The following is a 115343-nucleotide window of genomic DNA, read 5'->3' on the forward strand; positions in this document are numbered from 1 at the left end:
GTGTTGTTGCCGTTCTTCTCGTTCATGACGTTCTTGATCGCGGTGCCGACCGGTGTGAAGTTCTTCAACTGGATCGGCACGATGTGGAAGGGCTCACTGTCCTTCGAGACGCCGATGCTGTGGACGATCGGCTTCCTGATCACCTTCACCTTCGGTGGTCTGACCGGTGTCATCCTGGCGTCGCCGCCGATGGACTTCCATGTCTCCGACTCGTACTTCGTCGTGGCGCACTTCCACTACGTGGTCTTCGGTACGGTCGTCTTCGCGATGTTCGCCGGCTTCCACTTCTGGTGGCCGAAGTTCACCGGCAAGATGCTGGACGAGCGGCTCGGCAAGACCACCTTCTGGACGCTGTTCGTGGGCTTCCACGGCACCTTCCTCGTCCAGCACTGGCTCGGCGCCCAGGGCATGCTGCGCCGTATCCCCGACTATCTCGCCGCTGACGGATTCACCGCCCTGAACACCGTCTCCAGCATCTTCTCCTTCCTTCTCGGACTCTCCCTGCTGCCGTTCTTCTACAACGTCTGGAAGACGGCGAAGTACGGCGAGAAGGTCGAGGTCGACGACCCGTGGGGGTACGGCCGTTCGCTGGAGTGGGCGACGTCCTGCCCGCCGCCGCGGCACAACTTCCGTACGCTGCCGCGCATTCGCTCCGAATCCCCGGCGTTCGATCTGCACCACCCGGAGATCGCACGCGAGATCGGGGCCCTGACGGATTCCGGGGAAGCGCCGGTCACCGGCATCGGCGCGCGCACATGAGCGAGGGAATGCGGAGGAGCGGGGGAATGCGGAGGAGTGAAGGAATGCGGAAGGGTGAAGGAATGCGGAGGGGCGAGGGAGCGGGAGCGGGAACGGGCGGAGGAATGCGCAGCGGCGGGGAAACGGGCACGGCCGAAGGAATGTGGCGGGAAGACGGCACGGAGCTGGACCAGGACCGGGCCATCAATGAGATCGAGGGATTTCTCCTCTGGGAGGCGGAGAAGGACCGGGTGCGCACCCGCGCACGGGCTTTCTGCGACGGCCTGCCCTGGCTCACCGACTCCCGGCGGCGGGAAGTGGAGTTGCGCTATTGCCAGGACCAGCGCGACGCCTCACAGGCCGCTCTGGAGCGCATCGCGGTCCGCAGCGCCGCCCTGCGGACCGAATACGAAGGCGTCTACCGGGCCCTGCGGCGACGGCTGATCACCGCGTTCCTGTGCGGGACGGTGGCCGTGGCGGCACTGCCGGCCCTGGCGGCCGTCGGCCTGGCCGTGCGCTGAGCGGGCGACGGCCACCGGAACGGCTGACGTCCGCGCGCAACGGGTGACGCCCGCGCGCAACGGCCGTCACCCGTGGCCGGTCCGCCGCTCAGCCGGTGACGGTGATCTGGGACGCGGGGTCGGTGGTGTCGCTGACCTGGTAGGCGGCGTTGAACGTCGAGCTGGTCGCGCTCGTCGGACAGCCGAAGCCGCCCGCCACCTTCACCGGCACCTGCGCGTCGGTGAAGCCGAGGGTGGACGGCGCGCCGTTGGTCCAGGTGCCGTTCACCGTGGCCGCCGAGGTGGGGGCCGCGGTCACCGTGCAGGACGCCAGACCGCTGGTCTTGAGCACGAACCCGCCGACGGGGATGGTCAGTCCGGCGGTCACCGGCGCCCCGTCCTGCATGGTCACGCCCCAGGTACCGGTCGTGGTGACGGTCGCGCTGACCCCGGGCATGCTCGTCGTGCAGGAGCTGTAGGTCGCCGGGGTGGTGGAACTGCTCACCGGGCCCGCCGGGTTCTGGTTGCCGGGCGCGGCCGGGACCTGGCCGCTGGAGGACGAGGCCGTACAAGTGACGGTCACCGAACCGGCCTTGAAGGTGGCCTTGCCGCTGAGCGCGGCGGTGAAGCTGTGACCTGCGGGGCTCACGGTCGTGGACGGCGCCGCGGCGGACGGCGCCCCGGCGGGCTGTGCCGTCGCCGGGCTCGTCATGGCGAGCGACATTCCGAGGGCCGCGACGATCCCGGCACCGGTGGTGAGTAAGGCGCGCTGACGGGGGGTACGGCGGGCGGGCTGCGTCATCGTGGGTCTCCTTATGAGGGGCGGGGTGCCGGAGGAGTGGTGCGGCGGGTGGTGCGGGCAGCGCTCGGGCCCCGTACGCGGACGAAGGCGTGGGGGTACACGTACGGGCGGGCGCGGGCGCGGCGCTGTAGGGGGCTACGGTTCGCTGGGTGCGGGCGCGCTGCCACCGGGCTCGGCAACGGCCCCGAACTCGGCAACGGCCCCGGGCGCAGCGGAGGTTCCGGGTTCTGCGGGGGCGACCGGCTGCCAGGCGAAGATCATCGAGCCGCCGAGAATGCCGATGACGGTACCGATCAGAAAGCCGCCGAGGTTGGACATCACCAGCGCGGCCGCCGCACACAGCACGGTGAGCACGCCCGCGAGGCCCCGGTAGTGCGGCGCGAACCACGCCGAGAGCCCCATCGCGATCATCACCAGCCCCATCAGCACGGAGGGGATACCGGCGATGCCCTGTTGCAGCATGATCTTCAGCGGCGCCAACGGGATGGCGCAGATCTCGGCACCGGCGAGGACGGCCGCCAGACCGCCCCAGAAGGGCCGCCCCGTCCGCCAGCGCCGCCAGGTCAGAAGCATTCCTTCTTGCCCTTGGAGATCTTCATGCTCAGACCGGACAGCTTGAACGTGCCCGCGTTGGTGGCCCAGGCCGTCTGCCGGAGGTTGCTGATGCTGACGTCATCGGCCTGCTGGGCGAAGAGGTCCTGCAGGCCCTGGGCGCTGTCCGGCCCCTTGTCGAGGGTGGAGGCGTCCCGGCCGATTTCGATGTGGTGGAAGGACGCATTGCCGGAGAGCTGGGTGGCGTCCACGAAGAGATCGGCCGCCTCGACGGGCCGGCTGCCCGTACCGGCGATGAGGTTGAGCGAGATATCGCCGATGACCGGCAGGTGGGTGACGACCGACTGGCACAGGTGGTCCAGCTGCGCCGTCTTGATGGCGGTGACGGCGACCGGCAGGAGATCTCCCCTGGCGTTCGCGTCCACACTGCCGTACTGGGCGAATCCCTTGCCCGTGAGGCTGTCCGCGGAGACCTTGAACTGCTGTCCCGAGACGGCGAATGACGCGGCAAGTGCTCCGTTGGCCAGGGCGATGCCCAGGGCGGCGGTGCCGGCGAGGGCCGGGACGGACAGCACGGCGAACTTCCGCCAGCTGATACGTCCCGTGACAGGTCTGCCGTGTGCGTCCTTCATAACGGTGTGTCCCCTTCGAAGAGCGGTGGAGCGCACTGTCGAAACGCATGGGGGGATGCGGATGCGCAGGGTGCGCGTGGTGCTGACGATGCGCGGGGGAGCCGACGTGTGAACACATGGGGGAGAACGTGCGGCTCGGGGGTGCGCGCTGCCGAACTGTGCGCGAAAATGCCGAACTGCCGAGTGTTACTGGCGAGTTGAATGTAAGTCTGCCCATGACGACTGGCAAGGTTGACGGCGGAACCGTTTTCGGACATACCGCTGGTCCGGCTTTCGCCGCTCTCCGTACGCCCCGGCCCTGAGGGGGCCGACGGCTCGGCGGGGCGCCGCTTCCCGATCAGCGTGAGCGCCCCGCCCGTACACCGGTCCGCCGCCTCCGCCCTGTCCTTATGGCGGTGACGTCACCGGTCAGCCGTAGTGAACCTGCAGCTCCTTGACGCCGTTGAGCCAGGCCGAGCGGAGCCGGCGCGGATCGCCCGCCAGAGTGATGCCGGGCATGGCGTCCGCGAGCGCGTGGAAGATCAGGTTGATCTCCAGGACCGCAAGGGACTTGCCGAGGCAGAAGTGCGGTCCGCCACCACCGAATCCCAGGTGGGGGTTGGGGTCACGGGTGATGTCGAAGACCTCGGGGTGGTCGAAGACCTCCGGGTCGTTGTTGGCGGAGGAGTAGAAGATCCCCACCCGCTGCCCCTTCTTGATCTTCGCCCCGCCCAGTTCGGTGTCCTGGGTGGCGGTGCGCTGGAAGGAGACCACCGGCGTCGCCCACCGCACGATCTCCTCGGCCGCCGTCTCGGGACGCTCGCGCTTGTAGAGCTCCCACTGGCCGGGATGGGTGAGGAAGGCGTGCATCCCGTGGGTGATGGCATTGCGCGTCGTCTCGTTGCCGGCCACCGCCAGCAGCAGCACGAAGAAGCCGAATTCGTCGGAGCCGAGATTCCCCTCGTGCTCCGCCGCCACCAGCCGGCTGACGATGTCCTTGGCCGGGCACTCCTTGCGCGCCGCGGCGAGGTTCATCGCGTACGAGATCAGCTCCATGGCCGCGTTGGCGCCGACCTCTTCGGTGATGGCCAGTTCGGGATCGTCGTAGGCGATCATCTTGTTCGACCAGTCGAAGATGCGGGCCCGGTCGTCCTGGGGGATGCCGATGAGTTCCGCGATGGCCTGGAGGGGAAGTTCGCAGGCGACGTCGGTGACGAAGTCTCCGGAGCCCTTCCGGCGCGCCTCGGCGACGATGTGCGCCGCCCGGTCGCGCAGCGCGTCCTCCAGGGCGCGGATGGAACGCGGGGTGAAGCCGCGCTGCACTATCTGGCGGACCCTGGTGTGCTCGGGCGGGTCCATGTTCAGCATGATCAGTTTCTGTACGTCGATCTGGTCGCGGGTCATGGACGCGTTGAAGCGGATGATCGAGGTGTTGAGGTTCGCGGAGAAGATCTCCGGCCTGGTGGACACCTCCTTGACGTCCTGATGACGGGTGACGACCCAGTAGCCGTCGTCGCCGAAGCCGGCGATGCCGTGCGGCTGGGCGTTCCACCACACGGGCGCGGTCTGCCGCAGCTGCGCGAACTCGGGGAGCGGAACGCGGGCCTGGTAGACGTCGGGGTCGGTGAAGTCGAATCCTTCGGGCAACGCGGGGCATGGCATCGGCGACTCCTGGTCCGTCCGAACGTCTGACGGTTCATCAGATATGGGTCGCGGGTGAAGGTAGTAACGAGTTCTACAAGTGGCAAGGGTCGCGGCGAGTCCCTTTACGGACAAGGGTGTTGCACGCCCCTTGCGCCCCGGAGGGCGGCTCATAAGACTGTTTGCGGAACTAGAACGCGTACTAGTTCTTCTTCCGTGGGTGCCGGGACGCCCGCGGACGTGAGGAGAGGACGAGTCAGTCATGGCCGCGGAACCCGTCATCGTCGAAGCAGTACGCACCCCGATCGGCAGGCGCGGAGGCGCGCTCGCCAACCTGCACCCCGCCTATCTCCTGGGCGAGACCTACCGCGAACTCCTCGCCCGTACGGGCATCCAGCCCGACTGCATCGAACAGATCGTCGGCGGCACCGTCACCCACGCCGGTGAACAGTCCATGAACCCGGCCCGCAACGCCTGGCTGGCGATGGGCCTCCCGTACGAGACCGCCGCGACCACCGTGGACTGCCAGTGCGGATCCTCCCAGCAGGCCAACCACATGGTGGCCAACATGATCGCGGCCGGCGTCATCGACATCGGCATCGGCTGCGGCGTCGAGGCGATGTCCCGGGTGCCGCTCGGCAGCGGCTCCAAGCACGGCCCCGGCAAGCCCTGGCCCGACGAGTGGAACGTCGATCTGCCCAACCAGTTCGAGGCGGCCGAACGCATCGCCCGCAACCGGGGGCTGACCCGCGAGAACGTCGACTCGCTCGGCCTGATCTCCCAGGAGCGGGCGGCCGCCGCCTGGGCCGAGGAACGCTTCAAACGGGAGACGTTCGCCGTCCAGGTCCCCACCACCGAGGACGAACAGGCCGCGGGCCAGGGCATGTGGCGGCTGGTCGACCGTGACGAAGGACTGCGCGACACCAGCATGGAGGCCCTGGGCGGCCTCAAGCCCGTGATGCCGACCGCCGTCCACACCGCAGGCAACTCCTCGCAGATCTCCGACGGCGCCGCCGCGGTGATGTGGGCCTCCAAGCGCATGGCGCGCGCCCTCAAGCTCAAGCCGCGGGCCCGCATCGTGGCCCAGGCGCTGGTCGGCTCCGATCCGCACTTCCATCTGGACGGCCCCGTCGACGCCACCCGGGCCGTGCTCGGCAAGGCCGGGATGTCCCTCAAGGACATCGATCTCGTCGAGATCAACGAAGCCTTCGCGTCCGTCGTGCTCTCCTGGGCGCAGGTCTTCGAGCAGGATCTGGAGAAGGTGAACGTGAACGGCGGCGCCATCGCCCTGGGCCACCCGGTCGGGGCCACCGGCGCCCGGCTGCTCACCACCGCACTCCATGAACTCGAACGCAGGGACAAGGAGTTCGCTCTGATCACCATGTGCGCGGGCGGGGCGCTGGCGACGGGGACGATCATCCAGCGGCTGTAGCGGGGAGCGGGCGGCTGCCGGGGGAGCGGGCGGAGCGGCTGCGAAGGGCGGTCGCCGGACGTGGTTGCCGAGGACCGTTGGCGATGTGGTTACGAGGGAGGGGCTCTGCCGGGCCCCTCCCCACCCTGCGGAAAACCACAGCTGAGTTGGGTGGAAAACCGCATTCTGCGGCGCTCGGGAGCTCCGTACCGTCGACGACATGACGAAGAGTGCAGCGCAGCAGCAGCCCACCGGCCAACGACCGCACCGGCGAGCCATGGGGCGTGACCGGCCCCGGTCACGGGGAGGCGGCTCCGCGGGGCGGATCGGAAGTGAAGGAGACGGGGACGTCGAAGGCCGCCCGGCGGGTGGCGCGGCGCAGGGCCCTGAGGACGGTGCCGCCGAGCGTGCCGGTGAGGAGCACGGTGACCAGGGCCCGGGGGAGGTCCCAGCCGAGGGAAGTGGCGAGGCAGTAGGCGAGATAGCGGGCGAGGTTCTGGGCGAGCGGATCGCCGGGGACGAAGGAGACCCCCGAGGCCATGCCGGCGATATAGGGCCAGCCCTGGAGGTTCATGATCAGCCCGTAGAGGACGGCGGAGACGGCTCCATAGGCGGCGAGCATGGCCAATTCACCGCGGCCGCGCAGCCGGTCGGGCCCGGGCAGCAGACCGGCGCCCATCGACACCCACCCCATCGTCAGCATCTGGAACGGCATCCAGGGGCCGACACCGCCGGTCAGCAGCGCCGACGCGAACATCGCCACGGACCCCAGCACGAACCCGAAGCCGGGCCCGAGCACCCGTCCCGCCAACACCATCAGAAAGAACATCGGCTCGATGCCGGCCGTCCCCGCGCCCAGCGGGCGCATCGCGGCCCCGGCCGCGGCCAGCACGCCGAGCATGGCGATGGCTTTTGCGTCCAGGCCGGTGTCGGCGATGGTCGCCACGACAACGGCGAGCAGCATCGGCAGCAGCGCGGCGAACAGCCAGGGTGCGTCCTTGGAATGGGCGAGCCCGGAGGCGGAGTCGGCGAGCAGCGGCCACCCGAAGGCCATCACGCCGATGGCCGAAATAAGGACCAGGGCCGCGACGGAGCGGGGACCGAGCCGTACGGCACGGGCCTGGCGGGCGGGGCCGGGGCCGGAGCCGGTGGGCGGCCCGTCGCCTTCCGGCCGGTGTGGGCGAGCGCTCATGCGGTGGCCTCCAGGGCGTGGGCCACCTGCGGAACGGTCAGCCAGGGCAGCGGGGCCAGCACCTTGGCGACCTGCGGTGCGAAGGAAGGAGAGGAGACCACGACCTCATCGGTGCGCCCGTCGGCGACGATCTCGCCGTCGGCGAGGATGACGACGCGATCGGCCAGTTCGGCGGCGAGTTCCACGTCATGCGTGGCCAGGATGATGGCGTGGCCCTCGGCGGCCAGGGTGCGCAGCACCTCGATCAGACGGGCCTTGGCGGCGTAGTCCAGGCCGCGGGTGGGCTCGTCGAGGAGGAGCAGCGGAGGACGGGCGGTCAGCACGACCGCAAGGGCCAGGGCGAGACGCTGCCCCTCGGACAGATCCCGGGGGTGAACGGAGTCGGGGACATCCGGCAGCAGTTGGGTGACCAGGGCCCGGCAGCTGCCGGCGGCGGCGCCCGCGTCCTGGTCGGCTGCGGTGCACTCGGCCGCGACGTTGTCCGCGTACAGGAGGTCACGAGGTTCCTGGGGGACCAGACCGACATGCCGCAGGAGGTCGCGGGGGCTGGTGCGGTGCGGGGTGGCGCCGCCGACCCGCACCGTGCCGGAGGCCGGTGGGTGCATACCGAGGAGGGTGGTGAGGAGGGTGGATTTCCCCGCGCCGTTACGTCCCATCAAGGCAAGGGTCTCGCCGCCCCGCACGGTCAGATCCACCTGGTGCAGCGCCTCGATCCGCCCCCGGCGGACGCTGAGCCCGGAGACGGCCGCGGCGACATCGGCCGGGGAGCCCGCGGAAGCAGGGGCCGGCACCGCCGGCGCGCCGCCCCCGAGGCCTTCGCCCACCGCCGGCGTGCCACCACCCACCGCCGGCGTGCCACCACCCACCGCCGGCGTGCCACCACCCACCGCCGGTGCCTGCGGCCTGACTCCTGCCAGCCGTTCGCGCAGCGGTGCGGCCTTGCGGCGGGCGTCGCGTACGGACAAGGGAAGGGGCGACCAGTGGGCGAGGCGGCCGAGGGCCACCACCGGGGGGTGGACGGGCGAGACGGCCATGATGTCGGCGGGGGCGCCCATGACCGGGGGTGCGCCGGGGGAGGGGAGCAGGATGACCTGGTCGGCGTACTGGACCACGCGCTCCAGGCGGTGTTCGGCCAGGAGGACCGTGGTGCCGAGGTCGTGGACCAGGCGTTGGAGGACGGAGAGGACCTCCTCGGCGGCGGCGGGGTCGAGTGCCGAGGTCGGCTCGTCCAGGACCAGGACCTTGGGGTGGGTGGTGAGGACCGAGCCGATCGCCACCCGCTGCATCTGGCCGCCCGAAAGGGTGGTGATGGCGCGGTCGCGCAGCTCTGCCAGCCCCAGCAGGTCCAGGGTCTCCTCGACACGGCGGCGCATCACGTCAGGGGCGAGGCCGAGCGATTCCATCCCATAGGCGAGTTCGTCCTCGACGGTGTCGGTGACGAAGTGCGCTGACGGGTCCTGGCCCACGGTGCCGACCACATCGGCCAGTTCGCGCGGTTTGTGGGTGCGGGTGTCCCGGCCGTCGACGGTGACCCGGCCGCGCAGGGTGCCGCCGGTGAAGTGCGGGACCAGGCCGCAGACGGCGTTCAGGACGGTGGACTTGCCGACGCCGGAGGGGCCGACCAGCAGGCACAGTTCGCCCTCGGGCACGGTCAGGTCGATGCCCTGGACGGCGGGCGCCGCGGCGTCGCCGTAGGTGACCGAGACCTGCTCGAACCGGATCACTGGGTGGGCTCCTTCGGGCGCGGATCGACAACGGGGGCGCGGCCAGGGGACACGGCCCGGTCCGCCCGGTCCGTGCTCGACGGGAGTGGGGCGACGAACGCGGGCAGCAGCCCGACGAGAACGGAGGCGGCCGGCCAGAGGGGGAGGACGGGGGCGGTGAGCGGGACGGCGGGCGGGTGGAGGGCGGCGGGTGCGTAGTCGTTCGCCCAGATCATCAGGGCGGCGACGGCGATGCCGGAGCCCGCGACCAGCCAGGCGCGGACGCCCCACCGGTCGGGCCGGTAGCGGCTGCGCACCGACCGGCGGCCGCCGAGCCACAGCCCGGCGAGCGCCGCCGCCAGTCCGGCGAGCAGCAGCGGCAGCCCGTAGCCGCCCCCGGTGTCGCCCAGCAGCCCGTACGTTCCGGCACAGATACCGAGCAGCCCGCCGAGAGTGAGGACGGAGGTGAGGTGCCGTACGGCGGGCGGTACCTCGGCGCTACGGCCGTAGCCGCGCGCGTCCATGGCCGCGGCCAGCGCCACCGAGCGCTCCAGCGCGCCCTCCAGAACCGGCAGTCCGACCTGGAGGAGCGCCTTGAACCCGCGGTCTGGGCGGCCGCGCAGCCGACGCGCGGCACGCAGCCGCTGGACATCGGCGACCAGGTTGGGCGCGAAGGTCATCGCGACGACGACCGCGACGCCCGCCTCGTAGAGCGCGCCGGGCAGGGACTTCAGCAGCCGGGCCGGGTTGGCGAGCGCGTTGGCGGCGCCCACGCAGATGAGGAGAGTGGCCAGTTTCAGCCCGTCGTACAGCGCGAAAACCATGCCCTCGGCGGTGACCCGGCCGCCGATCCGGACGCCCTTCGCCCAGTCCGGCAACGGCACTTCGGGCAGCGTGACAAGGGTGTGCGTACCGGGGATCGGCGAGCCGAGGACGAAGGCGAAGACCAGCCGGATGGCGATCACGACCAGGCCGAGCTTGACGAACGCCCCGTACGAACGGGCCCATGGCGCATCCGTACGGCGGGCCGCGACGACATAGCCGGCCACGCCCACCAGCAGTCCCAGCAGCAGGGGATCGGTGGTGCGGGAGGCCGCGGTGGCCAGGCCGAGCGCCCACAGCCACCAGGCGCCGGCATGCAGCGCGGTGGTACGGGTCGCCTGCGGGGCGCTCATCCGCGTCGGCGGCGCGCTTGCCACACCGCCGCTGCGCCCAGTACGACGACGGCCGCGACACCGCCGACCAGCCCGGCGGACGGGCCGCCGTCGCCCCCGCCGCTCGCGTCCCCGTCCGCCGCCGCGCCCGAAGACGCAGAAGCGGACGACGCGGGCTCCTTCGCCCCCTTCACCGGGTCCGCACACCCCGACGTCGGGTAACCGGCGATGGCGCACAACAAGGCGTTGGGGTCATAGCGCAGTGACCGGGCGACCGCTGCCAGCGCCTCCCCCGCCGAGGCGTCCTCGGACACCTGGGCACACTCCGTCCTGGCCTTCGGCGGCCGCTCGCCGCCGGGTGCGTCCGCCGCGGTCCCGAAATCGATGACGATGCCGACCCGCTTGCGGCCGTCCTTCGCCGGGGTGCCGTGGCAGATCGCGTCGAAGCCGGCGGCCGCCCGGGGCTTGCCGGCCGCGGCGGAGTCGGCGCTGACGGCGAAGCGGAAGCCCTCCACCGCACCGTCGGCCGGCCGCAGCGTGGCCGGCCCCTCGGTGGCGTACGCCCAGGAACTGCCCGTGCCGTGCCAGAAGGACCAGTAGCGGTACTCCTGCGCCTGGGCGGGCCCGGTGGCCAGACCGGTGACCGCACCGGCCAGCAGCACGGCGCCGGCGATCCTGGTGCGCCGCATCAGAGCCGGCTCTTCCTACGGCTGCTCAGCAGGAAGCCGATGCCGGCACCGATGGCGAGGCCGATGCCGATGATCCACGGCAGGCCCAGGCCGCCCTCGTCCTTGGAGCCGTCGGCGTCCTTCTTCGCCGCGGCGGCCGGCTCGGGGCCGGTGGCGTTGAGCGCGGCCACCAGATCGGTGCCGCCGAAGGAGCGCGGGTCGGTACCGGTGGCGTGCGCGGCCAGCACCAGCTGGGCGTACGCGGCGGGGCCGTTCTGCTTGGCCCAGTCCGCCGAATTCTTCTCCAGCCACTTCAGCGGCTTCGCGGCATCGGCGCCGTGCCGGCCGGCCGCCAGCGCCACCACGGCGTCGGCGGTGTTGCCGACGTCGGGCTGCTTCTCCGCGCCCGGCATCGCGGAGAGCAGATGCTGTCCGTTCTTGTCGAGCTGCGCGACGAGGTAGCCGTCGCCGCCCGCCGCGGCCTGCGCCGGATCGCTGCTGCCCGCCTTCTTGCCTTCGCCGTCCTTACAGCTCAGCGGCTTGACGGGGGCGTTTGCTCCCTTGCCGGCCGGCTCGACGACAAAGCCCTTGCCGAGCGCTCCGGTCGCGGCGGCCGCGGTGGCATCGGCGTTCGGGGCCGCGCCCTTGAGCTGGAAGGTGAACGCGCCGCGCGCGTCCTCCTTCGCCTCGCAGCCCAGCCGGAAGGTGAGCAGCCCGTCGTAGGGGGTCTTGCCACCCTTCTTCGATGTCACGGACCGCGGCTTCTCGCCCGCCGCCGCGAGCGCGCCGATGACCACGGAGGTGGAGTTGGCATCGCTGGCCGAGCCGGCCATCGAGCTCCAGCCACCGTCGTCGTTCTGCACCGACTTCAGCCAGCTCACGGCCTTCTGCACGGCGTCCCCGTGCCCGCCCAGCGCGGCCAGCGCCTGCACCGCGGCGGCCGTCTGGTTGGTGTCCCGCATGGTCTTGGCGTCGCAGGGCTTGCCCGGCTCGGCCCGGAAGGCGGTGAACGAGCCGTCGGCGCACTGCTGCCCGGCCAGCCACTTCACGGCGGATGCCGCGGGGCGTATGCCCACGGTGTCCTGGGCCAGCAGCGCGAGCGACTGCCGCCAGACCCCGTCGTACTGCGGGTCCTTGGTGCCGTACAGCCCGTCGGGCAGCTTCTTGGGGGATGCGGGCGGGGAGTCCGCGTTCGCGGCGGGGGCAGCGGCCGCGCCCAGCACCACCGCGGCCGCCAGCGCCGTGGCGGCGCGGCGCGCCAGCAAGGCGACGGAATGCGGCAAAGGGGCCTGGTGAGCCATGGAAGCCATGGGGGCCATCGGGTCGGTGCCTCTCGGGTCGGGTCGCGGCGATGCTACGCAGCCGCGCTCGGCCGGCCGGCCGAGCGCCGATCCATGAATCGGGCGCGGTGGCACCGGGCTCAGCTCCGTATACCTCGACGGTGCCGCGCACCGGCCGTCCGCACGGGCGGGCGGTTCCGGTGGCGGGAGCCTTGGTCGTGCCCCCTCGGGTGTTCCGGCTCGTACGGCCCTCCGCGCCCGGCCAGGTGCGCGGTGCGGGCAGGCCGTCCTCACGGTTGCGGGTCAGCGCCGGATTTCCACCGGCTTCCCCCGATCGGGTACGGATGAAGTTGTCCCGCACACCTTAACCGGCCCCCGCCCGCCACTCGCTCGCCCGTACGAGCCGGAACTGCGCGGGGGAGAGCGCCGGGCAGGAATCGGCCGCGGGCCGGGGAGGGCGCCGGGCGGAATCCGGCCGTGGGCCCACCGCGGACCGGCCGTGGGCCGTGCGGCAACCGGCCGCCGCCTCGTCGAGGTCCCTCCCACGGTCCATGGCCCGAGGGCCCGCCCCTCCCTCACACCGCCTGGTACCGCACCGGACCGGCCCCCGGCACCCGCTCCGCCTGTCCCTGCTTCACCAGACGGCGCAGATGGGCCTCGGCCTCCGAGACGGCGATATTGCGCGAGGCGTACGGGATTTGCTCCCAGGGGCGGTTCCACTCCATGGCCATGGCCAGCTGCCAGGGAGTGCGGGGTTCGCGCAGCAGGGCCCTCAGCTGGGAGAGCCGCGCCTCGTGGTGGGCGATGAGCTCGCGTACGCGTCCGCCGGCGTCGGTGAAGGCGTGCTGGTGGGCGGGCAGCACCTCGGCGGGGGCGAGCCGGCCCACGCGTTGGAGGGAGTCGAGATAGTCGCCCAGGGGATCGTGGAGGTCCCTCACGCTCTCACCCTCGTTCGAGGGGGGACGCCCCTCGCCCTCCGGGTCCTCGTACAGACCGATGTGCGGGGTGATGCCGGGGAGGAGATGGTCGCCGGAGAAGAGCCGGCCGAAGCCGGGGGCCTGCCCCGAGGGGTGCTCCTCCTCCAGATGGAGGCACACATGACCCGGGGTGTGCCCCGGTGTCCAGATGGCGCGCACCCGGCGCCCCGGCAGATCGAGCAGTTCGCCGGGGCTGATGTCGCGGTCCGGCAGCGCGGCTCCCTGTCCGGGCAGCTTCCGGCTCCGCCCCTGGGCGCGCGCCTCCCGCAGCGGTGCCAGATGTTCGTCCGGTGCGCCCGCCGTCGCGAGCCTGGCGGTCAGGTGGTCGAGCCACCGGCCCGGTTCCGCCTCGCGGGTGCGGCGGACCACGTCGGTATCCGCGGCGTGCATCGCGATCCAGGCGCCGGAGGCCTCCCGCACCTTGGCCGAGAGGCCGTGGTGGTCGGGGTGATGGTGGGTGATCAGGACGCCGTGGAGATCGGCGAGGGCGAAGCCGCAGGCACTGACGCCGGCGACGAGGGTGTCCCAGGAGTCCGGGTCGTCCCAGCCGGTGTCGATGAGCACCGGCCCGCGGTCGGTCTCCAGGAGGTGGACGAGGGTGTGGCCGAGCGGGTTGTCCGGGATCGGGACGGCGATGCTCCACACCCCGCCCTTGTGGTCGGTCACCTGTGGCGTCATCCGGTCCCCTCTCGGTGTGGCATACACCCGGTACCGGCTTCACTATAACTAGAACTGGTTTCAATGCGGAGGGAAGTGACCTTCGTTCCGGCGGAGTTGGGATTCGGCCCGCGCCGTGGACTCCTGCAACTAGAACTGGTATCAGTTCCTGTTGCGGTGAGCGATGCTGATGCAGCATCAGGAGCCACCCAAGGGGCAGCCAGGAGACCGCTCAGGGACCCTCAGGACCCCTCAGGGATTGTCGGACAGGCGGCCAACCCGCAGGAGGCGGCAGCGATGAGCGACCTCGTCGAGCACGGAAAGCTCTACATAGGCGGTGAGTGGGTCGATCCGGCCGGCCGGGACACGATCGAGGTCGTCTCGCCCCACACCGAACAGGTCATCGGCCGGGTGCCGCACGCCTCACGGGCCGATGTCGACCGTGCGGTGGCCGCGGCCCGTACGTCCTTCGAGTCCGGGGTGTGGGCGAACGCCCCGTTGGCGGACCGGATCGCGGTGGTGACCCGTATCAAGGACGGCTTCGCGGCCCGCAGCGAGGAGATCGCCAAGGTCATCAGCTCCGAGAACGGCACGCCCTTCACCTCCGGCGTCATGGTGCAGTCACTGGCGGCGATGCTGGTGTGGGACGCGGCGCTGACCGTGGCCCGCGACTTTCCGTTCGAGGAGCGGCGGGACGGGGTGCTGGGTCCGCTGCTGGTGCGGCGGGAGCCGGCCGGGGTGGTCGCGGCCGTGGTGCCGTGGAATGTCCCGCAGTTCACCGCCGCCGCCAAGCTCGCACCGGCGCTGCTGGCCGGCTGCTCGGTGGTGCTCAAGGTGTCGCCGGAGACCCCGCTGGACGCGTATCTGCTCGCGGAGATCGCGGCCGAGGCCGGGCTGCCGGCGGGGGTGCTGTCGATCCTCCCGGCGGACCGCGAGGTGAGCGAGTACCTGGTCGGGCACCCGGGCGTGGACAAGGTGTCGTTCACCGGCTCGGTGGCGGCGGGTAAACGGGTCATGGAGGTCGCGGCCCGGAACCTCAGCCGGGTCACGCTGGAGCTGGGCGGGAAGTCCGCTGCGGTGATCCTGCCGGACGCGGATCTGGACGCGGCGGTGGCCGGCATCGTGCCGTTCGCCTGGATGATCAACGGCCAGGCGTGTGTGGCCCAGACGCGGATCCTCGCACCGCGCAGCCACTACGACGAGATCGCCGAACGGTTCAGCGCGGCGGCGTCCGCGCTCACCGTCGGCGACCCGCTGGATCCGGCCACCGAACTCGGCCCGCTGGTCGCCCGCCGTCAGCAGCAGCGCTCGCTGGACTACATCGCGCTCGGGCGGCAGGAGGGCGCCAAGGTCCTCACCGGCGGCGGCCGGCCCGAGGGGCAGCCGACGGGCTGGTATGTCGAGCCGACCCTCTTCGGCGAGGTCGCCAACTCCATGCGGATCGCCCGCGAGGAGATCTTCGGCCCGGTCATCTGTCTGCTGCCGTACGACGACGAGGCCGAGGCGGTACGGATCGCCAACGACTCCGACTACGGGCTCTCCGGCTCGGTGTGGACGGCCGACGTCGAGCACGGCATCGACCTCGCCCGGCAGGTCCGCACCGGTACGTACTCGGTGAACACCTTCAGCATCGACATGCTCGGCCCGTTCGGTGGCTACAAGAACTCCGGCATCGGGCGGGAGTTCGGGCCGGAGGGCTTCGGTGCATACATGGAGCACAAGATGATCCATCTGCCGGCGGGTGCCTGATGGGGGACCGCTGGCGGGTGGAGGTGGACCGGAGCGTCTGCATCGGGTCCGGGATGTGCGTCGGCGCGGCGCCGGACGGCTTCCGGCTGGACACGGCCCGGCAGTCGCACCCGGTGGCACCGGAGACCGATACCGACGAGGGCGTACTGGCGGCGGCCGAGGGGTGTCCCGTGGAGGCCATCACCCTGACCGTGGCCGACAGCGGCGAGGCGGTCTTCCCGCCGGAGGAGTGAGCGGGCCCGGGGGTGTGGGGTACGGGGCGGCGGGAGCCCCGTAGGGGGTGTGGGGTGGTGGTCCCGTAGGGGGCCGGTGGGCCCCTTGCGGGCCAACTACCCGTGCCCGCACGGGAGTTAACGGCGGGCCCCCGCGATTCACTCATTTGTGCGGCAGCCGGCACGGATCACTCAACGGTCCGCTCAACAACCCCGTCCCGGCGCCCCGTCCCGGCGCCCCGTCCCGGCGGCCCACCCAACAGGCCATCCAGCAGCCCATCGAGCGGCCCATCCGGCGGCGTCAGCGCTCCGTCCCGGGTGCCGTGAGGTCGATCAGGCGGCACACCGTCTCGATGTCTATCTTCACCTGGGCGATCGAGGCCCGCCCCGACAGCCAGGTGATCAGCGCCGAGTGCCAGGTGTGCTCGATGACCCGGACCGCGGAGAGCTGTTCGGGGGTCGCGGGGCCGTCCAGCCCCATCGCGTCGAGGATGATCGCGGTGGTCAGCCGGGAGACGGTGTCGACCTCGGGGCTGACGGAGCGGTCGGCGAAGGTCAGCGCGCGCACCATCGCGTCCGCGAGATGCGGCTCGCGCTGCAGTGCGCGAAACGCGCGCATCAGGGTCTGGGCGACCCGGGCACCCGGGTCCTGCTCCGACGGGGGGCGCTTGCGCAGCGTTTCGTGCATGTGCTGGAGCTGGTCCTGCATGGTGGCGACCAGCAGATGCACCTTGGAGGGGAAGTAGCGGTAGAGGGTGCCGAGCGCGACGCCCGAGGACTCGGCGACCTCGCGCATCTGCACGGCGTCGAAGCCACCACGGGACGCCAGCTTGGCGCTGGTGTGCAGGATGCGGCGGCGCCGAGCCTCCTGACGCTCGGTCAGGGGAGGACTCGCGGGAAGCGTCGGCCTGGCCGCCTTGGATTCCGTAGTCATATTTCCCATTCCGTGGCATTCCGTCCGCGATGCGGTGAGTGCCGGTGGTGTGATCGGCACAGCATGGCAGGGGGGCGGGTGGTGGCGCGAATCACCTGGTGCGGCTCTTTTCGCATCGTTCTCGGCCGGTAGATTCGAAGCTCGCTGAACTGACCAGTAGCCAATCAGTTCTGAAACTTGTTCTAGATTACCGCCAGCGGTTACGCTCCGGCGAAAGTCCAGTGAGAAGGGGGCCGAGCGTGACCGCAGAGGCCGTCCAGGCAGCCGCGCCTCGCCCCGCAGAGGCCTCCTCGGCCTCAGCCCCGTCGAACGGTGAGCGTCCCCTGCGCATCGCGATGCTCACGTATAAGGGGAACCCGTTCTGCGGCGGTCAGGGCGTCTATGTACGTCACCTCTCGCGCGAACTGGCCCGCCTCGGCCACACCGTCGAGGTCATCGGCGCCCAGCCCTACCCCGTCCTCGACGGCGGGGTGCCCCTGACCGAGCTGCCCAGCCTGGACCTCTACCGCCAGCCGGACCCGTTCCGTACGCCGAAGCGCGGCGAGTTCCGCGACTGGATCGATGCGCTGGAGGTCGGCACGATGTGGACCGGCGGCTTCCCCGAGCCGCTGACCTTCTCACTGCGGGCCCGGCGCCATCTCGCCGCCCGTCGCGGCCAGTTCGATGTCGTCCACGACAACCAGACCCTCGGCTACGGCCTGCTCGGCGGGCCCGGCGCGCTCGGCGCCCCGCTGGTCACCACGATCCACCACCCCATCACCGTCGACCGGCGGCTCGATCTGGAAGCCGCCGGCGGCTGGAGGCGCCGTGCCTCCGTCCGCCGCTGGTACGGCTTCACCCGGATGCAGAAGCGCGTCGCCCGGCGGCTGCCGTCCGTGCTGACCGTCTCCGGCTCCTCCCGCCAGGAGATAGTCGACGACCTCGGGGTGTCCGCCGGCCGGATCCATGTGGTGCATATCGGCGCCGACACCGACCTGTTCTCGCCAGATGCCTCGGTCCCCGAGGTGCCGGGACGGATCGTCACCACCTCCAGTGCGGATGTGCCGCTCAAGGGCCTGATCCACCTGGTCGAGGCGCTCGCCAAGGTGCGCACCGAGAATCCCGACGCGCATCTGGTGGTCGTCGGCAAGCGCGCCGACGACGGGCCGGTCGCCGCCGCCATCGAACGGCTCGGACTGTCCGATGCCATCGAATTCGTCAAGGGCATCACCGACGGCGAACTCGTCGACCTGGTCCGCAGCGCCCAGATCGCCTGTGTCCCCTCCCTCTACGAGGGGTTCTCGCTGCCCGCGGCCGAAGCGATGGCCACCGGCACCCCCCTGCTGGCAACGACCGGCGGCGCCATCCCCGAGGTCGCCGGGCCGGACGGCGAGACCTCTCTCGCGGTGCCGCCGGGCGATGCCGGCGCGCTGGCGGGCGGACTGCTCCGGCTCCTGGGCGACGAGACGCTGCGCCGGCGGCTCGGCGCGGCCGGCCGGGAGCGGGTGCTGGCCCGCTTCACCTGGCGTCAGGCCGCCATCGGCACCGCCGAGCGCTACCGCGAGGCCATCGCCCTGCAGGCCGACCGGGCCGCCGCCCGGACCTCGCTGCGGGCCACGCCCGCGGCGGCCGCCGGTGCCGCGCCCGCGCCGAGCGCCGCCGGACACGTCTAGTGGCCCGCCCGGCCCGTATTTCCTTTCGCAGCCACCACCGCCACCAACCGCCGGACGAAAGCAGAACGCCGTGCTGACCGTCGACTTTTCCCGTTTCCCGCTCGCTCCGGGCGACCGCGTGCTCGACCTGGGGTGCGGCGCCGGCCGGCATGCCTTCGAGTGCTACCGGCGCGGCGCGCAGGTCGTCGCCCTCGACCAGAACGGCGAGGAGATCCGCGAGGTCGCCAAGTGGTTCGCCGCGATGGAGGAGGCGGGCGAGGCTCCGGCGGGCGCCTCCGCCACCGCCATGGAGGGCGATGCGCTGAACCTGCCGTTCCCCGACGACAGCTTCGACGTCGTGATCATCTCCGAGGTCATGGAGCACATCCCCGACGACAAGGGGGTGCTCGCCGAGATGGTCCGGGTGCTGCGCCCCGGCGGCCGGATCGCCGTCACCGTCCCGCGGTACGGGCCCGAGAAGGTCTGCTGGGCGCTCAGCGACGCCTACCACGAGGTCGAGGGCGGCCATATCCGCATCTACCGCGGCGACGAGCTGCTCGGCAGGATGCGCGAGGCCGGCCTGGAGCCATACGGCACGCACCACGCCCACGGGCTGCACAGCCCCTACTGGTGGCTCAAATGCGCCTTCGGGGTCGACAACGACAAGGCGCTGCCGGTGCAGGCGTACCACAGGCTGCTGGTCTGGGACATCATGAAGAAGCCGCTGGCCACCCGGCTCGCCGAGCGGGCGCTCAACCCCGTCATCGGCAAGAGCTTCGTCGTCTACGCCACCAAGCCGCACCTTCCCGGGTCGGCGGTCGCCGCCGAGCCGGCCGCCACCGCGGCGAGCGAGCCCGCCGAGGCCGCCGCCGGTCCCGCCGCCAAGGCCACGAAGCCGGCGGCCAAGTCCTCCGCACCGGCCAGGAAGCCCGCGCAAGGCACCACGCCCGGCAGCAAGCCCGCCGCCAAGGCTCCCGCCAAGTCCGCCTCCAGGACTTCCGCCGCCAAGCCCGCCGCCAAGAAGTCTGCCGGGGCCGCCAAGTGACGAGTCCCGGGCGTACCGAACGGCTCGTCCTGCCGGGGGTGCTCACCGCCGAACAGGCGGCCCGCACGGTGGCCGGCATCCTGGCGGCCCAGCGGCCGGACGGCGCGATCCCCTGGTTCCGGGGCCACCACCTCGACCCGTGGGACCACACCGAGGCCGCCATGGCCCTGGACGCGGCCGGCGAACACGAGCGCGCCGAGGCCGCGTACGAGTGGCTGACACGGCATCAGAACCCGGACGGGTCCTGGTACGCGGCCTACGCCGACGGTGACGCGGAGGCACCCACCGACCGCGGCCGGGAGACCAACTTCTGTGCGTATCTCGCGGTCGGCGTCTGGCACCACTTCCTGTCCACCGGCGACGAGGCCTTCCTCGACCGCATGTGGCCCGCGGTCCATGCGGCGGTCACCTTCGTGCTGGAACTCCAGCAGCCCGGCGGCGAGATCGGCTGGAAGCGCGAGGACGACGGCACGCCCGTCAACGACGCGCTGCTGACCGGCTCGTCCTCCGTATACCAGGCGCTGCGCTGTGCGCTCGCCCTCGCCGACCAGCGCGAGGAGCCGCAGCCCGACTGGGAACTGGCGGTCGGCCGCCTCGGCCATGCGATACGCAGCCACCCCGAGCGGTTCCTCGACAAGGCCCGCTACTCCATGGACTGGTACTACCCGATCCTGGGCGGCGCGGTGCGCGGCGCGGAGGCCAGGGAGCGTATCGACGCGCAGTGGGAGCACTTCGTCGTCCCCGGCCTGGGCGTGCGCTGTGTGCTGCCCAACCCGTGGGTCACCGGCGGCGAGAGCGCGGAACTGGCGCTCGCGCTGTGGGCGATGGGGGAGTCCGAGCGGGCCGTACAGATCCTCAAGTGGATGCAGCATCTCCGCGCCGAGGACGGCATGTACTGGACCGGCTATGTCTTCGACGACGACGCGATCTGGCCACGCGAGCTCACCGCCTGGACGGCCGGTTCGTTGCTGCTCGCGGTGGCCGCCCTGGGCGGCGACGAGGCCACCACCTCGGTCTTCGGGGGCGAGCAGCTGCCGAAGGGGCTCGATCCGGACTGCTGCCGGTAGCCGGCCCGCGCGGGCTCGTCCCGTACGGAGCGCCCCGTACGGACCGCCCCGTACGGGACCGCCCCGCCGACGGTGTCCCGTACGGGCCGTCCCGGCGGGGGAAGGGGCCCGGCGCGATGCCGGCTGCCGCAGAAACGGGAGGCTGAGCCGCGGCACCGCACACTACTGTGCGCGCATGACTCTCCAAGGCTCACTCACCCACGACGCATACTGCGACCAACTCCTCGCCGAGACGGAGAAGTTCCGGGAGCTCCTGCGGGGCGCCGATCTGTCGGCGAAGGTCCCGACCTGCCCCGACTGGACGCTGGCGGATCTCGCCCGGCACGTGGGCAGCGCGCATCGCTGGGCCGGCACCCTCGTCGCGACCCGGGCCGCCAAGAACGTCGACGACGCGGATGTCCCCGGGATGGCGGGCCCCGAGGGCGACGATGCGGCAGCGCTGGACGCCTGGCTCGCGGCCGGTGCCGAACAGACCGTGGCGGCTCTGCGCGAGGCCGGCCCCGACACCGAGGTGTGGACCTGGTCGCCGGTACAGCGGACGGGCTTCTGGGCCCGCCGGATGACCCACGAGACCGTGATCCACCGCGCCGACGCCGCGCTCACCGTGGGTGCCGCCTTCGAGGTCCCGGCCGAGGTCGCCGCCGACTGCCTGGAGGAGTGGCTGCAGTTGTGCGCCCTGCCCGTGGTCGCGGCGCGCCATGCGGAGCGTTCCGCGCTGCTCTTCGGTCCGGGCCGCACGATCCACCTCCACGCCACCGACACCCCGCCCGAGCTGAACGCCGAGTGGCTCCTCGACCTCACCGGCGACCGGCTCGTCCACCGCCGCGCCCACGAAAAGGCGGCGGTCGCGCTCCGCGGCCCCCTCACCGATGTGCTCGGTGTCCTCTACCGCAGGCTGCCCGCCGACAGCGACCGGGTCGAGGTGCTGGGGGACCGCGCCCTGCTCGACCGGTGGCTGGCGTGGGCGTCGTTCGAGTGAGGCGCCTGCCCGTGTCAGGAGTTGAGTTCGGCCAGCACCCGTAGCGTGTGCGGGTCGGGGGCGGTGACCAGCAGATCGGTGACCGGTCCCGTGCGCCACAACTCCAAGCGTTCCGCGATCCGTTCGCGCGGACCGACCAGGGAGATCTCGTCGGCGAAGGCGTCGGGGACGGCGTGTACGGCCTCCTCCTTGCGGCCTTCGAGGAAGAGCCGCTGTACCCGCCGGGCCTCCTCCTCGAAGCCCATCCGTGCCATCAGATCGGCATGGAAGTTCTTGGCGGCGTGCCCCATCCCGCCGATGTAGAAGCCGAGCATCGCCTTGACCGGCAACAGCCCTTCGGCGACGTCGTCGCAGACCACGGCGCGTGCCATGGGGGCGATGAGAAAGCCGTCCGGGGCCTCCGCCAGTGACGCCCGGTAGACGTCGGTGCGCTGCGGCGACCAGTACAGCGGCAGCCAGCCGTCGGCGATCCGGGTCGTCTGGGCGATGTTCTTGGGCCCTTCCGCGCCGAGCAGGAGGGGCAGGCCGGCGCGCAGCGGGTGGGTGATGGGTTTCAGCGGTTTGCCGAGGCCGGTGCCGTCCGCACCGCGGTAGGGCAGCGGGTGGAAGAGCCCGTCGGCTTCCACCGGCCCCTCCCGGCGCAGGACTTGGCGGATCACGTCCACGTATTCGCGGGTGGCGGTCAGCGGGCTCTTGGGGAACGGCCGTCCGTACCACCCCTCGACGACCTGCGGTCCGGAGAGCCCCAGGCCCAGCAGCAGCCGTCCGCCGGAGAGATGATCGAGGGTGAGCGCATGCATCGCGGTGGCGGTGGGCGTGCGGGCCGCCATCTGCGCGATACCGGTGCCCAGTTTGATGCGTGAGGTGTGGGCGGCGATCCAGGTGAGCGCGGTGAACGCGTCCGACCCCCAGGCCTCCGCGGTCCACACGGAGTCATACCCCAGCCGCTCGGCCTCGCGGGCGAGTTCGAGGTGTCGGGGGTCCGGGCCGCGCCCCCAGTAGCCGAGTGCCAGACCGAGTCGCATGCCGATCGCCTCTCTCCGACGGACGGTGACCGAGGGCCCTGCCCTTGTGGCGGGCGGCGCAGTGGCGACGAGGCGCCGGTTCGGGGGTGTCCTGACGGCAATATCCTGACGGTGTGTCAGTTCATCGCAGTCCGCGCACTGTACGGCCGGGCCCGCCGGCAGCGCAACGGCCCCCCGCCCGTGAGGGCGAGGGGCCGCGGAAGGACCGCTGTGCGTCCGGTGTCAGCCGCGCTGGATGCCGGTGGTGTCCTGCAGGACGCCACGACGGCCGTCCTGGGTCTGTGCGATCAGGGCCTGGCCGCGCTGCTCCACCGCGAGGTACCAGGTGCCGGGGGCCAGTTCGGCGATCGGCGACGGCGAGCCGTCCTCGCCGTACAGCGGTCGCGCGACGGGCACCGCGAACCAGAACGGGGCGAAGTCCGTGGGGGACCCGGCTGCGGGGGTCGCGCCCGCGGGGGCGACTCCTGCCTGGGCGCCGGCCGTGGCGTCGGCCGGTGCCTGCTGGCCGTAGGGCTGGCCGGGCTGGGGCTGCTGCTGGCCGCCCGGGTAGCCGTAGCCGTGGCCCGCCTGCTGCTGGGCGCCGGGGTAGCCGTAACCCGGGTTGGGGCCCGCCCCGTAGGGGGCGGCCTGCGGCTTCGGGGTGCCGACCAGGGCGACCTTGAGCGCCGGGACGAGCGGTGCGGCGACGGCGCCACCGGCCAGGATCAGGGCGGCGATCAGGCCGATGATCAGGCCTGCGCCGGCGCTGGCGGCGGAGAGGATGGTCCAGAACGCCGTCCAGGCCGCAAAGACGGTGAGGGCGACGCCGAACTGGGCGAGGTCGAGACCGGCGACCTTGCGCGGCTGCGACTGCGGCAGCGTACGGCTGACGATGATGATTGCCGCGCCGATCACCCCGGCCAGGTACACGCTCATGAGGGTGTTCAGCGCACTCCAGGCATTGATGCCGGAGTAGTCCTGGGCATCGCAGAACTTGGCGAGCTGGCCGGAGCAGTCCGGGCCGCCGGTGAGATCGAGGAACGAGGCGATGAACAGCAACACCGCTGCTCCGATCACCACGCCGTCGCCTCGAGTGAGGGAGCGGATGTTCACGTAAGGGTCCTTTGTCGGTTTCGTGGGTCCGGTCGTCGCTGTCGCGGTGCGCGCAGTGCGAGGCACGGCGGTGGCCACCCATCGTAAAGGGGAACCTATCGCCGAATCCTGTGGGCCGTCCTGTTCGTTTCCCCGCGCTATCGGCGCGACGTATCGGAGCCGGTATCGGAGCCGGTATCGGGCGGGTTTCGGGCCGTGGTCCGATGGTCCGGTCAGTGCGTCAAGAAGTCCGTAATGCCCTCGGTGATCCCACGGGCCGCTTTTTGCCGCCACTTGGCGTCGGTCAATTGCGCGGCGTCCTTCGGGTCGCGCATATTGCCGCACTCGATGAACACCTTCGGCACCGTGGACAGGTTGAGGCCGCCGAGATCGGAGCGTACGTCGAGTCCGGTGCCGTGGCCGATGTAATTGGACGGTGCGCTTCCGGTGACCGCGAGGAACCGGCCGGCCAGCCGTTCGCCCAGCTGCCGCGAGGGCCCCACGATCGCGGCGGTGTCGGCCGGGCCGGCCGTGACGCGCGCGGGGAGGATGACGTGGAAGCCGCGGTTGCCGGCGCCCGAGCCGTCGGCGTGGAGGGAGAGCGCGGCATCGGCGTGCGCCTTGTTCCCGATGGCGGCGCGCTCGTCCACACACGGCCCGTACTTGCGGTCGCCGTCCTGGGTGAACACGACCTTGGCGCCCGCGTCCTGGAGGAGGGTGCGGGTGCGGCGGGCGACGTCGAGGGTGAAGGACGCCTCGGCGTAACCGTCGTTGGTGGAGGTGCCAGTGGTATCGCACTCCTTGTGCGCGTTGCCGATGTCCACCTGGCGGGCGATCTCCTGACCGTGATCGCGGTTGTGCGGATTGTGGCCGGGGTCGATCACCACGATCTTGCCCTTGAGGCTGCCGCGCGGAGTGCCCTTGCCGGGGTCGCCGCCGGAGCCCTGGCCGCCGTCCTTGCCGCCCGGGCCGTGTCCGGCGCCGCCGCCTCCGGCCGCGCCGTCGGCCCCGTGTCCCGGCGACCGGCCGGGTGCGGGCTGCCCGGCCCGTGGCGGCTCGCCGCCGGCGTCCGACGACCGCCAGACCAGCCAGCCCCCCAGGCCGACGACCACCACGGCGGCCACTACGACGAGGAGGATGCCGCGCAGGCGGCGGTGCGGAGGGAAAGTGCTGCCGTTCGACACGTCGGCGATCGTAGCCCGCTCAGATGCCGGCCCCGGTGCGCCGCAGTACGTGCAGCGACCGGTGGGCCGAGATCTCGGTGAAGGCGCCGGACTCCAGGGCCCTGCGGTAGATGCGGTACGGGGCCTGGCCGCCGTCCGCCGGGTCCGCGAAGACGTCGTGGATGACCAGCAGCCCGTCGGGTGCGAGATGCGGCGCCCAGCCCTCGTAGTCGGCGGTGGCGTGCTCGTCGGTGTGCCCGCCGTCGATGAAGACCAGACCCACCGGCGCCTGCCAGACGGCCGCGACCTGCGGTGAGCGGCCCACCAGGGCGATCACCTGCTCCTCCAGACCCGCGGCGTGCAGGGTGCGGCGGAAGGCGGGCAGGGTGTCCATCCGGCCGACCTCGGGGTCGACGACGGTCGGATCGTGGTACTCCCACCCGGGCTGCTGCTCCTCGCTGCCCCGGTGGTGGTCGACGGTGACGGCCATGACCCCGGCGGCGCGGGCGGCGTCCGCGAGCAGGATCGTGGACCGGCCGCAGTATGTGCCGACCTCCACCAGCGGCAGTCCGAGCGTCGCCGCCGTTGCCGCCGCCGCGTACAGCGCGAGGCCCTCGTCCACGGGCATAAAGCCCTTCGCCGCCTCGAACGCGGCGAGGATCTCCGGCTGCGGGGCGGTCGGAGCCGTGGGAGCGGACATGGGCTTCCTCCTGGTGGTGCGGTCAGGGGCTCATCGTGCCGTACGGGGCGGGGCGGGCGATGTGCGGGTCTCCCCTTCCGGGCATTCGGATATCGGAACGGGGTTCCTCTTTCCGTGCGTCGGGAACCTGGCTGTTCCTGTCGGTTCCCGCCGGGTTCCCGCCGGTTTCCTGTCTGTTCCCGGCGTTTTATCGTCGGTCGTTTCCCTGATGCCCGAAAGTAGCGAATTCGCGTACGGGGAGCCGGCCGGGAGGGAATGGCGACTCGCGACGTCGTCCGGCGACTCGTACCGGAATTCACCGGACCGTTTCCTGTACGCAGCCGAACCGTTCCCCGGGGAATCCCGGACGGGCTCCGGGCCGGGACGGACTGCCGCCGCGGGACGGGGAAGGGTGGCGGAGGGGAGGGGCGCTCTCCGGGTCCTGTGCGTACGCGTGCCGTGTCCCGGGCGTGAGCTCCGGGCGGCTCCGCATGCCCCGCACCCCGAAACGCCGGGCCTTGCCGTACCCCGTTCTGACCTTCCGTCAGAATGAAACGTGTTCTAGTCTGCCCCGTATGGGCATCGGAATCACACCGGAACACCGTGACCTGGCCGAGGCGGCGAGGGGCTGGGCCGCCCGGGCCGTGCCGCCCGAAGAGGTGCGCAAGCTGCTCGACACCGCGCACGGGCAACAGGGGCGGCCCCCGTACTGGGACCAGCTCGCCGCGCAGGGACTGCTCGGGCTCCACCTCCCCGAGGCCGACGGCGGCGGTGGCGGCGCACTGCTCGACCTCGCCGTCGTGCTGGAGGAGCTGGGCCGCGCCGCGCTCCCCGGCCCGTACCTGCCCACCACACTCGCCGCCGAACTGCTGCACCGCGGCGGCGCCCACCGGCCCCTCGTCAGGGCCCTGGCCAACGGCGAGCGCATCGCCGCCGTCGCCCTCGGCCCCGGCACCCTCACCGCCACGGCGCACACCGACGGCTACGTCCTGGACGGCACCGCGCCCCCGGTCCTGGCCGGCGCCGACGCGGATCTGATCGTGCTCGCCGCACAGACCTCCACGGACACCGTCTGGCTCGCCGTCGACGCCGGGACGCTGTCCGTACGCGTCCAGGAGAGCGCCGATCCGACCCGGCCGACCGCGCAGGTGAGCGCGGACGGCGTGCCGGTACCCGGCGAGCGGCTGCTGGCCGTCGACAGCGACCTCGTCCGCGATACCGCCGGCGTACTGTTCGCCGCCGAGAGCTGCGGGACGGCCGCATGGTCGCTGCACACCGCCGCGGAACACGCGAAGGTACGCGAGCAGTTCGGCCGTCCGATCGGCCAGTTCCAGGCGGTCAAACACCTCTGCGCCGACATGCTCGTACGCTGCGAGCAGGCCCGCGCCCTGGTCTGGGACGCGGCCCGCGCGCTGCACGAGCCGGCCGAGGTCCGCGCCCTGGTCGCGGCGCTGGCCACCGCGACCGCCCTGGACGCCGCCGTCAGCTGCGCCAAGGACTGCATCCAGGTCCTCGGCGGCATCGGCTTCACCTGGGAACACGACGCCCATCTCCATCTGCGGCGGGCCACCGTGGCCCGCCAGTTGCTCGGCAGCGGTGACACCCACCGGCTGCGCGCCGCCCGATACGGAGCCGACGGCGCCCGGCGCGCGCTGCGCCTGGAACTCCCCGCCGAAGCGGCGGATTACCGCGCCGCGGCCCGCACGGTCATCGACGGGGTACGCGGCCTCGACCCCGCGGCCGCACGGCGCGCACTCGCCCCCGCCGGCTATGCCGCGCCGCACCTCCCCACGCCCTACGGACTGGGCGCCGGCCCCGTACAGCAGCTCGCGATCCAGCAGGAATTGGCCGCCGCCGGGGTCGGTATCAGCGATCTGGGCATCGCCACCTGGGTGGTCCCCTCGCTGATCGCATACGGCACCCGGGAACAGCAGGAGCGCTATCTGCTGCCGTCGCTGCGCGGCGATCTGCTGTGGTGCCAGCTGTTCTCCGAACCCGAGGCCGGCTCGGACCTGGCCTCCCTGCGGACCCGCGCCGAGCGGGTGGACGGCGGCGGTTGGCGGATCAACGGGCAGAAGGTGTGGACCTCGGCGGCACAGTGGTCGAGCCACGGCATCCTGCTCGCCCGCACCGATCCGCAGGCACCCAAGCACAAGGGACTGACCTTCTTCGTCGTCGACATGAAGACCCCCGGCATCGACATCCGCCCGCTGAAGGAGATCACCGGCGACGCCCTCTTCAACGAGGTCTACTTCGACGACGTGCTGCTGCCGGCCGACGCGGTGGTCGGCGAGGTCGACGACGGCTGGAAGGTGGCCCGCACCACCCTGGACAACGAACGCGTCCACATGGCCGACCAGTTGACCTTCGACACCGGTCTGGAAGAGCTCATCGACCGCGCCGCGGAACGGGACGGGTCGGTGCGCGCGAGGGTGGGCGCGCTGGCCGCCGAGGCACACGCCCTGGGCTGCATCGGACTGCGCACCACGCTCCAGCAGGTGTCGGGCCTGGAACCGGGGGCCGGCGCCAGCATCCGCAAGCTGGTGCAGACCCCGCACCAGCAGAAGGTCGCCGAACTGGCGCTGGAGCTGCTCGGCCCGGACGGCGCGGTGCGCGAAGGGGCCGGCGAACGGGCGCTGCACGGCTTCTTGATGTCGCGCTGTCTGACCATCGCCGGCGGCACCACCCAGGTGCAGCTGAACGTCGTCGCGGAGCGGCTGCTCGGCCTGCCCCGGGACCCGGAGCCCCGCCCCCTGATCTGACTCCCCGGATCCGGCCACTTCCAGGAGGACATGCATGGCTGGCAAGGCGTACCTCGTCGGCGTCGGGATGACGAAGTTCGAGAAGCCCGAGACCCGCGAGTGGCAGTACTGGGACATGGCGAAGGAGGCGGGCGGCAAGGCGCTCGCGGACGCCGGGATCGGCTACGAGGCCGTCGAGCAGCTGCCGGTCGGCTTCTGCTACCAGGCCTCGACGGCCGGCCAGCGCGCCGCGTACGAACTGGGTCTGACCGGCATCCCCGTCTACAACGTCAACAACAACTGTGCGACCGCCTCGACCGCGCTGATGATGGCGCGCCAGTTCGTCGAGGCCGGGATCAACGACTGTGTCCTGGCGCTCGGCTTCGAGAAGATGAAGCGGGGCGCGCTGGGCGGGGGAGCGGACAGCGGAGATTTCCAGACCTCCCCGGTGGCCCGCCACTACGGGGTGATGGCCGCCGCCCACGGCTTCGAGATGACCCCGCCCACCGCCCAGATCTTCGGCAACGCGGCCCGCGAACACATGGAGCGCCACGGCACCACCGCCGAACAGCTCGCCGCGGTCGGCGCGAAGAACCACCGGCACTCCGCCCACAACCCCAACGCCCAGTTCCAGGACGTCTACACGGTCGAGGAGATCCTGGCCGCCAAGACGATCCACCGGCCGCTGACCAAGCTGCAGTGCTCTCCGACCTCCGACGGCGCGGCCGCGGCCGTGGTCGCTTCCGAACGGTTCGTCCGCGAACACGGCCTGGCCGACCGGGCGGTGGAGATCGCCGCACAGGCCATGACGACCGACACCGAGGAGAGCTTTTCCTCCGGCTCCTGCATCGATGCCGTCGGCAAGCCCATGACACGGGCCGCGGCCCGCCAGGTGTTCGCGGCCAGTGGCCTGGGCATCGAGGACGTCGACGTCATCGAGCTGCACGACTGTTTCTCGGTCAATGAGCTGCTGACGTACGAGGCGTTGGGCATGTGCGCGGACGGGGAGTCGGGGAAGCTGGTCGCCGACGGCGCCACGACCTACGGGGGCCGCTGGGTGGTCAACCCGTCCGGCGGCCTGATCTCCAAGGGGCATCCGCTGGGCGCGACGGGGCTGGCGCAGACCGCCGAGCTGGTCTGGCAGCTCCGCGGCACGGCGGGCGAGCGACAGGTCCCCGGCGCCCGGGTGGGCCTGGCACACAACATCGGCCTCGGCGGGGCCGCGGTGGTGACGCTGCTGCGCAGGGGGTGACACCGCAGGGCCGGGGGGGGGGGGGCGCGGGAGGACCGTTTGCCGGATGCGCTACCAGTCGTCGCCCGTTGCGCTACCGGCCGTCGCCCGATGCGGTACCCGGGGCCATGGCTGGTGCGGTAACCAAGCTATTTTTGTGGGTAGTTGGTCTGCTGGGGGCCTTGTCGCCCCCTACGGGCCCGCCACCTCCACCCCCTACGGCCCGCCCCCACTCCCACCTCACCCCATCCCACCCCACCCCGCTCCGTCTTACGACCTAGGTCTCCGGACAGGTGGCCCGTGCACCGATATACCGATGCGGGATTCAAGCGGCGAATGCGAGCATGGGCGGCATGCCGCCGATAGCCGCCCCGGCCACCTTGCCCGAAACCACGCGACGGATGGCCGCACCGGCCTGGTTGGTGATGCTGCTGGTGTGCGCCGGGCAGTTCCTGGTCGTCCTGGACGTCTCCGTCGTGAATGTGGCGATGCCCGCCATACGGACCGGCCTGGGCCTGAGCGAGCTGGGCCTGCAGTGGATCGTCAACGCCTACGTCATTACGTTCGCCGGCTTCATGCTGCTCGGCGGCCGGGCCGCCGACATCTTCGGCCGTAAGCGGATCTTCGTTCTCGGGCTGGCGCTGTTCACCCTTGCGAGCCTGGGCGGCGGGCTGGCCCAGCAGCCGTGGCAGCTGATTGTGGCCCGGACGATCCAGGGCGTCGGCGCCGCTGTGCTCTCGCCGGCCACCCTCACGATCCTGACCACGTCGTTTCCGGCCGGCCCGGCCCGTACCCGCGCCATCGCGACCTGGACGGCGGTCGGCGCGGGCGGTGGCGCGGTGGGCGGTCTGGTCGGTGGGGTGCTCACCGAATATCTGTCATGGCGCTGGGTGTTGCTGATCAATGTCCCGGTCGGGGCGCTGGTGCTGGCCGGCGCGGTGCTCTGGCTCACCGAGAGCCGGCAGGGCGCCGGGCGGCGGCTCGATGTGCCCGGGGCGCTGCTGGTGACCGCCGGGCTCGCGCTGGTGGCGTACGGGATCGTGCAGACCGAGACGGACGGCTGGACGTCGGCCTCCGCGCTGCTTCCGCTGGCCGCCGGGCTGGTCGTGATCGCGGCCTTCCTCGCCGTCGAGGCGCGCGCCAAGGCTCCGCTGATGCCGCTGGGTCTCTTCCGGCTGCGCTCGGTCTACTCGGCGAACGGGGCGATGGTGCTGGCGGGCGCCGCGATGTTCTCCATGTGGTACTTCCTGTCCTTGTATGCGCAGAACGTGCTGGGCTACCGGCCCCTTGAGGCCGGGCTCTCCTTCATCCCGCACTCGCTCTCCATCGTCCTCGGCTCAAAGATCGCACCGCGACTGATGAACCGCCTGGGCGCCAAGACCCTGGCGGTCACCGGTGCGGTGATCTCCGCGTCCGGTATGGCGTGGCAGGGCGCGATGGACGTCCACGGCACCTACCTCGGCACCATCCTCGGGCCCGGCATCCTGATGGCGCTGGGCGCGGGCCTGACCGCGACGCCGATCGCGGCGATCGCCACCTCCGGTGCCGACCCCGCCGACCAGGGGCTGGTCTCCGGCTTGATCAACACCTCCCGTCAAATGGGCGGCGCGCTGGGCCTGTCGGTGCTGTCGACCATCGCCGCATCCCGTATCGAGGCAGGCCACGGGCTGAAGGCCCTGGCGGACGGCTACGGTCTGGCGTTCCACGTCGGCTCGGTGATCCTGCTGGGCAGCATCGCGCTGATGGTCCTCGCGCTGCCACGGCGACGGGCGGACGTCGCGCACGGCTGAGCCGGCAGCGGGCCACGCCGGCCCGTTTTTTCCCCCCGCTACAACCAGCCGTTCTGCCGCGCCGCCCGCACCGCCTCCATGCGGTTGCGGGTACCGGTCTTGCCGATGGCTGCGGAGAGGTAGTTGCGGACGGTGGCCTGGGAGAGGTGGAGCTTGCCGGCGATATCGGCGACCGTGGCGCCGTCCACGGCGGCGGTGAGGACATCGCGCTCGCGCTGGGTCAGGGGGTTGGGTCCGGCGCTCAGTGCCGCCGCGGCGAGGCCGGGGTCGATGACCCGCTCGCCGGCGAGCACCCGGCGGATCGCCGCCGCCAGATCCTCCACCGGGCCGTCCTTCACCAGGAAGCCGGACGCCCCGGCCTCCATCGCGCGGCGCAGATAGCCGGGGCGGCCGAACGTCGTCACAATCAGCACCTTGCAGGACGGCAGCTGGGCGCGCAGATCGGCCGCGGCGTCCAGGCCGCTGCGGCCGGGGAGTTCGATGTCCAGAAGGGCGATGTCGGGGCGGGCGTCCAGGGCGGCGGCGACTACCCGGTCGCCCGCCGCGACCTGGGCCACGACCTGCATGTCCGCTTCCAGGTCGAGCAGCAGCGCCAGCGCGCCCCGCATCATTCCCTGGTCCTCCGCCAGCAGGACCTTGATCACCTGGTCATCTCCTCCACATCCGCCATATCGCCCGCGCCGACCGGCAGCTCGGCCGTGACACGGAAGCCGCGCCGGCCGTCCGGTCCGCTGTGCAGTGTGCCGCCCGCCGCGGCCAGGCGCTCGGCCAGCCCCCTCAGCCCGGTGCCGCCCACGGGCCCCGAACTTCCGGACAGCGCCGAAGCGTCCACGGCATCGGCGGCGTCGGCGCCCCGCGTACGGTCCGGGCCGCTGGTGCCCTCCGTACCGTTCGCCTCGTCCGTACCGTGCACGCCGTCCCTCGCCGGGCCGCCGGCGGGGTCACCTTCGCGTCCGCCCGGTATGTGGTCACGAAGCCAGGTCACGCCCGGTGCCGCGGCAGCGCCGGAGCTCACGGGACCGCGGCCGTCGTCCGTGATCGTCAGCCGTACCCGCTCCTCGTCGGCGTGTACGCCGATCTCGCAGCGGGTGGCGCCGCTGTGCCGGACGGTGTTGGTGACGCCCTCGCGGACCACCCAGCCCAGCAGCGCGCCGGCCTGTGGGGGCAGCGGCGGCCCCGCCTGTCGTACGACGGGCTCGATGCCGGCCGCCTCCAGCACCGAACGGGCCCGGTCCAGCTCGGTGGTCAGGCTGCCCTCGCGATAGCCGGTGACCGCCTCCCGGATCTCGGTCAGCGCCTGCCGGCCGACCGCCTCGATATCGGCGGCCTGGGCGAGGGCCGCATCCAGATTGCGCGGGGCCAGCCGGCGGACCGCCTCGGCCTTGACCACCACCACGGACAGGGTGTGCCCCAGCAGATCGTGCAGATCGCGGGAGAAGCGCAGCCGCTCCTTCTCGACGGCGCTGCGGGCCAGTTCCTGGCGGGTGGTGTTCAGCTCCTGGATGGTGTCGAACAGGTTCAGGACCGTGGCGGTCACCATGCCGGACAGGAACGTGCCGTATCCGATGCCGAATGAGCCCCATGGGCGGTCACCCTGCCCGCCGGTCAGATACCCGGCCATGCCGCTGAGCGTGATCAGCCAGAAGGCGAGCTTCTTGCCGCGCAGGGCACGCACCGTGCCGGAGGCCAGGGACAGCAGCGGGAAGAACAGGAACCAGTTGCCGCCGAACCCGAGGGCGATGGTGAAGGTGATGGCGGTCAGCAGACCCAGTGCGTACAGCGGATGGCGGGAGTCCCGCAGCCGCGGGTTGAACGACGACCAGACGACGGTGATGTAGACGGAGTTGAAGGCGAGCAGGCCGAGACCGGCCAGCCAGGGGTTGCCCGTCCTGCCCTGGATGATGTTGGAGAAGGCACCCAGACCCATCAGCAGCCAGGGCAGGAAGGCGTACTTGCCCGGACCGCGGTCCGGCTTCCTGCCCGGCCACTTCGGACGGCACTCGCTGCCGTCGGCGCCCTCAGCGCCGCCGGGTGCTTCCTCGCCGGCGGCCTGCTGCTTCGTGTGCTGCACGTTCTCTTCCCCGGTCTGCACCATCGCCGATCACACCGTTCGTGCGGCCCGACGGTACGCGTACACCGCGTAACCGCCGAAGAGTGCCAGCCAGGCTGCCAGCACCGCTACCGTGCCCAGGCCCGGTGCGCCGCCCTGTGTGATGCTCTGACCGAGCTCGGCGAAGCGGTTGCCGGGGGTCCAGGCGGACAGTGAGCGCAGCCAGCCGGGGAACAGCTCGGCCGGGAACCACAGGCCGCCGATGATCGACAGCAGCAGCATGCAGCCCGTGTTGACCACGCCGGTGGACTGCGCGGAGAGGCGGTAGCCGTTGCCGAGGCCGAGCAGGGTGAAGGGCGCGGTGCCGATCCACAGCAGCCCGGCCAGCGCGGCCCACTGCCAGGCCGGCATCCGGACGTCGTTGACCAGCGCGCCCACCAGCAGCACGGAGGCGATGGCGGGCAATACCGTCACCGAGCCGGTCAGCCCACGGCCCACGACCACTCGTATCGGGCTCAGCGGGGTGATGCGCAGCTGCCGCAGCCAGCCGAGCTGTTTGTCCTCGGCGACGCCCGTGCCCGTGCCGATCGCCGCGCCCAGCGCGCCGTACGCGGCCATTCCGACCATCGACGCGGTCTTCCACTCCATGCCGGCGCCGCCGGGGCCCGCGCCGATGTTGGTCATCAGCACATACATCAGCACCGGCATCCCGATACCGAAGATGACAAAGCCCCGGTCGCGCAGGGTGCGGCGCACTTCGAGGCGGATGTAGTCGAGCATCACGCGAGCTCCTTCGCGGACCGGGTGGAGGCGGCATACGCCGGGGTGCGGGGGGCGGTGTTGCCGGACGTGAGCGTGAGGAAGGCGTCCTCCAGGCTGGCTGGGGTGACCTGCAGCGCGCGGACGAGTCCGAGCCCGGCCAGTGCCACGACCGTCGCGTCGGAGTCCGTCGTGCGCAGCAGTGCGCGGTCGCCACGGACCTCCACGGCGCTCACACCGGGCAGTCCGGGCAGCGGCTCGGTCGCCGCGCCCGCGAGGTCGAAGGAGACCAGTGAGCCGCCCGCCCGCCGCTTGATCGCCTCGCCGCTGCCGTCGGCGACCACCCGGCCGCCGTCTATCACCACGATCCGGTCGGCGTGCTCATCCGCCTCCTCCAGATAGTGGGTGGAGAACACGAGGGTGTTGCCACGGCGGGCATAGGCCCGCATCGAGCGCCAGAAGGCGCGGCGCGCCTCGACGTCCAGCGCCGCGGTCGGCTCGTCGAGCACCAGCAGTGCGGGGTTGCCGGCCAGCGCCACCGCGAAGCGGACCCGCTGGGCCTGCCCACCGGACAGCCGGTCCACCCGCCGCCCGCCGAACTCGCCCAGGCCCGCCAGCTCCAGGGCCTCGGTGACCTCCATGGGGCGGGGGTACGTGGCGGCGACGAACGTGACCAGTTCGCGGACGGTCACCCGCGGAATGGCCTTGCCGTCCTGCAGCATGGCGCCCACCCTGCCCGCCCGCACCGCCGTCTCCGGGGTGTCTCCGAACAGCTGCACCGACCCCGCACTGGGCGGCAGCAGCCCCAGCAGCATGTTGAGGGTGGTGGACTTCCCCGCGCCGTTGCGCCCGAGCAGCGCCACCGTCTCGCCCACCGCGATCTCCAGCTGGAGCCCGTCCACGGCCCGCACCGCGCCGTAACTCCGCGTCACCCCGGAGAACGCCACCGCCGCAGCGCCGCCTGTCGTGTCCACCGCGCCGCCGCCCCGCCTGTCCGTCCGCGTCATGCCCACCCCCGCCTCTCGTCCGATGCCTACGACATTACGGAGAGTTGCCGAGCCGCGGCAGTGGCGAATGTGTGTGATCCGCCCTGACAAATGTCATGGGTGGGCACGAGGTATGTCAGGGCGCTGCGGGACGTATGTCATGAGCCGGTGTGAGGTATGTCAGCGCGCCGACGCCGCCCACCCGTATCGCACCCTCATCGGAACGCGCATCGCAACCTGCCGGCCCCGCATCGGAACCCGCCGGCCCCGCACCGGAACCCGCCACGACTCGCACCGGAACCCGCCACGACCCCGCACCGGACCCGGCCGGCCCCCGACCGGAACCCCCGTCGGGACCTGCATCGGAAGCCCCGCCAGGACCCGTATCTGACAAAGTGTCAGAGGTCTTCCGGGTGCCGGGCGGATCGGCTATACATGAGAGCCATCGGCTAGAACGCGTTCTAGAAGTGCGACATGTGCGCAGTCGGAGCGCGGCCGCGCCGACCAGATACGACCCCGGCACGGTCGACGGTGCGGACGGCCGGGCCGGGGTCTTCACATCGTGGTGAAGGAGCAAACAGCCCCATGCCCATCGACGCCGCCAAGGCCACCTCCGCCGAGCCGCGGACCACCGAACTCGCCTGGGACCACAAGGACGTCCAGCTCTACCACCTCGGCATCGGGGCCGGCGCGGCCACACCGGAGAAACCGCGCCCCGCCACCGACCCGGACGAACTGCGCTACACCCTGGAGAGCGCACTGCACGTCCTGCCCGCCTTCGCCACCGTCGCGGGCGGCGGGATGGCGCTCGCCGGCGGACTCTCCGCCCCGGGCATCGATGTCGACCTCGCCGCGGTCCTGCACGGCGGCCAGACCGTCACCGTGCACCGTGCCCTTCCGGTGAGCGGCCGCGCCACCCAGACCTCGTCCGTGCCCGCCGTGTACGACAAGGGCAAGGCAGCCGTCATCGTGCTGCGCTCGGAAGTAGCCGACGACGACGGTCCGTTGTGGACCTGCGACACCCAGATCTTCGTCCGTGGTGAGGGCGGCTTCGGCGGCGACCGCGGTCCCTCCGCCCGCCTCGAACTCCCCGACCGCGCCCCCGATCTGCGCACCGAACGCCACATCCGCGAGGACCAGGCGCTGCTCTACCGCCTCTCCGGCGACTGGAATCCGCTGCATGCCGACCCCGAGTTCGCCAAGCTCGCCGGGTTCGACCGGCCGATTCTGCACGGGCTGTGCACCTACGGGGTCACCCTCAAGGCCGTCGTCGACACACTGCTCGGCGGCGATGTGGCCCGCGTGCGGTCGTACACGACCCGCTTTGCCGGGGTGGTCTTCCCGGGGGAGACGCTGCGGATCCGTCTGTGGCAGGAGCCGGGCCGGATCCAGGTGTCGGTCACGGCCGCCGACCGGGACGAGGCTCCGGTGCTGGCGGACACCGTGGTGGAGCACAGCTAGGCCGTGCCGTCCGGATCAGCGCTGGCCCCGCTGATCCGGACGACACGGGCCTGGGGCGCGTCACCCGCCCCGGCCGGTCCGGACGGGGCGGGAAAGCCGTACGTACGAGAGGAGCCGTGAACATGCGCGCAGCCGTACAGCACGAGACAGGGCAGGACAAGCTCGAAGTCCTCGACGACATCGAGGCGGTGGGCTTCGGCCCCGGAAAGGTCAGGATCCGGATCCGGGCGACCGGTCTGTGCCACTCCGACCTCTCGGCGATGAACGGGGTACTGCCGCAGCCCGCCCCCTTCGTCCCCGGGCACGAGGGCGCCGGGGAGATCCTCGACGTCGGCGACGGCGTCACGGGGCTCGCCCAGGGCGACCGCGTCCTGATGTGCTGGCTGCCCGCCTGCGGCAGCTGCCCGTCCTGCAAGCGCGGCCAGACCCATCTGTGTCTGGCCGGATTCATGAACGCCGGCACGCCCAACTTCCGGCGCCCCGGCGGGGATGTCTTCGGCTTTGCCGGCACCGGCACGTTCACCGAGGAGGTCGTGGTCGCCGCCAACTGCGCCGTCCCGATCCCGGACGACGTCCCCTACGAGATTGCCGCACTCATCGGCTGCGGAGTCACCACCGGGCTCGGCGCGGCCCTCAACACGGCCAAGGTGGAGGCCGCGTCCTCGGTCGCGGTGATCGGCTGCGGCGGCGTCGGCATCTCCGTCATCCAGGGCGCGAAGGCCTGCGGCGCGGCCCAGATCATCGCCGTGGACCCGGTACCCGCCCGCCGGGAGGCCGCGCTGCGCTTCGGCGCGACCGAAGCCGTCGCCCCGGAGGAGTTCGCCGACGCCAAGACCCGGATCACCGCGGGGGAGGGCTTCGACTACGTCTTCGAGGTGGTCGGCAAGTCCGCCACCGCCCGTACCGCCTACGAGATGACCCGGCGCGGCGGCACCCTGTGCGTGGTCGGCGCGGGCGCCATGGACGACACCTTCCAGGTCAATATGTTCGAGCTGTTCTTCGACGAGAAGCGGATCCTGCCGTCCCTGTACGGCGGCGCGGACGTGCTGCGCTCCTACGAGCGGGCCATCGCCCTGTGGCGGGCCGGCCGGATCGACCTCGAAGGCCTGATCACCCACCGCGTCCAGCTCGCCGAGATCAATGACGCGCTCGACCAGATGCGCTCCGGGACCGCGCTGCGCACCTGCATAGAGATCTGACGGCCGCAGTTCACCGAGCGCAACGGTGCACTGCGGTGCACTGCACCGCATACACCTCACCGCATCCACCCGCACCGCATCGCGCTCCGAGACGACTGGACTGGAGAGGACAGGAATGGCACAGCCACTGGAGGGCCTGACCGCGATCGTCACCGGTGCCGGGCGCGGCCTGGGCCGCGCCGAAGCCCTTGAACTCGCCCGGCTCGGCGCATCCGTCGTGGTCAACGACTACGGGCAGCCGGGCCGCGACGGCTCGGGCGAGGCCTCGGCGGCCCCCGCCGAGGACGTCGCCGCCGAGATCCGCGCGGCGGGCGGCCGGGCGGTCGCCCACCTCGGTGACGTCGCCGACCACGGACAGGCCCGTGCACTCGTGCAGCTGGCCGTCGAGACCTACGGACGGCTCGACATCCTGGTCAACAACGCGGGCATCCTGCGCGACCGGATGGTGTTCTCGATGACCGAGGACGAGTGGGACTCGGTCATCCGCGTCCACCTCAAGGGCCACTTCAACACCACCCACTTCGCCGCCGTCCACTGGCGCGAACGCTCCAAGGCGGCCGGCGGTCCGGTCCACGGCCGGATCATCAACACCTCCTCCGAGGCGTTCCTGGCGGGCTCGGCGGGCCAGCCCAACTACGCCGCGGCCAAGGGCGGCATCGTCGGCCTGACCACCTCCACGGCCCTGGCGCTGGGCAAATACGGCGTGACCGCCAATGCGATCTGCCCGCGCGCCCGCACCCGTATGACCGAGGACGTCTTCGCCGGCCTTCCCGCTCATCCGGGGGGCCAGGAGCCCGGGGAGGGCAGGCTCGATGTGCTCGCGCCCGAACATGTCGCACCGCTCGTCGGCTATCTCGCCTCGCCGGCCGCGGCCCGGGTCAACGGCCAGCTGCTGGTCGTGCACGGCGGCATGGTCGCCATCGCCGAACGCCCGCGGATCGCGGCCAAGTTCGACACCACGAAGGATCTCTTCAGCTTCGAGGAGCTGGACGAACTGCTGACGCCGTACTACGCGCAGCGCCCGCCGGACGAGACCTTCGCGGCGGCCGAGGTGCTGGGCCTCAAGCACGGCTGACGGTCCCCGGGCGCCCCACGCACAACGGCCGTGGCCGCCGCCCGCGAAGATGCGGTGCGGTGGCCACGGCCGTGGGGTAGGGGCGGGGGGGCTTCCCGCCCCCCCCAAACCCGCCCGCGGCGGGGGGTGCCGGGGGGGGCGGCGGGGGGGGGGGCCCCCCCCCCGGGCGGCGGCCCCCGGGCCCCCCCCCCCACCCGGGCGGGGCCCCCCCCCCCCTCGGGGGGGGGGGGGGGCCCACGGCCGTTCGTAAGGCCGGTCAGGACTTCCCGACCGGCCTTACGCGTCCTGCGTCTGCTTGTCCCGGCGGTGCCGGCCATGGGCGGCGGAGTCGGACTCCTCGGCGGCGGCCGGGCCACGGTGCTTGCCGGAGCTTGCGGCCTCGGCGGCCTGGGCGGATGCCTCCTGGGGGCGCGCCTGGGTCGTGTCGGTTCGGGCTTCGGACATGAAAAGAGTCACTCCGTCAGATCGCTTACAGCTGTACGCGTCGGGACCTCGCCCGACGACCGCCAAGGCTGCCCCCGAGCGGCACTGCCGGTGGCCGGGTCAACCGGCCGCGTAGCCCCCGCCCGAAATTCTAACGGGGCCGGAAATCGCGTTCCACCGGGTCTACCGGGCCGCCAGAGGCGCCTGCTGCAAGGGCACTGGCCTGCACATTCCAGGATGAGCGGGAGCGCGCAGCGGTTCCCTGTCCACGGCCAACGGTTGTGCAGATGCTGTGGAGCGGTTGTCGGTAACTCCTGCATCCAGGACAATCTCCCCGCCGCTCCCGGCGTCCACCCCGGAAGGCGGGCCCTGCACCGGCCGTACCGACGGATCCACCGGCATCATCCGGCCCACCGGCTTCACCTGCTCCGCCGGCATCAGCGACTGCTCCGGTTCCACCGGCCGAGGCGCCTCCGCAGCCCCCAGCGGCTCCACAGCCCCCGGCGCCCCCGCAGACCGCACCCGCCGCACCGACCGCACCGCCTCCCCCTCTTCCGTCGGCCCCAGCGGCACGGCCATCCGTGCCACCCCGCACGGCTCCGCCCCCGTCGCGTACGGCAGCAGCAGTTCGCCGCCCGCCGTCCACAGCCCGGTTCCCGCCAGCCACCCCTCCGGCGCCGGGAAGTGCCGCAACTGCCGGTCCGAGGGCCGCCAGACACCCAGCCACGTACCGTTCGCCGCAGCCATCCGGAACGCCACCGCACAGCTCTCCGGCGCCAGCATCTGTCCGGGCTGCATCGCGAACGGGGTGGGAGTCCCTTCCGCGGGCCGCAGGCACTCCGGGAAGTGCACCGGCCGGCTGCCGCCCAGTACGCCCCAGCCCAGCCGGTCGTGCCCCGGGGCGTCGGACCGTACGAGCAGCAGCCCGCTGTCCGGATCGGCGAGCAGTAGCCGGTCGTTGCTCTCCTCGGTGATCTGCAGCAGCAGGCGGGTCTCGCCGTCCCGCTCCAGATCGACCACCACGGTCTTCGTCCGGCCGTCCAGCTCCCGGTCCAGCGCCAGCAGCCGGCCGCCGCGGTCCAGCCAGACGCCCCCGGTACAGCGTCCCGGGATCCGGGCGAGCCGCTCGGGGCCGTCCGCGCCGCCGTGCAGCAGCCACAGCGTGGTCGCCTGCTCCTCGGGCGCCAGGGCGTAGCCGAGCCGTCCGCCGGGGGCGGGCGGCAGCAGGGCCAGTTCGGGGGCCGGCACGGCGCCCAGCAGGAGTTCGCCGGTGCCGGGGCCCGCCGGGTAGAGCAGGGAGACGGCGAAGCGGCCGGCGACCCGGCGCAGGATCAGCACCCGTCCGTCCGCGAGCGGCAGCAGTGCGCTGTCCGGCTCCTCGGGCTGGGTGCCCTGCAGCGGCACGGCGTACGGTTCGGGGCCGCTCAGTGTCCAGCGCTCCGGAAACCAGCTCCCGGCGGCGTCGTCGTGACGGGCGAGCCGGGCGGCGTACGAGCCGTCGGCGGCGATCGTCAGCGCCGCGCGGTGCGGTGCGGCCGGCGCCGTGGTGTCGTCAGTGGCACAGATCGTCATCGAGTGGTCACCTCCAGTCGGCAACCGAAGGTAGTTTTCGCACGTCCGGCCGATCGCCGGGAGTTGCCACACTTCACGCATAAGGGTGGCGGCTGTCCGGTTCGCCGGTGCTCGACGGGGTGGTTGTGCTTCAGATTTCAAGCATGGGCCGGGCGGCGGAGGGGGAGGGGGCGGGGGAGACCACCCGAGGGCCCGCGCCATGTCACAGCTGGGAGGTAACCTTCCACCCGTGCCCGTACTGTCTGAAGTCCTCACCGCGCTCGACGCCCTCTGGCCTCCCGAGCGGGCCGAAGAGTGGGACGCCGTCGGCACGGTCTGCGGGGATCCCGGCGCCGAGGTCCGTCGCGTGCTGTTCGCCGTCGACCCGCTCCAGGAGATCGTCGACGAGGCGGTGAAGCTCGGTGCCGACCTTCTCGTCACCCACCATCCGCTCTATCTGCGCGGTACGACGACGGTCGCGGCCTCGACCTTCAAGGGCAAGGTCGTGCACACCCTCATCAAGCACGACATCGCCCTGCATGTCGCGCACACCAACGCCGACACCGCGGACCCCGGTGTCTCCGACGCCCTGGCCGGCGCCCTGGACCTGCGCATCGTCGGCCCGCTGGTCCCGGATCCGGGCGACCCGGCCGGCCGCCGAGGCCTGGGCCGGATCTGCGAGCTGCCGCATCCGATGACGCTGGCCGACCTCGCGGCGTATGCCGCGGGCCGGCTGCCCGCCACCGCGCAGGGCATCCGGGCGGCGGGCGACCCGGACCGCGAGATCCGGACCCTCGCCGTCTCCGGCGGCTCCGGCGACAGCCTCTTCGACGACGTACGTGCGGCCGGTGTGGATGCGTTCCTCACCGCCGACCTGCGTCACCACCCGGCCTCCGAGGCCACCCAGAAGAGCCCGGTGGCGCTGCTCGACGCCGCCCACTGGGCCACCGAATGGCCGTGGTGCGAGCAGGCCGCGGCACAGCTCGACGCGGTCTCCGACCGGCACGACTGGGGACTGCGTACGCATGTCTCCCGTACGGTCACCGACCCCTGGACCGCCCACGCGGCGTCCACCCCCTTCTTCGCCCCGACCCACACCACAGGAGCCCCACGCTGAACGCCGCGCCCGCCGACCAGATCCGCCTCCTCGACGTCCAGGCACTGGACGTGAGGCTCACCCAGCTCAACCACCGGCGCAACAACCTGCCCGAGCTGGTCGAGCTGCAGACCCTGGAGGCCGACCTCATCCAGCAGCGCGACCTGCTCGTCGCCGCGCAGACCGAGGAGAGCGACACCAGCCGCGAGCAGACCAAGGCCGAGCAGGACGTGGACCAGGTGCGCCAGCGCGCCGCCCGCGACCAGAAGCGCCTGGACTCCGGCGCCGTCACCTCCCCCAAGGACCTGGAGAACCTCCAGCGCGAACTGACCTCGCTGGCCAAGCGCCAGGGCGACCTGGAGGACATCGTCCTGGAGGTCATGGAGCGCCGCGAGACCGCCCAGGAGCGGGTCACCGAGCTCACCGGCCGGGTCGAGGCCATCCAGGCCAAGGTCGACGACGCCGCCGCCCGCCGGGACGCCGCCTACACCGAGATCGACGCCGAGCACGCCACGGTCACCAAGGAGCGCGAGCTGACCGTCGCCGACATCCCGGCCGACCTGCTGAAGCTCTACGACAAGATCCGCACGAAGGAGGGTGGCATCGGCGCGGCCCGCCTCTTCCAGCGCCGCTGCGAGGGCTGCCGGCTGGAGCTGAACATCACCGAGGTCAACGATGTGCGCGCGGCCGCCGCCGACGCGGTCCTGCGCTGCGAGAACTGCACCCGCATCCTGGTCCGTACGCCCGACTCGGGTCTGTAGGCCATGGCGCGCACGCTGATCGTCGAGGCGGACGGCGGCTCCCGGGGCAACCCGGGGCCGGCCGGCTACGGCGCGGTCGTCCTCGACCCGGAAACGGGCGAGGCGCTGGCCGAGGCCGCCGAGTTCATCGGCACCGCGACCAACAATGTCGCCGAGTACAAGGGCCTGGTGGCCGGTCTGCGGGCGGCGCGGGCGATCGACCCGCAGGCTCGCGTCCGGGTGCGGATGGACTCCAAGCTCGTCGTCGAGCAGATGTCGGGACGCTGGAAAATCAAGCACCCGGACATGAAGCCGCTGGCCGCCGAGGCCGGGGCGGTCTTCCCGTCCGACCAGGTCACCTACGAGTGGATCCCGCGCGCGCAGAACAAGCACGCGGACCGGCTCGCCAACGAGGCGATGGACGCCGGCAAGATCGGCAGGCAGTGGGAGCCGGGCAACTCCACGGCGGCGCTGGCCACCGTCGCCGTGCCCGCCCGCAGCGCCGCCGCCCGGGCTGCCGACGAGGCGGTGGCGACGGCGGAGACCGCCTGGTCGAGTGCCCCGTCGGTCGGCTGGGGCTCTCCCGACCTCGGCCCGCCCGCGACCTTCGTCCTGCTGCGGCACGGCGAGACCCCGCTGACGCCCGAGAAGAGGTTCTCCGGCAGCGGTGGCACCGACCCCGAACTCTCCGCCGCCGGGCGCCGTCAGGCCGAGGCGACCGCCGCCGCGCTCGCCGCCCGCGGCACGATCCAGGCCGTCGTCAGCTCACCGCTGCGGCGCTGCCGGGAGACCGCCGGGGCGGTCGCCGACCGGCTCGGTCTGGAGGTCCGGATCGAGGAGGGCCTGCGCGAGACCGACTTCGGGGCGTGGGAGGGGCTGACGTTCGCCGAGGTGCGCGAGCGCCACCCCGAGGACCTCGACGCCTGGCTCGGCTCCGCCAAGGTGGCGCCCACCGGCGGCGGAGAGTCCTTCGCGACGGTCTCCCGCCGGGTCGCCGTCGCCCGCGACAAGCTCCTCGCCCGGTACGCGGGCCGGACCGTCCTGCTGGTCACCCATGTCACCCCCGTCAAGACGCTGGTCCGGCTGGCGCTGGGCGCCCCGCCGGAGTCGCTGTTCCGGATGGAGCTGTCCGCGGCCTCGATCTCGGTCGTCGCGTACTACGCCGACGGCAACGCCTCACTGCGGCTGCTGAACGACACCTCGCATCTGCGCTGACGCGACCTCGCCGCTCCAGGGGCGGGCGCCCCGGGGCGCGTTGTGCGCCAGGTCCGGCGTCCCCGTCGTACGCGCAAGGGCCCGGTACCTCGGACATCCGAGGTGCCGGGCCCTTCGTGCGACAAGCCCTCAGACCGCCAACGCCGCCGCCTCCTGGGCGAGTCGGCGCACCCGGTCCCAGTCCTTCGCGGCCAGCGCCTCGGCCGGCAGCATCCAAGTGCCGCCGACGCAGCCGACGTTCGGCAGCGCCAGATAGGACGGCGCCGACGCCAGGCCGATGCCCCCGGTCGGGCAGAAGCGGGCCTGCGGCAGCGGTGCGGCCAGCGAGCGGAGGTAGGCGGTGCCGCCCGCCGCCTCGGCCGGGAAGAACTTCATCTCGGTGATGCCCTCGTCCAGCAGGGTCACCACCTCCGAGGCCGTCGAGACCCCCGGCAGGAACGGCACCCCGGAGTCCTTCATCGCGCCCAGCAGCCGCGGCGACCAGCCGGGGCTCACCAGGAAACGGGAGCCGGCCGTGAGAGCCGCCTCGACCTGGCCGGGGGTGAGCAGGGTGCCCGCGCCGATCACCGCCTCCGGGACCTCGGCGGCAACCGACCGGATCGCGTCCAGCGCGGCCGGCGTCCGCAGGGTCACCTCGATCGCGGGCAGCCCGCCCGCGACGAGCGCACGGGCGAGCGGCACGGCGTCGGCCGCGTCGTCCAGCACGACGACCGGGATGACGGGGGCGAGACCGAGGACCGAGGAAGAGGGGCGCCCCTGCTCGAACGAAGCGGAGAACTCGGGGGCGGCGGGCACGGGGGAGGAGGCGGCGCGAGTCACGCCGCCCATACTGCGCCCGCCCACCCACTCTCCGCAACGAACGTTGCGCATGCTGCAACGGCGGCCCGCTGGGTCCGTGCTACAGCTCCGTCACGATCACATCGACGGCCCATGCCTTGCCGCCCTTCGCCGGAGGCTCCGCCTCCACCGCGTAACCCAGCCCCCGCAGCGCCTCGACCAACTCCGCCGGACCCGCAGGCTGCAGCCCCGCCGACAGCAGGTCCCGCACCAGCCGTCCCTTGGTCGCCTTGTTGAAGTGGCTGACCACCGTCCGCTTCTCCACCCCGGCCACGACCTTCGACTGCAGCACTCGCACCGTCGCGGTACGCCCGGCCACCTCGCCCTTGGGCTTCCAGGCCGTCGCATACGCCGCCGAGCGCAGATCGAGCACCAGCCCCTTCCCGGCGACCGCGGGCATCACCTCGGCCATCGGCGCCCGCCAGTACGCGCCCAGCGCGCCGAGCCCCGGCAGCTTCACGCCCATCGAGCAGCGGTAGGACGGAATCCGGTCACCGATCCGTACGGCGCCCCACAGCCCCGAGAACACCAGCAGTGACCTCGCGGCCCGCTTCCGCGCCGCCGCGTCCAGGGACGCCAGGCCGAGGGCGTCATAGAGCACACCGGTATAGATCTCCCCGGCCGGCCGGGTCCCTGCCGTACGCAGCCCCGCGTTCTTGGCGATCTCGCCCTTGAGGCCCTCGCTGAGCCCGAGCACCTCCTGGGCCTTGGTCTCGTCCGCCGCGCACAGCTCGACCAGCTCCTCCAGCACCGCCTCGCGCGCGGCGGTCAGTCCCGGCAGCGACAGCGCACCGGCGTCCAGCGGCGCCCCGGCCGCTCCCGCGGCCTTCCCTTCGGACGGCGGCAACAGCACGAGCACGGTGTTTCTCCTTCACGGCGGTACGGGCGGGGTGCGGCCCCGGGAAAGCGTATGGCCTGCGGCGGGCGGGCGGAGAACCCGTGAGGTGCCGGGCGCCCCCGGGGCCGGCGCCCGCACACCGCGCCGGGAGCGGCCGCCCGCCATACGCTCGATTTCATGCCCCGTCTCCATATGCATGTGACCGACGCAGCCGAGGCCCCGCTGCGGGTCGCGCTGCGTGAGCTGCGCGGAAAGCTGGAGATCCCGGACCACTTCCCGCCCACGGCACAGGCCGAGGCGGAGAGCGCCGCCCGCGCCCCGCGGATCCCGGCCGCCGATGGCGCGGTGGCGACCGAGCACACCCTGGAGGACGCCACCGACCTCCCCCTCTTCACCATCGACCCGCCCGGCTCCCTCGACCTCGACCAGGCCATGTTCCTGTCCCGGCGCCCCGGCGGGGGTTATCGCGTCCACTACGCCATCGCCGATGTCGCCTCCTTCGTGACACCCGGCGGCGCCCTGGACGCCGAGGCGCACCACCGTGTGACGACCCTCTACTTCCCCGACGAGCGGGTCCCGCTGCATCCGCAGGTGCTGAGCGAGGGCGCCGCCAGCCTGCTGCCCGACCGGGACCGCCCGGCGGTCCTGTGGCAGCTCGACCTCGACGCGGACGGCGCTCTGACCGCCACGTCCGTACGCCGCGCCCTGGTCCGCTCCCGCGCCAAGCTGGACTACACGGGCGTCCAGCGGGTCCTCGACGACCGGACGGCCGAGGAGCCGCTGGCCCTGCTCGGCGAGATCGGACTGCTGCGGGAGGAGCTGGAGGCCGCCCGGGGCGCGATCTCCCTGAACGCCCCCGAGCAGGAGATCGTCGAGCAGGACGGCTGCTACACCCTCGAATACCGCGCCCCGCGCCCGGCCTACGGCTGGAACGCACAGATCTCCCTGCTGACCGGCATGGCCGCGGCCGAGCTGATGCTGGCTTCCGGCACCGGCATCCTGCGTACGCTGCCCACCGCCCCGGACGGCTCGGTCGCCCGGCTCCGGCTGACCGCCCGCGCGCTCGGCGTCGACTGGCCGCACCACACCTCGTACGCGGCGCTGATCCGGACCCTCGACCCGCGGCGCCCCGCCCACGCCGCCTTCCTGCAGGAGTGCACCGCCCTGTTGCGCGGCGCCGGCTACACGGTTTTCGACGGCACCGCGCCCCGAGCCTCCGAGGCGCTGCACGCCGCGGTCGCCGCCCCGTACGCGCATGCCACCGCGCCCCTGCGGCGGCTGGCCGACCGCTACACCTCCGAGCTGTGCCTGGCCGCCTCGGCCGGCGTCGAACCGCCCGACTGGGTCCGCAGCGCGCTGCCCGCCCTGCCCCGCGAGATGGAGACCGGCACCCAGCGCGCCAACCAGGTGGAGCGGTCCTGCGTCGACCTCGTGGAGGCGGCGCTGCTGCGGGACCGGGTCGGCGAGATCTTCGAGGCGCTGGTCGTCGACATCCAGGAGAAGGACCCCACCCACGGCACCGTCCACCTCTACGACCCGGCCGTCATCGGCACCGTCGAAACCGCCCCGGAAGGCCCCGCGCTGCCCCTCGGCCACCGCATCCCGGTGCGCCTCGCCGAGGCCGAACCGGGCCACCGCCCGGTCCGGTTCACCCCTGCCTGACCGCGGCCCCGCCCGTCTCCGGTGCCGTACCCCCGCCCGGCGCCGCCAGCCGCGCCCGCAGGGCCGCCACCGCCGCCCGCGCGTCATCGGCATGGAAGCGCACCGTACGCACCGTCTCCCGCCGCCCCAACAGCCGGACGGCCACGACCGGTTCGGACAGCTCGACGGTGACCGACGTCTGACCGCCGACCATCAGCTCCACCACCTTGCTGCCGTCCCTCTCCGGCTCTCTGACGAACCGGAGGTCGTGGCGCACGGCGGCGATCCGCTCCAGCGGTATCCGGATGTCCCGGCGCGCGCCGTCCCGCAGCCACAACGTGTCCGCCCCCAGCACATGCGGCCGGGTGACCGCCGCCGCCTGGAACCCCAGCATCATCAGCACCGTGTAGAGGTCGAGTACCAGCATCACCGCATGTGCCGTCGGACGGTCCGTGAGCAGCACCCCGACCACGACCGTCTCCACCACACCCACGAACGTCAGCCCGTACACGAACGCGGCCTGCGCCCCCGCATACCCCAGGGCCCGTTCGCCCGGCGCCACCCCGATCCGCCGCCGCGCCACCCACCAGCCCAGGCTGATCAGCCACCGTGTCTCGTAGGCGGCCAGCCGGCCCAGCGCGGCCCCCCGGCTCACCGCGCACGCTCCACGACCAGCTCGATCGCCCGGCGCACAGCCAGGGCCTGCGCGGGCGCGAAGTGCGCGTAGTACGCCGCCGTGAAGCCACCGTCGGCCTCCGCGCCGATCGCCCGCTCCCAGTGCTCCGCGCCGACCTCGGCGATCACCTCCTCCGGAATGCAGTCCGCGAGCGCCCGCGCGGCCTGTTCCACGCGCGGATCGTCCGCCGCGGACTCCACCAGCGCGTCGAGCAGGCCGTACACCTCGTACATCTGCTCCATCGCCCCCGGTGCCGTCGCCATCTCCCCGAGCAGCTGCACGATCCGCTTGCTCCCTTCCGCCCCGCCCATCGATTCGAGCAGCGCCAGCACCTCCCGTTCCTTCGCCGCCATCGCGGGCTCCGGCCCCGGACGCCCGGCCGACATGCGGGTCATCTCCGCGAAGAGCGCCGCCAGTTCGTCCGAAACGGGCCCCTCCGCCGGCAGCCCGCCGTGCTCCTCCGCCTGCCGCCGCACCGCGGCCAGCCGGGCCCGCCGCGACCGGATCGCCTCCTCCTGGCGGGCCAGATCCGCGTCCAGCTCGGCCAGCACCTCGTGCAGCTCATGCCCGGCGTCGTCGGCGAGGACGTCCCGCACCTCGTCCAGCCCGAGCCCCAACTCCGTCAGCCGGCGCACCCGCGCCAGCACGACCGCGTCCCGCAGCCCGTACTCCCGGTAGCCGTTGGCGCGGCGTTCCGGCTCGGGCAGCAGTCCGAGGTGGTGGTAGTGGCGTACGGCACGGGTGCTGACGCCGATCAGACCTGCGAGCTCGCCGATTCTCATGCGCCCAGTACAAACGTTGCCGCTGCGACAAGGTCAAGGGCCGCCGGGCCAGGGAGGGCGCGGGGAAGCCCGGCGAGGGCCGGTGCCCCCTACGGGTACCATGGTCACCACGGCGGACGAGCCGGCCGGACGGCCGCGTGGGGATCATCGATCCCCCCGAGGAACGTCCGGGCTCCACAGGGCAAGGTGGTGGGTAACGCCCACCCGGGGTGACCCGCGGGACAGTGCCACAGAAAACAGACCGCCCGGACCGCAAGGTCCGGGTAAGGGTGAAACGGTGGTGTAAGAGACCACCAGCCTCCGAGGTGACTCGGAGGGCTAGGTAAACCCCACCTGGAGCAAGGTCAAGAGGAGGCATCGGCTGATGCCTCTGCGCGGACGACCGAGGGCTGCCCGCCCGAGTCCGCGGGTAGACCGCACGAGGCTGCCGGCAACGGCAGCCCTAGATGGATGGCCGTCTCCCCCCGGCCCGCAAGGACCGGGGGCGACAGAACCCGGCGTACAGGCCGACTCGTCCGCCATTATGGCGCTGACCTGGGGGAATTCCCTGGTCGAGGCCGTTGTGCGTCCATCGGGACTTCCTGCCCTGACCTGCGGCTTCCCGGGAGTTCCCGTGGGGATGTGCACTGGTTGTGCACGCGTCTGTCGGGGCCCGCAGGCGCGGGCCTGTCGGCTGACGACGCTGCGATGCGCGAACCGGGCGGGACCGTGGGCTGCGGGCCGGCGATCCACGGCCCGCGATTGGGCTCGGCGCGGCACGCAGGCCCGGACTCTTGGCGGGGTGCGACCGCTGGGGGCAACGCCCTGCGGTCTTTCGGCGGGTGGGGCGCGAGGGCCGGCGAGCGCCCGGGTGGTGGCGACGCGCGGCTTGTCCGCAGGTTCGAGCCCCCCCGGCAGGAGCCGAAAACAAGGGCTGGTCGTGCCGGACTCCCTGTGAACTGCGGGGATTCGCTCGTCGTGACCATGTCGGCATATCTACCGAAGATGTGTGTCGGCTGATGTCGTCATGGCGCTACTCCGAACTGGCTTGCCCTGCGTCGGTTCGAACCCTTGGCAGGATTCGAACCTGTGCACACAGCTCCGGAGGGCGGACGGTTCCCAAGCGGTTTCGCAGGTCAGACGGTTACCTGGGAAACCGTCAGGCTGGCAGTCCGGCGTATGTTCCGCGACTTAGAAAAATCCCACTTTCTCCTGTAGGCGGGGGATCTTGAGGGTGGTGACGCATCTGCCAGTGCGGAGAGAACGTCCCGGGGCGGAGGCGAGCGCCGTAGCCTGTCCGGGGGCGAGGCCGGTGGTGGGTTGACACACGGTCAATTGCCTTGATTGCATTCCCGGTTGCACTGTTTTGGCTAATGGTGGGGGATAGGTAGCGTGGCGCTCGACAATCCGGACCTCAAAGATGTACTCAAGGACGTCGCGTCCGGTGCCCTTCAGCTGCCGGACTTCCAGCGAGACTGGAAGTGGGACGACGAGCGCATCAGAGCGCTCATCGCGACGGTGACGCTCAAGTATCCGCTTGGCGTGGTTATGTCGCTCCACACCGGTGGTACGTCCCCGTTCAAGGCGCGGGCGCTCAAGGGTGCAGAACCTGGTGAAGGCAATACGCCGGACCTGTTGCTACTGGACGGGCAGCAGCGGCTCACCTCGCTCTTCCAGGCGCTTCATCAGGACCGTCCGGTTGAAACGCGGGACACCCGCGGCAAGGACATGAAGTGCTGGTACTACGTTGACATCGCCAAGGCGGTCGGATCGCCTGCCGACCGCGACGACGCGATTGTGTCTGTGCCTGAGGACCGCACCCTCAAGCGGGATTTCGCTCGCACGGTGGTGCTCGATCTGACGACGACCGAGCGTGAATGTGCGGCAGGGTACTTTCCGCTCCACTTCGTCTTCGACACGCATCGAGTGGGCTCCTGGCAGCAGGAGTTCGTGCGAGATCCCGCCAACTGGCCCCTGTGGATGCAATTTCAGGAGCAGGTCCTGCACAACATGCTGTCGTTCGACGTGCCGATGATCAAACTCGCGGCCACTACGACCACGGACGCGGTATGCGCGGTGTTCGAGCGGGTGAACACTGGTGGTGTGCCGTTGAATGTCTTCGAGCTGCTCACGGCCACCTATGCGGGAAACCAGGATCATGTCGCCCAGTACGGGGACTATTACCGACTTCCGGACGAGTGGCAGCAGATCAAGCAGGTGCTGACGTCCGCGTACCCCGTGTTCGGTCGGCCGGAGGACGGGCCGGATGATGGACTGAGCAGCAGCGACTTCCTTCAAGCTGTCTCTCTGGTCCGCACCTGGGAGGCAAAGCAGGCCGGAGCGGGCACGGCTGTGTCATGCAAGCGTCGAGACCTGCTGAATCTGCCACTGGCGGACTTCCGCCGGCTGGCACCGCGGGTAGCGGCAGCCTTCGGATGGGTGGGCAGTTTCCTGGAGCGTCAGTCCATCGTCCGCACAGGCGATCTTCCGTACCGTACCCAGTTGGTGCCGCTTGCCGCGGTGCGTGCACTCATTGGCGAGGAGACGGACATCCCGGGAGCCGATGAGCAGATCACTCAGTGGTACTGGTGTGGTGTCCTTGGCGAGATGTATGGCGGCTCGCTGGAGACCCGCTTCACCCGCGATGTCGAGCAGCTGATCGCCTGGATGCGGGGGGAGGCTGCCGCCGCCCCCGACACGGTTGTAGAGGCGGCATTTCTCGAGGACCGGCTGGACACTCTGACCACCCGTAACAGCGCCGCATACAAGGGAATCTACGCTCTGCTGATCCGGCAAGGAGCCGTGGACTGGTATTTCACCGACAGCCCACTCACCCCAGGACAACTGGTCGAGCACGCTGTGGACGTACGGCTGATCTACCCGAAGGCGTGGATTGCCAAGAATCATCCGACATGGGCTTCGTGTGCCACCTCGATCGTCAACAAGACGCCGTTGTCACTCAGGGCCAGCAAGAGCATGACTGGGCCGCCCACCGCATACCTCAAGACGCTGTCGCTGGAATCGGGCATGCGCCCCGAATGGTTCGAGGATGTCGTGGCCACCCACCTTGTCGATGTGAACGCGCTTCTCGAGGATGACTTCATTCGCTTCTATGAGAACCGCGCCAAGCGGCTTCTGGACCTGGTGATGGCGGCCATGGGCAAGCGCACCGTCGTCCGTGACGCGGCGGAATGGTGAGCGCAGCCATGCCGCAGAATCCCAGCGAGGAGCAACTCCTCGCCCTGAAAGGCAAGCAGATTCCCGTCCTGGAGCTTCTTGCTCTCTTCGGTACTCGTCTGCGGAACGATTTGACGGTCCCGCGCGTCGAGCAGGCACTCAAGGACGCCGGCCTGACCACCCTGCCGTACTTCGGCACATGCAACCACGCTGCCGACATCCAGGTCGTGGCGTGGCAGCAGCCGACGCCGCAGGAGTCGGCTGAGGCAACCGCTGATGAGGCTGCTGACGACGCCGGGGAAATGCCCGCTGGGGGGCTGCCGACGCGACCTCTGCGGATCGGAGACATCCCGTCCGCAGTGGGTGGGCTGTTCTCTGTGACGCCGGAGACAGCACTGACTCAGGTGACCTACCTCATGCGAACGAAGAAGTACTCCCAGATTCCCGTCATCGAGGGGGGAGCGACGCTTCATGGCGTCGTCACCTGGAGCTCGGTCGCAAAGGTGTACGAGACCACGTCCGCCGCCGTCCTAACGGAGGCGATGGTGGAGGACCCGCCTGTCGTCGAGGCGCATCACGACTTCTTCTCGCTGCTTCCTCGGGTCAGCGAAGATGGTTATCTTCTGGTCAGGGCGAATAATGGCACCTTCAGCGGGATCGTGACGGCCGCCGACATCACCCAGCGTTTCGAGACGACGGCCTGGCCGTTCTTCGTCGTAGGGGAGATCGAGTCCCGGCTGCGGAAATGCCTCGGTACGAAGATCAGCGAAGACGCCATTCGCGCGGTGCAGGGGCCCCAGGCCAACAGGCAAACCGGACTGATCACCGATCTGATGTTCAGCGGCTATGTGAAGTTGCTCGATGGTGACCAGCAAAACCCTGCCCTCCGCACTCGGTCGAACGACAATTGGCAAGCGCTCGGCTGGCCGGGAGTAGACCGGGTCCAGTTCGTGCGCCAGCTCGACCGGGTACGCATGATTCGTAACGGCATCGCGCACTTCGACGCCGAGCCGCTGACTGCGAGACTATGCAGAGAGCTTCGCGAGTTCGTCGGGCTGCTCCGGCAGATCACCTGATCAGAGTGCCGGGCGACCACGTGGCGGCCCGGCCGAGGTTCTCACCTCAGCCCGAACCGGCCCCACAGCAGTACCGGCTCTAGCCGCAGCGTCCGTAAAGGGCCTGGGCCCCGTCGTAGTTTTGCAACCGCCGCAGTACTCCCCGAATCCGTCCGCCCCCGACGCGGGACCCGGCCGGGGATGGCTAAACCCGTGGAGGCGACTGGCCTTAGCCACGATCCCTTCTGACGATATAGCTGATTGCTGATTGCTGAACGCGCAGGACGGCCACACGCCGGGCTGAAGCGGGGTGGAGACACCGCAGGTATGGCGGGGGCTGGGCATGCTCGCAGCGGGCGTGAGCGAGCCGCCTACGACGCGCTCCTGCTCTGGTATCCGACCCGGCGTCTCTCCGGTTGGGCCGGAGTTCGACCCGCGGCGGCAGCGCTTCCGCGTCCCAACCGGAGCCCCACCACCGTCGTGGGCATCGTTCCTCCTCCGGTTCTCGACCCGGACCGTACCGGGTCCCGAGGTGGCTGGCTTCCGTTCTATCAAACCGTTGGCGCGGTGCCAGGACCACCGTTCGATTGACGGGCCCTTACAGACTCCTTGTCGTAGCCATCGCGAACAAGGCGAAGTCACGGTGGTGGGGGTACAGGCTCGAACAACCGGCGGATGCGTCAGCGGAGCGTGGTGCGTGGGGGCTGGGTTCTGGTATCCGGACGGCGAGAGCCAGGGAGGCGCCGGGGCGGAGAGGGCGGTGTTTCTGGGTCGAGGACGACAGCGCCGGTTTCGCGGGCCAGGAGACGGTGCGTGCCTTCCCAGGTGCGTGTTGTGCTGCGGTCCCGGCGCTCTTCCCAGCGTTCCTGGAGACGAATGCCGGTGAAGATCGCGAAGGCGCAGAGGAGGATGGTCATGATCAGTGCGTAGATCGGGGTGTAGTGGTCGTCGAACATGGATCGGTGTTCGTCGACTTGGCGGGCGTTGATGTCGAGGAAGCCGAAGGGCAGGCCGAGGGTTCCGCTGACGGTGGTGACGAAGGTGACGGCGACGACGGTGCGGACGCGGCGGCGGTCGGCGGCGCGCCGTTCCATGCTTTCGACCGAGGTCAGCTCAGCGGCGATGGCGTTGCCCAGGCGGTTGAGCATGTGTCCGATGGTGGCTGCGCGATGGGTGACTCCTATGGCGGTGAACAGTTCCTGATGGAAGCTGTCGACGCGTAGGGCGGGGACAAGCACACCGATTTCTCCGCTGGCCTCGACGCTGTAGCTGAGTTCGACTTCGAGTTGGCTCAGCCCGGCGGAGATGGTCTCCAGTTTGGTGCGTCGGCCGTGTGCACCCCCTTAGTTGGTGGCGCGGTGTCGGAATCGGTGCACGTAGGTGTAGGCGCCTGCTCGGATCTCGCGGAGGCGAGCTGCGGAGCCCACGGCTTGCACGGCGGAGAGCAGGACGCAGTTCTCGATGTAGTCCTGGTGGCCGCAGATGAGGCTGACGTACGGGCCCAGCGCGCCCATGGTGGTAGGACGCCGGTTGAGTTCTGCGGGGTAACGGATCGAGCTGTGTTCGGCGCGGTAGGGCAGGTCGGTGCGGTAGATGACGCGCTGGACGATGTCGTCGTTCGGAGCCTGATCCGGTGTGTCGAGGCTATGGAAGACCAGTTGAGGCACCATAGTTGCCACTGATCTGGAGAGTTTGGATGCCACATGCGCTCGCCGTCAGCGAGCCAGGCGCGTAGATGGTCGGTAGCGCGCGGGACTGACTGTCAGGGTTGCCGCCGGCGCCCGGAGTGCGGATCGAGTCGTACGGCATGCGACGACCGCCCTCACGGGGCGGCGATCACGACCTGTACAGCCACCGTGCTGATTCTCGTTTGGGTCTGGAGGAGACGAAACGCACTTATGGGCATTTGCAGTTTCTGGGCCGTAGGGGCGCTGCGCGATGGGCAGATCGCGGAGCTGGCGCCGATGGCCGTTCCGGCGATCCGGGCCGCGGTTGCACGGCCGTCGGCGGTGACGGCCTGCTCTCGCCGGTGGCTGCTCTCTCCCACGCGCTGGAACCAGACGCGCCAGGGTGCTGCCGGACTGGTCCGGCGAATGCGTTACTGACAGCCGCCGAGGTGCGCCGCCGCGTGCCGGGAGGCACGGTGCCCCGAACTCGCTGGCATCGACGGATTTCTGTCCCGCCTGCGGCGGTTTGCCTCGTGAGTACTCGTTCCAGGGTGCTCGGCAAGGCGTGCTTCTATGTCTTTCCGGCAGGTCACCCGATCGCCTGCCTCGGAGTCAGCACAGTGCCGGCCAGTCCGCCGATGAGGGGCGTGTTGGGGCTCTGGCTGATAAGTGACGACGCCTCGCGCGCAGCAAGGCGGTGGACAGCGGCGCCGCTACCTCAGCGCGAGGCTCTCGGCTACGCTGGCGCGTCGCAGTGATCTAGCTCAACAGAGCGTCGAATCCACTGGCGATACGGGGGGCATGTGAATTACAACGAGGACTGGGACCGTCGGCTCAATCCCTTCCGCTACAACTCTGATGGCACGTTGACTGATGCTGCGCGGACGCAGAACGTCGCCATGCAGCTCAACTCGGCCAACATCGACGGATACGCTGGCGCAGGGAGCGGGCATGCGTCTGTGCACGTCGCCACGCTTACCAAGGCGGAGAACGCCCTGGAAGAGATCCGCTCCGACACCGACCAGGTGGGGTTGGGTGCCCTGAACGCGACCGATGGCTCGGTCATCGGCCTACAAGGCTGGGAGAGTGCGGGCGGGCTTGGCGCCATGCGAGCGCGATGGGCGGACGAAGCCGTCAACTTCAGCGAGCAGCTGTCTGATGCGTGCGCAAACCTGCACAACACCGCTACGGCGTACAAGGATACCGATCGGGAAGAACAGGCCCGGATGAAATCGATCAACCACGGGGGCAAGTGAAAATGGTCGATTTCTCTGACATCATGCACGCCGACCTCGGCAAGCTCAAAGCGGCTGCCGACGAATGGCATCTCGTGCCGAAGAAGTACCAGGGTCTCACTGAATCATTCGATGCGCGCGTTGCCAATCTCTTAAAGGCCGATTGGGAGGGCGAGGCCGCCGATAAGGCTCAGACTGCCTTTGTCAAGCTGCGTAAGCAGTACCAGGCTGCAACCGAAGAATCTCGCGACATCGCGCGACTCCTCCAGGACGCGCATGAGGAGCTCCATACCCTCCAGAAGCAGCTTCGCCGGATCGTGGAGGAAGATGCCCCGGCCGACAAGCTCAAGGTCACCGAGGACGGGACCATTGTCGACGCCGACCCCACTCGCAGCGCAGGACGCAATGCTGATCCCGATCACACGTACCTCAAGCAGCGCGACGAGAAGATTCAGGCGTTGCGAGGACGCATCGCTTCGGTGGTCAAACGTGCGACCGTTGCCGATGAGGGACTGAATTACGCGCTGCGTCGTGATGCGAACGGCGCGAAGAACCTCGGGTTCAACACCAAGGTCCACACCTCACTCGACGCGGCCGAAGCCGATCAGGCCTTGGCGCTGACCAAGAGTGGCGGCAAGCTCTCTGACAAGCAGCTCAGCCAGCTCAATCGCATCCTTGAAGTCAAGGAGCATGACAAGGAGTTCTCGGAGCGGCTCGCTGTCGGCATGGGACCCAAGGGAGCCCTGGATTTCTGGGCCAAGGTGGCCGATCCGGAGCAGAAGCCCTACCAGCCTTCGGCCGAGCCCGACAAAGAGCGTCGCGCCCTGCTCAAGCACTTGCAGGAGAATCTGGGCACCACGCTGGGCACCGCCACCCACAGCGACAGCGCCGCTATGAAGCACTGGAAGAGCGAGATGCTCGATCTGGGGCCGCGGCGGCTTGGCTCCGGCGACGCGGCGAACCCGTACGGGTTCCAGGTGATGAGCAACCTGATGCGGCACGGTAATTACGACTCGGACTTCCTCAAGGACTACGGGAAGAAACTGCTTGACACGGATCGGAACTTCAATCCGACGATCAAGGGTGCCCCCAATCCCTGGACATACCAAACCGAGTCCGATCTGAACTTCGGCAGCTCCAACGACCGGGGAAACGACCCCATGACCGGATTCATGGAGGCGCTCGGCCACAACCACAAGGCATCCACGGGCTTTTTCGGGTCCGACAAGGATCTCGAGTACCTGATGAAGGACCGTGTCTGGCCGGACGACTCGACGCCGGACGGGGACACCAAGGACGGCCTCGCGGGCTACAGCTCCCTGGGCCACGCCCTGGAGGCAGCGTCGACCGGCCATGACTTCGGCACTCCACCCGGGCCCGGTGCTCCCCACACCAAGGAGGAGGCAGAAGTGATGAGCAAGGTCATCACCACCGTCTCCAAAGACGACAGCACCATCCACGACGGCATGGGCGGCAGCCTCGGCAGGATGTCGGCCGAATATATGCCGGACATTCACCACCTGCTTTCCGGAGGGCGCGATGACGGTACCTCCGATGGCGAGCTCGACTCGCTCTACCCACGAGGGAAGAATCCTCCGCTCCTGTTCCCTGAAGGGAATGGGACGCGCGATATAACCCGTTTTCTGTACACGCTGGGCAAGGACCCAGACGGGTTCGCCGGTATCAACTACGGCCAGACCCAGTACACCAGTGAAGTGCTTAACTATCATTTCGCCCACCCGGAAGCTAACGACAGGACCAACTCGGAGACCCTGGAAGAGGTCACTCGTCGGGGCGGCCAGATCGAAAGCATTATCGACAACGGGCGCAAGGATGCAGTTGTTCAGGGCGCCGTGGACAACGACTCGAAGTTCAACAAGGCGCTGGCCGACAGCGGCGGTTGGGCGAAGACCATCGTCGGAATCGGCGTCGGCGTCGGCACCAGCCACATCGTGTCACCCATCGGAGGGGCACTCGTCGGTGCCGCGGCGGGAGATGTGAGTGGCAGGCTCATCGATTCCATCACCGGGGGATTCGTGCGCGACCCCAGGGGAGATGCCCTCTACAGCGCCGCCGGCGAGATGGAGAAGAATCAGGAATCTCTGCGCACAGTCACCGAGCGCGCTGCTTCCCTGGCCAACGCGAACCATCCCTCGGGGCTGTCAAGACAAGACATACAGGCCGCCATACAACGCGGAGCTGAGGACGGCAACTCACTCGGCTTCGTCTCCGTGAAGGGCAACACCAATGACAACGCCGGCTCCTGACAACAGGCCCGCTCGACAAGAAGACGCAGCGCGGCGCGCCCCTCGGAGGCGGCACTTGGTGACGGTGCTTGCCGCCCTTGTCGTGGGTGTCGGCGGCACCCTGGCGGTGGAGCGCACCCTGCTGAGCCCGAACGCAACCGATGATGTGGCCGATATCTGTGGGGGTACTGTGGTATCCACCGACGTTGGCCCCGTCACCCGGAATATCCCAAGTAATCCATCCGTGACTTCCTCGTGGGTGGATTACGCACGGGATGGCTCCCTTCTTGAAAACTGCACTGTATCGGCTGGCCGTACCCAGGCCCTTCGAGTCACTGCAAACCTTGAGCGAGGCTCGACCGCAGACTGGGAACGATTCACGAAATCGCAAATCCCCGGTGCAGCCGGGCCGAAAATGGCCTTCGATGCTGGCGACCGCGCTGTGTCTTACAACAAGGACGCCGCCATACATGTGCCGTGCACCTTGCCCCGGAACCAACCCAAGAACGACGACGGCAAAGCCATTACGACTTACGTTGCCGTCGTAGCACATGCCTCCGGGTCTGCCGTCGAGGAAAACGACAAACGCCGCCAGGATCTCGCTTACCTTGCCTCCCGGGTCGCTGAGCACGCTCACTCCACCATGAGATGCAAGGAGCCTCTCAACATCCCGGACGGTGCGCCCAAGGTGAGGAGCGTCGGCTGAGTCCGGCGGTGGCATTACCTCGGAGCGGGCAGGGGGGATCCCCCTCCCCCCTGAGTGCGTGTCACCTTGGACTGTGGTCGCATCAGGGGCCCGTGCCTCACGGTCAAAGAAGTCGAGGCCGAGCCCGACCGGCCTCTTGAGGGCATTTCCCCAGCGTCAGCTCGAAAACTGGCCGTTGCCAAGGAGAGTCTCGCCTGAGTGAGCGGGCGCAAAGCAGCCAGATCTGAGTCGATATTCGGCCAGAACGTGATGCGTTTCAGGGTCGGAACGGCCGTGGTTGACGCGCGTTCCCGGCGAAGGGTTACATGGATTAGCTGTGGCATGGGTGCCGGGCGAGTGTTTTGTGAGGACCGGGGGATTTCGGGTGACTGAGGAATATCGCGTCGATCTGAGTGCGCTGCAGCAGGTGATCACACGGCTCAACTCGCTGGTGGACGCCATGGGCGGGGTCGGGTCGACCGCGGAGTACAAGACAGAGCTGCCGGAGGGCTACCTGGGGCAGGGGTTCGGCGAGGAGACTGCGCTGAGGGGTGCGCACGGCAAGATGAAGCAGGAGATTGCCGCCATGGTCACCGAGCTGAAGAGCATGATCGCTGAGGTGAGTCAGAAGTCCTCAGTGGTGCTGAGTGGTTACGACAGTCGCGAGCAAGACGTCCGCGCGTCGATGCGCTGATAAATAGAGAGGTCTCTCGCCATCACGCGCGTGGGGCGAGAGAACGGGGGAGGACGGGAATGAGTAGTCGTGGGGGCGGGCACCACACAGACTTTTCGAGCCATACGCTCGAAAAGTTGAAGGGCATGGTGCAGGACGCACAGCCGGGCAAGGTTGAAGAGATCGCCGATCACTGGATGCATGTCCATGATCAGATGGCTGGCGATGCGCCCGATGGCAGTGTGCGGGATCTGCTGGACAAGGCTGTGGCAGATGTTCGGGAGCACTGGCACGGCGCGGCGGCCGATGCCTTCGCCGCGCGGGCAAAGATCTTGAGCACGAGCCTCAAGCATGGCGCGCTTTATGCGAAAAATACTTCCCATACTCTGAGGTCCGCTGCGAGTGACCTTCGCGAGGCGAAAACCGCTGTTATGGCCTTGCAGGACACCGTGGGTGAGGAGAAGGGGAGCGGCGGAGTTCTCCATGCCATCGGTTCGAAGATCAAGGATGGTGCGGATTGGGTGGCTGATGGCGGGCAGCGGAGCGACGAGGGTCTCAACAAGGACGTCGCCAAGGGCATGAGCACAAAAGATGCTCTCGCGAAGCATGCCGGCAGCCTCTCCCGCGGGCGGGAGATCGCCTTGCAGGCCGCCAGCCATATGGAAAAGCTTGGGGCCTCCTACAACGTCAAGGCGCAGGACTTGGCAGGTAAGCCCCATCGCGAGCGGTGGAAGCCGATCGATCCACCGGACAGGACCGTGCCACCGCCTGCGGTCGCGGGATCCATGGGTACCGGTGTTGCGAGTCCGCGGAAGGGCAGCTCCAGTTCGGCGAGCACGAAGACGATGAGCGGTACGTCTGCTTCAGGCGGGGTGACATCGCCGCGCCCGGTGAGGACGAACGGTGCGCCCAGCGAGGGGGGTTCTGCCAGTCCGGTGGTGCATCCCTCTGCACCGAAGGCACCGCGTCCTGGTACGTCGCTGGATGGTGTGCGAGGAGGGGTTCCGAGGCCCGTCGGCCCGTCGCGCGCAGGCTCTGGCGGTCCGGTGGTCGGAGGAGCCCCTCGTGACTTCGGTTCGGGGACCGGCGAGTCAGGCGTGCCTTCTGGTGGTCTGCCGCTTGGTGGCGGGCGTGGTCCGCTCGGCGGCAGGCCGGCACGCCCCGGCTCGCCGGTGCCGGGAGCGACTCCTGGAGGTGGTCGTGCGGGTTCGGGAAGGTCTACTGCGCCGGGGGCCCCTGATCGGACGGGCCAGGGGGCGCGGCCACCGATCGGTGGTACGGGTGGCTCTGGTGCGTCCGGCTCCGGGGGTGCGCGTGGGCGCCAGGGTGGGCTGACGCGGCGTCCCGGCGGTGTCGTCGGAGAGCCGGCCAAGCCAGGTGCGCCGGGGAAGGGCGCCCAGGGAGGCTCGGGTCTGCATCGCAGTCGTGGTGGCGGCCTCAACAGCGGCTCGGGACCGTCTTCGCGAGGTCGGGGCCCAATGGGTGTACCGCCTGGTGGACGCTCGGGCCGTGAGGACCGGGAGCGGCGGGGTTCATCGAGGCCGGACTACTTGGTCGAGGATGAGGAGACCTGGGTTCCGCAGCGCGACGTGGTGCCTGGAGTCATCGGGGTGCCGTCCTCTGAGGAGCGCGGTGATACTGAGGCGCCGGTGCAGCAGGAGCGTGATTTGGGGCCGGACAGTTCGGAAGGAAGCGGCAGGGCGTGACGTTCAAGCGGTGGGTCCGGTCGGCGGGTGGGGCGGTGCTGCTATGTGGGGCCGGTGTCGTGCAGTTGGCGCCTCCTGCAGTCGCTGATTCCATTCGCGATCGGCAGTGGGCTGTGGCCTCCTTCGATGTGGATGACATTCGGAAAGTGTCCACGGGAAAAGGGGTGACCGTCGCCCTCGTCGACTCTGGCGTCGACGGGACTCATCCCGATCTTGTAGGCAATGTGTTGCCAGGCAAGGACTTCCTCAAGGGCAGCGGCCGTGCCGACCGCGAGAAGGAGGATGTACACGGCACCGCCATGGCGTCGTTGATTGCAGGCCATGGCCACGGGCCAGGTGGTAGAGCCGGCATCATGGGACTGGCCCCTGCCACGAAAATCCTTTCTCTGCGCGTCAATACGGACGACGGCTTGGGTGTCGGCACCGGCAAAGGTGATGCTCCGGTGTCGCAAGCGATTCGTTACGCCGTGGACCATGGTGCGTCGGTCATCAACCTGTCCCTGGGGGATGAGTTCAAGGTCCCCGGCATGGATGACGCCATCCGGTATGCGCAGGAGAGAGACGCCGTCATTGTGGCCGCGTCCGGGAATGACGGCGTTGGCACGCCAAACTATCCAGCAAGCTATCCCGGTGTGATCTCAGTGGGCGGTGTCGACTCCTCCGGGAAGGTCTGGGACAAGTCCAACTACGGGCCACACGTTCTGCTCTCAGCGCCCGCCGTGGACGTGGTGAGCGCGGGGCCGCGCCGCCAGTACGGCGGAGGGAGTGGAACCTCCAATTCCACGGCCTACGTTTCGGCAGCCGCCGCTCTCCTTCGTGCGAAATTTCCAGATCTCACGGCGGGTCAGATCGCCAACCGCCTCGTGAAGACGGCGAAGCTGCCGGAATCGGCGACCGGCCTGAAGGTTCCGGACAAGCATTACGGCTATGGCTTCATCCGCCCCTACAGTGCGCTGACCGCCGACATTCCTGCCGGATCAAAGAACGGGCCCCTGCCCGCACCCTCGCCCACCCCCTCCGCAGCCGCTCCGGCCGAATCCGCCAAGCCCAGCACCTCCTCCAGCGGAGACCGGTCGGTGTACGTCGTAGCGGCTGTCGCGGGGGTGGTGGCCCTGGGACTCATGGCTGCTCTGGCCGTGGTGGTGATCCGGCGACGCCGCCCTGTCGTCCCGCCTGCGCCCCCTGTCATTCCCGGCGCATATATGGCTCCGCCGCCACCGGGAGGCGCCCCGCCGCCGTATGACGGGCAGCGGCCCGGCTCGGGTTTCGGGCAGTAGCCGGGCGCCCGTTGGCAACCGTTACCGTCAAGCGTCCTGTCCGGACGCTGCCTTCTGAATATTCCAAGGGCGAGCTTCGGCTGAAGGCTCCGCCCACGCTGCCCCGAAAGGGGAGCGAGTCGGTCGCATTGATGCTGATGCCCATGATGGGGATGGGCGGATCCGCGGCGTTCTTCTTCCTTCCGGGCTCGCACCCGTTCATGAGGGTGATGGGCGCCGTGATGGTGGTCTCCACGCTGGTAATGGCCTTGGCCCAGATCGTGCGGGCCCTGCGTGGACCGGCTACGTACATGAATGGGGAACGGCGGGATTATCTGAGGCACCTTGCGCGCGCCCGGGAGGAGGTGCGGGAGACCGCGCGCAGGCAACGGCGTTCGGAGTGCTACGCCTTCCCCGAGCCGGCCCAGTTGTGGGCCGTTGTTGCGCATCGCCGCCGTCTGTGGGAGCGGCGGCCGGCCGATGACGACTTCGCTGAGGTACGTATCGGGCGGGGCCCGCAGAAGCTTGCTACCAGGCTGGTAGTGCCCCGGGCAGAGCCGGCCGACGAGTGGGATCCGCTGGCTGAGTATGCGCTGCGGCAATTCCTGGCCGCCTACGGGCAGCTCGATGACCTGCCTCTGGCCGTTTCGCTGCGTGCCTTCCCACGACTGTTGATCCGAGGCGATGCGGAAGCCGTCTATGGGACGGTGCGGGCGATCGTGTGCCAGCTGGCGGCTTTGCATTCGCCTGCCGACCTACGGATCGCGGTGGTCGCGGCGCCGGGAGCACTGCCGGAGTGGGACTGGGTCAAGTGGTTGCCGCACGTCCAGCACCACATAGCTATGGATGGGACCGGGCCGGGGCTCCTGGTGTGCCGCTCGTTGGACGCCCTTGAGGAGTTGCTGGCCGAAGACCTCGCTACGCGACCAGAGTTTCAGCGCGATGCCCAGCCGCTTCTCGACCGGCCGCACGTGGTCGTGTTGAAGGAGCACGGGGCGGACGTCGGCTGGGAGGAGCGCCTGGGCATGACCGTTCTCGAGGTCGAGCCCGGCAGCGACCTTGCAAGGGACGGCTATGGGCAGTCGGTGTTGACCGTCTCGCCGGGCGAGTTGCGTCTGGAGTCCGGGGCCGGCGCGGCATACGAGGGTGTTCCGGATGTCCTGTCGGGCACGGAGGCGGTGGCGTTGGCCCGTGCGCTGGCTCCCTTGCGCAGCCACGCCGAGGAAGACGTGGATCCGCTGGTGGGCGACCTGGACTTCGCCGAGTTGATGGGCATCAACGCACCAGCGTCGCTGGATGTGACGCAGGCGTGGCGCCCGCGCGGCCCCCAGGGCCGGCTGCGCGTACCCATCGGTGTCGATGGAGACGGCGCGCCCGTGGCGCTGGACCTCAAGGAGGCTTCCCAGGGCGGCATGGGGCCGCATGGCCTGTGTGTGGGTGCCACCGGCTCGGGTAAGTCCGAGCTGCTGCGTACGCTGGTCCTGGGCCTGGCCGCCACGCACTCGTCGGAGACGTTGAACTTCATTCTGGCGGACTTCAAAGGCGGGGCGACATTCGCCGGCCTGGCCGACCTGCCACATGTAGCGGCGCTGATCACCAATCTCGTAGAGGACCTCGCACTCGTTGATCGTATGCACGATGCGGTCACCAGCGAGCTGACACGGCGCCAGGAACTGCTTCACTCCAGCGGCGATTTCGCCAACATCCACGACTACGAGAAGGCAAGGGCTGCGGGCGCCCAGCTGGAGCCTCTACCGTCCCTGCTGATCGTGCTGGATGAGTTCAGCGAGCTGCTGGCCTCCCGGCCCGACTTCCTCCAGATGTTCCTGCAGATCGGCCGTATCGGTCGTTCCCTGGGAATACATCTGCTGCTGGCCACCCAGCGTCTGGAGGAGGGACAACTGCACGGCCTGGACACCTACCTGTCCTACCGGCTGGTCATGCGTACTTTCTCCGCTGACGAGTCCCGCGCCGCACTCGGCACCCCGGCCGCCTACCATCTGCCCTCGGTCCCCGGTGCCGGGCTCTTGCAGCACGGCACCGAACCCGCTACACAATTCAAGTCCGCTTACGTATCCGGCCCGCACCATGCCGCCGCCGCTCCAGTGGTCGGTCAGCGTGTCGTCGAGCGGTCCCCCGTGCTTTTCACAGCGGAGTCGGCTTGCGCCACATTCGACGCGCCGGCCTCGGAGCAGGAGGCGAATCCGCAGGCATCGACCGCACCCGCCGAGACCGTCCTGGATGTCATCGTCGATCGCCTGGCAGGGCAGGGGACACCCGCACGGCAGATCTGGCTGCCGCCGCTGGAGATTTCCCCTTCCCTCGGTCAGCTGCTGCCACCCATGTCGATCACAGCCGAACGTGGTCTGCATGCAGCTGACCCGCAGACCTTGAGTCTCACCATTCCGCTCGGAATGGCGGACAAGCCGTTGGAACAGTGTCGCGACATCCTCACTCAGGACCTTTCCGGTCCGGGCGGTCATGTCGTCGTCATCGGAGGCCCCCGCTCGGGGAAATCAACCCTCCTGCGCACACTCATACTGTCGCTCTCGTTGACGCACACGCCGAAAGAAGTGCAGTTCTACTGCGTGGACTACGGCGGCGGCAGCCTGTTCTCTCTCGCCGGACTTCCGCACGTCGGAGGCGTCGCGTCACGGCTGGAGGCCGGCAAGGTGCGGCGGAGCGTTGCCGAGGTGATGGGCATCCTCCGTGAGCGGGAGGAGTTCTTCCACGCCCATCACATCGACTCCATGCAGACGTACCGCGCACGCCGCGCGGATGGCCATTACGACGACCATCTGTGGGGCGATGTCTTCCTGGTCGTCGACGGCTGGGCCGCGTTCAAACGTGAGTGGGAGAACCTGGTCCCCGACATAGAAGCTCTGGCGCTGCGCGGTCTCGCCTACGGTGTCCACCTCTTCGTCGCGGCTTCCCGGTACAACGAGATGCGGCCCGCGCTCACCGACCAGTTCGGCGCTCGCCTGGAACTGCGCCTGGCGGACCCGCTCGATTCCGCACACGACCGCAAACGCGCCCGCAACATCCCCATCAACCGCCCCGGCCACGGCCTCGCAGCAGGAGGGCTCCACTTCGTCACCGCCCTACCCCACCTCGACAACCCCGACTCCGGCCCCGTGGACAGCCCGGCATGGAGCAGCGAGCAGCTCGTGGCGCAGATCGAGGCTCACTGGACCGGGTCGGTGTGCCCACCCGTCCGGATGCTTCCCGACCGGCTGTCCGCGGACGACCTGCCCAAGGCCAGCGAAACGCATGAGCTCGGCTGCGCCATCGGGGTCGAGGAAGCCACCCTCTCCCCGGTGTACGTCAATTTCGACACCGACCCGCTCCTGGTCATCTACGGCGAGAGCGAATCAGGAAAGTCCGCACTCCTGCGCCTGATCGCCCAGCGCATCGCCGACCAGCATCAGCCACATGAAGCGCTGCTGCTGGTCGGCGACTACCGGCGCGGCCTGTTCGGGCATCTTCCCCAGGACCATGTCCTCCACTATGCGCCGGCCGTCGGTTCCCTGGAACGGGGGCTGGCGCAGCTCGGTCCGCTGCTGGGCACTCGCATGCCCACCGAAGACACCACTGCCGAACAGATGCGTGCCCGTAGCTGGTGGCAGGGGCCTGAGGTCTTCGTCGTCATCGACGACTACGACCTTGTCGCCCTGCCCTCAGGCAACCCGCTCGAGGCCATCGCCGAGTACCTGCCCTACGCCGGCGACATCGGACTGCGCGTCATCGTGGCCCGCTCCACCGCAGGCGCCGCCCGCGCCACCTTCGAACCCGTCACCCGACGCCTCAAAGAACTCGGCGCCCAAGGGATCATCCTCTCCGGCGACCCCGAAGAAGGGCCGCTCATCGGCACTACCAAGGCCACGCCCATGCCCCCGGGCCGGGCGCAGTTCGTTCCCCGCCGGGGCCCCACCGGGCTCGTGCAGATCGGATTCCTCCCAACGGCCTCGTGAGCCTTGCCGAAGGTCACCACCCGGTTCATGTGTCGGATGGCGTCCGGCAGGTCTGTTCGGAACTGCTGTAGCTGTGCTGGGGCATGTTCGGAGACTTGAAGTCGTCCCAGGGCAGGTCAGCTTGTGGGGGCCGGGTGCTCGGCTGGTTGAGTGATCGCAGTGAAGGCGGCGATGCCTTCGTGCCGACAGCGCGTTGAGCAAGCGTGACGTTCATGACATCTGGTCCGGTTTCGAAACGTTCCATCCCTCTAGTGATGGTATCGGTGCTGCTCCTCTTTGCGACCGCGGTCCCGGCTGCGGCTGACACCAGTGCTTGTACGCACCACTTCTCGGGGCCTCAGGTCTGTATCCGCCTGGAGGGTCGCAATCATTTGAATTCCGTGACGGCGATCTGGACCAACCCTTCGCGGGGGACGAAGCACCGGCAGGTCAGCGTCTTCATGAATGGGCGGCGCTTCAGCACAGCGCAGGCACACCGGGTCGGAAGTACGCTCAGCCATAGGTGGGGCAGATTCGACACCGGTACCGATACCAAACTGTGCGTGAAATTCGCCGGAATCTCGCGGATGGCCTGCGAGATGACGAGGTACATCGGGGATCGTGCGCAGCTCTGACGAAACTGACCACGGCTGCGTCACCATGCGCCGCTCAGTACAGGTCACCGTCCGCGATCCGCTGCAACCGCGTCCGCATCACCGTGAGCGAGTCCGGATCCTCTGCGGGCCACTCCCTACGCCCCACAGCTCGCAGGTACGGAATGCTGGGCTTGATCCGCTTTGACGGACATCAGAGATCAGGGGTTCTGCCCCGGGAGGATGTCCATCATGGAGAGCATGGGGAAGAAGAAGCCTCGCCCTCGCCGTTCGTTCACGCCGGAGTTCAAGGCCGAGATCGTCGAGCTGTGCCGGCGCGGTGACCGATCGGTCGGTCAGATCGCCAAGGACTTCGATCTGACCGAGACGGCAGTACGGCTGTGGGTCAGCCAGGCCGAGGTCGACGCGGGCGAGCGCGAAGGCCTGACCAGCAGCGAACGCGAGGAACTGGCCGCGCTGCGGCGTGAGAACCGCCGACTGCGCGAGGACGTCGACATCCTCAAGCGAGCCACGGCTTTCTTCGCGAAGGAGACCCGGTGACGGTGCACCCGTTCATCGAGGCGGAGAAGCAGAGCGGCCACAGCGTCAAGCGAGCGTGTGAACTGCTGAAGGTCTCCAGAACCGCCTTCTACGCCCGCCGCACCAGTACTCCCGGCCCGCGGGCAGCCCGCGACGCCGAGCTGACCGACCAGATCACGCAAGTCCATGAGCACTCGCGCGGCACCTACGGCTCCCCACGCATCCACGCCGCACTGAAGCGTGAGGGCTCCGGATGCGGCCGTCGCCGCGTCACCCGGCTGATGCGGGCCGCCGGGCTGCAGGGCCGGCACCGCAGACGGCGGCACCCGACCACGACCCCCGATCCACGAGCTGCCGTGCGGCCCGACCTCGTTGTCCGCGACTTCCGGCCCGACGCAGCGGCCCTCGACGCTCGCTGGTGCGGCGACATCACGTACATCCCGACCGAGGAGGGCTGGCTCTACCTGGCCACTGTCATCGACATCGCCTCGCGCCGGGTGGTGGGCTGGGCGACAGCCGATCACCTGCGGACCGATCTGGTCGCCGATGCTCTGAAGGCCGCCTGCCGGCAACGTCGCCCCACCCGTCCGGTGATCTTCCACTCCGATCGCGGATGCCAGTACACAAGTCAGCAATTCGCCTCCCTGGCTGACCAGTTCGGCATCCGGCTGTCGGTCGGCCGCACCGGCCAGTGCTGGGACAACGCGCTCGCCGAGTCGTTCTTCGCCACCATCAAGCGAGAGTTGCTCGGCACTGCCGCCTGGCCCAGCCGGGCCGCCGCCCGCACCGCGATCTTCGATTTCATCGAGGGCTGGTACAACTTGCACCGACTACGCAGCAGCCTCGGCTACCGCAGTCCCGCCGAATATGAGACTGCACTCGCAGCCTGACCACCACACCAATGGTGTCCGTCAAAGCGGAACAAGCTCAGCACTCCGTGACATGCGTACAGGGCGAGCGGGGAGAGGACGAGGCTCGCGGCTGGTGGTGTGTCAAGGGGACGTTGCCGCGACGCAGCGGTCTTGCGCATCGCATGGCAGGTCAGACTTTCACCGGTCAATCGACTTTGGGCGACCTCAACCATGTCTCGAAGTCGCTCAGGAACTCGCCCATGGCGCCAAGGGACATAGGTGATGATTCGTACTGGGCTGAGAGGTTGACCTCGTACAGCTTGTAGGCGGGTTCGGTATCCCGTGCGCCAGCGCAAGCAGCCGCCAGTGCTTGGACCGCGCGTTCCCGGTCGCTGGCTTCTACCGCCTCCACGAGGTCGGGCCATAGCGTGTCACCGATGTAATCGACGAGCTCCATGATGTGGGTCCCTGCCCGGTGGGCGCGATTCTCGATGGCTTCCCGCTCGGCCCTGGCGAGGTCCTCGGCCCGTTGGGACTCCCGTTCGTCGGGGTCCGCCCAGGCATGGTCGGCCCAGCTCTCCTCCCAGCGCTGCTCCGCCCGTGCCATTTCGGCCTCGAACTTGCGATCCAGGTCCTCCTGCGTGAGGCGAGGATGTTCCCAGGAGTCCTCATTCTCGAACGACGACAGCGGCAGAGTGAGGTCGGGTACGGATTCGTCATCACGCAATGCCGTGAGCAGCAGTACGGCGTCGATCGCGGGAAGGACCTCCTCCATGTCCACCAGGCCTCGCAGGGATGCGACGGACTGCTCGACGGCTGTGTAGTCGTACTCGGCGATCTGGTCGTCGAGGTCGCCATGAAGATCGAGGAGGGTGCTGCCGATCGTCTCGATCTCATCCATGCGCACCGCTATCTCTGTGTCGAGGCGCTCAATGATCTTTCGCAGCTCGCGGACGTCCTCGACCTGCTTCTCAAGATCGGCCACCGCTTTGGCCAGCTCACCCATTCCATGTCCCCCTGTTTCGGCGATCACACCATTCTCCTGGACGCAGACTAATGACGAAGGCTGTCCTGTCCTCTGTGATCTAGCCATGAGGGCAGGCTGCCTCCTGGGTCCCATTGCCGGCCACCCTCGCCGAATGAAGCGCCCTAGGTATGACTAGGACTGATAACCACCCTTATCAATTGTGTGGTACACACGGGGATCGCAATCGCCGTATCGTTCTGTGGCATCGGGCGAGGCCCGGAGCGGAGCCGCGGAGTGCCACAAGGCTCGGCCTGGCGGTCGAAGCGGCTGATGGGATGAGAGCTGGACGGGGGAGGGACGCCTACCATGGCCATTGGCCAGCCGGACATGATTCAACGCCTCCCGGTCTCCCCCTTGGTATCGATGTCTGATATCGCCGCCTTTGCCCGGGTGAAGCGTCCTGTGGTCACCACCTGGCGTCGTCGTCACCCGGACTTCCCCGCTGCCGTGTCCGAGAACTCGGGACGACCGCTGTTCGATGGTGCCCAGGTGGCTGAGTGGTTGATCGCGTCCGGCCTGGGCAACGCCGCTCCGACGGAACTCCGGTCCGAGCTGGCTCTCTTCAGCGTCATCGCGCTGCGGGGGCGGTTCACGCCGTGGCAGCTGGTCGAGACACTGGGAAGCCTTCTGTGTCTGCGCCGGCTCGACGGTCGGCCGCTGACTGGTGGCACGAACGAACCCATAAGCGGCGCCGAAGCGGACACGGCCCTGTGGTCCGCCGTACTGCGCCGTGCTGAGCGGATCGATGCGGAGGATGATTTCGTCCTCAGGGAACTGCGTTCGCTCGACGCCGCTGCGGCTCCGCTCGCCCGCCTTGCCGAGGACCTGGTCGAGGCCGCCTACGACGAGCGCGGCGCGTACGAGTGGCTGCTCACCGCCCGCTCCCGGCTTGGACTGGACTCCCTCGCCGCCGACGCCGTCGCCCCCGAGCTAAGCCGCCTCCTCACCCAACTCACCGACCTTCGTCTCCGGCTGGAGCACGGTGAGTCCCTCACCCTGGCCGACCCGCACGCCCGCGCCGGCGACCTGCTCGCAGCGCTCCTCTATGACACGGAGGACCGCGACCGCGTCGCGGTCCTCGCCGCCGACCCCGATGAGCGGCTGGCCCGCATCACCCGCCGCCGCCTGCTCCTAGCAGGCGTCAGTGAACTCGATCTCGACGTTCAGACCGGCCCTGACCTGGAAGAATGCCTCGCGGACCCGGACCTTGTTGTCACCCAGCTCCTATACTGCCCCGGCGAGGACCGCTCAGTTTTCGCAGCCCTGGCGGAGGTCGAGCGCGTCGCCGACCTCCTCCGCCCCGGTTGCACGGCCCTCGTTCTGGGGCCGGCCGACGCGCTCGTGGACGAACTCAAGGACACCGAGGCGTCTCAGCTCCGCTCGGCCCTCCTGCGCGACAACGTCGTCGAGTCCGTCATCGCGCTCCCCGGCGGCATCCTGCCCTTCCGCCCCGGATATCGCCCCGCGCTGTGGACGCTCACCCGCGGTCCCGTCTCCGAGGCGGAGGGCAAGGTCTTACTGGCCGACATCAGCTCCGAGCAGCTCACGGCGGGGGTGCGCATGCGGCTTGCCGAGGACGTCCTCCTTTGGCGTGCGGAAGGTTCCCGGGCGCTCGACGTTCACGACCCGCGCTACGGCCGCGTGGTCCTCGTCGCCGACCTGGACCGGGCCTTCGGCGGCCCGCTGACTCCACCCGCGCCGCCCGCCTCCGCGATCTGGTCCGACAAGGTCAAGGAGCGCCCCGCCCTGATCGCCGAGGCCGAGGCGCGCCTGGAGCGTGCGACGGCGGACACCCGCGCGTACGAGGACGAGCAGGGCCCCTACCGGGGAGGCGTTCTGCGCCGCGTCGGCCGCCTGCCCCGGCGCACCACTCTTGGCAAGCTGACCGCCGGAGGCAGGGTGACCCGGCTCCCGGGCCACCGGGTCGACGAACGACACCTCACGGCGGACGGGCACCACGCCGTCCTCGGCCCCGAGGAGATCACGGGCGAACGGGCCGTCGGCGTGCGCCGTATCGACCGGCTGGTCCTGGCCACCGAGTATGACCGGGCGGCGCTCACCGAGCCCGGCGACGTCGTCTACACCCTCACGCCCCGCCTCGGCCTATACGTCGACCACGACGGCTTCTCGGTGGTCGCCTTCCCGGCCCGTGTCCTGCGCGTCAATTTCGATGCCGCCCGCCCGCTGACCCCGCGCGTCCTGGCGGCCCTGCTGGGTGCCGCCCGGGGCACCGCCCGAAGCCCCAGCGCGGTACGCCCCGCCCGCCGTATCGAGGACTACCAGCTTCCCGACCTCGACCCGGACGAGGTGCTGCGCTTCGATGCCCTGCTGGCCGAGACCGAACACCGCGAACGCCTGCTACGCGCCCAGGCCAATGCCCTCGCCGAGGCCCGCCGCCTGACGATCGACGGCCTGGCGGACGGCACGCTCACCCTCGCCGATCTGCAAACCCGACGCTTCAACCGTACGTAGCCCATCAACTGCTCAGTTGGAAGAAGGAACGATGCCTCCCCGCAAGCGAGCCGCGGCAGCCGCCGGACAGGGCGAACTGCTCAGTGTCTCCAGCACCAAGGAGATCCAGGACATCCTGTGGAAGGCCGCGGACAAGCTCCGCGGCTCCATGGACGCCGCCCAGTACAAGGAGTTCGTGCTCGGCCTGGTCTTCCTGAAGTACGTCTCCGACGCATTCACCGAGCGGCGCGAGGAACTGGCCGCCGACCCCGAGCTGGCCCAGATCCCTGAGCACCGCAGGGCCGCCTTCCTGGAGGAGAAGGACGAGTACACCGAGAAGAACGTCTTCTGGGTACCCCCGACGGCACGCTGGGACCACATCTCCGAGAACGCCTCCAGCACGGAGGGCGGCATCGGCAAGCTCCTCGACATGGCCATGGATGAGGTCATGAAGGCCAACAAGGCTCTCACCGGCGTCCTCCCGAAGATCTTCAACCGCGACAACGTCGACCAGAACCGCCTCAAGGAACTGGTCGACCTCATCAGCGACGCCCGCTTCACCGGCCACGGCGATCGTCCGGCACAGGACGTGCTGGGTGAGACGTACGAGTATTTCCTGGAGCGCTTCGCCCGTGCCGAGGGCAAGCGGGCCGGTGAGTTCTACACCCCGGCGAGCGTGGTACGCCTGATCGTCGAGGTGCTGGAGCCGTACGAGGGGCGGGTGTACGACCCGGCGTGCGGTTCGGGTGGCATGTTTGTGCAGAGCGGCAAGTTCGTCGCGAAGCGGCGCGGCAAGGACCACACGCACGACATCGCGGTCTACGGCCAGGAGGCCAACGAGCGCACCTGGCGCCTGGCCAAGATGAACCTTGCCATCCACGGCATGGACCCCAAGGGCGTCGGTGACCGCTGGGCGGACACGTTCGCGGACGACAAGCTGCCCGACCTCAAGGCCGACTTTGTGATGGCCAACCCGCCGTTCAACATGTCGGACTGGGCGAAGAAGACGGACGACCGGCGCTGGAAGTACGGGGTTCCGCCCCAGTCCAACGCCAACTATGCCTGGCTCCAGCACATCGTCTCGAAGCTGGGCGACCGGGGCAGCGCGGGCGTGGTCCTGTCCAACGGCTCGATGTCGTCCAAGCAGTCGGGCGAGGGCGAGATTCGCGCAGCGATGGTCGAGGCGGACCTGGTGTCCTGCATGATCGCGCTGCCGGGCAACCTGTTCCGTACTACAGCGATCCCGGCGTGCCTGTGGTTCCTGACGAAGGACAAGTCCCCGCAGGGCACGAAGGCGCTGGAGGACCGACGGAGCCGGGTGCTGTTCATCGACGCCCGCTCGATGGGCACGATGGTCGACCGCACGGAGCGGATCCTCACGGAGCAGGACCTGGAGAAGATCTCCGACACGTACCACGCGTGGCGGGGCACGAAGTCGGCGAAGGACAAGGCCCTTACGTACGAGGACGTTCCCGGCTACTGCTATAGCGCGACGCTGGGGGAGGTCGAGAAGAACGACTATGTGCTCACGCCGGGTCGGTATGTGGGTGCACCGGAGGCCGAGGAGGATCCGGACGCGGAGACGGTGGAGGAGCGGATCGCCCGGCTGACTAAGGAACTGATCGAGCTGTTGGACGAGTCGGCTCGGCTGGATGCGGTGGTGCGGGAGCAGTTGGGGAGGATCGGTGGCTGACCGAACGGCTTCGCTTGCAGAGCTGGTCGACGAGAATCAGATTGAAGTCGGCGCTGGACGGCCTCGATCGGTCAACCAGGATGGGGACCCACTCCCCATTTTGAGGGTTGCAGATGTCTTGGATGGCAAGATTGGGTCGTTCGATTCCCGCTCATCCACGGAGAGTCCTTTTCGGGATCTCGGTCCAAAGGTTTCACGCCCCGGAGATATTGTCCTCACCGTCAAAGGAACTGTGGGTCGGGTTGCTTTGATTCCGGGCGCAGGCCCACGCTTTGCCTACAGCCCACAGCTATGTTATTTTCGGCCGCGCGCGGATGGCCGACTGGTGGCACGGTATCTCTATTACTGGTTCAGGAGTGCCGATTTTTGGATTCAGGCAAATGCCCTAAAGGGGCAAACCGACATGGCGGATTTTATTAGTTTGGGTGACATTTTGTCGCTCAAGCTGCGAATCCCCTCTCAGCTGCAGCAAGAGGGCGTAGTTGGTGTCCTCGGGGCGCTGGACGACAAGATCGCAGTTAACGAGCGGATCGCTGCCACTGCCGACTCTCTCAGGTCGGCTTACTGCGTGGGGGCGCATGCGGAGGCTCCCGGCGAGTTCCGTCAAGAGGCGCTCTCCAGCGCTGCGGAGTTCATCAACGGGCGCCCCTTTACTAAAGATGCGACCGGTACGGGCCGTATGGTTGTCAGGATTGCCGAGCTCAATTCTGGTCCTGGGAGCTCTACCATCTACAACGACATTGAGGTGGCTGAGAAGCACCTCGCCCGCCCGGGCGACGTTCTTTTTGCCTGGTCGGGATCCCTCACGGTGGCGCGATGGTTCCGTCCCGAAGCGATCGTGAACCAGCACATTTTTAAGGTGGTACCTAAAGAGGATCGCCCGATGTGGCTCGTCGCGGAGCTTCTCCGGTTGAAGCTCGACGAGTTTCGTGCGATTGCTGCTGACAAGGCAACCACCATGGGGCATATCCAGCGTCGTCACCTTGACGAGTCGGTTCTGACTCCGAACGCTGCGATGACGCAGAAACTCGACGCTCAAATCGGACCTCTCTGGAATAGGGCGCTCGTCGCAGAGCAGGAGTCGCTCAAGCTCGCCGGACTCCGCGACACCCTCCTCCCTCAACTAATGTCCGGCAAGATCCGCGTCCGTGACGCCGAGAAGATCGTGGAGGACACCGTATGACCACCGAAAGTGGCAGCGAGTGCACCCCCGCCCATCTCGACACCAAAATGACCGAGTCCACCTGGGAGCACCTCGCCCTCGATGAACTCGGCGAGCTCGCGTGGGAGGTCAAGGCCGGCAAGGACCTCGCCCCCGGTACCGGACACCGCCGCGACTGGGACGACCTGATCCTGCACGACGAGCTCCAAGCGGCCATCGAGAAGCTCAACCCTGAGCTGACCTCCACCGCCGTCCACGAAGCCCTCCGCATCGCTACCGATCCCACTTCCCGGGAGGCGTACCCGGAGAACCGGCAGGCGCACGAGTACCTCACCGACGGCGTCCGGCTGACCTACACCGACGAGTTCGGCGCCGAGCAGACCCCGACCGTGCGCCTCGTGGACTTCACTGACCCCGACGCGAACAGCTACCTCGCCGTTAACCAGGTCATTGTCCGGGAATCCGACGGCAGCCACCGCCGCTTCGACATCGTCCTCTACGTGAACGGCCTGCCCCTCGCCGTGGTCGAGCTGAAGAGCGCCTCCGACGAGAATGCGACCCTCAAGTCGGCGCATGCCCAACTCCAGACCTACGTCTCGGAGTTCCCGATCGCGTTTCGCTACAACGTGCTCTGTCTCGTCTCGGACGGCATAACCGCCAAGTACGGGACGGTCTTCACGCCGTACGAGCACTTCGCACCCTGGAACGTCGACCACGAGGGCGAACGCGTCGATACCAACACGCCTGGCTACGACGGGTTAGACGCACTGAACCTGGCACTCCACGGCCTGTTCACACAGAGCCGATTCCTCTCTCTCACACGCAACTTCGTCAACTTCCCTCCGCCCAAGCCCGGCGAGCCCCTCTCCGGCAAGCGGATCGCGAAGCCGCACCAGTACTTCGCGGTCAACAAGGCAGTGGAAGAGGTCGTCAAGGCATCCCGCTCGACCGGGCAGGCCGGCGTCGTCTGGCACACGCAGGGCGCGGGCAAGTCGGAGGAGATGGTGGAGACGGCCGCGCTCGTCTCCCGCCACCCCGCCCTGAACAACCCCACCATCGTCGTCATCACCGACCGTAACGACCTCGATGACCAGCTCTACGACACCTTCCAGGACAGCAAGGCCCTTCTCGGGCAGGAGCCTATCCAGGTCAACACACGTGAAGAACTGCGTACCGAGCTGAAGAGCCGCAACGTCGGTGGGGTCGTCTTCACCACCCTCCAGAAGTTCGGCCTGAGCAGGGAGGAGAAGGAGGCCGGTAAGTCGCACCCACTCCTCTCCAAGCGTCAGAACATCCTGGTGATCGTCGACGAGGCGCACCGCTCGCACTACGACAGCCTCGACGGGTATGCCCGCCACCTGCGCGATGCCCTGCCGTGCGCCACCCTGCTCGCCTTCACCGGCACGCCGATCTCCAAGGCTGAGGCCGACACCCGTGCCGTCTTCGGCGAGTACATCGACATCTATGACCTGAAGCGGGCTGTCGACGACGGGGCCACGGTCCGCGTCTTCCACGAGCCGCGCGTCATCGAGGTCGATCTGCCTAAGGATGTCGACCCGAGCAAGCTCGACGAGCAGGCCAACAGTGTCACCGAAGGCATGGACGACGCCGAGCGTCGCCGTGCCATCGAGCAAGCCACGACGATGAACACCGTCTACGGTGCCCCCGATCGGATAGCCAAGCTCGCCGACGACCTGATCGCCCACTGGGAGGAGCGTCGGGAACTGGTTAAGCCGGACCTTGGCGGTCCCGGCAAGGCGATGGTCGTGTGTATGACGCGGGACATCTGCGTGGCGCTCTTCGACGCGCTTGCCGAGCGTCGGCAGGGATGGGTGGGCAAGGAAGCCGACCAGGGCGTCATGAAGATCGTCTTTCACAGTGACCCCTCCGACGAGAAGCACCTGCGCAAGCACGCCCTGCGGCCGTCCCAGCAGAAGGTCGTCCAGGCCCGCGCCAAGGACGCGGACGACGAGCTGGAACTGCTCATCGTCCATTCCATGCTGCTCACCGGCTACGACGCGCCGCCTATCCACACCCTGTACATGGACCGCCCCATGCAGGGCGCCAACCTGATGCAGGCCCTGGCTCGCGTCAACCGCCGCTTCCGGGGCAAGCAGGACGGCCTTCTCGTCGGCTACGCGCCGCTTACCGACAACCTCGCCAAAGCCATGCGCGAGTACTCGGACCAGGACCGCAAGGACCAGACGCTCGGCGCGGACATCGAGCGGGCGATCACCGAGGTCAAGAACGAGCTGTCGACTATCAAGGGGCTGCTGGCCAACTGCCATTGGAGGGAGTGGCTCGCCGATACCGGCCGCCCCGACTCCCGCAGGCGCGCGCTGCGCCTGACCGCCGACTTCCTGCGCGACCCGAAGAACCCGGGCAACAAGGTCGAGTCCGGAGCCAAGCCGCTCTCCATCCGCTTCAAGGACAGCGCCGCCCGTCTCGACCGTTTCTACCGCGTCTGTGCGATGAGCCGCGAGATCTCCGAGCGCTGCGAGGAACTGGACGACTGGCGCCGCGACATCGCCTTCTTCAGCGAGGTCCGGGCCTGGATGATCAAGCTCGACGCCGCCCAGCGCGAGGCGAGCGGAGAGCCGCTCAGCGCCGAGGTTCAGCGCTACCTCCAGGCGTTGGCTGCCTCGATCGTCGACGCCGACGAGATCACCGACCTGTACGCGGAGGCCGGGATCGGCCGGCTGGACATCACCCGCCTCAACGAGGCGCAGCTGCGCAAGCTGGAGAACTCCGAGACCCCGCACCTCGTCACCGAAGCACTGCGGCGCATGATTCAGCAGAAGATGCGCGAGGTGACCAAGCACAACATCGTCCGCAACGAGAGCTTTACCGACCGCCTGAACGACCTGATGAGGCGGTACATGCTCCAGCAGCTCACCAGCGCCCAGGTCATCGCCGAACTCGCCGCCCTGGCAAGGGAGGTCTCGGCGGAGGCGCGTCGTGGCGAGCTGTTCGACCCACCGCTCACTCATGCCGAGCTGGCCTTTTACGACGCGGTCGCCCACCGTGATATGGCCGAGGTGATGGAAGGCGGTCAGGGCACCCTCGCCGAGATCGCCCGGGCCCTTGTGAAGGACATCCGGAAGAACCTCTCCGTCGACTGGCTCTCCCGCGAGCCGGTACGCGCCAAGCTCCGTACCCGCATCCGCCGTGTACTGGCGATGTTCGACTACCCGCCGGAGGAAGAGCGCGAGGCGGTCGACCTCGTTCTCAAGCAGATGGAGATCGTGGCCGCCCTGTGGGCGCCTGCCGCGAAGTAGCCGTGAACGCGACGGGCGGACCAAGTGGGATGGTCCGCCTGTCGGACGAGGCGCGCTCGAAGCGGTCGCGCGCCGCACTGCCTGCTGCCGCCTGAGGCCGTGAACGAGGCTTTTGAGAAGCGGCTGCCCGCGGTCCTGCGCTCGCCGTGCCCCGAATGTGAGTCCGGTCGAGGACTGTTCCCGATGGATTCCCTGGTTGTGCGCTGGTGGTCGAGGCCACGTCGAGTGGTGGGCGGGACGGCATGGGCGGAAGGGCTCATGCGGCCGCAACTAGCTTCATAGCGTTGGCAGTTGCGATAACCCCGGTTATCGCTGAGATTGTGGGTTGTGGCACCTCTCTGTCTCTAACGTCTTTTCCGTCACACCGGGCCCGTGCGGAGCCGGAGGCCAAGCCCTCTCCCCTCACCGTGCTTCGCCCGGCCGACTCTTCATGGGAACGGACCACGGAAGGGCGGAGAGCGCCATGGCAGAACACCCCGAACAGAACCAGCCCCCGGAGCGCGTCGAGCAGAACGGGCAGGCCCCCGGCAGCGGTGGCTCCTCGACGCTCACCCGGCTGGCCGATCGCCTCGAAATGTCCACCCTCACCGACGCGACAAGGGAGATCCTTCGCGAGGCACTGGGCGGACCGGGAGCCGACTCGGGTGCCGTCGGCCCGCAGCCTGGCGCGCGGGTTTTCCTGGAATCCATCAGCGTCAGCGGTTTTCGGGGCATCGGCCGCGAGGCATGTCTGCCGCTGAACGCGAAGCCCGGTGTCACCCTCGTTGTGGGGCGCAACGGTACGGGCAAGTCGAGCTTTGCCGAGGGCGCCGAGATGGCGTTCACCGGTCGGACCGCCCGCCTCGACAAGCAGCGCGGCGAGGTGTGGCGTCGGCACTGGCGCAACCTGCACGACGGGGCCGAGCCGAAGGTCGAGGTCGGTCTCGCCATCGCGGGTGACACCCGGCCCTCCACGCTGACGTGCACCTGGCCGGGCGACGACGTAACGGATCCCGAGGTCGTGTTCAAGCGGCCGGGACACGGTCAGCGGCTCTTCAAGGATGTCGGCTGGGAGCGGGCGCTGAACGGCTACCGGCCATTCCTGTCGTACTCCGATCTTGACAAGGTCATCAGCGGTAAGCCCAGCGAGCTGTACGACTCGATCGCCACTATCCTCGGGCTCGGCGAGCTGACGGCCGCGGATGAGCGGCTCCAGGCCGTCGAGAAGGCGCTCAACTCGGCAGCGAAGATGGCCGATGCGGAACTGCCCGCACTTGTCGAGTCGCTGTCCGGACTGGACGATCCACGGGCGGAACGCGCGCTCGCGGCCGTCAGCGGGTCGGGGGCTCCCGATTTCGACGAGCTGGACACCCTCGTGGCCGGCCTGCCCGACGCGGACGACGACCGCCTCCGGGAGCTGCGCGCAACTGTCGAGCTGACGGGTCCCGACCTCTACGCGGTCGGCGCGGCCGTGGACCGGCTGCGTGAGGCCGTTGCCGTACTCGACGATGTACGAGCCTCTGGTGCCGAGGACGCCCACCAGCGCTCCGAGCTGCTGTCCAAGGCCCTGGATCACAGTCGTCGGCACCCGGATGAGGAGGCTTGCCCGGTGTGCGGTGCCGATCGGCCGCTTGACGAGGCCTGGGCCGAGCAGGCCGCCGAACAGGTGGCGGCCTTGCGGCAGGAGGCAGCTACCGCGCAGGAGGCCCGCACCGAGTTGCGGGACGCCGTGGACGCCCTCCGTTACCTCGTCACGCGGGTCCCCGCGTGGCTGCCCGCCCCGCTGGTCGTGCCGTGGGAGGAGTGGGCGGCCTGCTGGGCGATCGACGACGCTGAGCGGCTCGCCGCCCGCGCCGAGACTGCCGCACTCGTCCTTGCCGACGCCTGCGCGGCCCTGCGGGAGGAAGCTGCCCGGGAGCTGGAGAAGCTCGACGAGGAGTGGCGGCGCTGCGTTACCCGGCTCGCCGCTTGGCTCGACCGAGCTCAGAGTGCGCACGCAGGCGCGCCCCGACTGCGCCGGGTCAGGGCGGCCCGTAAGTGGCTCAAGGAGGCGTGTGCCGAGCTGCGTGAGGAACGGCTGCGGCCCTTTGAGGGGCACTCGCAGCGGATATGGGAGGAGCTGCGCCAGCAGAGCAACGTCGACCTGCGATCCGTACGCCTGACCGGGGCCGAGAAGGCCGCCGTACGCAAGCTCGTGATGGATGTGTCCGTGGACGGTACGGAGGCTGCAGCGCTGGGCGTCATGAGCCAGGGCGAGCTGCACTCCCTCGCGCTCTCGCTCTTCTTGCCGCGTGCCGCCGCACCGGACAGCCCCTTCGGGTTCGTCGTCATCGACGACCCCGTACAGTCCATGGATCCTGCGAAGGTCCACGGCCTTGCGAAGGTCCTGCACGAGCTCGGCGAGTCCCGCCAGGTAGTGGTCTTCACCCACGACACGCGGCTCCAGCGGGCCTTCACCAATCAGGAGCTCCCGGTGACGGTCCTGGAGGTGGAACGTGAGGCACGTTCGGCCGTGACCGTGCGCCGGGTGACCGATCCGGTCGACCAGGCGCTGGCCGATGCACGCGCCCTCGTCCGCACGCCGAACCTGGAACCGGTCGCCGTGACCCACGTACTGCCCGGCCTCTGCCGCTCCGTCCTGGAACGCGCCTTCTCCGAGGCCGCGTGGTTGCGCTTGCATCGGGCCGGACTGACCGAGCCCGAGGCGGAGAAGACCGTTGCGGCCGCCATCACGCTGAGGGACATCGCTGCCCTGGGGCTCTTCGGGGACCTGTCCAGGACGGGTGACGTCTACCGCGAGTTGCGCAGGCGCTGCGGCCCCGGGGCGGTGGACCTCGTCCGGAGGTGCCAGGAGGGCGCGCACCCGTCCGGCACCTCCATGCCGGACCCCCTCCAGTTCGTGAGGGACATCAAGGTCGTCGCACAGACCGTGCGCAAGCCGGAGGAGGTCGCCCAGTGAATGCGACGATCCGTCAATTGCTCGACACCGCCGACCTGCTCATCGAGGACAACGGTGGCCCTGCCACCACCGGCCCCGTCACGGGCGGGCCCGCCACCACGACAAGCCGGTGCCGCGGTGCCGCCTTCGCCCTCCGCGCCGCGCTGGAGAGCGCAGTCGCCGCCCGTCTCACCGCTTACGGCGCCCCCCGCCCGATTCGTGAGGGCTCCATGCGGGCCGCACTCCTCTGGCTTCGCGGCTGCGCCGAAGCGGAGACCGCCCGCCGGGCGAAGGCCGTATGGAGCCAGCTCTGCCTCGGCTGCCACTACCACCAGTACGAGACCGGGCCCACGGAAGACCAGGTGCGCACCTGGCGCACCGAAGTCATCGCGATCATCGCGCTCTTGGCCCACTGATCATGTCCCGGCCGATGCCAGACGCTGGCTTGGCCACAGGGCAGGCCGGGCCCTGATCCATTGCGGCGTGAAGTCCGCCGCCAGGAAGAGAAACACGAGAACGACACCACGAGGGCGGGCGGTTATCGCCGCCCTGCACAAGGAGCGGCACCATGGCAACTCGTACGTCCAAGCGAACGCTGTACCGGCTCAGGGGTGTGAATCCCACCGTCAACGCGATGTTCGATGCCCTGGACACGAATCAGCTTGAGCGGATCCACGCGGATTTTGATGTCCCCGAGAACCTCGGTGTACCTGCTGTCCTGGTCACTGGCAGCTTTGAGCAGCACGTCGCGAGCTGGTGCGACGAGATCTTCCGTACGACGGGCATCGAGGTGTCACGGCCGGTCAACCGCTCGGCCGGGCTGCTGATGCTCGCTGTCGACGGAGAGGTGTACGCCATCGGGTACGACCAGGGCTTCCGCCTGGTGCCCGACCGGCTGAAGGACCACCGCTTCGGGCTGAGCTTCGCGTCCCGCCGGGTGGATCCTGGACGAATCCGGGACCTGGTGTCGCACACCCCGGGCGCAGGACGCACCGACATCACCCTGGTCCCGGGCGGCGCCTCGGTGTGGAGCCTGAGCGTCGTGGAGCACGCCCGGATCGTGCGCCGCCTCGGCGGCCACCTGGACGACATCCCGCTCACCATCTCCCGGGACAACCCGGCGAAGCTCTCCAGCGCCGAGGGCGGTGCCGGCCTGTGCCTGCGGCTCGGTGTGGAGGGAGCCGACCTGATCGCCGACATCCGTGCGATCGCCCGTGTGCTGCGTGAGGAGAAGCCGAGCCCGGAGCTGGAGTTCGTCGAACACGTCGTACCCGTCGGCGATCCCACCCTTCTTACCCGCCTGGAGACTGTCCTTGATGTCCTCCTGGGTCAGGAGTCTGACGGGAGGATCAGCGTCGCCGTCCCCGCCGACCACTGGGACGACTACACCGCCGCTCGGGCGTTCAGGGCCAGGATCAACAGCGACGGGGCCGGCCAGTCAACCGACGACTTCGAACTCGACTACGTTCTCTGCCGGGCCCGCGTCCAGCGTGCCGGCAGACGGGTAGCCGCACTCCGGGAAGGCACCGTCACTCTCTACCGGCACAGCCGCGCCGACCGGGCCGACGAGATCTGGACGTCCAGCGCGCTCCGGTGGATCGAGGCGGAAGTGTTCCTCGACTCCCACCGGTTCTTCCTGATGGACGAGCACTGGTACGAGATCGACCAGGAGTATCTCAAGGCGATCCGCTCGCACACCGAGCGCCTGATCACCAACTCCCCGTCCGTCGACCTGCCCCCGTGGGTCCTCGGGGAGAAGGAACGCACCTACAACGAGTCCGTGCCGGACCAGCGGCCCGGGTACGTCTGCTTCGACCGAGACAACGTTCAGACCGCGCTGCACCGCGGGAATGGTGTAGAAATCTGCGATCTGCTGAGCCCGGACAACGTCCTGGTCATGGTGAAGCGCGCCAGGGGCTCCGACGCGCTGAGCCACCTCTTCAACCAGGCGCTCGTTGCCGTACAGACTCTGCGGAACTCCCCGGAGGGGAGGCAACTGTTCGCCGCGAAGGTGGCCGCGGCCCGGAAGGGGCGCGGCCTGCCGGACGACTTCCCGCCTTCGAAGGTCGTGTTCGCGATCCTGCTGAAGGATGGCACCGACCTCACCGCCGACACCCTGTTCCCGTTCTCGCAGGTCACCCTCGTACAGACGGCCAGGACGCTCGAAGCGTGGGGCGTTCAGGTTGAGGTCGTCGGCATCGCCTCCACTCCGTCGGCAGTCACCTCGACCGGGAACCGGCGGTTGGCGGCGTAGCCGCCGCTACTGCACACATCGACGTGACGCGCCTTCTGCAGCCGTGCCGTCACGCTGGGCGCTGGTGCGTCAGCTACCGTCCCGTACTTCGTGCACCGGATGTGCACTGAAGTGGCCCCGGGGCCGTATCTGCGCAGGTCCGCACACCTACCGCCAAAAGCACCAGCAGTCCCCGGCGTACAGGCCGACTCGTCCGCCATTACCTGGGACTTTGCCCCGGAAAGGGCCTCTGACCTGTGTCGGAGGCCCTTTCCGGCCTTTCGGGGCCTTGCCTGTTCAGGCGGGGGAAGGTCCCCGGAAAGTCCCCCTGCCAGACCAGAAAGTCCCCGAAAAGTCCCCGGGACGGGCTCCCTGACGAAACCTCTGAACTGGCGATTCGACGGATGGCGCCACGGCATTGTTCGCCTTTGGGCCGCACCTGCATTCGGCTGCGGATGCATGCCTGCCGAAACGATCAGCCCGCCGACGCGCCACGGGAACCCACGCACGAGCTCGTTGGTTAGGGCGAGATGTGGGTGTCGAACGGGTCGTCGAACGTGTCGGCCAGTTCTGCGTCGACGGCTATCGCGGGCAGCTGGGTAGTGCGGTAGTGCGGGCGTTGCAGGGCGAGTGCTTCCGGCTCCAGGAGTATTGATCACGAGCGTTGTTGACACTCGTGGGGTCCACCACGCCCTGCAGGCCAGCGATCACGGCCAGATCCTGAGCGGCCACCAGAGAGCGCACGGACCGGCCGGATCCGGCAGCCCGCACCCCGAAGAGCGCGGCGACAGGACCTGGAGCGGGTTTCGGTCGTGGCTGACTGTCGTCGACGTGATGATTCACCCGCGACTGCCCTATATACGAGGTGTCTGTAGCCTCTGCCGCCCCAAAGAATCTTGAGACAGGAAAGGCGCTGGCCACGGCCGCTATTCGCCTCAATTCCGTCTCTGTATACGAACCTTGGGGGCATGAGACCTCGCGATCTTGGATAGCGATGCGCTCAGACCGCGCGGCTCCCAAGGTCTGGAGCCTGTGCCGTCCTGGGCCGCCGCGCCGGGCATGATTCCCCATAACTGAAGGGATCCTCAATATCGTGCAACCGACCCAAGAGTTCGGCGACAACCCTGTCGAAGTACGCGAAACCGGGCACTACACGGAGGAATACGTCCCCAGCTTTGTCGAGAAATGGGACTCGCTCATAGATTGGGAGAAGAGGGCGGAGAGCGAAGGTAATTTCTTCATCGACCTGCTGCGCAAATGGGGGGTGAGGAGTGTGCTCGACGTCGCGGCAGGCACAGGATTCCACTCCGTACGGCTACTGGCTGCCGGATTTGAAACCGTAAGCGCGGACGGCAGCGCGGAGATGCTGGCGAGGGCCTTCGAAAACGGCACAAAGCAGGGAGGGCACATCCTGCGGGTCGTGCAGGCGGACTGGCGGTGGCTCAACAGAGACGTCCACGGGGAGTACGACGCCATCGTCTGCCTCGGCAACTCCTTCACGCATCTCTTCTCGGAGCGTGACCGGCGCAAGGCGCTGGCCGAGTTCTACGCGATGTTGAAGCACGACGGAATTCTCGTACTGGACCAGCGCAATTACGATGCGATCCTGGACGACGGGTACACGAGCAAGCACACGTACTACTACTGCGGTGAGGATGTCACCGTGGAGCCGGAGTATGTCGACGAGGGTCTGTGCCGTATGCGGTACAGCTTCCCGGACAACTCCACGTACCACCTCAATATGTTCCCGCTGCGACAGGACTACACCCGGCGGCTGATGTCCGACGTGGGTTTCCAGCGCGTCGAGACCTATGGCGACTTCCAGCACACCTACCGGGGTGAGCAGCCGGACTTCTTCGTGCATGTGGCGGAGAAGGAGTACCGGATGGAGGGCGAGGGGCAGTACGAGGGCGCGGTCAGCACCGCCCGCAGCTACTACAACTCGCCCGACGCCGACACCTTCTATGCCACGGTGTGGGGCGGCGAGGATATTCATATCGGCCTCTACGAAAGCCCCGTGGAGCCCATCGCGGGCGCCAGCCGGCGCACCGTCGAGCGGATGGCGTCGAAGCTGGAGCTGTCCCGGGATTCCGTGGTGCTCGATCTCGGTTCCGGGTTCGGTGGCTCGGCGCGGTACCTGGCTGAGACGTACGGCTGCCGGGTCCTCGCACTCAATCTCAGCGAGGTGGAGAACCAGCGCCACAAGGAGCTGAACTCGGCCCGCGCGCTCACCGACAGGATAGAGGTGGTGGACGGGTCCTTCGAGGACATCCCGTACCCGGACGACCAGGTCGATGTCATCTGGTCCCAGGATGCCTTCCTGCACAGCGGAAACCGCGTCCAGGTCCTTGAGGAGATCGCGCGGGTGCTGCGGCCCGGCGGCCATCTCATCTTCACCGACCCGATGGCGGCGGCGGACGGCAGCTCCACCGACGTGCTGCAGCCGATTCTCGACCGGATCCATCTGGACGACATGGGCTCGCCCGGCTTCTACACACGCGAGCTGAAGCGGCTCGGATTCACCGCCGTCGACGGTGGCTTCGAAGAGCATCGCGAGCAGTTGGTGAACCACTACACGAGGGTCCTTGAGGAGACCAAGCACCAAGAGGCCGAAGGGCTGGCCAGAAAGATCAGTCACGACTACCTCGCCCAGATGAAGAAGGGGCTCGGCCACTGGATCGACGGTGGCCGCGAGAAGCACCTCACCTGGGGAATCTTTCACTTCAGGCTCGACGCTCACGACTGAGCGACTTTCCACCGGCTACCAGGCCGTCGCTGATGCCGGGAACGGTGTCGGCGACGGGCCGCCGGCGAGGTCGCGCGGGGTGCGGCCGGCGGGCCACGAGGGGCTACGGGTCCGCTCGACTGCCGGTGATCCGCCCAAGCCGCCCAGCCATCGGCTGTATCGACTTCCGCCGACCGTCCAGCAGCAGACCCTGCAGACACACCCGCCCTTGGGCTCGGGCCTGGTGGCAGCGTCGCCAGGCGGACCAGCGGAGCCGGTCGGCCACGTCGTGCAAGGGCCGGGAGACAAGCGTCGTGAACAGGCGCTGGATTCCGTTGCAGTTGAGCGGGACAAGCCCCTCCGGGGCGGGATGGTGGGCGTGTTCGTCGGCGCGGACGACGGCGAGGAAGGCGTGGGCGGGCATGGCCAGGGCGTCCGCGCGGAACTTCCCCGCACCGGTGGTCACTTCTGCGGCCGTCGGCATCCCACCTGGCCCGGCCGAGCAGGTGCTGCATGCCGTCCGGATCCGCATCCCTGGCCCACTCGGCGATGCTCCAGCAGTTCCTGCGTGGCAGGTCGGTCGGCCAGCGGACCGAGCACCAAGTCCTCACCCGGCGCCGGGGTTGGACCCGGGCGAAGCGGCCCGCTGTCCGGCTCATCAGGATCTCGAACGCCGCCTGCCGGCGGGCAGGGCCTACGCTGTGATCCGCGGCCACCGCATGATCTACAGTCTTCACCCACCGATGATCGACGATGGCCGCACCCGTTTTTCTACCGGGTTGGAGTGGTAATCGCAGTGTCGAAACCGTCTGAGTTCCGTGGCTTCAATGTGGTGTGGCGGGGCTACAACCGCCAGCAGGTCGACCGCTACCTTGAGGCCCTGTCGGAAGCCGACACGCCGGTCGGTCCGCCTCCGTTCCAGATCGTGGGGCGGGGCTATGACCGTCAGCAGGTTGACGCACGCATCAGGGACCTCCTGGCGGACAAAGGCATCAGCGGCTGACGCAGCCATACGAGTCAGCTCCGGTCCCGCGCGCAAGTCACCGGAAGAGTCTGCTCGTTCCCGCCGTGCCGGATACGCCGGAAGCCGAGACGCCACGCAGCGTCCACGGCAGAGAAGTGAGCGCCGACCTCGAGGCCCGGCGTCCGATCGGCCCTGAAGAGAGCCGGCGGGACCGAAGATGGCCGCAGGCGACACAGGGCGATGTGGGGTGCGCTTCCGTCAGCGTTGTGGCGTTCGGCGCAGCTCATCGCGGCGGCGGTGCGTCGCCCGCCGGGTGCGATGACGGGGCCACGGACCACGGGAGGTTCTCACAGCTTCGCGGAGGCAGTGGTGTGCGCCCTCGCGGGCCCGCGCCTGGGCTTTGGTCTTCGGGTTCGCGGGGCCTTCACCGTGTGCACGAGCGGCGGGACCTCGGTGCCGCCGCGTGAGGGCGACTGTCCGCGCACCGGGACGAGGCCACGGATGTCGAATTCCCGCTGCTCATCGGGCACCATCAGAGGCCGGCCACGGCGATCAGCACCCTCGCCTTGAGCCCGATCCGATACGTGGAGGCAGGAATGGCTGAGTCCCCGCGCGATGCTGCGCGGTCCGGGCCGTTGCCCAGCGGCCGACACCACCTCAGCCGTGAACAGGTGGTGGCGTCACAGCGGTTGCGCATGCTGACCGCCACCGCCGAGGCGATGAAGGACAAGGGGTACGCGGGGACCGCGGTCGCCGAGATCATCCGGCGCGCCGGGGTGTCGCGGGAGACGTTCTACCAGCAGTTCCGTTCCAAGGAGGACTGCTTCATCCAGGCCCTGGACGCCGCCACGAAGCAGCTGGCGGGCCTGCTGGAGGCCGCCCGGCAGCCGGCGGCCGAGTCCCCGGAGGCATCCCGGTCGGCGCCCCCGGAGGAAACCTTCCGCCGGCTGCTGCGTCTCTATCTGCTGACCCTCACCGAACAGTCCGCCTTTGCCCGGCTGTTCCTCGTCGAGGTGTACGCCGCCGGGCCCGAGGCGATGGCCATCCGCATGGAGTGGCAGCGGTGGTTCGCGGACGCCATCGCCGAGATCTTCCACGTGGGGGACGGGGACGGGGACGAGGGCGGGGACGAGGGCGGTGCGGACGAGCGGAGCTTCGGCTGCGAGGCCCTGGTCGCGGCCGCCGCGCATCTGGTGACGGCGCACCTGGTCGCGGACGACCTGCCGGGCCTGCGCGGGCTGGAGGATCCGCTCGTCCGCCTCGCGGTACGGCTCCTGGGCTGAGCGGTTAGCCGGCCACGGGGAGCCAGGGGAAGTGCGCCAGTTGGCCCCGTAGGCCGGCGGGCAGCAGCGGCGTGACCATCGTGCGGTAGCCGGCCACCTGATGCCGGGCCTTGGTTCGGTCGCCGTTGAACAGTGCGTTGGGCGTCTTGCTCGGGATCGGCAGCCCGGGTCCGCAGAGCGGGATCTTCGGCGTCTGACGGTTGAGCTGGTCGCCGCCTCCCGTGACGGCGTGCGGGTCGATGTCGTAGGCGTGGTCGCCGGTGAAGTAGCCGACCACGCCGTTGGCGAAGCACACCAGGTTCGTGATCAGGTTCTCGGAGTGGCAGATGCCGTCGTTGGTGTTGCAGATCTCTTTGACCGTCAGGTCGCCGAAACCGCGCGGCCCCTTCATGGTCATGCCCGGCAGGATCGTCGGCAGGTTCGTTTCGATGCCGCCCGGGCCGCCGTCCACGCCGGGCCGCCGGGGATCGCCGTAGAGCACGCCGTTGATCTGGTCGTGCGGGACGGCGTCGCTTCCGGAGAGGGCGGCCAGCTCATCGCCGGCGACGATCGCGCCCTGCGAGTAGCCGGCGATGGTCACATGACCGGCGGAGCACTCGCCGTGGAAGCTCTTCACCGCGGCGTCCAGCTTGGCGATGCCCTCGGCCACGGAGTCGTCCAGCGTCATGGTGTCGCCGGGGTAGGGGGCGATGGATGCCGAGTAGTGGATCTTTGTGAACGACACGCCTTCGGGGAGCGAGGCGTTGCTGCGGTCGTAGACCGTGGCGTCGCCATCGAGGTGACCCCCGACCTCGAAGATCATCGTGTTCGGGCAGTCGGCCCGGCTCTGTGCCTGTGGGGAAGCGGCGACGGCTTGCGGTGCGCTCAGCCCCAGTACGGGCAGCGCGACAAGTATCGCGAGTAACGATCGTGTCCTTCGCATGTGCACCTCGTCTCGAATCGGCTTGGGAGGAATGGGAGTTCCGGCCCAGTGCGACGCCAAAGGTAGCGCCCGGAGAGGTTCTGCGAACAGAGGTGTTCGTGAAAGTGCGGTGTGCATGGTGGCGAGGAAGCATCGAAGCGGCGGGCGCGGAGGGCGTTTTGTCGGCGGGCCTTGTGGATGGCCGGCCCTGGGCGCATTGCTGCTTGGTGCGGCGTTGAATGTGCTGGACTCGACGACCGTGCAGGTGGCCGCGCCGGTCATCCATGCGGATCTGGGCGGGGCCGTGTCCGACACCCAATGATTCGGTACGGCCTACACGCTCCCGTTCGCGGTATTGCTTCTCCGGTCCGCCCGACCAGGCCCCTGAGCGGGCGCGGCGCGAAGGGCAGGGGGCCGAGGGCGGTCGCCGTGTTCGGAAAACCGTTCGGTTGGCGGCGGCGGTCGCTGTTACCTTGCAGGTGTGGCGAAACTCAACCAGATCATTGCCGTGGAGAAGGGCATCAAGTCCAAATCCCACCAGGACCTGACGACTGCTCATCATGGGCTGCAGAAGCCGGCGCTGCTGGCCGGGATCTCCCGTACGTATCAGCCCAAGGATGAAGAGGGCGAGCAACTGCCGCCCGAGGCAACGCGGGTGCAGGTGCAGGCCGAGGATGTGCTCAGGGAGACGGCCGGCACGCTGACGCGGCTGTTTGATGTGACCGCCACCAAGGACTGGGCGAACTGTACGGCGCGGGCCGATGTGAAGGTGGAGGGGCGGACACTGCTCAGCCAGGTGCCCGTGTCGTATCTGCTGTTCCTCGAGAAGCAACTCACCGATGTGAACACGTTCATACGGAAGCTCCCGGTGCTCGACGCATCCGAGTCCTGGGCGCAGGACCCCTCGACGGATGCCTGGAAGACCGAGCCGGTCAGGACCGTGCGGACGAAGAAGGTGCCCCGTAACCATGTGAAGGCGGAGGCCACCGACAAGCACCCGGCGCAGGTCGATGTGTATTACGAGGACGTTCCGGTCGGCTACTGGACGACCGTGAAGTTCTCCGGCGCCTTGCCCGCGCGCCGGGTGAACGAGCTGCTGGACAGGCTGGAGAAGTTGCAGCAGGCGGTGAAATTCGCCCGTGAAGAGGCGAACGGGATCGAGGTCACCGATGAGCGGGTGGGGGAGGTCGTTTTCGGCTTCCTGTTCGGGTAGCGTCTACAACTCCCCGGGCGCCTCAGGGCGGCCGGGGTGCGCGAGGAGCGCAAGCTGAAACTGAAGCTTGTCGTGACGAACGCGGTTTCCAGTGGAGGTTCAAGTCCTTCCCGCGGCACTTACGGGCCGCGGTAGCCCAACTCGGCAGAGGCGGACCGCTATCAATCTCAGACTCTTGCTCCAGTCTCAGTATTCGCCACCGATCGCCGGATCGACCGGGCCGGGCCCGGGTCGTCGGATGCCGGTTCAAGTCCGGCCCGTGCAGCTTTTTCGATGCGCGGTAGTTCAAAGGCAGAACACGACGACATGATGACTGACCCGCGCTCTTCACCGTGCCGGCGTGCGCAATGGGGTGGCATCACAGGGCTCGGGGGCAGGCTACGCCCCCGGGCCCGCTCCTTTGTTCCGGTCTCCGGGGCGCCGCCCGCGCCGAACAGAAGGTTGTGGTGCCGGGCTCTCCCCTGTGGAGCCCGGCACCACCGCTGAGAGGGACGGCCGCTGGAGGCCGTCGACCGGGCGCGGGTGACGTGTGCGAGGTCAGCGTGCCATGGCGGGCCACGACATGAAGGCGCTCCTTGACTCATGAACTTACTCGTGCTCGGGTCCGGTGCGAGACCGGTGCGAGAGGTCCCACGCGAAGGTGGGCGCCCGTCGCACGGTGCCACCGTCCCGGCGAGGATCCTTCAACCAAACCGTCGTTGTCAACAATCGTTTAATCCATGAGCGTTGACGGCGTTATCCCGGTGCACCAACAGGCGACGCCGACACAATTGTGGTGACGCTCATGGCGTACGGTGCTTGCGACCGTTAATCTCAGAGCGGCGGCGAGTGCGGCCGCCCCGCCTGTCCTACCGACCAGGAGACCACCCATCGCCATGGATGCCTCGGACGCGCACCCGGCGGATGCTCTCCAGGCCGTCGTCGCATCGATCGACGAGCTTCTCCGGGACCTGGACCTCGGACGTGACGTCATCGATATGGACCACATCTCGCACCGGACGGGCATCGCGGTCCCCCGCGTACAAGCGTTGCTCGACCACCAGGGCAACGCGTCCGAGAACGTGCAGGACTCCTTCCAGGAGCGCCTCGTCTTCCTGCGGGAGACCCGCCGCAAGCCCGACGGGAAGAGGTACACCCTCGACGAGATCGGCGCGGGGGCCGGTATCTCCCACGGCCAGGTCGGCTATCTCCTGAACGGAAAGCGGAAGAGTCCCGGGCTGGACGTCACCCGGAAGCTGGAGAAGTTCTTCCAGGTGGAGCCCGGCTTCTTCACCGCCACCGAGCGTCAGGCGCTCTACCGGGCGCTGCAGTCGACTCACGAGCAACTGACCCATCTTGCGCTGCTCAAAGGCAAGGGCATCAACCGGCTGGCGATGCGCAGCGGCACCAGCGGCGACAGCAGGATCGACCGGGAACTCCGGGACGCGCTTTCCGAGGCTCTGAGCCGGCCGGAGCGCGAGGATCCCGAAGTACGGGAGCTCACGGACAGAATGCGCTCCCTGCCGTCCAAGAGCAGAATGCGGGTCTTCCCTCTGATCCAGGGGCTACTGGGCCTGGCTCGGCCCGAGCACGAAGACCGTCCGCCCCCCGGACGTCGCGGCAACTGAACGGGCCGGAAGGCTTCTGATTGCCCGGTCTCCGATAGTGGTCAGGTGGTCCCGGGGGCTCACCTCCGGACAACCCGACCACTCAACCCCTGACTTCGACCTGTTTCGCCGCCGGGGCAGGCATCGTGGCCCGTTCCGTTGGCGAGAGTCGTCCTGCCTCAGGACTCAGTCCTTGCCGCCCGGTCCTTGCCGCCCACTCCCGGCGAGGTGCCTCCCGCTGCCGGCCTCGCGCCACCTCCGCGACGCGCTGCCACGTACTCCCGGGCAAGAATCCGGAGAGCTGCACCCACACTTGGCCGAGCGGACCCGTCGAGCAGCGCAGTTCCCTTCCGTGCCGCTGCTCGCAGCGTGAGGCCCTGGATGGCGGCAAGGGCGCGGACGAACGGGCGGCTGCGAGCGGGCACCAGATCCACGAGCCCGTACGACGCTGCCAGCCCGGAACGGACCTGCTGGGCCTGGTCACGGATCAGTGCCCGGAACCCGTCGGGGGTGCCGCCCTTGTTGATCAAGTCGGTGCGCGTCAGGCCATGTCGGGCGAGGAGCTCTTCCGGGATTCCGAGGCGTCCGCCGGTCAGGTCTTCGGCGACATCGTTCAGGAAGTCGAGACGCTGGCTCGCCTCGATGAAGGTCCGGCAGCCGGCAACGTACTGCTCCGCGGGCGCTCCGCCGAGCAGGCAGGCGATGAGCATGAAGGCAGGCAGCGAATAGCCGTCGACATAGTGCTGGAAGTCGCTCTCCGCGGCAAAGCCTTCAGTCTGCACCTCCAAGGGCGCGCCGGCGAGGAAGTCTTCGACGTACCGGCGGAGTTGAGGCTGCCTGGTGATGGTGTCAAGAAGCGTCCGCACCACGGGCTGGTCGGCTTCGCCGCTCTCCAGGGCGGTGTGCACCTGGCGCTCCCAGTCGGTGAGCGCGGCGATACGCGCATCGACCGGTCCTTGGTCGATGAGGTTGTCGCTGTGGTGCATGAACGCGGTCGCGGCGATGATGTCGGGCACGAGCGGTGCGGGGAGCAGCAGGCGCACGGCTGTGTACTCGGGGCGGGCGTACCGTGCCACCAGCCGACGCTGTTCGCTGTAGTCGCGACGCAGTGCGGGGTCCGTGATCTCTGCCTGGTCGAGAGCCTTCGGCCATGTGGCCATCGTGATGCTCCCCTCCTTCCGGACGGTCCAGCCTTACCTTAGGTGATCGCGGCCGAGGGGCCTGATCCGTCCCGGCATCGCGGCACCGGACCGCGCGGTGCACCGGCCTCCGGGCGTCACGGCAAGGCGCCCAGGGCCTGCAGGGAGTTGGCAAGGCGCCCGGTCCTGAACGGAAGGCCGGCTTCCGGCCGGGACGCCACGCGCCGGAGGGCCGGTGCGGTGCGGGGCTTCAGCGCGTGGACAGCACCCGTGCCGCTCGGGCCAGCACACGAGGACGGGTCAGCGTTTTCGGATGCCGGCGCATGTGCACTACGTCCATGAATGCCTGGTTGACGCGGGTGTCGATGACGGAAGCCTCCATGATCTTGTCACCGGCCCAGCGGGCGAGCCGGTAGCCACGGGGGTACGGACCCTTCACATGCGGCTGGGCGAGGTCTGCGGTCGCCGACACCTGCCAGGCCGCATCGACCACCACACCGGCCCGGCGGAAGTACTCCCAGGCCGGATCGTGCGGAGAAGACCCGGCGCGCAGATATCCGGACAGGCACGAGGCTTGCAGGGCCGCAAGTGTCAGGCCCTGTCCGTAGATCGGGTTCACCGAGGCGACGGAGTCTCCCACCGCCACCAGACCCCCCGGGAACCGGCTCAGCCGGGTGAAGTCGCGTCGTCGGCTCTCCCGGAAGTGGAAGGTCCGGACGTCGCCCTCAAAGGCGCAGTGGTCCGCGATCTCGCGCAACGGGCCGACGCAGCGCCGCATTCGGGCCAGGAACTCGCCCGGATCGCGCCCCGGGCGGTGGCCGGTGTAGCCGGCCAGTACCACCATCCAGCGGTTGCCCTCGACCGCGACCATCGCCCCGGGTTCGCTGAGCGTGGGCTGATATCCACTGGCAGGCCCTGGAGACGCGTGCGCGATGACCGTATCGGGGAGTTCGTCACCGCGCCGGAAGACGGCGGTGGCGTAGCCGAGGTCGATCCTCATCCGGTCCAGCGGAGCAGGGTCCCACCCGCTGCGGAGCAGCCATGTGCCGAGGCGGCTGGACCGCCCCATGGCGTCGACCACCAGGTCCGCATCCAGTGCGGTCTCGTGGCCGGCAGCGGCCGAGGTTTCCTCAGCGGCCGCGTAACGCACGCCGCGGACCCGGCCGGCGCGGAAGAGGAGGTCACGGGCCTGCCCCTGCAGGACGTGGACATTCGGCAGGGCCGCCACCCGCCGGCGGACGCGGCCTTCGATGAACGGCCGCGTTGCGCCCAGCATCCGGATGTCAGGAACGGGAGCCTTGAGCACTCCGTCCACGTAGAACTGCACCTCGGGGCCGGTTCCCAAGCGGGCCCCGCCGGCGACGAGTTCGCCGGTGATGCCAGGGAACCAGCGCTCGAGTTGGGTGTGCCCCATGGACAGCAGTGCATGCAGTTGTTGTCGCTGCGGAGCGCCGCGGCCCGTGCCGTCTTCCCCCATGTCATCCGCTTCGAGAAGGACGACCTCGTCGGCATGGTCGCTCAGAACGCGCGCGGCGTACAGCCCCGCAATGCTCCCGCCCAGGACAACAGCGCGTCTCACAAGAACCCCCATATGACTCGATGACTCCCCGCGCTCAAGGGCGCTGGGCCTGGTCCAGGCACCAACGCCGGCACGGGGCGGGCCAATTCTGCCGTAGCCGTCCGGCGGGAACGGCGGCATCGGGTTCCCTCGGCACGCCGAACTCCCGTCGGCTACTGCCGCTCGGACACCTCGGTCCGGGAGCGCTGTTCCTGCACGCCCTGCAGTGCCGTGGTGACCAGTGAGGCGGTGAGGGCCTGGGCGACGCGCAGCAGCCGTTGGCGTTCGCCGGAGGCCGGAGTGTCCTCGCCCGGCAAGGCCACCTGCGGGCCCGCGGGCGCCTGAGGATGACCGGAACCTCCCTGCAGCGCCGCTTCCCGCCGAGCGGCCTGCAGGCGCTGTGCCGCGTCCCGCAGGGCAGCGGCGGTGGCGGCCGCCTGTAGTTCCTGATCCGGGAGGCGGCGGGCGTCACCGGTGCCTTGGGACATCTCGTGCTCGTGCACGGCGTGGACGGCGGCTGCGGGCAGCGGCGACAGCCAGGGCCGCAGCGCTCGCATCCCGTCAAGAATCTCGATCACCCGGCGATGCAGATTGAATCCCACGTTCCATGCCAGGCGATGGCTCCGTGCGCTGTCCACGCTGAACGCGAGGTCCTCATCGACTCCTTCGACGACGAGATCCCACAAGGGCTGCAGGGCTTTGATGTCACGACGTTCGCGCAGCCATGCGCCCACCGCGGCTCCGGAGAGGCCGTAGCTGGTGATCAGGGCGCCGATCGAGCCGAAGGTGGAGCCGAGTACCCCCACGGCGTCCAGGGTGTGGTTGCCCAGGACGGCCAGGACGATGGCCGGGACCGAGCACACCACATAGCCGAAGACGAACAGCATGGCGGTGCCGAAGGAGCGCAGCGCACGCTGGAATCGGGGGTCCGCCAGCTTCAACTTGCGGCACTGCCGGTAGGTGCTCAGGGTTCCGCAGGTCAGAGTGACGAGGAAGACCCCCAGGAACACCTGGATCAGCGGGTCACCCGCGAAGTTCGTATTGAATTCGAGGGGCTCCGCCGGCCCTGACAGGTCGGCGGAACAGAACGTCACGACCATGACGGCCGGGGCCGCCAGATACGCCGCGGTCCATCCCGTGACCCTGCGGCGCAGCACCGCCGGGCTCTGCCGCAGCCGGGGATCCCACAGCATCGTGAGCAGGTGGAGAAGGGAGAAGCAGCTCAGGATGCCGATGTATACGGGAAGGGTGGCGAAGCTGGGGCTGCCGGTGAGTTCCCCCAGCATCCGGTACCCCGCCGGAGCGGCCATCGCGAACACCAGGCCGGACGCCACGAAGTTCACAGTGATCAAGGACAGTGTGGGGGTGGGATCGCGCAGAAGTGCCAGGCACTTCCAGCCGGCAATCACGAAGTCGATGACCGCAATGGCCAGGTAGACGAAGTTGGAGGTGTTCTCAGACACCAGTCCTCCGGTGGGAGAGAGCCGATGAGAGAAACCCGTTGATGCTCTGGTCGCGTCGCAGTTCGAGGTGGCGTTGAAGCATCACGGTGGCGAACGCCTCCGCCCGCCGCTCATGAGCGCTGTCGTAGTGCGACCGGTTGAGAATCTGCAGCACCGGCCCCGCGTTGAGCCCGGGCAGGAGCTGCCGCACGGTTTCCTCGGTCATGGGCTGGTCGGAGGAGTCGCCGTCGGTCGGGTGCTCCTCCCACAGATGGAACAGCTCGTGGAGGCTGGCGTGCAGGCGGGTCAGCTCGTTCGCAGTGGAATCCACCACGATGAAGTCACGGTCCTTGCCCCGGGCGCAGAAACCGGACACCTGTTGAGGAAGCGGCACCTCGGTGATCGTGATCGGCTTGTTGCGCCGCACGGCCACCGCGTCGACGAGGCCCTGCATGTCCCGTACGCCGGAGAGCCCCAGATCGTGATGCACGAGACGGGTGACGGACCAGGTGGCGAAGAGGACCGCCAACTGCTCTCGGAGCGAGGTCCACGGGGAGCTGGGAGCCCGGCGACGAGTGGGCTGCGGCAGCTCTGCTTGCTGCGATGAACCATTACGGCGGAGCCACCACATGAACGGATACTCCTACGGCTGTTGCTGCGCGTGGGGCGAGGGAAAAACGGTACGGGGCACGGAACGGACTCGAACTCGGCGGGTGTCGGGTTGTCGGGGCGTCATGGCGCGGCCGGCCTTCCCGGCCGGCGGTGCCGTCGGCGTGCCGCCGCTCCGGCGACCAGGGCCGGTGACGAGAACTGGGCGCGCCACGGCCCCTCCTCTGATCGGGCGTCGTGCGGGTGCGTACCCACTGGGCCGGAGTGACTGTAAGGCTACAGAGGGACACCGTGCGGGAAGTTTCTCGCGGGACGGGAGAGAGGAAGCCCCTCGCAGGCCACATGATGCTGGCTCGTACACGGCTCATCCTCCCCACCGGGGGCTTTGAAGGCGTCCGTTGCCTGCCGAAACGCCCGGATCACCCCGCAATCCGCTGCATGTCAATCGCATTTCGCCTCGCGAGAGTGTAGTGCAGCCCTCGCGTTCCTTCGTGATCCAAAACTTACCCGGCGCTCCTGGGCCGGCTTGCCGGAGCTGGTGCCTCTGCGGCCCGTCCTGGCAGGTCACAGCCGCTTCTGCGCCGGCAGGAACTGGTCACAGGGGTGCCTCGGGAGAGCGGCGCACCGGCCGGCCCCGTCCGCCGTCCCCGCCGTTCCCGCTCCCTGCCGTTCCCGCTGCCCGCCGTCACGCCGTGGCGCCTCCACCGATACCCGCGGACAATGGAAGGAGGGAACCGCGGCCGGCCGTCGGTGGGGGCGGGCAGGGTCGCGGCAGTGCTTCGGGGGTTCGCTCCGAGGGCGGTGTGATGCTCGTCGACTGGGATGCACCGATCACGATGGACGACGGGGTGCAGCTCCGCGCCGATGTGTTCCTGCCCGACGACGGCCGGACCCATCCCGTGATCATGAGTCATGGTCCGTACGCCAAGGGGCTTGCCTTCCAAGAGGGGTTCGCGCCCATGTGGCGCACCCTGGAGGCCGAACACCCGGATGCGGTCGCCGGGTCCTCGAACCGGTACCAGAACTGGGAGACGGTCGATCCGGAGAAGTGGGTGCCCGACGGTTACGTGGTGATCCGGGTGGATTCGCGTGGCGCCGGGCGGTCGCCGGGCTACCTCGACATCTTTTCGCCGCGGGAGACGCAGGATTACTACGACTGCATCGAGTGGGCGGGCGTCCAGCCCTGGAGCAACGGCAAAGTGGGGCTGCTCGGCATCTCCTACTACGCGGTCAACCAGTGGCAGGTCGCGGCGCTGCGGCCGCCGCACCTCGCCGCCATTTGCCCCTGGGAGGGGGCCACCGACTTCTACCGTGAACTCACCCATCACGGCGGGATCCTGCACGTCTTCCTGCAGCAGTGGTATCCGGTCCAGGTCGCGTCGGTGCAGCACGGCGCGCCCGACAGCCCGTGGCACCGGATCACGGGCGTTCCGGTCACCGGCCCCGGGGTCCTGAGCGACGAGGAGCGGGCCAAGAACGCCGCCGACACGGTCGCCGCGCTGCACGACCATGCGCTGCTCGACGCGTACTACCGGGAGCGGAGCGCGGACCTGCCGCGGATCACCGTCCCCGTGCTGTCCGCGGTCAACTGGGCGCACCACCTGCACACCCGGGGCGGGTTCGAGGGCTATGCGGGCGTCGCGAGCGAGCGGAAGTGGCTGGAAGTGCATGGGCTGCAGCACTGGGTGGAGTTCTACACGGACTACGGGGTCGGCCTGCAGAAGCGCTTCTTCGGGCACTTCCTCCAGGGGCGGGACACCGGCTGGGAGGACCAGCCGCCGGTCCTGCTCAATGTGCGGCGGGCCGACGGCAGCTTTGAGCAACGACCGGAGGAGGAGTGGCCGTTGGCGCGGACGGAGTGGACGCGGTTCCACCTGGACCTGGACCACCGGGCTCTGGCGCCGGCGCCGGACCCCGCCGAGCGGAGCGCCGAGTTCGATGCGCCGGGGGACGGTCTGACGTTCTGGACCGAGCCGCTGACGGAGGATCTGGAGCTGACCGGGCCCGCGTCGGCATCGCTGCGGGTGGCCTCGTCGACGACGGACGCCGATCTCTTCCTCACCCTCCGGGTGCAGGACCCCGGGGGCCGTGATGTCACCTTCACCAGCGCGATGGATCCGCACGGGGCGATCGGACTGGGCTGGCTGCGGGCCTCGCTCCGCAAGCTCGACCCCGCGCGCAGCGAGCCGTACCGGCCCTGGCACACCTTCGACGAGCGACAGCCGCTCACCCCCGGCGAACCGGTCGATCTGCGGATCGAGATCTGGCCGACGTCGGTGATCATCCCGGCCGGCTACCGCCTCGGCGTATCGGTGCAGGGCCGGGACTTCGAGTTTCCGGGCGCGGGGCCGTGGCCGTCGGCGTTCGGGGTGGCGATGCGGGGCAACGCCACCTTCGTCCACACCGATGCCGAGGACCGGGGTTCGGACGTCTATGCGGGCCGCACGACGCTGGTCAGCGGCGGGCGGCATCCGTCGTTTCTGCTGCTGCCGGTCGTTCCTGAGGGGGCGGGGGAGGCAGGGGCCGGGTGAGGGGCCGCACGGAGTCCGTCCGTACGGCCCCCGGGGAGCGGGGTCAGGAGGTCAGGACGACTGGGCCGTGGTGTAGAGGTTCTTGGCGTCGTCGCCGAAGTACGGGCCGAACATGGTGTCGGGCAGGAACTGGTAGCCGAAGCTGTTCACCGAGGTCTGCAGGCCGGTGCCGGTCTTTTCGTCGAACGAGGTGAACCAGGGGCCGCCGCTGGAACCGCCGGTCATGTTGCAGGACAGACCGTGGTCGGTGGAGAACAGCGGGTCCTTGAAGGTGGTGCCGCTGCAGTAGATGAGCTTGCTGCCGTCGTATGGGGCGGCCGCGGGGAAGCCGAAGGCGTACATCGCCTTGCTGTAGCCGGAGTTGAAGGACAGGCCCTGGCCGCCGACGGCATCGGTGAGCTTCTTGCCGTCGAGCGGGGCGACGACCGCGGCACCGACGTCGTAGTTGATGTCCTCACTCGCCGTCCACTGAGGGGTGGAGAGCGTCTTGGCCGCCGGCCACTTGCCGTACGGGGCCTCGCCGTCGTGATAGCCGGGGACGAAGACCCAGTTGGTGTGCCAGGCGCCGCCCAGCTTCACACAGTGCCCCGCGGTGAGCACGGTGCTCTTGTTGCTGCTGGTCACCGCGTCGCCGGAGCAGGAGGCGGTGCGGCCCTGATAGGTGAAGAACACCCGGCCGGTGGTCTTGGTGACCGCGCCGCCGCCGGTCCAGGGCCCGCCGGCCTGGGGGAGGGTTCCGGGGAGCAGCGAGGCGGGTGAGGCCACCTTCGGGAGCGTGGGGGAGACCTTGAGCGGGGCGCTGCGCGGGACCGCGGTCGCGGGGGAGTGCTGCGCGGGTGCGGCGAGATCCAGGGGAACGGCGGCGCGCATCCGGTCCGCGGTCCAGAAGGAGCCGGGGGTGGTCTGCGGGGTGGGGGAGCGGTGGGAGTTCTGCGGGGCGGCGGCGGCCGAGCCGGTGGGGAGCAGCAGGGCGAGGAGCGTACCGGCGGCCGTCAGGGTGCCGAGGGCGGCCCGGGACCTGCGCGCGGGGTGCGGCGCCGGTATGCCGTGAACTGCCGGTATGCCACGAACGGTTCGTCTCACGCGTAACTCCTTCTGCGGGTGCCGCACGCGACAGGGCGCGTGCGGACGCGGGGGAACGGGGCCGCGCGAGGGCGGCCCCGGCAGATGAGTGGTGCGGATCCGAGGTAAGGGTGCCACCGGAAGCGACCGGACGGCAGGGGTCGTACGGGGATTCGGCGCCCCGGGCCGGTGCGGTGGCGCAACCTCGCCCGGCGAGCGCCGCAATCCGGCCCGGCAGCCGGTTCCCTCCGCCCGGCAGCGGCCTCAACCGCGCCCGATATAGGGCATGTTGGTCGCCATCACCGTCGCGAACTGCACATTGGCCGCCAGGGGCAGCGCCGCCATGTGCACCACCGTGCGGGCCACATCCGCGGCGTCCATCACCGGCTCGACCGTCAGCTCGCCGTTCGCCTGCAGAATGCCGGTCTGCATCCGGCCGGTCATCTCGGTCGCCGCATTGCCGATGTCGATCTGGCCGCAGGCGATGCCGTACGGACGGCCGTCCAGCGAGAGCGACTTGGTCAGTCCGGTCATCGCGTGCTTGGTGGCGGTGTACGCGACGGAGTGCGGGCGCGGGGTGTGCGCGGAGACCGAGCCGTTGTTGATGATGCGTCCGCCCTGCGGCTCCTGGCTCTTCATGGCGCGGAACGCGGCCTGGGCGCAGAGGAAGGAGCCGGTGAGATTGACGTCGACGACCGCGCGCCAGTCGTCGTAGGCCAGCTCCTCCAGCGGCGCCGCCCGGCCGAACGTGCCCGCGTTGTTGAAGAGCAGATCGACCCGGCCGAAGCGTTCGCGGACGGTGGCGAAGAGGGCGTCGACCTCGTCGGGGCGGGTGACATCGGTCGGCACCGTCATGATCGCGGGGCCGTCGGCGCCCAGCGGGCCCGCCAGGCGGGAGGTCTCGGCCAGCGCCTCCGCGCGCCGCCCGGCCAGTACCACCGTCCAGTGGGCGGCGACCAGCGCATGGGCCACCGCCCGCCCGATGCCGGAGCCGGCGCCGGTGACCACGGCGACCTTCCGGGGCGCCGCTGCGCCCTGCCGTACCTCCTGCGGCGCCGGTGCCGTCTGTGTGCTCTGCCCGCCCCGTGAGGTGGGGGCCGGCAGCGTGGGCCGGTCCGCGGTCGCCGTGCCGCCCACCTGCCCGGCCCGTGCCATCGGCGTCGTCGTCCGCGCGGCCGGTGCCGGCTCTGTGTTCTCTGCCATGGCGGCAGCGTAAACGGCGTACGGGGGGGCGGACGGGCCGCAGCCGCCGCGACTCAGCCCGCGGTGTGGAAGCGCTGCAAGACCGCGGCCTTCGTGGCGGCGAACTCCTCCTCGGTGAGGATACCGTCGCGGCGCAGTTCGCCCAGTTCGCGCAGCCGGCGCAGCAGGGCGTCATGGTCGTCGGCGGGGGCGGCGCCGGGGGCCGTCGGGGCGGCCGGGGCGGGCGCCGCGACCGGAAGCCGGGCCGGGGCGCTCACCGGCAGGGCCTTGTCCGGGCCGGCCGACGGATGCGGCATCCGGGCCGCGACCGCGGCCGCCAGCAACGCCGTCGTGCCGCTCTCCTTCTTGAAGCCCCACAGCTCGATGGCGTTGGGGTCGTGCTCCGGCGCGATCCGCTCGCCCGCCCCGAGCGTCCGGAAGCGGAGGTAGCCGGACTCCAGCCCGGCGGCGGCCCGCCACTCCACCGCTTCCAGGCCGGCCAGCACAAAGTCCCTGGGGCCCCAGTGACGCTTGGTCTCACTGGTGTTCCAGCGCCATTCGAGATGCACCCGATCCCCGTCGAAGGAGGCGAGGCCGTCCACCCCGGCGGCCGACAGCGGTACGGCCGGGCCGGGCAGCAGATAGCGGTCGGTGGGACCGTCCGGTATCTGCTCCAGCATCAGGGCCTGCCGTACCGCGTCCACGAAGTACTCGGCGACATCGGCCCGCGTGGCGTCCACGGCCACCTGATACGGGTTCGCCTCGTCCGGCAGGCTGCCGCCGGTGACCTGGAGCAGCGGATCCGCGCCGTCCCGCAGCCGCAGTCGCAGCCGGCCGCCCTTGCGGGCCGGTTCGTAGGCGATCCCGGCCATCGCCACCAGCGGCACGGTGAACTCACCGAGATCCTGGCGGAGTTTGTGGACCCCGCGCTCGTGCCCCGGCACGATGCGCACGGCCTCGCCGTCGAAGGTCCAGGTGCCGTCGCGCACCATCAGTTCAGCCATGCCCCGAATCTTACGGAGGCACGTCGGGTGCCGTGATTGTCCGGCGGCGTCCGTTGCGGGCCCAGTCATCATCCGACGGCCATGCATGAGTCGTACACGGGACAGCGTCGCGCCGTCCCGCGGCCCTCCAATCATCGGGGACAACCGCCGTCAGGGGAGGGCCAGATGACTCACCACGCACCGCACGAGCAGGAGATCCGGGCCGCTGCCGCGCACTTCGGCCGCCGCCGCTTTCTCACCGCCACCGGGGCCGCCGCCGCCCTCGCCTTCACGACGAACCTCCCGGGCACGGGCGCCGCTCACGCCGCCGAGGCCGATGCGCGCAAGATCACCGAGAACCCCTTCACCCTCGGCGTCGCCTCCGGAGACCCGCAGCCCGGCTCCGTCGTGCTGTGGACCCGGCTCGCACCGCGCCCGTACGAGCCGAGTGGGGGAGGCATGCCGAACGCCAGAGTCACCGTCCGCTGGGAAGTCGCCTACGACGAGCACTTCAAGCGGCTGGCCGGCCAGGGCCGTGCCGACGCGCACCCGGAGTTCAACCACTCCGTGCACATCGAGCCCACCGGTCTCGCACCCGACCGCGTCTACTACTACCGCTTCCGCGCCGGCAGCTGGATCAGCCCGGTCGGCCGCACCCGCACCGCGCCCGCCCGCGCCGCCCGGATCTCCGCCCTGAAGCTCGCCGCGGTCTCCTGCCAGGCGTACCACGACGGCTACTTCACGGCCTACCGGCACCTGGCCGAGGAGGACCTCGACGTCGTCTTCCACCTGGGCGACTACCTCTACGAGTACCCGGTCAGCGCGGCCGGCGGCGCCCGCAACTACACCGACCGCAAGCTGCCCGCGCGCTTCAACCAGGAGACGGTCACGCTGGAGGACTACCGGCTGCGCTACGCCCTCTACAAGTCCGACCCCGACCTGCAGGCCGCCCACGCCGCGCACCCCTTCATCGTCACCTGGGACGACCACGAGGTGGAGAACAACTACGCCTCCGACATCAGCGAGGACAACCTCCCGCCCGCCGAATTCCTCGTCCGCCGGGCCGCCGCCTACCGCGCGTACTGGGAGAACCAGCCGCTGCGCCGCCCGCAGCGCCCCACCGGCGCCGACGCCCGGCTCTACCGCCGCGTCCAGTACGGACAGCTCGCCCAGTTCGACATCCTCGACACCCGCCAGTACCGCTCCGACCAGGCCTACGGTGACGGCTGGCACGCCCCGGGTCCGGAGTCATTGGACCCCGGGCGCACCCTGACCGGCGCCGCCCAGGAGCGCTGGCTGATCGACGGCTGGCGGCAGTCCTCCGCGCGCTGGAACGTCCTGCCGCAGCAGGTCACCTTCTCCGAGCGGCGCGACGCCACCGGCGCCGGCCACCGGCTGAGCATGGACGCCTGGGACGGCTATGCGGCCTCCCGAGACCGGGTCCTGGCCGGCGCGGAGTCGGCGGGCGTGGACAACCTCGTCGTCCTCACCGGCGATGTGCACGTCCACTACGCCCTGGACATCAAGAAGGACTTCAAGGACCCCGGTTCGCGCACCGCGGGGGTGGAGTTCGTCACCACCTCGATCGCCAGCGGCAAGGACGGCGCGGACAAGCCCGCCAACTGGGCCACGTACATGGCCGCCAACCCGCACATGAAGTTCTACAACGGCCGGCGCGGCTATGTCACCGTCACCCTCGACCAGGACACCGCCCGCGGCGACTACCGCACGGTGTCCGCCGTCACCACCCCCGGGGCGCCGGTCCACACCGCCGCCTCCTTCGTCTCCGAGGCGGGCGATCCGGGACTCAAGCCCGCCTGACCCGGGACGTCCGTCCTAGGACCTCAGTACCTCCGTCCTCCGCCCAAGGGACCGGTCCGGAAGCGGCCGGGAGCCGTCCCGTGCATGACACCATGGTGCAGCCCTCGATGACCCATGGAGACACGATGACGGAGTCCGGCGCGGCCGATCCCCAGGACCTTCCCGCAATAGCCGAGCGGGACGCGGCAGCAGCACCGGTTGCACCGGCTGCACGGACTGCGTCCCGCCGCACCAGCCTCCTGGTCACCCTCGTCCTCGGCGGCCTCACGGCGGTCCCGCCGCTCTCCATGGACATGTATCTGCCGGCCCTGCCGCAGGTCACCGCTGCCCTGCACAGCCCGGCCGCCACCGTCCAGCTCACCCTCACCACCTGCCTGGCGGGCATGGCGCTGGGCCAGATGATCGTCGGCCCGATGAGCGACAAGTGGGGGCGCCGCCGCCCGCTGCTGGCCGGCATGGTGATCTACGTCCTGGCGACCGCCCTGTGCGCGCTCGCCCCCACCGCCGAACTCCTCATCGCCTGCCGCCTGTTGCAGGGCCTGGCGGGGGCGTCCGGCATCGTCATCGCGCGGGCGGTGGTCCGCGATCTGTACGACGGTGTGGCGATGGCCCGGTTCTTCTCCACCCTGATGCTGATCTCCGGAGTGGCGCCGGTCGTCGCCCCGCTCATCGGCGGCCAGATCCTCCAGATCACCGACTGGCGCGGCGTGTTCGTCGTCCTCACCGTCGTCGGGGTGGCGCTCACCCTCCTGGTGTGGCGCAGGCTCGACGAGACCCTGGCGCCCGAGCGCCGGCACTCCGGCGGCCTCGGCCAGACCCTGCGCACCATGCGCGATCTGCTCGCCGACCGGGCCTTCTCCGGCTACCTCCTCGTCGGCGCCTTCGCCTTCGCCGCCCTCTTCGCCTATATCTCCGCCTCGCCGTTCGTGGTCCAGGAGATCTACGGCGCTTCCCCGCAGACCTTCAGCCTGCTCTTCGGCATCAACTCCGTCGGCCTGGTGCTCGTCGGCCAGTTCAACGGCAAGGTCCTGGTCGGCCGGGTCGGCCTCGACAAGGTGCTGGGCACCGGGCTGGCCGTGGTCGCGCTCGCCGGGGCCGGTCTGCTCGTGATGTCCTCGGGCGTCTTCGGCCGCGTCGGGCTGGTCCCGGTGGCCGCCGGCCTCTTCGTCCTCATGGCGGCGATGGGCCTGGTCATGCCGAGCACCAACACCCTGGCGCTACTGCGCACCCCGCATGCGGCCGGCTCCGCCTCCGCGCTGCTGGGCACCTCCACCTTCCTGCTCGGCTCGGTCGCCTCCCCGCTGGTCGGCATCGCGGGCGAGCGGACGGCCCTGCCGATGGCCCTCGTACAGCTCTCCTGCGCCATATTGGCGCTCGTGAGCTTCCTGGGAATGTGCCGCCCGTGGCAGCGTAGGGGGGAGAGCAACGGGAGCACGGCCGGCGAGAGGACCAGGCTCTGAACGCACCGAGACTCACCTATGGCACGCCGGCCCGGGCGGGACTGGACCCCGCCTGTATGGAGCGGCTGGTCCGCGGCGTGCGGGCGCTGCCCGAGGGCCGTCCGCCCTGGGCGCCCGGAGCCGTCGTGCTGGCCGGCCGCGGCCCCGTCGTCGCCGCCGAGGCCGCCGCGGGCTGGGCGCTGCGCTACCGGTCCTACGACCCCGAGCGGGACCGCGGCGTCGATCTGCCCCGCGATCAGTGGGAGCCGATGCGGGTCGGCACGGTCTTCGACCTCGCCTCGCTCAGCAAGCTCTTCACCGCCATCGCCGCGGTCCAGCAGATCGAACGCGGCCGGCTGGCCCTCGACGACGAGGTCCGCGCCGATCTGTCGGCCTTCGCCCCCGGCATCACCGTGCGGCAGCTCCTCACCCACACCTCCGGGCTCGCCCCCGAGCTGCCGTTCCACGACCACCGGGACCGCGGCGACCAACTGGCACTCCTGTGGGCGGAGGCGGCGGCCCCGAGCGGCCGCCCCGGCGCCGGGCACCGCTACTCCGACCTCAACCTCATCGCCCTCCAGCTGATCCTGGAGCGGCGCACCGGGCAGCGGCTGGACGCCCTGATCCGCGAGGGCATCACCGGCCCGCTGGGCATGTCCAGCACCTCCTACGGCCCGCTGGCGCCGCAGGGCGTGGCGGCGACCGAGGACCAGCGGCGGCCCTGGGCCAAGGCGGACCGCGGCATGGTCCGCGGCGAGGTGCACGACGAGAACGCCTGGGCGCTGGGCGGGGTGGCCGGCCATGCGGGTCTCTTCTCCACCGCCCAGGACCTGGCCGTGCTGTGCCGGATGCTGCTCAACGGCGGCGCATACGGCTCCGTGCGGGTCCTCGGTGCTGGCGCGGTCGCCGCGCTGCTCGATCCGCCCGGCCTCGGCTTCGGCGTCGACCAGCCGTACTTCATGGGGGAGTTGGCGGGCAGCGGCGCGGCCGGGCACACCGGCTTCACCGGCACCAGCCTGGTCCTCGACCGTGCCACCGACACCTTCCTCGTCCTGCTCGCCAACACCGTCCACCCCCGGCGCCGCAACGGCGGCAGCGCCCCGCGCGCCGCGGCCGCCACCCGGCTGGCCCGCGCGGTGTCCCGTGCCACCTGAGCAGGATGGGCACCCCGCGGGGCCCCGTAGAATTTCCCCCATGCACGAGGAACTGCGCGCCGCGCTGGCGGGCCTGCTCGACGGTCTGCCGCCCAAACAGGCCGCGCAGGCCGTCGAGCGGCTGATCGCCAACTACCGGGGCCGTACGCCCACCGACGCGCCGGTGCTGCGGGACCGCGCCGATGTCGCCGCGTACGCCGCCTACCGGATGCCCGCGACCTTCGAGGCGGTACGGGCCGCGCTGGCGGCGTTCGCCGCGCGGGTCCCGGACTGGTCCCCGGCCACCCATGTGGACATCGGCGGCGGCACCGGCGCCGCCCTCTGGGCCACCGCGGCCACCTGGGAAGGCCACCGCAGCACGGTCCTGGACTGGGCACAGCCCGCCCTCGATCTCGGCCGGGAACTGGCCGCCAAGACCCTGCCCGACACGGAGTGGCGGCGGCAGACCGTCGGCGAGGGCTTGTCGGTCCCGGCCGGCACGGACCTGGTCACCGTCTCCTACGTCCTGGGCGAACTCCGCCCCGAGGACCGCCGCGCCGTCGTCGCCGCAGCGGCCGCAGCGGCGACGGCCGTCGTCCTGATCGAACCCGGCACCCCCGACGGCTACCTCCGCATCCGCGAGGCCCGCACCCAGCTCACCGAAGCCGGTCTGCGCATCGTCGCCCCCTGCCCGCACAGCGACACCTGCCCCATCGTCCCCGGGCAGGACTGGTGCCACTTCGCCGCCCGGGTCAACCGCTCCTCCCTCCACCGTCAGGTCAAGGGCGGCTCCCTCCCGTACGAGGACGAAAAGTTCAGCTACGTCGCCGCGACCACCCTCGACGCCGCCCCGGCCCCCGCCCGCATCATCCGTAAGCCCCAACTCCCCAAGGGCCAGGTCCTCCTGGACCTGTGCACGGCACAGGACGGCCTGCAGCGCACCACGGTGACCAAGCGGCACGGCACCCACTACCGCGAGGCCCGCGACGCCACCTGGGGCGACGACTGGTCCTGACCTCGCTCCCGCGCTGGTCCTGACCTTCGGCCCCGGTGCCCCGGACCGTGCGCCGTTCGAGGGGCCCGCGGCTCACTCCTCCCGCGCCCGCTCCTGGAACTTGCGCAGCAGCTCACGGCGTCGGTCCTGGTCGGACCGTCCCCGGCCGCCGCGGTCCGGGCCCCCACCGCCGCGCAGCGCGCCGCGCGAGAGCTTGGCGCGGGTGCCGCCGACTCCGAGCATCCCGCCCGCATTGCCCTTGCTCATGGGAATCCCCCTTCTCCTCAACAAGCGAGACGAAGCGTCTCGTTCGGTCCACTATGAGCGAGACGCTGCGTCTCGTCAAGACGATACGTCTCGCCTCCCTCTCGCTAGACTCCGCGTATGGCCGACAAAGCAGCCCCCGACTCCTCCCGTCGCAGCGAACGCTCCCGTCGCGCGATCTTCGATGCCGCCCTCTCCCTCGTCGGCGAGGTCGGCTACGACATGCTCACGATCGAAGGCATCGCCTCCCGGGCCGGGGTCGGCAAGCAGACGATCTACCGCTGGTGGCCCTCCAAGGCCGCCGTTCTGCTGGACGCGTTCACCGCCGACACGGACGAGGACTACGCGGCGGGCCTCCCGGACACCGGGGACCTGGCCGCGGACCTGAAGTTCGTGCTGCGGGCCACCGCCGATGAATTCAACGACCAGGTCTTCCAGGCGCCCTACCGTGCCCTCGCGGCGGCCGGCGCGAACGACGAGGAGCTCTCCCGCACCTTCGTCGCCCGGCTGCTGGAGCCCGGCATCCGCGTCTACGTCGAGCGGCTGCGGGCGGCCCAGGAGGCGGGTGAGGTGGCCGACGACATCGATGTGCGGATCGCCGCCGAGATGGTGCTGAGTCCCTTCTCACAGCGCTGGCTGATGCGTACCGGCGAATTGACTTACGACTACGTCGACACCCTTGTCGACCAGGCGCTGCGAGGTCTGCGGCCACGCGGCTGAGCGCACCGGGCGGCCGGGCGCCGACGGCGGCATCCTGTCGTCGATGGCCTGAATTGCCGGTATTGGTCTGCCCTTCGTTCACCCCGGATCTCCACACCGGTCACCCGAGGCGCAGGATGGTGGCAGCATTGATCCCAGACCACCGCTCGAAGTGAGGGGATAGATGGAACGCAAGAGCAGGTTCTCCCAGTGGCTGCGCCGGCCGAAGAGCGGATCGGACGGCGGCGATACGGACACGGGATCAGCGGCTGCGCGCAGCCGCGAGGACCTGCTGCTGGCGGCGGTCGATGCGGGCTTCCCCGTGGCGCCTGCGGCGCACCCTTCCGGCTACGGCTGTTCCTGTGAACGCATCGGCTGTCCCACCCCCGGCCGCCATCCCGTCTCCTTCGGCTGGCAGACCGTCGCCACCACCGACCGCGACAAGGTCGCCGCCTGGGTCCGCACCCTCCCGCAGGCCAACTTCATCACTGCCACCGGCATCACCCACGACGTGCTGGACGTCCCCGTCGAGGCGGGCCGCAGCGCCCTGGGACGGCTGGACGCGGCGGGTATCGACGTCGGACCGATCACCCTCAGCGGCGCCGGCTTCGACGGCCGGATGCTCTTCTTCACCGCCACCCGCGGCACCCCGGACGACGAGGACGAGTGGTGGCCCTGCGAGCTGGACTGCCACCCCGAGACCCTGGACGAGCACCCGGGGCTGCGCTGGCACTGCCGCGGCAGCTATGCGCTGCTGCCGCCCTCGCGGCTGCCCGGCGAGCAGCCCGCGGTGACCTGGCTGCGCGGGCCCGAGCTGCCCCTGCCCGACCCGCTGACGCTGCTGGAGTCGCTCACCGACGCCTGCGCGGAGTTCAACGACCGCGAGCCGCACCACCACGAGGCCGCGGCCTGGCCGATCGGCCGCTGAGCGGGCCCGGACACCCTGCCCGGACACCCTCCCCTCACCCCCTGCGCACGCCGAAGGGCCGCCGGGTTCACCCGGACGGCCCTTGTGCGTACGAGCGGTTTCCGGCTGGCTACATCGGCTTCACCGCGGTCTTCGCCTCAATCCGGTTGAGGACCGTGACCTTCCCCCCGGAACTCTTGGCGGGCACCTTGACCGTCTGGCCGGAGACGGTGGTGAAGAGCATCCGGTTGGTCTTCTTCGGCGGCCCCTCCAGGAGGCCCTTCAGCCTCCCGACCGAGATCGACGCACCGGCGAACAGCGTCTGCTGCTGGTGGTAGACGGTCGAGAAGAACACCAGCGCACCGCCGTCCTTCGTCCGCAGCGCCACCGGCGGGTAGTCCGCTGCCGAGTCCTCCCACATGATGCGCTGGCCGGGCCGGCTGGCGTCCTTGGCCCGCCGGGCCCGCCAGCCGTCGGTCTGCGGTCCCGGGGCGAAGGCGCTGCCCTTGCCGGTGTTGAGGTAGTCCGCGTAGGTACGGCTCAGCTTGCCCGGATCGACCGTGACACCGGACTGCGCGTCGGCGGGCACCGCCTCCGCGTAGCCGTTCCCGTCCGTCTTCAGCTCCGGCGCCTTGTTGTTCGCGAACGTCGCCAGATACACCGCACGCCACTGCTCATCGATGCCGTTGCGGCTGAACACCAGGAACCAGTGGGTGTTCCGGCCACCGGCGTTCTTCCGGTTGCTGGCCGCGTCCGCGATGAAGTACTTCGGCCAGCCCGCCTGCTTGGGCACGGTGAAGTGCGGATCGGTGAGGGCCAGGGCGTCGAAGCCCGGATTGCCCTGCGGCCGGAGGGCGTGTGCCGCCTTTATCCCGGCCTGGTCGATGGCGAGCAGCGCGCCCCCCTCGAAGGAGGGGTTCAGCGCCGGATCGAGCCGGCGGTTGGCCTTGTTGAAGCTCTCGGTGAAGTGCGTGAGAGCCTTGGCGCCCTCAGCCTTCGACACCGCCGGCAGTATCTCCCTCTCGCCGTGCACCGTCATGCACCCGCTCAGTATCACCAGCGCCGCTGTTGTCGACGTCAGTGTTGCGGGCACCCGGAACGGCGACCTGCGTGTCATGGGGCTCGGGCTCCTTCGGGGCGACCGGGGCGGACTGGGCGGCCGCCGGGGTGGCACGATTCGGCGCAACCCTACCGGGGGCGACGAAGAACGTGAGCGTGGGGATGAGATACAGAGCCCACACCGTGACCTGAAGGACGGTCGGGTCCGGCTGGAAGTTGAAAATGCCCTTCAGCAGCGTGCCGTACCAGCTGTCGACCGGGATCTGTGCACTGATGTCGAACGCCTGCGTGCTCAGCCCCGGCAGGATGGCCGCCTCCTGCAGATCGTGGAAGCCGTACGCCAGCACGCCCGCCGCGACCACCACCAGCATGCCGCCGGTCCAGGTGAAGAACTTCGCCAGGTTGATCCGCACCGCACCGCGGTAGAACAGCCAGCCCAGCAGCACGGCCGTCAGCAGGCCCAGGAGCGCCCCGACCAGCGGTCGTACACCGTCGTCGGCGGACTGCGCGGCGGTCCAGATGAACAGCGCGGTCTCCAGGCCCTCGCGGCCCACCGACAGAAACGCGGTGACCACCAGCGCCACGGTGCCCATCTGCAGCGCCGCGTCCAGCTTGCCGTGCAGCTCCTTCTTCAGATGCCGCGCGGTGCGCCGCATCCAGAAGACCATCCATGTCACCAGGCCGACCGCAATGATCGACAGCGACCCGCCCAGCGCCTCCTGGGCCTTGAACGTCAGGGTCTGCGACCCGAATTGCAGCGCCGCACCGAACGCGAACGACAGCACCACGGCGACGGTGATCCCGAGCCAGACCGGGCGCAGCGCCTCCCGCCTTCCGGTCTTGACCAGATAGGCGATGAGAATGCAGACGACGAGGCTGGCTTCCAGACCCTCGCGCAGACCGATCAGGTAGTTGCCGAACACGTCGGTTTTGTCCTTTCCTTCATGAAGTCGACGCTTTTCTTTCCGGCGTCGACGGTGTCAGGCGAACAGCGCCCGGCCCCACCAGTCGTCCGCGTTCCGGACGCCCGGCGGCACCGCGAAGACCGCTGAACCCACGTGCTGGATGTATTCGTTGAGCGCGTCGTCGGCCGCCAGCCTCTTCTGGAGGGGGACGAAGCCCTGGCGTACGTCCCGCTGGTAGGCGAGGAAGAACAGCCCCGCGTCCAGCCGCCCCAGACCGTCCGTACCGTCGGTGAAGGAGTAGCCGCGGCGCAGGATGCGTATCCCGCCGTTGGAGTCCGGGTGCGCGAGGCGGACATGGGCGGTCGGCAGCATCGACTTCAGATGCGGGGTGTCCCGCTCGTGCTTCCTGCCGACCGGCGCGCCCTCGCCCTTGTCCCGGCCGAAGATGTCCTCCTGCTCCGTGAGCGAGGTGCGGTCCCAGGGCTCGATGTGCATCCGGATCCGGCGCGCGACGAGGTAGGAGCCGCCGGCCATCCAGCTCTCCTTGCCCTTCGCCGCGCCGTCCGCGACCCAGACGTGCCGGTCGAGCGCGGCGGTGTCGGTGCCGGCCAGGTTGTGGGTGCCGTCCTTGAAGCCGAACATGTTGCGCGGGGTCTGCGCGTCTGGTGTCGTCGAGGACGTCTTGCCGAAGCCCAGCTGCGACCAGCGGATCGCGACCTTGCCGAAGCCGATCCGGGCCAGGTTGCGGATCGCGTGCACCGCCACCTGCGGGTCGTCCGCACAGGCCTGGACGCACAGATCGCCGCCGCTGCGCGCCTTGTCGAGGTTGTCGCCGGGGAACTGCGGCAGATCGATCAGCGCTTCGGGCCGCCGGTCCTTGATGCCGAACCGGTCCTTGCCGTCCTTCTCGAACAGCGAAGGCCCGATGCCGAAGGTGAGGCTGAGCCGGGACGGCGGCAGACCGAGCGCCTCGCCGGTGTCGTCCGGCGGCGCCTCCGCCGGCCCGCCGACCGCGCCGTCGCCGACCGCGTCCCCGGCCGTCATCCGCGCCGCCGCCTTCGTCCACTCCTTGAGCAGCGCGATCAGCTCGTCGCGGTCGTCGGTGGTGACATCGAAGGAGGCGAAGTGCAGCCGGTCCTGGACGGCGGTGGCGATGCCCGCCTGGTGCTTGCCGTGGAAGGCGACCGCGGAGCGCGAGGTCGCGTCCGCGCCGGCCGGCTGGGCGTCGCCGCCGGTGCGCAGCGCCGCCGCCGTACCGCCGGCCGCGACCGCGCCCAGCGCCAGGCCCGCACCTCCCCAGCCGAGCAGCGAACGGCGGGACGGGGCGCGTCCGTCGGCGGTCTGTGCGGTCCGGTTTTCCTCGGTGGTCGTGCCGTCGTCCTGCGTCATTGTGATCCTTTGCCTGGCGGCGGACTACTTGGTCGTGGCCACGGCGGCGGCCAGCTTGGACAGCGGCTCGGCCAGCGCGTTGACGCCGTCGGAGAGCTTCTTGCGCTCGCTCTTGCCGACCGTGTCGTAGGAGGCGAAGCCATCGGCGGACTTGCTGTCGCGGTGGTTGTCGAGCAGCGTGCCGATCGCCTTGAACTGCTTGTCCAGCTCCTTGGCGAGCGTCGCGTCGTGCTGGGCGACGACCGGCTTCAGCAGCTCGTACGCCTTCTCGGCACCCTCGACATTGGCCTGGAAGTCGACCAGGTCGGTGTGGCTGTAGCGCTCTTCCTCACCGGTGACCTTGCCGGTGGCCACCTCGTCGAGCAGTTCCTTGGCGCCGTTGGCCATGCTGGTCGGGGTGATCTCGGCCTTGCCGACCCGCTTCTGCCAGTCCTTCAGATCGGTGATGAGCCGGTCGGCGAGCTTCTTGTCGTCCCCGGAGATCTTCTTCTCCTCCCACAGGGACTTCTCCAGCTTGTGCCAGCCGGTCCACTTCTGGTCCTTCTCCAGGCCGTCGGCGCGCACATCGACCTTGGGGTCGATGTCACCGAACGACTCGGCGACCGGCTCGGTGCGCTCCCAGCCCACCCGGGAGAGGGCGTAGATCTTCTTGGCGGCCCCGACATCGCCGCTCTTGACGGCGTCGGCGAACTTCTGTGCCTCGGGGAGCGTCTGGTCGGCCTGCTCCTGGACGTACTTGCGGTACGCGGCGACCGCGGCATCCAGCTTGGGGTCGCGCTTGGCGCTCGCGCCCTTGCCGCTGGCGGTCACCTTCTGGCGGATGCCGTTGCCCTTCATGCCGGGCTTGCAGGCGACCTCGTACGAACCGGCCTTGATCTCCGCGGTGATCTCCGCGTGGGTGCCGGGGCCGATGTTCTCCCGCTCGGTCACGATCCGGTCGCCGGGCGCGTAGACGTACACCTCGGTGACCTTGGAGCCCTTGTTCTGCACCGCGAACCGGACATGTCCGGCAGGGAATTCCTTGGCGGAGAGCTCACAGCTGGAGTCGGTCGCGGTCACCTCGATGGCACCCTTGCCGCCGTCTCCTTTGCCGTCGTTCTTCGCGGCGCAGCCGGCGACGGCGGTGACGGCCGTGGCCGCCGCGAGGGCGACGACGACGGAGGAGCGATGGGCTCGCATACGGGGGCTCCAGGCGGGCTCGGTTGTACGGAATCGACGTACAGGAACGATAGACAGTCACTGCGGTCGCCACTAAGGCGGCCCTAACTTATCTGAGGCTTACCTAGTTTTGCCCGCCCCGTCCAGTGATCCCGCTCTCATGAACAACGTCTCGATCACGGATTGACGCGTGCCCGGTCACGGAAGCGTCATGTATCGGTCAAGGTAAGGGTCGTGTGGTGCGACGGCTCATGACCAGCGGAAATGTGGTCTGCGGATGGCAAGTCACCTTTGCCGGCCACCGGGGGATCCACGGCGGCCCGGCCCGGCCTCGCCCCGTATCCGTCGTCCCGTCGCCCGGTCCTGCGATTCACTGTCCGGATGACCGAACTTGATGTGCTCCGGGTGTTCTGCGGACCGGACGGAGCCGGCGGCAATGTGCTGGGCGTCATCCGCGACGGGGCGGCCGTCCCCGACGCCGAGCGGCCCGCGCTCGCGGCCGAACTCGGCTTCAGCGAAACCGTGTTCCTCGACGACGCCACCCGCGGCACCGTCGACATCCACACCCCGAGCGTCCGGCTCCCGTTCGCCGGGCACCCGTTGGTCGGTCTGGCCTGGCTGCTGCGGAGCCTGGGGCGGCCGCCGCGCACCCTGCGCCCGCCGGCCGGTGAGGTCGCGGTCCGCTTCGAGGGGGACCTCGTCTGGGTGCACGGCCGCCCGGAGTGGGTGACCGCCCGCACCACCCGGCGGTACGCCTCGGCGGCCGAGGTCGACAGCCTGCCCGCGCCCCCGCCGGGGGAGGGCTGGCTCTACGCCTGGGCCTGGCAGGACGAGGCCGTGGGCACGGTCCGGGCGCGGGCCTTCCCGCGGCGCGGCGACGCCGTCGTGGAGGACGAGGCGACCGGCGCCGCCGCCCTGCTGCTGTCCCACGAGCTGGGACGCCCGCTCGACATCCGGCAGGGCGCCGGCTCCCGGATCCTCACCCGTACGTATCCGGACGGCACCGTCGCCATCGGTGGACGGGTGCGCCCCGATGCGCCGTAGCGCTCCGACGGACGGGAGACGGGGCGTGCGGAGCCGGGTGCGGGGCGGTCATCGGCAGGGCGGGGCGCCGCCTCCTACGCGCTCAGCGGGAACTGTTCGCCCAGCTCCTGGAAGACCGCGCTGTTCAGCCGGAACGCGCGCTTGCACTCGTCGACCACCCGCTGCTTTTCCAGGTCGTCCACCGGCAGGGCGTCCAGGAGTGCCCGGTATTCACGCTTGAAGGCGGCCGGGTTGGCGATGTCCTCGAAGACGTAGAACCGCACACCGTCGCCCTTGCGGGCGAAGCCCCAGGTCTTCTCGGCCGTGCCGCGGATGATCTGGCCGCCCGAGAGGTCGCCGAGGTAGCGGGTGTAGTGGTGGGCGACGAAGCCGGCCGGCCAGTCGCGGGCGCAGGCCGCCACCCGGGCGGCATAGGCGGCAGTGGCCGTGAGCGGTTCCAGGCCGGTG

93 protein-coding genes, 1 other RNA gene, 2 pseudogenes and 1 riboswitch (1 of these 97 running past the window's edge) are annotated in these 115343 nt (G+C 69.8%); of the genes and pseudogenes, 50 read left to right on the forward strand and 46 right to left on the reverse strand.

Features of this window, described 5'->3' with window-relative positions:
* On the forward strand, positions 1-759 hold a 759-nt coding region (locus ACGFWI_RS24025; RefSeq protein ID WP_393908059.1), incomplete at its 5' end, for a cbb3-type cytochrome c oxidase subunit I.
* A gap of 44 nt (positions 760-803) precedes the next feature.
* Positions 804-1259, forward strand: a complete 456-nt coding sequence (locus ACGFWI_RS24030; RefSeq protein WP_393908060.1) for a hypothetical protein — start codon at positions 804-806, stop codon at positions 1257-1259.
* Positions 1260-1347: 88 nt separating this feature from the next.
* Here ACGFWI_RS24030 and ACGFWI_RS24035 read toward each other — a convergent pair whose 3' ends face one another.
* The 4 genes from ACGFWI_RS24035 to ACGFWI_RS24050 form a co-directional block, all read right to left on the reverse strand.
* Positions 1348-2040, reverse strand: coding sequence for a hypothetical protein (locus ACGFWI_RS24035; RefSeq protein ID WP_393908061.1), 693 nt, complete (start codon positions 2038-2040; stop codon positions 1348-1350).
* Positions 2041-2175: 135 nt separating this feature from the next.
* A complete protein-coding gene (locus ACGFWI_RS24040; protein WP_393908062.1) occupies positions 2176-2613 on the reverse strand; it encodes a DUF6114 domain-containing protein in 438 nt (145 codons plus the stop codon).
* Positions 2604-3224 (reverse strand): DUF6230 family protein, encoded by a 621-nt coding sequence (locus tag ACGFWI_RS24045; RefSeq protein WP_393908063.1) that lies wholly within the window; start codon positions 3222-3224, stop codon positions 2604-2606. The genes ACGFWI_RS24040 and ACGFWI_RS24045 overlap by 10 nt, the downstream gene beginning before the upstream one ends.
* A 408-nt stretch (positions 3225-3632) precedes the next feature.
* Positions 3633-4865, reverse strand: a complete 1233-nt coding sequence (locus ACGFWI_RS24050) for a cytochrome P450 (RefSeq protein WP_393908064.1) — start codon at positions 4863-4865, stop codon at positions 3633-3635.
* A 241-nt stretch (positions 4866-5106) separates the two neighbouring features.
* On the opposite strand from ACGFWI_RS24050, the gene ACGFWI_RS24055 reads away from it, so the two are divergent.
* Positions 5107-6276, forward strand: coding sequence for a steroid 3-ketoacyl-CoA thiolase (locus ACGFWI_RS24055; protein ID WP_393908065.1), 1170 nt, complete (start codon positions 5107-5109; stop codon positions 6274-6276).
* 277 nt (positions 6277-6553) lie between these two features.
* Here ACGFWI_RS24055 and ACGFWI_RS24060 read toward each other — a convergent pair whose 3' ends face one another.
* The 6 genes from ACGFWI_RS24060 to ACGFWI_RS24085 form a co-directional block, all read right to left on the reverse strand.
* Positions 6554-7447: an ECF transporter S component gene (locus ACGFWI_RS24060; protein ID WP_393908066.1), complete on the reverse strand. Its 894-nt coding sequence runs from the start codon at positions 7445-7447 to the stop codon at positions 6554-6556.
* A complete protein-coding gene (locus tag ACGFWI_RS24065) occupies positions 7444-9171 on the reverse strand; it encodes an ABC transporter ATP-binding protein (protein WP_393908067.1) in 1728 nt (575 codons plus the stop codon). The genes ACGFWI_RS24060 and ACGFWI_RS24065 overlap by 4 nt, the downstream gene beginning before the upstream one ends.
* Positions 9168-10325, reverse strand: coding sequence for a CbiQ family ECF transporter T component (locus ACGFWI_RS24070; RefSeq protein ID WP_393908068.1), 1158 nt, complete (start codon positions 10323-10325; stop codon positions 9168-9170). The genes ACGFWI_RS24065 and ACGFWI_RS24070 overlap by 4 nt, the downstream gene beginning before the upstream one ends.
* Positions 10322-10993 (reverse strand): SCO2322 family protein, encoded by a 672-nt coding sequence (locus ACGFWI_RS24075; protein WP_393908069.1) that lies wholly within the window; start codon positions 10991-10993, stop codon positions 10322-10324. Before ACGFWI_RS24075 ends, ACGFWI_RS24070 begins: the two co-directional genes overlap by 4 nt.
* The gene (locus ACGFWI_RS24080; protein ID WP_393908070.1) at positions 10993-12291 is read right to left on the reverse strand and encodes a prenyltransferase/squalene oxidase repeat-containing protein; all 1299 of its coding nucleotides are present in this window, start codon (positions 12289-12291) and stop codon (positions 10993-10995) included. The genes ACGFWI_RS24075 and ACGFWI_RS24080 overlap by 1 nt, the downstream gene beginning before the upstream one ends.
* A 168-nt stretch (positions 12292-12459) precedes the next feature.
* Positions 12460-12620: riboswitch (cobalamin riboswitch) on the reverse strand.
* Between the two features lie 207 nt (positions 12621-12827).
* Complete coding sequence (locus ACGFWI_RS24085; RefSeq protein ID WP_393908071.1) at positions 12828-13907, reverse strand: MBL fold metallo-hydrolase; 1080 nt, start codon at positions 13905-13907, stop codon at positions 12828-12830.
* A gap of 276 nt (positions 13908-14183) precedes the next feature.
* On the opposite strand from ACGFWI_RS24085, the gene ACGFWI_RS24090 reads away from it, so the two are divergent.
* Positions 14184-15635 (forward strand): aldehyde dehydrogenase, encoded by a 1452-nt coding sequence (locus tag ACGFWI_RS24090; protein WP_393908072.1) that lies wholly within the window; start codon positions 14184-14186, stop codon positions 15633-15635.
* Positions 15635-15868: a ferredoxin gene (locus tag ACGFWI_RS24095; RefSeq protein WP_393908073.1), complete on the forward strand. Its 234-nt coding sequence runs from the start codon at positions 15635-15637 to the stop codon at positions 15866-15868. Before ACGFWI_RS24090 ends, ACGFWI_RS24095 begins: the two co-directional genes overlap by 1 nt.
* A gap of 280 nt (positions 15869-16148) precedes the next feature.
* On the opposite strand, the gene ACGFWI_RS24100 is transcribed toward ACGFWI_RS24095, so the two are convergent.
* Positions 16149-16781, reverse strand: coding sequence for a TetR family transcriptional regulator (locus tag ACGFWI_RS24100; RefSeq protein ID WP_393908074.1), 633 nt, complete (start codon positions 16779-16781; stop codon positions 16149-16151).
* A 239-nt stretch (positions 16782-17020) separates the two neighbouring features.
* Here ACGFWI_RS24100 and ACGFWI_RS24105 point away from each other — a divergent pair, with 239 nt between their 5' ends.
* The 4 genes and pseudogenes from ACGFWI_RS24105 to ACGFWI_RS24120 all read left to right on the forward strand — a co-directional run bounded on the left by ACGFWI_RS24105 (position 17021) and on the right by ACGFWI_RS24120 (position 21503).
* Positions 17021-18433 carry a glycosyltransferase family 4 protein gene (locus tag ACGFWI_RS24105; RefSeq protein ID WP_393908075.1) on the forward strand — a complete coding sequence of 471 codons (1413 nt, stop codon included), beginning with the start codon at positions 17021-17023 and terminating at the stop codon, positions 18431-18433.
* A gap of 70 nt (positions 18434-18503) precedes the next feature.
* Positions 18504-19307, forward strand: a pseudogene (locus ACGFWI_RS24110) (methyltransferase domain-containing protein); the annotation flags it as partial.
* 146 nt (positions 19308-19453) lie between these two features.
* Positions 19454-20524 (forward strand): prenyltransferase, encoded by a 1071-nt coding sequence (locus tag ACGFWI_RS24115; protein WP_393908076.1) that lies wholly within the window; start codon positions 19454-19456, stop codon positions 20522-20524.
* 175 nt (positions 20525-20699) lie between these two features.
* Positions 20700-21503, forward strand: coding sequence for a maleylpyruvate isomerase N-terminal domain-containing protein (locus ACGFWI_RS24120; protein WP_393908077.1), 804 nt, complete (start codon positions 20700-20702; stop codon positions 21501-21503).
* 14 nt (positions 21504-21517) lie between these two features.
* Here the strand turns inward: ACGFWI_RS24120 and ACGFWI_RS24125 are convergent, their stop codons facing one another.
* The 4 genes from ACGFWI_RS24125 to ACGFWI_RS24140 form a co-directional block, all read right to left on the reverse strand.
* Positions 21518-22528 (reverse strand): LLM class F420-dependent oxidoreductase, encoded by a 1011-nt coding sequence (locus ACGFWI_RS24125; RefSeq protein ID WP_393908078.1) that lies wholly within the window; start codon positions 22526-22528, stop codon positions 21518-21520.
* 222 nt (positions 22529-22750) lie between these two features.
* Entirely contained in the window at positions 22751-23620 is an 870-nt protein-coding gene (locus tag ACGFWI_RS24130; RefSeq protein ID WP_393908079.1) for a DUF5336 domain-containing protein, read from the reverse strand.
* Positions 23621-23832: 212 nt separating this feature from the next.
* Entirely contained in the window at positions 23833-24783 is a 951-nt protein-coding gene (locus tag ACGFWI_RS24135; protein WP_393908080.1) for an N-acetylmuramoyl-L-alanine amidase, read from the reverse strand.
* 19 nt (positions 24784-24802) lie between these two features.
* Positions 24803-25462, reverse strand: a complete 660-nt coding sequence (locus ACGFWI_RS24140; protein WP_393908081.1) for a class I SAM-dependent methyltransferase — start codon at positions 25460-25462, stop codon at positions 24803-24805.
* A gap of 554 nt (positions 25463-26016) precedes the next feature.
* Here ACGFWI_RS24140 and ACGFWI_RS24145 point away from each other — a divergent pair.
* The 3 genes from ACGFWI_RS24145 to ACGFWI_RS24155 all read left to right on the forward strand — a co-directional run bounded on the left by ACGFWI_RS24145 (position 26017) and on the right by ACGFWI_RS24155 (position 31203).
* The gene (locus ACGFWI_RS24145) at positions 26017-28203 is read left to right on the forward strand and encodes an acyl-CoA dehydrogenase (protein WP_393908082.1); all 2187 of its coding nucleotides are present in this window, start codon (positions 26017-26019) and stop codon (positions 28201-28203) included.
* 34 nt (positions 28204-28237) lie between these two features.
* Positions 28238-29434, forward strand: a complete 1197-nt coding sequence (locus tag ACGFWI_RS24150; protein ID WP_393908083.1) for a lipid-transfer protein — start codon at positions 28238-28240, stop codon at positions 29432-29434.
* Positions 29435-29757: 323 nt separating this feature from the next.
* On the forward strand, positions 29758-31203 hold the full coding sequence (locus tag ACGFWI_RS24155; RefSeq protein ID WP_393908084.1) for an MFS transporter: 1446 nt from the start codon (positions 29758-29760) through the stop codon (positions 31201-31203).
* 38 nt (positions 31204-31241) lie between these two features.
* Here the strand turns inward: ACGFWI_RS24155 and ACGFWI_RS24160 are convergent, their stop codons facing one another.
* The 4 genes from ACGFWI_RS24160 to ACGFWI_RS24175 are packed head-to-tail and all read right to left on the reverse strand — an operon-like array spanning position 31242 to position 35019.
* Positions 31242-31847 (reverse strand): response regulator, encoded by a 606-nt coding sequence (locus ACGFWI_RS24160; RefSeq protein WP_393908085.1) that lies wholly within the window; start codon positions 31845-31847, stop codon positions 31242-31244.
* Positions 31844-33298, reverse strand: a complete 1455-nt coding sequence (locus ACGFWI_RS24165) for a sensor histidine kinase (protein WP_393908086.1) — start codon at positions 33296-33298, stop codon at positions 31844-31846. Before ACGFWI_RS24165 ends, ACGFWI_RS24160 begins: the two co-directional genes overlap by 4 nt.
* A 6-nt stretch (positions 33299-33304) precedes the next feature.
* Positions 33305-34033: an ABC transporter permease gene (locus ACGFWI_RS24170; RefSeq protein WP_393908087.1), complete on the reverse strand. Its 729-nt coding sequence runs from the start codon at positions 34031-34033 to the stop codon at positions 33305-33307.
* The gene (locus ACGFWI_RS24175; RefSeq protein ID WP_393908088.1) at positions 34033-35019 is read right to left on the reverse strand and encodes an ABC transporter ATP-binding protein; all 987 of its coding nucleotides are present in this window, start codon (positions 35017-35019) and stop codon (positions 34033-34035) included. Before ACGFWI_RS24175 ends, ACGFWI_RS24170 begins: the two co-directional genes overlap by 1 nt.
* Before the next feature lie 564 nt (positions 35020-35583).
* Here ACGFWI_RS24175 and ACGFWI_RS24180 point away from each other — a divergent pair.
* From ACGFWI_RS24180 to ACGFWI_RS24190, 3 genes are all read left to right on the forward strand, one after another.
* Positions 35584-36459, forward strand: coding sequence for a MaoC/PaaZ C-terminal domain-containing protein (locus tag ACGFWI_RS24180; RefSeq protein ID WP_393908089.1), 876 nt, complete (start codon positions 35584-35586; stop codon positions 36457-36459).
* 122 nt (positions 36460-36581) lie between these two features.
* Positions 36582-37658 carry a Zn-dependent alcohol dehydrogenase gene (locus tag ACGFWI_RS24185; protein WP_393908090.1) on the forward strand — a complete coding sequence of 359 codons (1077 nt, stop codon included), beginning with the start codon at positions 36582-36584 and terminating at the stop codon, positions 37656-37658.
* Positions 37659-37773: 115 nt separating this feature from the next.
* Positions 37774-38733 (forward strand): 3-oxoacyl-ACP reductase, encoded by a 960-nt coding sequence (locus ACGFWI_RS24190; RefSeq protein ID WP_393908091.1) that lies wholly within the window; start codon positions 37774-37776, stop codon positions 38731-38733.
* 276 nt (positions 38734-39009) lie between these two features.
* Here ACGFWI_RS24190 and ACGFWI_RS24195 read toward each other — a convergent pair whose 3' ends face one another.
* Positions 39010-39177: a hypothetical protein gene (locus ACGFWI_RS24195; RefSeq protein ID WP_393908092.1), complete on the reverse strand. Its 168-nt coding sequence runs from the start codon at positions 39175-39177 to the stop codon at positions 39010-39012.
* A 162-nt stretch (positions 39178-39339) separates the two neighbouring features.
* The gene (locus ACGFWI_RS24200; protein WP_393908093.1) at positions 39340-40728 is read right to left on the reverse strand and encodes a hypothetical protein; all 1389 of its coding nucleotides are present in this window, start codon (positions 40726-40728) and stop codon (positions 39340-39342) included.
* 229 nt (positions 40729-40957) lie between these two features.
* Between ACGFWI_RS24200 and ACGFWI_RS24205 the strand changes: the two genes are divergently transcribed.
* Genes ACGFWI_RS24205 through ACGFWI_RS24215 form a run of 3 tightly spaced genes read left to right on the forward strand, consistent with a single transcriptional unit; the run spans position 40958 to position 43758 of the window.
* A complete protein-coding gene (locus tag ACGFWI_RS24205; RefSeq protein WP_393908094.1) occupies positions 40958-41824 on the forward strand; it encodes a Nif3-like dinuclear metal center hexameric protein in 867 nt (288 codons plus the stop codon).
* Entirely contained in the window at positions 41821-42564 is a 744-nt protein-coding gene (locus ACGFWI_RS24210; protein WP_393908189.1) for a zinc ribbon domain-containing protein, read from the forward strand. Before ACGFWI_RS24205 ends, ACGFWI_RS24210 begins: the two co-directional genes overlap by 4 nt.
* 3 nt (positions 42565-42567) lie before the next feature.
* Entirely contained in the window at positions 42568-43758 is a 1191-nt protein-coding gene (locus tag ACGFWI_RS24215) for a bifunctional RNase H/acid phosphatase (protein WP_393908095.1), read from the forward strand.
* Positions 43759-43887: 129 nt separating this feature from the next.
* On the opposite strand, the gene eda is transcribed toward ACGFWI_RS24215, so the two are convergent.
* Together eda and yaaA are read right to left on the reverse strand one after the other, a co-directional pair.
* The gene (eda, locus tag ACGFWI_RS24220; protein ID WP_393908096.1) at positions 43888-44586 is read right to left on the reverse strand and encodes a bifunctional 4-hydroxy-2-oxoglutarate aldolase/2-dehydro-3-deoxy-phosphogluconate aldolase; all 699 of its coding nucleotides are present in this window, start codon (positions 44584-44586) and stop codon (positions 43888-43890) included.
* Positions 44587-44656: 70 nt separating this feature from the next.
* Positions 44657-45454 (reverse strand): peroxide stress protein YaaA, encoded by a 798-nt coding sequence (gene yaaA, locus ACGFWI_RS24225; RefSeq protein WP_393908097.1) that lies wholly within the window; start codon positions 45452-45454, stop codon positions 44657-44659.
* A 156-nt stretch (positions 45455-45610) separates the two neighbouring features.
* Here yaaA and ACGFWI_RS24230 point away from each other — a divergent pair, with 156 nt between their 5' ends.
* A complete protein-coding gene (locus ACGFWI_RS24230; RefSeq protein WP_393908098.1) occupies positions 45611-47095 on the forward strand; it encodes an RNB domain-containing ribonuclease in 1485 nt (494 codons plus the stop codon).
* Here ACGFWI_RS24230 and ACGFWI_RS24235 read toward each other — a convergent pair.
* Complete coding sequence (locus tag ACGFWI_RS24235) at positions 47082-47729, reverse strand: hypothetical protein (RefSeq protein ID WP_393908099.1); 648 nt, start codon at positions 47727-47729, stop codon at positions 47082-47084. The genes ACGFWI_RS24230 and ACGFWI_RS24235 overlap by 14 nt on opposite strands.
* Entirely contained in the window at positions 47726-48532 is an 807-nt protein-coding gene (locus ACGFWI_RS24240) for a MerR family transcriptional regulator (protein ID WP_393908100.1), read from the reverse strand. Before ACGFWI_RS24240 ends, ACGFWI_RS24235 begins: the two co-directional genes overlap by 4 nt.
* A gap of 117 nt (positions 48533-48649) precedes the next feature.
* Here ACGFWI_RS24240 and rnpB point away from each other — a divergent pair.
* From rnpB to ACGFWI_RS24255, 3 genes are all read left to right on the forward strand, one after another.
* Positions 48650-49050: RNase P RNA component class A (gene rnpB, locus ACGFWI_RS24245), an RNA gene on the forward strand.
* 853 nt (positions 49051-49903) lie between these two features.
* Positions 49904-51709 (forward strand): DUF262 domain-containing protein, encoded by a 1806-nt coding sequence (locus ACGFWI_RS24250; protein ID WP_393908101.1) that lies wholly within the window; start codon positions 49904-49906, stop codon positions 51707-51709.
* A gap of 8 nt (positions 51710-51717) precedes the next feature.
* A complete protein-coding gene (locus ACGFWI_RS24255; RefSeq protein ID WP_393908102.1) occupies positions 51718-52764 on the forward strand; it encodes a CBS domain-containing protein in 1047 nt (348 codons plus the stop codon).
* A gap of 659 nt (positions 52765-53423) precedes the next feature.
* Here ACGFWI_RS24255 and ACGFWI_RS24260 read toward each other — a convergent pair.
* Positions 53424-53981, reverse strand: a complete 558-nt coding sequence (locus tag ACGFWI_RS24260) for a hypothetical protein (protein ID WP_393908103.1) — start codon at positions 53979-53981, stop codon at positions 53424-53426.
* A gap of 105 nt (positions 53982-54086) precedes the next feature.
* Complete coding sequence (locus ACGFWI_RS24265; protein ID WP_393908104.1) at positions 54087-54422, reverse strand: hypothetical protein; 336 nt, start codon at positions 54420-54422, stop codon at positions 54087-54089.
* A 791-nt stretch (positions 54423-55213) separates the two neighbouring features.
* Between ACGFWI_RS24265 and ACGFWI_RS24270 the strand changes: the two genes are divergently transcribed.
* The 4 genes from ACGFWI_RS24270 to ACGFWI_RS24285 all read left to right on the forward strand — a co-directional run bounded on the left by ACGFWI_RS24270 (position 55214) and on the right by ACGFWI_RS24285 (position 59270).
* Entirely contained in the window at positions 55214-55666 is a 453-nt protein-coding gene (locus ACGFWI_RS24270) for a hypothetical protein (protein WP_393908105.1), read from the forward strand.
* Positions 55667-55668: 2 nt separating this feature from the next.
* Entirely contained in the window at positions 55669-57912 is a 2244-nt protein-coding gene (locus ACGFWI_RS24275; protein WP_393908106.1) for a WXG100 family type VII secretion target, read from the forward strand.
* Between the two features lie 58 nt (positions 57913-57970).
* Positions 57971-58597, forward strand: a complete 627-nt coding sequence (locus tag ACGFWI_RS24280) for a hypothetical protein (protein WP_393908107.1) — start codon at positions 57971-57973, stop codon at positions 58595-58597.
* A 364-nt stretch (positions 58598-58961) separates the two neighbouring features.
* Positions 58962-59270: a hypothetical protein gene (locus ACGFWI_RS24285; RefSeq protein WP_393908108.1), complete on the forward strand. Its 309-nt coding sequence runs from the start codon at positions 58962-58964 to the stop codon at positions 59268-59270.
* On the opposite strand, the gene ACGFWI_RS24290 is transcribed toward ACGFWI_RS24285, so the two are convergent.
* Positions 59228-59908: a hypothetical protein gene (locus ACGFWI_RS24290; RefSeq protein ID WP_393908109.1), complete on the reverse strand. Its 681-nt coding sequence runs from the start codon at positions 59906-59908 to the stop codon at positions 59228-59230. The genes ACGFWI_RS24285 and ACGFWI_RS24290 overlap by 43 nt on opposite strands.
* Positions 59909-60951: 1043 nt before the next feature.
* Between ACGFWI_RS24290 and mycP the strand changes: the two genes are divergently transcribed.
* Positions 60952-62232 carry a type VII secretion-associated serine protease mycosin gene (gene mycP, locus ACGFWI_RS24295; RefSeq protein WP_393908110.1) on the forward strand — a complete coding sequence of 427 codons (1281 nt, stop codon included), beginning with the start codon at positions 60952-60954 and terminating at the stop codon, positions 62230-62232.
* Positions 62233-62243: 11 nt separating this feature from the next.
* Complete coding sequence (gene eccCa / locus ACGFWI_RS24300; RefSeq protein ID WP_393908111.1) at positions 62244-66182, forward strand: type VII secretion protein EccCa; 3939 nt, start codon at positions 62244-62246, stop codon at positions 66180-66182.
* A gap of 367 nt (positions 66183-66549) precedes the next feature.
* Here the strand turns inward: eccCa and ACGFWI_RS24305 are convergent, their stop codons facing one another.
* The gene (locus tag ACGFWI_RS24305; protein ID WP_393908112.1) at positions 66550-66774 is read right to left on the reverse strand and encodes a hypothetical protein; all 225 of its coding nucleotides are present in this window, start codon (positions 66772-66774) and stop codon (positions 66550-66552) included.
* Positions 66775-67006: 232 nt separating this feature from the next.
* On the opposite strand from ACGFWI_RS24305, the gene ACGFWI_RS24310 reads away from it, so the two are divergent.
* Both ACGFWI_RS24310 and ACGFWI_RS24315 read left to right on the forward strand, forming a co-directional pair.
* Positions 67007-67315 carry a transposase gene (locus tag ACGFWI_RS24310; RefSeq protein WP_168478149.1) on the forward strand — a complete coding sequence of 103 codons (309 nt, stop codon included), beginning with the start codon at positions 67007-67009 and terminating at the stop codon, positions 67313-67315.
* Positions 67312-68184 carry an IS3 family transposase gene (locus tag ACGFWI_RS24315; RefSeq protein ID WP_393908113.1) on the forward strand — a complete coding sequence of 291 codons (873 nt, stop codon included), beginning with the start codon at positions 67312-67314 and terminating at the stop codon, positions 68182-68184. The genes ACGFWI_RS24310 and ACGFWI_RS24315 overlap by 4 nt, the downstream gene beginning before the upstream one ends.
* Positions 68185-68350: 166 nt before the next feature.
* Here ACGFWI_RS24315 and ACGFWI_RS24320 read toward each other — a convergent pair whose 3' ends face one another.
* Positions 68351-69178: a hypothetical protein gene (locus ACGFWI_RS24320; protein WP_393908114.1), complete on the reverse strand. Its 828-nt coding sequence runs from the start codon at positions 69176-69178 to the stop codon at positions 68351-68353.
* A 483-nt stretch (positions 69179-69661) separates the two neighbouring features.
* Between ACGFWI_RS24320 and ACGFWI_RS24325 the strand changes: the two genes are divergently transcribed.
* The 8 genes from ACGFWI_RS24325 to ACGFWI_RS24360 all read left to right on the forward strand — a co-directional run bounded on the left by ACGFWI_RS24325 (position 69662) and on the right by ACGFWI_RS24360 (position 85652).
* The gene (locus tag ACGFWI_RS24325) at positions 69662-71644 is read left to right on the forward strand and encodes a hypothetical protein (protein WP_393908115.1); all 1983 of its coding nucleotides are present in this window, start codon (positions 69662-69664) and stop codon (positions 71642-71644) included.
* 31 nt (positions 71645-71675) lie between these two features.
* Complete coding sequence (locus ACGFWI_RS24330; RefSeq protein ID WP_393908116.1) at positions 71676-73316, forward strand: type I restriction-modification system subunit M; 1641 nt, start codon at positions 71676-71678, stop codon at positions 73314-73316.
* Entirely contained in the window at positions 73309-74499 is a 1191-nt protein-coding gene (locus ACGFWI_RS24335; RefSeq protein WP_393908117.1) for a hypothetical protein, read from the forward strand. Before ACGFWI_RS24330 ends, ACGFWI_RS24335 begins: the two co-directional genes overlap by 8 nt.
* Positions 74496-77756, forward strand: coding sequence for a type I restriction endonuclease subunit R (locus ACGFWI_RS24340; RefSeq protein ID WP_393908118.1), 3261 nt, complete (start codon positions 74496-74498; stop codon positions 77754-77756). The genes ACGFWI_RS24335 and ACGFWI_RS24340 overlap by 4 nt, the downstream gene beginning before the upstream one ends.
* Before the next feature lie 463 nt (positions 77757-78219).
* Positions 78220-80694 carry an AAA family ATPase gene (locus ACGFWI_RS24345; RefSeq protein WP_393908119.1) on the forward strand — a complete coding sequence of 825 codons (2475 nt, stop codon included), beginning with the start codon at positions 78220-78222 and terminating at the stop codon, positions 80692-80694.
* Positions 80691-81089, forward strand: coding sequence for a hypothetical protein (locus ACGFWI_RS24350; protein ID WP_393908120.1), 399 nt, complete (start codon positions 80691-80693; stop codon positions 81087-81089). The genes ACGFWI_RS24345 and ACGFWI_RS24350 overlap by 4 nt, the downstream gene beginning before the upstream one ends.
* Before the next feature lie 152 nt (positions 81090-81241).
* On the forward strand, positions 81242-82927 hold the full coding sequence (locus tag ACGFWI_RS24355; RefSeq protein WP_393908121.1) for a TIGR04141 family sporadically distributed protein: 1686 nt from the start codon (positions 81242-81244) through the stop codon (positions 82925-82927).
* Between the two features lie 1072 nt (positions 82928-83999).
* Positions 84000-85652, forward strand: a complete 1653-nt coding sequence (locus ACGFWI_RS24360; protein ID WP_393908122.1) for a methyltransferase domain-containing protein — start codon at positions 84000-84002, stop codon at positions 85650-85652.
* A 103-nt stretch (positions 85653-85755) separates the two neighbouring features.
* Here ACGFWI_RS24360 and ACGFWI_RS24365 read toward each other — a convergent pair whose 3' ends face one another.
* Entirely contained in the window at positions 85756-86115 is a 360-nt protein-coding gene (locus ACGFWI_RS24365) for a hypothetical protein (protein ID WP_393908197.1), read from the reverse strand.
* Positions 86093-86290: pseudogene (locus tag ACGFWI_RS24370) on the reverse strand (IS701 family transposase); the annotation flags it as partial. The gene ACGFWI_RS24365 and the pseudogene ACGFWI_RS24370, both read right to left, overlap by 23 nt.
* A 137-nt stretch (positions 86291-86427) precedes the next feature.
* On the opposite strand from ACGFWI_RS24370, the gene ACGFWI_RS24375 reads away from it, so the two are divergent.
* Both ACGFWI_RS24375 and ACGFWI_RS24380 read left to right on the forward strand, forming a co-directional pair.
* Positions 86428-86634: a DivIVA domain-containing protein gene (locus tag ACGFWI_RS24375; RefSeq protein WP_393908123.1), complete on the forward strand. Its 207-nt coding sequence runs from the start codon at positions 86428-86430 to the stop codon at positions 86632-86634.
* A 557-nt stretch (positions 86635-87191) separates the two neighbouring features.
* Positions 87192-87878: a TetR/AcrR family transcriptional regulator gene (locus ACGFWI_RS24380; RefSeq protein WP_393908124.1), complete on the forward strand. Its 687-nt coding sequence runs from the start codon at positions 87192-87194 to the stop codon at positions 87876-87878.
* A 4-nt stretch (positions 87879-87882) separates the two neighbouring features.
* On the opposite strand, the gene ACGFWI_RS24385 is transcribed toward ACGFWI_RS24380, so the two are convergent.
* On the reverse strand, positions 87883-88800 hold the full coding sequence (locus ACGFWI_RS24385) for a PE-PPE domain-containing protein (protein ID WP_393908125.1): 918 nt from the start codon (positions 88798-88800) through the stop codon (positions 87883-87885).
* A 460-nt stretch (positions 88801-89260) separates the two neighbouring features.
* On the opposite strand from ACGFWI_RS24385, the gene ACGFWI_RS24390 reads away from it, so the two are divergent.
* A complete protein-coding gene (locus ACGFWI_RS24390) occupies positions 89261-89992 on the forward strand; it encodes a hypothetical protein (RefSeq protein WP_393908126.1) in 732 nt (243 codons plus the stop codon).
* Positions 89993-90867: 875 nt separating this feature from the next.
* Positions 90868-91599 carry a helix-turn-helix domain-containing protein gene (locus ACGFWI_RS24395; protein ID WP_393908127.1) on the forward strand — a complete coding sequence of 244 codons (732 nt, stop codon included), beginning with the start codon at positions 90868-90870 and terminating at the stop codon, positions 91597-91599.
* A gap of 158 nt (positions 91600-91757) precedes the next feature.
* On the opposite strand, the gene ACGFWI_RS24400 is transcribed toward ACGFWI_RS24395, so the two are convergent.
* The 4 genes from ACGFWI_RS24400 to ACGFWI_RS24415 all read right to left on the reverse strand — a co-directional run bounded on the left by ACGFWI_RS24400 (position 91758) and on the right by ACGFWI_RS24415 (position 96348).
* On the reverse strand, positions 91758-92738 hold the full coding sequence (locus tag ACGFWI_RS24400) for a phytoene/squalene synthase family protein (protein WP_393908128.1): 981 nt from the start codon (positions 92736-92738) through the stop codon (positions 91758-91760).
* Positions 92739-92967: 229 nt separating this feature from the next.
* Positions 92968-94296, reverse strand: coding sequence for an FAD-dependent oxidoreductase (locus ACGFWI_RS24405; protein ID WP_393908129.1), 1329 nt, complete (start codon positions 94294-94296; stop codon positions 92968-92970).
* Between the two features lie 152 nt (positions 94297-94448).
* Positions 94449-95738: an MAB_1171c family putative transporter gene (locus ACGFWI_RS24410; protein ID WP_393908130.1), complete on the reverse strand. Its 1290-nt coding sequence runs from the start codon at positions 95736-95738 to the stop codon at positions 94449-94451.
* On the reverse strand, positions 95731-96348 hold the full coding sequence (locus ACGFWI_RS24415; RefSeq protein WP_393908131.1) for a hypothetical protein: 618 nt from the start codon (positions 96346-96348) through the stop codon (positions 95731-95733). Before ACGFWI_RS24415 ends, ACGFWI_RS24410 begins: the two co-directional genes overlap by 8 nt.
* A gap of 784 nt (positions 96349-97132) precedes the next feature.
* Between ACGFWI_RS24415 and ACGFWI_RS24420 the strand changes: the two genes are divergently transcribed.
* Positions 97133-98857 carry a CocE/NonD family hydrolase gene (locus tag ACGFWI_RS24420; RefSeq protein WP_393908132.1) on the forward strand — a complete coding sequence of 575 codons (1725 nt, stop codon included), beginning with the start codon at positions 97133-97135 and terminating at the stop codon, positions 98855-98857.
* 51 nt (positions 98858-98908) lie between these two features.
* Here the strand turns inward: ACGFWI_RS24420 and ACGFWI_RS24425 are convergent, their stop codons facing one another.
* The 3 genes from ACGFWI_RS24425 to ACGFWI_RS24435 all read right to left on the reverse strand — a co-directional run bounded on the left by ACGFWI_RS24425 (position 98909) and on the right by ACGFWI_RS24435 (position 102105).
* Entirely contained in the window at positions 98909-99940 is a 1032-nt protein-coding gene (locus ACGFWI_RS24425; RefSeq protein ID WP_393908133.1) for a trypsin-like serine peptidase, read from the reverse strand.
* A gap of 243 nt (positions 99941-100183) precedes the next feature.
* Positions 100184-101122, reverse strand: coding sequence for an SDR family oxidoreductase (locus tag ACGFWI_RS24430; RefSeq protein ID WP_393908134.1), 939 nt, complete (start codon positions 101120-101122; stop codon positions 100184-100186).
* A gap of 53 nt (positions 101123-101175) precedes the next feature.
* Positions 101176-102105, reverse strand: a complete 930-nt coding sequence (locus ACGFWI_RS24435; protein WP_393908135.1) for a DUF4429 domain-containing protein — start codon at positions 102103-102105, stop codon at positions 101176-101178.
* 165 nt (positions 102106-102270) lie between these two features.
* Here ACGFWI_RS24435 and ACGFWI_RS24440 point away from each other — a divergent pair, with 165 nt between their 5' ends.
* The 4 genes from ACGFWI_RS24440 to ACGFWI_RS24455 all read left to right on the forward strand — a co-directional run bounded on the left by ACGFWI_RS24440 (position 102271) and on the right by ACGFWI_RS24455 (position 107492).
* Entirely contained in the window at positions 102271-103905 is a 1635-nt protein-coding gene (locus tag ACGFWI_RS24440) for an alkaline phosphatase D family protein (protein WP_393908136.1), read from the forward strand.
* A gap of 125 nt (positions 103906-104030) precedes the next feature.
* Positions 104031-105365: a multidrug effflux MFS transporter gene (locus ACGFWI_RS24445; protein ID WP_393908190.1), complete on the forward strand. Its 1335-nt coding sequence runs from the start codon at positions 104031-104033 to the stop codon at positions 105363-105365.
* Positions 105366-105421: 56 nt separating this feature from the next.
* Positions 105422-106498: a serine hydrolase domain-containing protein gene (locus ACGFWI_RS24450; RefSeq protein WP_393908137.1), complete on the forward strand. Its 1077-nt coding sequence runs from the start codon at positions 105422-105424 to the stop codon at positions 106496-106498.
* Positions 106499-106538: 40 nt separating this feature from the next.
* The gene (locus ACGFWI_RS24455) at positions 106539-107492 is read left to right on the forward strand and encodes a small ribosomal subunit Rsm22 family protein (protein WP_393908138.1); all 954 of its coding nucleotides are present in this window, start codon (positions 106539-106541) and stop codon (positions 107490-107492) included.
* Positions 107493-107564: 72 nt separating this feature from the next.
* On the opposite strand, the gene ACGFWI_RS24460 is transcribed toward ACGFWI_RS24455, so the two are convergent.
* On the reverse strand, positions 107565-107738 hold the full coding sequence (locus ACGFWI_RS24460) for a DUF6243 family protein (RefSeq protein ID WP_393908139.1): 174 nt from the start codon (positions 107736-107738) through the stop codon (positions 107565-107567).
* Positions 107739-107855: 117 nt separating this feature from the next.
* On the opposite strand from ACGFWI_RS24460, the gene ACGFWI_RS24465 reads away from it, so the two are divergent.
* Together ACGFWI_RS24465 and ACGFWI_RS24470 are read left to right on the forward strand one after the other, a co-directional pair.
* A complete protein-coding gene (locus ACGFWI_RS24465; RefSeq protein WP_393908140.1) occupies positions 107856-108455 on the forward strand; it encodes a TetR/AcrR family transcriptional regulator in 600 nt (199 codons plus the stop codon).
* A 163-nt stretch (positions 108456-108618) separates the two neighbouring features.
* A complete protein-coding gene (locus ACGFWI_RS24470; protein WP_393908141.1) occupies positions 108619-109362 on the forward strand; it encodes a bifunctional DNA primase/polymerase in 744 nt (247 codons plus the stop codon).
* A gap of 109 nt (positions 109363-109471) precedes the next feature.
* Here the strand turns inward: ACGFWI_RS24470 and ACGFWI_RS24475 are convergent, their stop codons facing one another.
* Genes ACGFWI_RS24475 through efeO form a run of 4 tightly spaced genes read right to left on the reverse strand, consistent with a single transcriptional unit; the run spans position 109472 to position 113873 of the window.
* Positions 109472-110344, reverse strand: coding sequence for a hypothetical protein (locus ACGFWI_RS24475; RefSeq protein ID WP_393908142.1), 873 nt, complete (start codon positions 110342-110344; stop codon positions 109472-109474).
* Positions 110331-111323: an iron uptake transporter permease EfeU gene (efeU, locus tag ACGFWI_RS24480; RefSeq protein WP_393908143.1), complete on the reverse strand. Its 993-nt coding sequence runs from the start codon at positions 111321-111323 to the stop codon at positions 110331-110333. The genes ACGFWI_RS24475 and efeU overlap by 14 nt, the downstream gene beginning before the upstream one ends.
* Before the next feature lie 57 nt (positions 111324-111380).
* A complete protein-coding gene (efeB, locus tag ACGFWI_RS24485) occupies positions 111381-112694 on the reverse strand; it encodes an iron uptake transporter deferrochelatase/peroxidase subunit (RefSeq protein ID WP_393908144.1) in 1314 nt (437 codons plus the stop codon).
* A 24-nt stretch (positions 112695-112718) separates the two neighbouring features.
* Positions 112719-113873, reverse strand: a complete 1155-nt coding sequence (gene efeO / locus ACGFWI_RS24490) for an iron uptake system protein EfeO (protein ID WP_393908145.1) — start codon at positions 113871-113873, stop codon at positions 112719-112721.
* Between the two features lie 360 nt (positions 113874-114233).
* On the opposite strand from efeO, the gene ACGFWI_RS24495 reads away from it, so the two are divergent.
* Complete coding sequence (locus ACGFWI_RS24495; RefSeq protein WP_393908146.1) at positions 114234-114896, forward strand: PhzF family phenazine biosynthesis protein; 663 nt, start codon at positions 114234-114236, stop codon at positions 114894-114896.
* Between the two features lie 74 nt (positions 114897-114970).
* Here the strand turns inward: ACGFWI_RS24495 and ACGFWI_RS24500 are convergent, their stop codons facing one another.
* Positions 114971-115343, reverse strand: partial view of a heme oxygenase (biliverdin-producing) gene (locus ACGFWI_RS24500; RefSeq protein WP_393908147.1) — the 3' portion only. Its footprint extends 308 nt past the window's final position; the window shows 373 of its 681 coding nt (coding positions 309-681); the start codon falls outside the window, past its right edge; it ends in the stop codon at positions 114971-114973.

It is taken from the genome of Streptomyces sp. NPDC048434 (assembly GCF_043200375.1).
Lineage (GTDB): Bacteria > Actinomycetota > Actinomycetes > Streptomycetales > Streptomycetaceae > Streptomyces.

Bases quoted from the DNA above. Each gene is read 5' to 3' on its own strand.
- ACGFWI_RS24400 (WP_393908128.1), bottom strand. From the start codon at position 92,738: ATGGCCACATGGCCGAAGGCTCTCGACCAGGCAGAGATCACGGACCCC.
- ACGFWI_RS24040 (WP_393908062.1), bottom strand. From the start codon at position 2,613: ATGCTTCTGACCTGGCGGCGCTGGCGGACGGGGCGGCCCTTCTGGGGC.
- ACGFWI_RS24120 (WP_393908077.1), top strand. From the start codon at position 20,700: ATGACTCTCCAAGGCTCACTCACCCACGACGCATACTGCGACCAACTC.
- ACGFWI_RS24125 (WP_393908078.1), bottom strand. From the start codon at position 22,528: ATGCGACTCGGTCTGGCACTCGGCTACTGGGGGCGCGGCCCGGACCCC.
- ACGFWI_RS24430 (WP_393908134.1), bottom strand. From the start codon at position 101,122: ATGGCAGAGAACACAGAGCCGGCACCGGCCGCGCGGACGACGACGCCG.
- ACGFWI_RS24085 (WP_393908071.1), bottom strand. From the start codon at position 13,907: ATGACGCCACAGGTGACCGACCACAAGGGCGGGGTGTGGAGCATCGCC.
- ACGFWI_RS24445 (WP_393908190.1), top strand. From the start codon at position 104,031: ATGACGGAGTCCGGCGCGGCCGATCCCCAGGACCTTCCCGCAATAGCC.
- ACGFWI_RS24035 (WP_393908061.1), bottom strand. From the start codon at position 2,040: ATGACGCAGCCCGCCCGCCGTACCCCCCGTCAGCGCGCCTTACTCACC.
- ACGFWI_RS24180 (WP_393908089.1), top strand. From the start codon at position 35,584: ATGCCCATCGACGCCGCCAAGGCCACCTCCGCCGAGCCGCGGACCACC.
- ACGFWI_RS24095 (WP_393908073.1), top strand. From the start codon at position 15,635: ATGGGGGACCGCTGGCGGGTGGAGGTGGACCGGAGCGTCTGCATCGGG.
- efeB (WP_393908144.1), bottom strand. From the start codon at position 112,694: ATGACGCAGGACGACGGCACGACCACCGAGGAAAACCGGACCGCACAG.
- ACGFWI_RS24345 (WP_393908119.1), top strand. From the start codon at position 78,220: ATGGCAGAACACCCCGAACAGAACCAGCCCCCGGAGCGCGTCGAGCAG.
- ACGFWI_RS24380 (WP_393908124.1), top strand. From the start codon at position 87,192: ATGGCTGAGTCCCCGCGCGATGCTGCGCGGTCCGGGCCGTTGCCCAGC.
- ACGFWI_RS24215 (WP_393908095.1), top strand. From the start codon at position 42,568: ATGGCGCGCACGCTGATCGTCGAGGCGGACGGCGGCTCCCGGGGCAAC.
- ACGFWI_RS24045 (WP_393908063.1), bottom strand. From the start codon at position 3,224: ATGAAGGACGCACACGGCAGACCTGTCACGGGACGTATCAGCTGGCGG.
- ACGFWI_RS24450 (WP_393908137.1), top strand. From the start codon at position 105,422: ATGGAGCGGCTGGTCCGCGGCGTGCGGGCGCTGCCCGAGGGCCGTCCG.
- ACGFWI_RS24460 (WP_393908139.1), bottom strand. From the start codon at position 107,738: ATGAGCAAGGGCAATGCGGGCGGGATGCTCGGAGTCGGCGGCACCCGC.
- ACGFWI_RS24495 (WP_393908146.1), top strand. From the start codon at position 114,234: ATGACCGAACTTGATGTGCTCCGGGTGTTCTGCGGACCGGACGGAGCC.
- ACGFWI_RS24150 (WP_393908083.1), top strand. From the start codon at position 28,238: ATGGCTGGCAAGGCGTACCTCGTCGGCGTCGGGATGACGAAGTTCGAG.
- ACGFWI_RS24420 (WP_393908132.1), top strand. From the start codon at position 97,133: ATGCTCGTCGACTGGGATGCACCGATCACGATGGACGACGGGGTGCAG.
- ACGFWI_RS24435 (WP_393908135.1), bottom strand. From the start codon at position 102,105: ATGGCTGAACTGATGGTGCGCGACGGCACCTGGACCTTCGACGGCGAG.
- ACGFWI_RS24155 (WP_393908084.1), top strand. From the start codon at position 29,758: ATGGGCGGCATGCCGCCGATAGCCGCCCCGGCCACCTTGCCCGAAACC.
- eda (WP_393908096.1), bottom strand. From the start codon at position 44,586: ATGGGCGGCGTGACTCGCGCCGCCTCCTCCCCCGTGCCCGCCGCCCCC.
- ACGFWI_RS24275 (WP_393908106.1), top strand. From the start codon at position 55,669: ATGGTCGATTTCTCTGACATCATGCACGCCGACCTCGGCAAGCTCAAA.
- ACGFWI_RS24230 (WP_393908098.1), top strand. From the start codon at position 45,611: ATGCCCCGTCTCCATATGCATGTGACCGACGCAGCCGAGGCCCCGCTG.
- ACGFWI_RS24140 (WP_393908081.1), bottom strand. From the start codon at position 25,462: ATGTCCGCTCCCACGGCTCCGACCGCCCCGCAGCCGGAGATCCTCGCC.
- ACGFWI_RS24385 (WP_393908125.1), bottom strand. From the start codon at position 88,800: ATGCGAAGGACACGATCGTTACTCGCGATACTTGTCGCGCTGCCCGTA.
- ACGFWI_RS24415 (WP_393908131.1), bottom strand. From the start codon at position 96,348: ATGTGGTGGCTCCGCCGTAATGGTTCATCGCAGCAAGCAGAGCTGCCG.
- ACGFWI_RS24075 (WP_393908069.1), bottom strand. From the start codon at position 10,993: ATGCGGCGCACCAGGATCGCCGGCGCCGTGCTGCTGGCCGGTGCGGTC.
- ACGFWI_RS24080 (WP_393908070.1), bottom strand. From the start codon at position 12,291: ATGGCCCCCATGGCTTCCATGGCTCACCAGGCCCCTTTGCCGCATTCC.
- ACGFWI_RS24330 (WP_393908116.1), top strand. From the start codon at position 71,676: ATGCCTCCCCGCAAGCGAGCCGCGGCAGCCGCCGGACAGGGCGAACTG.
- ACGFWI_RS24355 (WP_393908121.1), top strand. From the start codon at position 81,242: ATGGCAACTCGTACGTCCAAGCGAACGCTGTACCGGCTCAGGGGTGTG.
- ACGFWI_RS24340 (WP_393908118.1), top strand. From the start codon at position 74,496: ATGACCACCGAAAGTGGCAGCGAGTGCACCCCCGCCCATCTCGACACC.
- ACGFWI_RS24060 (WP_393908066.1), bottom strand. From the start codon at position 7,447: ATGAGCGCTCGCCCACACCGGCCGGAAGGCGACGGGCCGCCCACCGGC.
- efeO (WP_393908145.1), bottom strand. From the start codon at position 113,873: ATGCGAGCCCATCGCTCCTCCGTCGTCGTCGCCCTCGCGGCGGCCACG.
- ACGFWI_RS24240 (WP_393908100.1), bottom strand. From the start codon at position 48,532: ATGAGAATCGGCGAGCTCGCAGGTCTGATCGGCGTCAGCACCCGTGCC.
- ACGFWI_RS24195 (WP_393908092.1), bottom strand. From the start codon at position 39,177: ATGTCCGAAGCCCGAACCGACACGACCCAGGCGCGCCCCCAGGAGGCA.
- ACGFWI_RS24050 (WP_393908064.1), bottom strand. From the start codon at position 4,865: ATGCCATGCCCCGCGTTGCCCGAAGGATTCGACTTCACCGACCCCGAC.
- ACGFWI_RS24440 (WP_393908136.1), top strand. From the start codon at position 102,271: ATGACTCACCACGCACCGCACGAGCAGGAGATCCGGGCCGCTGCCGCG.
- ACGFWI_RS24165 (WP_393908086.1), bottom strand. From the start codon at position 33,298: ATGGTGCAGACCGGGGAAGAGAACGTGCAGCACACGAAGCAGCAGGCC.
- ACGFWI_RS24055 (WP_393908065.1), top strand. From the start codon at position 5,107: ATGGCCGCGGAACCCGTCATCGTCGAAGCAGTACGCACCCCGATCGGC.
- ACGFWI_RS24030 (WP_393908060.1), top strand. From the start codon at position 804: ATGCGGAAGGGTGAAGGAATGCGGAGGGGCGAGGGAGCGGGAGCGGGA.
- ACGFWI_RS24145 (WP_393908082.1), top strand. From the start codon at position 26,017: ATGGGCATCGGAATCACACCGGAACACCGTGACCTGGCCGAGGCGGCG.
- ACGFWI_RS24470 (WP_393908141.1), top strand. From the start codon at position 108,619: ATGGAACGCAAGAGCAGGTTCTCCCAGTGGCTGCGCCGGCCGAAGAGC.
- ACGFWI_RS24090 (WP_393908072.1), top strand. From the start codon at position 14,184: ATGAGCGACCTCGTCGAGCACGGAAAGCTCTACATAGGCGGTGAGTGG.
- ACGFWI_RS24185 (WP_393908090.1), top strand. From the start codon at position 36,582: ATGCGCGCAGCCGTACAGCACGAGACAGGGCAGGACAAGCTCGAAGTC.
- ACGFWI_RS24200 (WP_393908093.1), bottom strand. From the start codon at position 40,728: ATGACGATCTGTGCCACTGACGACACCACGGCGCCGGCCGCACCGCAC.
- ACGFWI_RS24365 (WP_393908197.1), bottom strand. From the start codon at position 86,115: ATGCCGACGGCCGCAGAAGTGACCACCGGTGCGGGGAAGTTCCGCGCG.
- ACGFWI_RS24465 (WP_393908140.1), top strand. From the start codon at position 107,856: ATGGCCGACAAAGCAGCCCCCGACTCCTCCCGTCGCAGCGAACGCTCC.
- ACGFWI_RS24255 (WP_393908102.1), top strand. From the start codon at position 51,718: ATGCCGCAGAATCCCAGCGAGGAGCAACTCCTCGCCCTGAAAGGCAAG.
- ACGFWI_RS24170 (WP_393908087.1), bottom strand. From the start codon at position 34,033: ATGCTCGACTACATCCGCCTCGAAGTGCGCCGCACCCTGCGCGACCGG.
- ACGFWI_RS24190 (WP_393908091.1), top strand. From the start codon at position 37,774: ATGGCACAGCCACTGGAGGGCCTGACCGCGATCGTCACCGGTGCCGGG.
- ACGFWI_RS24290 (WP_393908109.1), bottom strand. From the start codon at position 59,908: ATGGCTGGCGGCCTGCAAGGCGATCTCCCGCCCGCGGGAGAGGCTGCC.
- ACGFWI_RS24395 (WP_393908127.1), top strand. From the start codon at position 90,868: ATGGATGCCTCGGACGCGCACCCGGCGGATGCTCTCCAGGCCGTCGTC.
- ACGFWI_RS24310 (WP_168478149.1), top strand. From the start codon at position 67,007: ATGGAGAGCATGGGGAAGAAGAAGCCTCGCCCTCGCCGTTCGTTCACG.
- ACGFWI_RS24175 (WP_393908088.1), bottom strand. From the start codon at position 35,019: ATGACGCGGACGGACAGGCGGGGCGGCGGCGCGGTGGACACGACAGGC.
- ACGFWI_RS24100 (WP_393908074.1), bottom strand. From the start codon at position 16,781: ATGACTACGGAATCCAAGGCGGCCAGGCCGACGCTTCCCGCGAGTCCT.
- ACGFWI_RS24070 (WP_393908068.1), bottom strand. From the start codon at position 10,325: ATGAGCGCCCCGCAGGCGACCCGTACCACCGCGCTGCATGCCGGCGCC.
- ACGFWI_RS24455 (WP_393908138.1), top strand. From the start codon at position 106,539: ATGCACGAGGAACTGCGCGCCGCGCTGGCGGGCCTGCTCGACGGTCTG.
- ACGFWI_RS24305 (WP_393908112.1), bottom strand. From the start codon at position 66,774: ATGTACCTCGTCATCTCGCAGGCCATCCGCGAGATTCCGGCGAATTTC.